The following is a 115,343-nucleotide window of genomic DNA, read 5'->3' on the forward strand; positions in this document are numbered from 1 at the left end:
TATGTGTTTAAGCGAAAAATTAAGCGTTGCAATATCGTTAAATTTATATGAGCCGTCAAAACCTATATCGAAGCCGCCGTTTTTCAACATTGAATTAACCGACTGCAAGTTGAACTTACCCGAATTCTTATTAAAAATAGGTATATCGGTATAAAGAACGGCGTTTGATTTTCCCTTTGCATAAAGCCTTCCCGTAGAGGCATTGTTTTCAAATTCGTAACTTACAAGGCTATATTCGCCGTACATAAGCGGCACAAAATATGAACCGCTTACTTTAAATTTAAAATTCTTTATCTTCATACCGAAAAAAAGCGAAGTATCTACAAAAGAACTGGACATATTGGTAATCTCTCCGGCTATTTTACCGTTTTCGGGAGGTCCTTTTACAATAAAGTCAATCAGGTTCTTAGGTACGTTAATAAGAGAAAAGCCTTTCGCACTTACATAAGTGCCGAATTCATACTTGTCTTTTATACGTATAGTTAAAAAGGTATTAAGATAAGCCAATACGTTTGTCGAAAATCCGGCCTTGGGTAAGCTATCGGACAGTTTGTCAAAATTTATTTCAAATTCGGGAGTAAAAAAATCTTTAATGGAAAAATAAGAATTAGAAGCTCCGGCAGCCAAGTCTATCCCGAGTTCAAATTTTGTTCTTCCGTTTGCAAAAAAATCTTTCTTTATACCGCTGTCAGTTTTTTTTAACGGAATGCCGTCTATGCCGTTCCGCCGTCTTATCTCTTCCAACATATTTTCGGTTTGGGAATCTATTATATCTTCGCCGTTTTTTAAACCGTCCTTTTCCTGCGGAATACCGCTTTCCTCAGGCGTTTCCCCCTCTTTGGAAGAAACGCTTTCTTGAGAAAAACCGTACAGCGATAAGCAGACAACGGCTGTAACCGTTAAAAACAATTTTTTCATAATTTAATAAACTTAAACCCGCACTATAATCGGTTTACTTTAAATTTACATTGACGGTTTCGTTGATGTCCAATTTTACACTGACGGACGGTGATACGGTAACCGGTTTTTCAAGCGATACCGCATGCGAACCCTTAGGAGCGACAACTTCCATATCCACAACAAAAGGATAGGTTTTGTTTATATCGGCAATATCCTCTTCGGTTATTTCTACAGAGACAAGCCCCTTTCCGGGTTTAAGCTGCACATTCTTTTTAAACTTGCCGTTTTTACCCGTCAATACCGCATCTAAAGAAATGCCTGAACCGTTATAATAATCCAGTTTAAGAACGACCTCTTTTACGGCCTTTGTCGCCTTATCGATTAAGCCGTTACCCGAATCGGGACGCTTAAAAAAGTCTCCCGAACCGTCAACTTTTCCCAAAACGATATCTTTGGCAGTGTTAAAAGAAAGGGGAATTACTAAAAGTAAATCGCCGCTTATCTTCGAGGTTTTTCCATCATTGCCTTTAATGTCTGTTTTATAAATTTTAATTTCATTTAATTTAAGTTCATAATTAAATTTAAAATTCGTGCTGTCCTTTCCGAAGGGCTCGGAAAGGTCGGCTTCTTTACTTGCTTCAGGGAGAGAGCCCGAATACACTGAACCGTTGTTTGCGTTATAGAAAAAATCGGGAAGCGGAGGAACAAATTTTACTTTTTCCTCAGTTCCTTCTGAACCTAAAAGATAAGTTTGTTCTTGATTATTTGTTTCCTTATTAAGGTAGTCCAACGAAACCTTTCCGTTTAAATCCGTATTTTTATTGCTTAAAATATCGGAGCTTATATAGACATAGCCTTTTACATTATTTAATCTTATACCCTTTTTTTGAAATTCTTCAAATCCGCCCAAATTTATATTATCGCTTTGAGCCTTCGGGTATGAGCCTTTGAAAATACCGTTTTCATTGGGATTTATTACGACAAACTCCCAATCCGGTGTAACTTTAATTTTACCGCCGAAAGAAACCTGTTTTCCCGCTTCGACATTTTTTATTTTTAAAGTTTTTGAAGATTCGGAATAGTCACCGACAGTCATATCTACAGTAAAGTCTATATCCGTTTTATCTTTAGGGGAAAAATCAAAGTTTTCTCTTTTGATTGTTTTTGTTTCACTGGAACCGGATTTAAATGTAGCTTCATTAGTACTATCTTTATTTATTCCGAAAGCCTCGGAAGAAACCGCTATTTTTATATCATTTCCTTCAGGTAAATTGTTTTTAACGGTTATACTTGTACTTAACTCTTTAAAATGAACATTTTTTACCCATTTTTTTAAATCGTCGGAAACGGGAGTTTTTTTCGTTACCTTAGGACTAAAATTATCAGGCATTTTTACTTCAACGTATTCAAACTTTTTAATTTTTATTTCAAAATTGGAAGTAGCATTTTGGACGGGTGTAGAATTATCACTTTTTATTTCTATCTTGCCCGCTACCTTTACCTTATTTTTATTTATTATCTTCTCCTTTAAATCAGCCTTACCCTCAGAATTTAAGGTTATCTCCAAGCCTTCTCCGTCTTGAGTAATTTTTATTTTTGAATAATCGAAAGTAAGACCTTGTCCTCCGGAAGGAACATCTATTTTAAAAGTAAGTTCCCCATCGCTGATTTTAGCTTTTTCAAACACGCCTATATTTACAGGCACAACAATTTCTTTTATATCAACCTCATGGTTAAACTCTCCGGAAACCGGTATATTTATATTTGGCAATATTCCCAAATCTATTTCTTGACTATACTTAGGAGGATTTTTAAAAGTAAAACTTTTTTCTTCCAAGGCGACGGATATTTCTTTTTCCGCCTCTTTAACCGCATTAAAGTTTTTACTCATATCCAAATCCAAACCGGTTATAGGATAGCGTATCAAAAAAGCGGAACCCTCTCCTTGGTATCCGGGGTATTCGAAAATCTTACTTTTAGCAAACTTTTCATCTTTACTTATATCTTCAATAATCTTTTTTGCAGACAGATAACTTGAAAGCCTTACGTCAAGCGTTCCGGCGTTTACGTTAAATTCGGGACCGGCTTTTATCTTAATTTTAGAAAAAAGCGATGAAAAAATAGAAGGTTTGCATGAAACAAGGTTCATTGCAAAAACGGCAAAAATAATATATCTATATTTTTTCATAATATCGTCTCCTTCAACATTATTATAACAAAATATTACGCAAAAGGCAATTTCAAGATTCACTATACACTAAGATAACTTATTTTATAAAAACCTCTATTGCCCCGAATAAAATTTATGCCCGCTCTATACATTAGGATAATAAAGCAGGCATACATATTTTAAATAAAATTTATAAATTAAATCGGGCAACCCGGATTTGAACCGGGGACCCCAAGTCCCCCAGACTTGTACGCTAACCAACTGCGCTATTGCCCGTAAAATACCGCAGAATAGTATAAAAAAAACGGAAAAATGTCAATAGCAAAATCCTTCGTAAATTTAAAAAAACGAAGAATGCCGGCTATCACCTTCCGTTTTATATGCGGATTTGGAATCCTTTAATTTTAAATCATTTTCAAACAAAAAAGCTATATAATAATCTTCAAGTGTATTTTTAGGTCCCTCCGCATTTAACCTCTTGCGGGCGTCCGCATTATTCCGTCTTTGCACATAAGAAGAATAAAAAAGGCGCGGGTCCGTATTGGAAAAATCAAATTTCTTATTCAGCATTGCCGCCACTCCGCTCCTATCCACCGACAAAACTCCGCGTCTTATAAGTTCTTTCCGCACAAAAAGAAATATCTTCGTAAGAAATACCGAAAATAAATTCTTCCATCGCCTGCCCTATCGCCTCATTTGCCAGTTTTTCCGTCATAAATCTTTGCCAAGATTCTCCCAATTCGGCGGAAAGCAAAAACAGTTCGCTTGTTCCCATCATAGTACCGAACACGGGAGCAATTTTGTCTCTGGCTGTCCATACCCTGGTTAATACGGGAGCAAACGCCGTTGTATTTTTATCAAGACGGTGCTCCCACAAATAAGTCAACGCCTCCGCAGCCTTTGCACGCTTGTCGGTATTTAAAATATTGCTGTCCAAAATAGAAATATAAACATCTTCGGCCATTATAGTAAACATAATATCGAGGGTTACAACACGCAGCTGTTCAACTTCTTCTTCCGAAAAAGCCGACTTGGAAGCAATTTTAGTAAGAGCCGAAAAGGTATGAAATTTCGCCACTACAAAACCTCGACCCAAAACGGCCTTTGTCGGCATAGAAAGCATTCTTGAATCCGGAGGAGTTTTACAAAGATTATCTATAAGGGTTTGTTGAGAGCGCTGTTCGCCTGCAAGCACACTGGTTTCATGTATTGACGGAAATCTTGAAATTGCTGCAGACATACGCTCCAAATCCATAAGTTTTTTCCCTATTTCCAAACAGGCAGTCTCATTTTTTCCGCTTAACCGGTTAAAAAAAATTTCTACAAAACGCTTTTCGGTATCATTTAAAACAACAATATCGGTAGAAATCATTTCGGTTATACTTTTCTTTCTTTCAGTCATACTACTCACGGGGAAGATACTAACACATTCGGAATAAATTTAAAAGGGGGTTATAAAATACAACAGGGTAAACCGTACAATCCCGTTACAATATTCAAATATAAACTTGAAATTTTGTTCACTATACGCAATCCTATAGTGCATATATCCTCATTTTATTATAAAATACATAAAATGTAAAAAAAACGCAAAAAATATCGGTAAAACGTGCGGGCGGTAATTGACATAAATGCGTTTTAGTTGCAAAATATTAGCTTAAAAATGCTGGTTAGATACGGTCAAAATGCTGACGGAAAACAGGTTCGGCAGGCTTTGGTTTACACAAAGAATGAACATTCTATAGAGCGTAAAAAGGTAGATGCCGAAGCCGTAAAAATTATTCAACGTTTAAATTCTCAAGGTTTTGAAGCATACATAGTAGGCGGTGCCGTACGCGATATGCTGATAGGTAAAACGCCTAAGGATTTTGATATTGCAACTTCCGCAGAGCCTTCAAAAATACGCCGTATTTTTAGAAACTCAAGAATTATCGGTAAAAGGTTCAGACTGGTACACGTTTTTTTCGGAGAAAAAATCTATGAAGTATGTACTTTCCGTTCTACGGAAGACGGAACGGTAGGTAATAAATTCGGTACAATTTACGAAGACGTACACAGACGCGATTTTACATTAAATGCCCTTTATTATGACCCTATAAATGAACTTATAATAGATTATGTAGGCGGCGTAAAGGATATAATGGCAAAAAAAATAAAACCGATAATACCGCTTCCCGTTATTTTTGCCGAAGACCCCGTGCGCATTCTAAGGGCAATTAAATATGCGGCTATTACAAATTCCAAAATACCTTTTTTCGTACAAATGCAAATCAAAAAAAACTCGCATCTTTTGGAATTTGTTTCACCTTCAAGAATGACGGAAGAGATAAACAAAATCATATTCAGCGGTCATTCCCTCGACATAGTAAAAATTCTTTTACACTATCGTATCTATGTGTATATGCAGCCGGGGGCTTGTGCTTTTATAGATTCTTCCGAACAATTTAAAGAAGAATATTTTGAAAGTTTAAAAAATCTTGATACAAAGCTTTCCGAAAAACATATATCCAAACAGGGAATATGTTTAAAAGCTCTTTTATTCGACTATATAAAACTGATTGCAAACCCCGAGGGTATTCCCCAAGAGGTTTATATGCAAGTATATCCCGAATGCAGGCATTTTATTTTGCCTATGAATCCTCAGCGCAGAGAATTGGAATTCGCCGTTAAAAGCTGTCTGAACGACTTAGGCATAAAGGTAGCTATGGAACGCACCGCTTCCGTTTCTCAAAACACAAATTCGAATACGGCAACAAAAAAGCGCCGTAAAAAGAAAAAGGCTTCCGTATGACGCTTTATGAATACTACATAGTCTTTCCCGACGGTGAAAAACAGGAAATAAACCGCTCCATTCCGGCAGGATACCTCATAGATATAAACGGAAATCCTATTTCCGGACCGCTGCCTACCAATAAAATGATTGCATATCAAGTAGCGGGAAAACGAACCCTTCAAGAGTGCGGAATTATACGAACCTTTTATATTTTGGAACAGCTTACAGCCGAAGAACTTTTGGATTACTCATATTAAATGATAAATACTTATAATGAAACGGATTTGCACAAACAATTAAAAGAGTTTTTTTGTCCGAAGGGAGGAAAAACCGAACAGCCCCTTATGGGAAGCATTTGCGATATTTTATGCAAAAACGGTAAGGTTATAGAAATTCAAACTTCAAATTTGGCGGCTTTACGTGTAAAGCTGGAAAAATTTTTACCGTTAAGGAATGTAGAAATAATCTATCCCATTCCTCTAAAATCCGTTATAACAGTTTTAAATAAGGACGGTCATGAAATCCGCCGAAGGAAGAGCCCGAAAAAAGGAAGTTTTTTTCAAATATTTAAAGAACTTTCAGGCATATATCATTTATTCGACAGCGGCAGACTAAAATTAAAACTAGTTTACATAGAAAATGAAATTATAAAGGCGGAAAAATCCGCTTCCGCAAAGGACGGTAAAAAGCGCCGAAGCGAAAGACCCGGAATTATCAATAAAAAACTTACCAAAATATTCGATATTGAAGAATTTAAAAGCCTTTCTTCAATTTGTACACCTATTTTAAAAAAAATTCCCGAGGAATTTACCAATAAAGATTTAATAAAAATCGGAGCCGGAAAATATGCTTCGTACACTTCCTGGTTTTTTAAAAAATGCGGATTTATTATACCTGTAGGGAAAAAAGACAGGTTTACATTGTATAAAAAAACCCTTTAAGAATTTCCTTAAAGGGTTTTAAAATATAAACTATTTTTAATCCGTTTCCGGATAATTTATGTATAACGGATTTAAATTTTACCAGTTATCGTTCATATCGTCTTCATCACGCATATCAACTTCGTATAAATCGCTCACAACACGGAGGTCATCGAAATAGATATAGTAATGTCCGTACGCTTCTTCAGGGTCGCATTCAATACGGAAACCTACAATCTTTAAACCCATACTTGTTCCGTAGTGATAGTCCTTTTGGATAATCCCCGTTTTTCCTGCCGAATTCTGCGGAGGAATTGCAACTGTCATCAGCTTCCAGCCGGAATGATTTAACTTTCCTACATAAAGCTCAAATCGTTTTCCCCAATAATCTTCAACAAGAAGTTTTAAAACGTGAGGATAGCTTCTTCCTACAACCCAAACGCTGGCGGTTTTTGCAATACCTTCTACAGGAAGAGGCTTTGTAGCATGTACTTCAAAGGAGTTATAACCTCGTCTATAGTAAGAAACCTTTACACCCAAAACCTTTGAATCGGGCAATCCCAGACCTTCTTCCGCGGGAATAGCTTTTTTATTCTTAGGATTTCCATTAAATAATCTGGCTTTAATTACGCCTTCATCAGCGGATATCTTCGAATTCCATGTACCTTCGGTTTCAAACTTATCGATGGAAACTTCTTTAATCCTCTGCTCAGCAGTATCGATTCCCACTCTTGTAGGGTCTGCAGCATCAATAGTAGAAAATTTATTATCGTCATTGGTATTTGCTTCTTCCTGAGCAAATCCGAAAAACACGATTCCAGTTAAAAACAAAATTACAGCAAAATGCTTTTTCATGTTAATCCCCTCCTACGAGTTATTTACCTTCGGCATCGCTGCCGCCGTTGTTTTCACCGCCGTCCTTGTCTCCGTTAAAATCGGATTCATACAATTCATAGCCGTCAAAAGAATCCATAAACGCATCCGTAAGAGCTTTAAACTGGTCAAAGAAAATTTTAAACTCATCAACTCTTTCACTGGGTCTTGTTCTTATTCTGAAAGCCACAAACGAAAGGTGTTTTTTATTGCCCAAATACTTGGACGACTGGGGTATATTTGTAGGAACCGTAACATGCATATTATTCCAGCCTTTAAAATTAACCAGTCCCATCGGAAGAGTATGAACTCTGCCTTCACAATCCCTGACAAGAATTTCCAAATCGTAATAATATCCTGCACCCCAAACCCACATATCCAAGCGGTGAATATGCCCTTTAAACGGGATTTCATAGGGGTTGCCGTCTTTTGTAGGAACAATATCGACCCAGTTATCACCCTTACGGTTAAATTTAACCTCAAGTCCTAAAAATTTTGCTTTTTCGGGTTCTTCCTGCATTACACGTACAGCCCGAGGCATTCCGTCAAAATACTTAATTTTCGGATAGCCTTCAGTAACGAATTTACTTCCGACAGCATGGTAACTCCATTCCTGACCGTCGGGTTCATCAAAAGCGTCAACCATATAGGTCTGATAGTTAACAGATCCGTCTCGTGCCGTTAAAGGCATAAATGCGAACAAAAGCACCAAAACGATGCCCGCAAAAATTAAACCGCCATGTTTCATTTATAACTCCTTTTGTTGCGTTACAAAATTCTGTCGTTTATTATATTAAAAAAATCATTATTTGTCAAACCTAAATAACGGTTTTTTCAAGTAAAATAACGATGCAGTTAAATTATCGGCAACTTTATTTCATTTCTACAGTCATTTTACAAATAAATTGACTATTCCTCGACATTATACCAAATTTATGCTAGAATATCAATTACTTTATGCTTGAATTATACGATTTTTCTAAAACAATTAGGGACCCTATATGGAATAATATACCGATGACGGAAGAGCTTTACGGAATAACAAAAACCGAAATTTTTATGCGGCTCTATAATATAAAACAGCTCGGGCCCGCAGAATTGGTTTACCCCGGAGCGAGCCATACTAGGGCGGCTCACAGTATAGGCGTTTACAATGCGGCGTTAAAAATGTTAAAGATTCTTATTCAAAAAGGCGCCGAAAAATGGGTGAGCCGGAGCGGAGCCGTATCTTTTTTAGCGGCAGCCCTTCTTCACGATGCCGGACATTTCCCGTTCACACATTCGTTAAAAGAGCTTAATTTAAAAGAACACGAAGAATTAACTGCGGAACTTATTTTACAAAAGGCAGTTTCCTCTCTTATCGAAAAAGCGGGAGGAAATGCGGTACAAGCCGCCGCAATAGTTTCCGGAGAAAAAAGCAAAGATACGGAAACAAGCTTTTTTCAAAAAATCCTTTCGGGAGTTCTCGACCCGGATAAATTGGATTACCTTAACCGGGACGCTTTTTATTGCGGCGTACCTTACGGGATTCAGGATACGGATTTTATCTTATCGCAAGTTTTACCGGATAAACAAAACGGAATAAAAATAGATTCAAAGGCTATTATCAGCGTAGAGAGTGTATTGTTTTCAAAATATCTTATGTATAAAGCGGTATATTGGCATAAAAAGGTTCGTATTGCTACCGCAATGATGAAAAAAGCTCTTTTTGAGGGACTTGAGCAAAAACTTTTTTCTGCGGAAGCCCTATATCATCAGGACGATAAAGGCATATTTAAGTTACTTGATTCATGCAAGTTTAAAGAAAAGCGGCTTGCGGAAGATTTACGGAAAGGAATTTTGTTCAGTATAATGGTAGAAATACCGTTTAATCCGTTAAATAAGCGGCATACGGGATTGGAAGATTTAAAAGACAGAAAAAATAAAGAGGTTTTAATTGCGGAAAAACTTTCGACTTTTTTAAAAGAGAAAATAGAAGCGGAAGATGTGCTTATAGATATTCCCGAAAAAATTTCATTTGAATCCGACTTATTTATCCGCGACGAAAATACTACTTTTAATAAAAGTTCCGCTATTTTTTCGGAAGATTTTATCGGAACATTCGTACCTGCACTGCGGAAAATAAGACTGGCCGTTTCGCCGAAAATTTATAAAAAAAATATTAAAATGTTCTCCCGACAATCTTGCAGAATTTTTAAATTTAGAGTAGAATACATATTGTATTCCTCTATGTGCAGCAGCAGTAAGTCGGAATAAAATAAGGAGCATTATATGATTATTCACAATGTCATGGAAGATATAGTTTTCAATGAAGTAAACAAGATGTTTGATGAAGCTGAAAAAAATAACGAAAAATGGCTTACCTGCAGCTGCATGCAGTGCAGACTTGATACTATCTGCTATGTATTAAACAGGGTAAAACCGCGTTATATAAAATCCGGCAGAGGGCTTGCGCATTTTTTAAAATTCGGCGGAAGCGAAAAAAATCAGATTATGGCCGATATTACAGCCCTTGTAATAGAAGGAATGCACAGAGTTTTATCCACACGCAGGCCGCATGAAGAAATTATCACGGCCAAAAGCGAAAATACGCCAGTATTTAACTTTCCTACAATAAGCGGTAAAATTCTTAACGGAAGCAATTTTAAACCTATGGATAATGTTACCGTAACTTTAAAGCTGGATAACGACATAGTACCGCAAATAAATATTTTATGGGATAATCCTTATACAATTTCCGATAAAACGCCGGGCACATTCACATTTTGTCCGAAATCCATTCCTGCAATAGAGGAAGGAATTACAAAACAATTCGTATTTTCGATAACGGCGGAAAAAGAAGGGTTTGAATCTTCTAAAATTTCTTTTAACATGGAGCTTACCTCCGAAGGGCAGGAAAAATCTCCGCTGGAATCTTCGTTTTTCTACGATATAAAAGACTTATTCCTTTTTGCAGAATCCGATGAAAATATTTAAATTAAAAAAATCCGTACTTAAGGAAATTGTAAAATGAAACCTAAAGCCTTAGTTTTACATGCGGCGGGAACAAATAGAGACGGCGATGCCTGTACGGCTTTAAAAGCCGCCGGAGCGGAGCCTGAAATCGTCCATATAAACGCTCTAAAAGCAAAAGAAAAAAACTGGAAAGATTATTCTATTCTTGTAATTCCGGGAGGTTTTTCGTATGCCGATGCGCTTGGAGCCGGAAAACTGTTTGCACTTGACTTAAGTCATTATTTTTTCGATGAAGTAAGCGAATTCGTTTTTTCAGGAAAACCCGTAATAGGAATTTGCAACGGTTTTCAAGTTTTGGTAAAATCCGGTATCTTACCGGGCGGCTTATCGGGAAGCGATAAACCGGCCAAAGACGGTTATAAAAACAGGAAGGCTACTTTAACAAACAATAAACAAGGCAGATTTGAGTGCCGATTTACTACAATGATTCCTCAAAAATCGGTTTGCATTTGGACAAGGGATTTAAAAGGAAACATAACCTGCCCGATAGCCCACGGCGAAGGAAGGTTTTTAACGGATTCGCAGGAAACATTGGATATCCTTTTTGAAAAAAAACAAGCTGCCCTAATTTATGCGGACGAAACGGGTAAAAACCCTGCAAACGGGAAATATCCTTTTAACCCTAACGGTTCGGTATCCGATATAGCCGGTATTTGCAATCCCAAAGGTAACGTATTAGGTCTTATGCCCCACCCTGAAAATAATATAATTATCCGTGAAAGAGATTCGGAAGAAGAAAAACAAAAAACACGGCTTTGTCTTTCCCTTTGGAAAGCGGGCGTAGACTATGTAAAATAAGCGGAAAACCGTACGGGTTTAATTTTAATGTAAAGCCAAGCCGTCCGTTAAAAGAATATTAAGATAGTATTATAAAAACATCTGCTGCGTTATAATTTCAGTATGGAGGTTAAAATTAAGCTCCTGAAATAGCGTCGCTTAATTTTAACTGCGAGTTTGCCTTTAGGCAAACACCGTGTATTGTATGCCGTTTCTCATTGCATTACGAAACGGCGGAAATTCTGCAATCCTCGGAATTTGAAAATTCTTGCGGTTGCAGAATTTATAGGGAGGTTAAAATTAAGCTCCTGAGATAACGTCGCTTAATTTTAACTGCCGAGTTTGCCTTTAGGCAAACATCGGATATTATATGCACTTTTTCAGGCTTTCCTTACAAAAGTGCAGAAATAAACAATCCTCGGAATTTGAAAATTCCTGCGGTTGTTTATTTTATCAGGAGGTTTTAAATTAAGAAAAATATTTTATCGGAAAAAATAACTCTTTTTTTATATTTTATTTTACTCTCACTTATAGGTTCTTTTTTACTTTCAAAATCTTTTGCATATAAAAACGGAATCCCATGTAATTATATTGATGCATTGTTTACGTCGGTTTCGGCAGTTTGTGTTACGGGACTTTCAACGCTTTCTATGGACATTTATTCACGCACAGGATTTATAATAATTATGCTTTTAATTGAATTCGGAGGATTGGGAATTATTACCTTTGTTTCTTTTTATATTGCATTACCGGCAAAAAAAGTATCGATAGTAAACCGTAAACTAATTAGGGATTTTTTTATCGATGATATTGAATACCGGCCTCGCAGAATATTAAAACGGATTCTAACTTATACGCTTATTATCCAGCTTATAGGATTTATACTCCTTATGTGCGGTTTATATCTTGCAAAAGACGAAAATTTTATTTTTAATGCTTTGTTTATCTCAATATCAGCTTTTTGCAATGCAGGATTTTCCACAATGAACAATTCGCTTAGCGGATTTGCCGGAAATAAATATATACTGTCCGTTATAATGATTCTTATTATACTGGGCGGTATAGGGTTTGCCGTAATAACAAATCTTGTACAAAAAATAAAATCGTTTTTTTATACAAAAAAAGAATACATATCGGTGCATACAAAGATTGTTATTTTAACGACTTTATTTTTAATTATTACGGGAGCGGTATATAATTTTATCTTTGAATTTAATTATGCTTTTAATAATTTACCCTTGCCGCAAAAAATATTAAACTCTCTTTTTCAATCAATAACGCTTCGGACGGCAGGTTTTGAAACATTACCGCAAAACAAATTTGCGCCTCCGTCTACCTTGTTACATATAGTATTTATGTTTATAGGAGGCTCATCAGGTTCCATTGCAGGCGGAGTTAAAACCACTACCGTTTTTATTGCCTTCTTATATGCTTTTAACGGTGATGAGGAAGCCAATGCGGTAATTTACAAAAAAAGACAAATATCGGCACAAATAGTAAATAAATCCATAACTATAATATCCAGAAGTTTTATAATCCTCTTTTGCTCAATATTTTTATTGGCATTAGCGGAGAATGTAAAACTTACAAACGGCACTTTTTCAAGCATAGACATTATTTTTGAATGTACTTCGGCATTTGCAACTGTAGGTCTTTCCCGCGGAATTACAGGAGAGTTAAATTTTGCAGCAAAAATAATTATAATATTAACAATGTTCATAGGCAGAACAGGGGTGTTCGCTATGGCTTTAAAAATAAACAAATCCAAAAACAGTCTGAATACGGTTTCGTACCCTAAAGAAACCGTGATGGTAGGATAACATTATGGAGGAAATATGCTTCAAGCTGTAATAATCGGTCTGGGAACCTTCGGGGTAAGAATGATAGAAGAACTTTATGAAACGGGCTCTGAAATTATCATCGTCGATAAAAACGAAGAAAAAATAGAAAAATATAAGAGCAAAGCAAAAGAAGCCTATATCACAGATGTAATAAATGATGAGGCTTTAAAAAAAATCGTTCCTCTAAATATCGATATTGCAATACTTGATTTTGATGATAAATTAGAGCCGTCTATAATGACTACCCATATATTACATAAAATGGGAATAAAAAATATAATTGTAGAATCTCAATCCGATTCTCATGGAGAACTCTTACTTTTAGCCGGAGCAGCTCAAGTAATATATCCTGAAAAAGAAGCCGCTCATCATATAACACCTATGCTTTTATCAAAAAAATTGTTTAACTATATTCAGCTTTCTTTAGATTTCGCTCTTGCAGAAGTTGAAATATTAAATGAACTTGAAAATAAAAAGCTTAAAGATTCCGGCTTTAGGCACAACTATAATTTAAATGTCGTTGCCTACCGTGAAAACCAAAATGACGAATTCGAATTTATAAACGGCCCTGATTTTACTTTTAATAAAAACTATACAATTCTTGTTGCAGGTAAAAATAAAGATATAGAAAAATACATCGAACAAAGTTCACGCTCGGAACATAATTTTAAAAAAATCAATAATAAGCAGATTTTTTAAAAACAGATAAGGGCTTTATATAAATTCTGTAGGTTTAAAATGTAAACTTAATATACAGTACGAATTTTCCTTTATTTTAAACCGAGCGGTTAATTAGAAACCCTTTGATTATATAAAATATTATAAATTGTAACGCTTTTACAGACTTATTGCAGAATTTTAATTGTTCTGCTATAATCGGAAACTGTATAAAATCTCTTTTTTATTTTACACTCTGGAGACAAATGAAAAAAAATAAAATCAAATCGATTATCTTTTTTGCGGTTTTATTACCCGCAATATTGCAGGCTCAAACGCTTGCAACATGGACAGGCAACGTCGATACCGATTGGAACAACCCTTCCAATTGGAACTGGTCATTAGGTTCCGGAAGCCCTACGGATAATACTGAAGTAACAATACCTGCAAATTGTGTAAGGTGGCCTGTAATAGGAAATACCACAAAGGCAAGAAAGGTAACGATTGAATTAAATGCGGAACTGGACTTAAAAAATTATAAAATTACAACTTACAGTAACAATACCGAACTAAATAATTCCGGCACATTAAAATTACAAGGTACTGACAGTCAAAAAATATGGCTTAATAACAGCTTAACACTAAATCCCGGTTCCACTATAGAATATACCTCCAACACTTCAAATATTTACACAGGAGAATACTATAACTTAAAAATAAGCACAAACGGAAGTATCAGTATACAAAATGATGATATAACAATTAAAGAAAGTCTTATAAATGACGGAACTTTTAATGCAGAAAATAGAGATATAACTCTTTCAGCTTATAGACCGGAAATTACCGTTAAAGGAAACAACTCAGAAGCAAAGACAAAAATAGGTCGTCTAATTATGGAAAGCGCTGGCGGTAAAACGCTTAAACTGGACGGAAAAATTGAAATTAAAACGACTTTAAAACTTTCAGGTACGGAAGGTGAAAAGAAATTTCTTAAAATAGAAGGAGGAAACTCACATAGCGAAATTACTTTAACCGGTAACGGAGAAGGAGACTTCCTTGAAATTGATACTGATAAGGTTAAAATAACGGGCAGTAACAACTTTACGGCAAAAAACAGTAAACAAAAAGACGGCAAGCGGCCTGACAATGAAACACCTGTAAGCGGGTGGAAGTTTTCGCCTGTAAATTTGGAATGGACGGGAAGTGACAGCTCCGAACCTACCAAGTGGGAAAACCCGAAAAACTGGGACTTGGGAGCAGTGCCTTCACAACAGGACAATGTTAAAATTCCAGGCAATTTACCCGAGCGTCGTTGTCCGAAACTCACAAACTCATCTAATGCAAAGACGGCAAAAGTAACCTTAGAAAGCGGCAGTTATCTCGGTTTAGACAGGGAAATAATTTCCGCAGCTTCAGGTAAATCCGAAATGGATATTTCAGGTACACTAAAACTGGAATATACTTCTGACCAAAAAAACTGGTTTAAGCAATCGCCCAACAAAATAACTCTTAAAGAAGGCTCTACCGTTGAAATTAACGGCAGCGGAAACTTGGAGCTTCATGATGCGGAAACTTATAACGGAGGCTTTAAAAATTTAACGATAAATAGAAGCGGGGATACAGACGTAACTTCTGAAAACCCTCCTACAGCTATTAAAGTAAAAAATACGTTTAAGATAACAGGAGCCGCAACATTAAATTCAGAATTACAAGCGACAAATATTACTGTTTACTATAACAGTACTTTAACTGCAAATAAAAAAATAACTGTAAAATCCGAATTAAAAAACCTCGGCACATTCACTTCAACTGGTGATGTTATTTTGGATCCCTCAAGCAGCACAATAACCGTAACGGGCTCTACGGAACAAAATAAAACTTCGTTCCGAAATTTAACTTGCAGTAATCAAGGCGGTAAAACGCTGCACTTCAGCAATAAAATAAAAGTAACGGGAAATTTAACGTTATCAGGAAGCTCTTCAAACAAGCTTACGGTATACGGAAGCAACAATGCAGCCGTTTATCTTGATAATTCCCAAGATAATAACGGGCAATATTTAAAAGTATATACCGACAACATAAAAATAAACGAAGGCGACTTCGCTAAATATTATAAACTTAAAGATAGCGAAGACAATGACGGAAAACAAACAAACAAAAACGGCTGGGTCTTTGTCGACACCTTCGAGTTTAAAAACTCTTTTATGCGGGTAAACGGTAACGAACTTTATATAGTTTTTAGCCGGGACACGGAAGAAAACGAATTTACACACTCAAAATTGGAAATAAAAAACGGCGGCTCAACTATTGCAAGCAGTACCTCATCTGTCCTATATACCAGAAAAGGAACGTTCGCCGTTTGGAAATACACCTTAGATAAAAACATATCGGCAAATCAAATTTTACAAAAAGGGTTAACTGTAAAAATATCTCATTTTGATAAAGATTATAGTAAATCTAACATCTCCGATGTGGGCATAGGCCTTACGAACGTTTTATTTGCAGCCAACTCAAGAACAATCCGTGATTTTTCAGGAGAAAAAGATTTGCCCAAATTAAACACAATGATAGTAACGGCTCTTGCAGGTACATCAAATAACGTAAAACTTTATTTAAGCGTTGATAACCCAGGCTTTTGGTATCCCCCTTCGGCACAAGTGCCGGCGGACGGAATTATAGGAGCAAGTAGAATTAAAAGTTTCAGCGACTACTCCGGAGAAAGCGAAGGCGGTAAAATAAAATTTACGGTAGTCGATACGGATTCCAATTTTAAAGAAGGCGGCACAGCGCAGTTTATGTTTTTGTATGACGGGTGGCTACCCTGTGCAAGACTAAAAAATCCTTCCGACATTTTGTCTTTTGATGTATGGAAATTCGTTGTTATAGGCGTCAGGCACCAGCGCGGAGGGGTTTCAATTTTTAACAATGTAATAAATCCCGACAAAGGTGAAAAAACCTCGATTCAAATTTTCGTTCAAAAGAAGGGAACCCTTACAATACAGGTAATGACGCTTGACGGGAACATAGTAAAAACTTTGGAACGTTCTCAAAAAAGCGGCGGGACGCATTTTTATTATTGGGACGGAAAAAACAATTCTGGAGTTTCTGTTGCACGCGGAATGTATTTTATAAGAATTGCCGGCCCCGACATTGACGAAACAAGAAAGGTAATGATTACGCGCGATTAAACTTTACAACGGCGGAAGGCAGGTTTTAAACCTGCCTAAAGCTACATTTTAGCACGGTAATATCGTATAAATTAACCTTACGGTTTCATTCCTTCTACAAGATATTTTTCAGGCACCTTTGAAGGCTTACCGTTTTTATCTACACAAGCCCAAGTAACTTCCGCTTCGACACAGACAATCCCCTGTTCGTTTTTTATAACTTGAGAAAAAGAACCTGAAAGTTTTCCGAGTTTTAACGGCGTACACTCTATGGAAAGTCTTTCATAAAGTTTTGCGGAATACTTATACTTTATATCTATACGCGAAACATAAAGCATATAACCTTCATCAAAAAGACCTACATAATCAAAACCTATTGCACGCAAAAATTCCATACGCGCATGTTCCAAATAATTTAAATAAACTGCGTTATTAACGTGGTTATAAGAATCAAGCTCATAAGAGCGAACTTCCACATAACTTGTGTGTGTCATTAAATAATCTCCTATAAAACGATGTTTGATATTCGTCGGAAAAAAACATAACGGAAACCGTTTTAAGTTTTTACCGAATCTTCAAAATACCTATAAGCCGCACTTTTATCGGCCGGGATTTAATCTGTCTTTTTCGTTTTCTTCGTGCATTTCCTCTAAAATTTCCATAACACGGTCTACGACAGCCTGTTTTTTTTCAAGGCCTTCAAGTCCGATATTGTCGGCCTTTATGCTTTCACGAAATTCGGTACAATCAATAACGGCGCTTGCGTCGAGAATCATTCTGTCTTCACAAACTAAATCGTCCCCCATATTGCCCGTTTCCGAAATTGTAAGACAGTTTCCGTTTACCGAAACCAAAAGCATTATATCGGACATTTTTATATAAGAATCTATTTCTTTTACACCGCGTTTTGTTTCGGGCTGACCCGGACGGTAACGTGTACCGGCAGGATAAACTACAACAACCCTGCCTTCTTTTTTTAATTTTTCCAACACCCGCATTGAAGCTATATTTATCTGTTTACTCCGTTTAATTTCAATTTCACGTACATCGGGATTTTCAATAGCTTTAATATAACGGCTCGGATAAATAAAAAGTCTATCATAACCTTCGGTAAAAGATGCAATATATTTATTATCTTCTCCCAATTTTAATCCGGCAACACCGACACATCTTTCAGCCAAAGCGGCACCTTTTTCTCCCGTCTTGGACATTAAATAAATAAGCATAGGGTAATCGAAATTACTGTAATGTTCTGCAAGAATAATTCCCTTTTTCCCCGCATTTACCGCATCGAAAAATTTTTCCAGATTTTCTTTATGCCTAAATTCCGAAGAAGGCAACATTACCTTCTCGATAACGGAATCTATAAGTTTTTTTAATTCGGGATTTCCCTTTTGAAAAACGTTTTCTCCGGTAATTTCCACAGCCCCTTTGGTATTTTTCGCAAAAACCGGCAAATAATCTTTAAAATATTCAAGCAATGTTGTAGGCATATTCCCCTCCATTCAATTAAAATAAATTATCGAAATAATCCTTATACTTTTCATATACGGATTTATTTACGGTTAAAACGGTAATTATATATTTTGCATCTCCGGCATATCTTACGCTTTTTACGGCATACTTAATGCTTTTTGTTTCGGAATCATAAACTTGATTTTTAATCTTAAATTTTTCATTTGTACCTGAAATATCGGTTTTCTCTGCCAAAACTCTTACGGATTTGCCGGAAGAAGAAAGATATTTTATAAGTAAATCGTTTTTTTTCTCTTTAACATTTTTTAAATCTATTACGGTAACCGCCAAAAAAGCTTCATTTTCTAAAAAAAAGCTGTTTTCGGCGTCCTGCTTCCATTGAGAGTCAAGAGAAATGCTTCCCCATGCCGTAGGAAAGGTCTTTTTTTTAGCACTTATGTCCAATTTAAATTTTGAAGGTTTATCGTTTAAAGGTTTAAGCGGAGTAAAATTAAAAAAAGTATCGGTTTCCTGAGCCAACCCTATTTCTTCCAATGATAAAACAGGCATATTTTCTTTATTTAAAATACTTTCTATATAAAAAAGCGGAATATATGAGCAAAACCGAATTTCGTTCTCGCCGCCGAACTGCAATTCATTTATAAATTTGGAGGCACGTTTTATCACAAGACTTTCGTTTTTAGGCTCGGTACGCCAATTATATAATTTAGGAAAAATCTCCATTAAATAATTTACGGCATAAACATAATCGCTATCATTGTTAATACCTGAAATTATATTTTGCCCCGTAATAACGAATTCTCCGTCGGATTCTTCTCCCGAAAAAAGAATTTTTACGAAAGTTTTTCCGCCTGAGGTATATAAAAAGGCTCCCACCGTATTCGCGTTGTAATATAAAAAACCTATCCATGAAGGTTCTTTCCACGAATAATCGCGGTAAATTACATAATCGCCGGACTGCGTTCCGCTCCAATTTGTTTCATTTTCATATGTGTAAACATGTGTTAAAGCAAAAGCAAAAAAACAGAAAAATATAAAAGCTTTTTTCATTATTCCATTATTGATTAAATTTAAACTTTGGTCAAGCAGTTTTATGTAATTTTTTAAACTATATTCAGATTGCATAATAAACGGAAAACTCCGCTTAAAACAACAAACGGCTTATTTTAACACTCGGCTTTCCCTTCTTGAAAATTTTTTCATAAGTGTATACAATCTTTAAAAGTTATGAGAGCAACGCGGGCAATAATCCATTTGGATAATTTACAATATAATATTGAACAAATAAGAAAAAAACTGAAAAACGGTACGCAAATTTGCTTACCTGTAAAAGCGGACGCTTACGGACACGGCGCCGTCAGAGTTGCCGTTGCGGCTATACGGGCAGGAGTTTCTTACCTTGCCGTAGCTTCAATACAGGAAGCCGTGGAACTGCGTGAAGCGGGAATAGTGGCACCCGTCATTTCGTTAAGCCTTCCCGTACTTGAAGAAATACCGCAGCTTTTGGAATACGATATTCAACCCTTAGTAATAGACGAAGAATTTATCAACGAACTTAACCGCGCCGCCTCGGCGATGAATAAAAAGGCCGGAGTTCATCTTAAAATCGATACGGGAATGACTCGTATAGGCTGTACACCCGGAGAAGCGGTAAAACTTGCAATGCAAATAGCACGTGCCGAAAATCTTAATTTAAAAGGTGTCTGTACTCATTTTGCAGTAGCCGATTCTACCGAAAAAGAGAACCTTCAATACACGAAAAAACAAATCTCTCTTTTTAAAACCGCAGTTACTGAAATAAAAAAGGCGGGTATTACCGCAGGGCTAATTCATGCGGCCAATTCGGGAGCCGTTTTACAATATCCGGAAGCTCATTTCGATATGGTGCGACCCGGAATACTCGCTTACGGTTATCCGCCTTCGGAAAACTTAAAAGGACTTATAAATTTAAAACCCGTTATGGAGCTTGTAACCCAAGTTGTTCTGATTAAAAAAATTGAACCGGGAACTACGGTTTCTTACGACCGCCGCTGGACTGCGGAAAACGCAACTTATATTGCCACTCTTCCTATAGGTTATGCGGACGGTTTAATCCGCTCTCTTTCACCGGGTTTAAAGGTAAGAATCGGAAAGGAATTTTTTCCCGTTATCGGAAGGATTTGTATGGACCAATGTATGATAGATTTAGGGCCTACACCGTGGGTACAGCGATGGGACGAAGTTTGTATCTTCGGCTCTTCATCAAAAGAAACGCAAAATAATTCCGCAAGCTCTTTGGCAAAAATGGCCGGAACAATTCCCTATGAACTTACCTGCGGAATAAATAAAAGAGTACCGCGCATTTTTATAGATGAAACCATTCAATAGCGGAGGTTTAAAAACTGTGATTGTAAAACGTGCAAAAGTTTTAGGTTATTGTATGGGAGTTCGCCGTGCAGTCGATTCGGTTTTAAACGCCGCAGGTATTTCGGATAACGGTCTTCCGCTTAAGAGAAGGCAATTTACGGAAACCGAAAATAAAAAAACATATTCTAAAGTTTTTACTTTCGGCCCCTTAATTCATAATCCTGCAACACTTGAATATTTAGCCCGAAACGGAATTGATTTTATCGAACCTGAAAAATTTTCAGACGATGAAGATTACGGCAATACAAAGGTTGTAATCAGGGCACACGGAGTTTCGCCGGAACAATTACGCAAAATAAAAAAGGCGGGAGCGGAAGTAATAGATGCGACTTGCCCGCGCGTAGTTTCAAGCCAGACAAGAGCAAAAAAATATGCAAAAGACTCTTTAATAATTTTGGCCGGCGATAAAAATCACGGTGAACTTATCGGTATTGCAGGTTATGTTTATTCCGAAACCCGCTCCGCCTGTATTATTGTTCAAAATGCGGAAGAAGCAAAATCCGTAAATTTACCCGATTTAAAAGGAAATCTGACGCGAGCCGTTTTAATAGCACAAACTACAATCAAACAATCCGAATACGATGCAATTGCACAAATTTTAAAAATGAGGCTCCCTGATTTAATAGTGCTTAATACAATTTGCCCGGCCACTTCGGAACGCCAAGAGGCTTTAAAAGAACTCGCTTCGGAAACGGAAGCGATTTTAGTAATAGGCGGAAAAAATTCGGCAAATACGAAAAGACTTTTACAAACGGCCATCGATTTAAAAAAACCTGCATGGTTAGTGGAAAATGCAAAAGAACTGCCGAAAGAAATTTTTAATTACGGTTCTGTGGGCATTACAGCAGGAGCTTCAACTCCGGATTTTGTAATAGAAGAAATAGAAAGTATTTTAACGGGAAAAACTGAAAAAGTAAAATTATAACACTCCCGCTAGATATTAAATTTATTCCGGGTAAAAAAAAGCCCGAGCTGCATCGCTGCCGCCCGGGCAAATCTATTTATAGGAGGTTTACCAATTTTCCTGTTTTAAAACATAGTCTTTAAAATTATGAGTTTTCAGCACATCTTTTACCTTTTCCAAATCGTAGGGGCGTATTCCGTATAAAACAACACGAATATGCGTTTCGGTTTTTTCATAAGCCGGTTCAAATCCTATTTTACGAAGCTGCACAATAAGCCTCATAGCATTTTCTTCGCGTGCAAAGGAACCGAGCTGAATTCTCCAAAGCTCTCCGCTTGTTTCGGCGGGAGTTGTCGGAATATATACAAGCTCACGCTGCGGCTGCTGATATTGCGGCATTGTTTGTACAGGCTGGTACTGCGAACCGTATTGACTTTGACTCTGCCCGTATTGAGAGCCGTACTGAGACTGTGAGCCGTACTGCGGGTCTTGCATTCGCGGAGGCTGATATTGCGCGGTTTCCTGCGAGCCTTGGTACTGCTGAGAATTATATTGCTGACCTTGGGTCTGTTGCGCACCGTACTGCGGAGTCTGACCGGGGTATTGTTGTCCCTGAACGACCCCTTGTGAACCGTATTGTGAATTCTGAGCTTGCTGATATTGCGAAGTTTGGGACTGAGAAGCGGACTGCATACCTCCCGCCGTACCGGAAACACCGAAAGCGGCTTTATCGTTAGTATCTATTTTTCTAAGAGAAACCCGCGTTACTCCTCTTGAAAGCATATCCAAAGCCGCTGCGGCCGCCTTAGATATATCTATTTCCCTATTACCTACAAAGGGACCGCGGTCGTTAATTCTTACAACTACTTTTTTACCGTTTTCAAGATTCGTTACCTCTACCATTGTGCCGAACGGTAATGTTTTATGAGCTGCCGTATAAGCATTCATATCGAAAATTTCACCGTTTGCCGTTTGCCTTCCATGAAAAGCCTCTCCGTAATACGAAGCATAAGTCTCGGCATTAATTACTTCTCCTTGAGCATACATAAGACCTGTAAAACAGGCAAGAGTAATAAGCATCAATATAATTTTTTTCATTCATTCCTCCCGAAATCTCAATATAAAAACTCTAAAAAATTAAGTTTTAAAAGTTTACATATACAATAAATATCGGAATAAATAAAAATAACATTAGAATAAAAACAGCTAATCATTTAAGATAAAATCACTTAATTTATACCATTTATTTGTATAAAATATTTATATAAAAGAGGAAAACTTTTTCGCCATAAGCTATTTTAATACGGCCCGTATTTTCTATAAAAATAAAACCTCTTGACTATTTTTCGTTTTTAACTATACTAGTACGAAATTTTATTAAACGCACATTAGGAAAAGTGCAGAGGAGAATCGTTGGCTGAAATAAAGGGTTTGCGGATAAACGGACAAATTCGCGTAAGAGAGGTTAGGTTAATAGGCAGTGACGGAGAACAGGCAGGTATTGTTCCCACACTTGAAGCTATGAAAATGGCGGCGGATGCCGGGCTTGACCTTGTTGAAGTGGCACCGACTGCTAAACCTCCGGTTTGCAAAATAATCGATTATGGTAAATACCGTTTTCAAATGGAGAAAAAGCTCCGTGACTCCAAGAAAACGCAAAAACAGCAGTTATTACGGGAAATCAGAATGCAGCCTAAAATACATGCTCACGACCTTGAATTTAAATCTGCACATATTAAAAAATTCCTTGACGGCGGAGATAAGGTTAAAGTAACCGTGCGTTTTTGGGGACGCGAATTGGCTCATACAGAGCTGGGTTACGAAGTTTTAAACAAGGTTTTGGAAATGGTAGGCGGTGAAGAAGCTTATGCCTTAGAAAAAAAGCCTGCCATGGAAGGACGTACAATGTCTATGACATTAAGTCCCAAACCGAAAAAATAAGAGTTATAATTTGGAGGGTATTTATGCCTAAAATGAAGAGTAAAAGTGCTGCAAAAAAAAGATTTTCTCTTACAGCTACAGGTAAGGTAAAATATAAGCAGATGAATAAGGGTCATATTATGACTAAAAAAGCCCAAAAACGAAAACGCCACCTTAAAAAGACGGCTATTCTTTCGGACGCAGACAGCATGAAAATGCGAAAGCAGCTGTTACCTTACGGTTAGTTTATAGGAGTTTAAAATGTCACGATCAACAAGCAGCGATAGAAGAATCACACGAAGAAGAAAAATATTAAAATTGGCAAAGGGCTTTAGAGGAAGACGCGGTACGAATTTTAAAGCCGCAAGAGATGCCGTAAGAAAGGCTCTTTTGCACAGTTATGTCGGCAGAAAAGACAAAAAAAATGATATGCGCCGAATTTGGATTACCCGAATCAACGCCGCAGTAAGGGCGGAGGGTATGTCGTATTCCCGCTTTATTGCAGGAGCAACAAAGGCCGGTATCCAGTTAAACAGAAAAGCTCTTTCCAATATGGCGATTGAAGACCCTGCGGCATTCAAAGCCGTAGTTGAAGTTTCAAAAAAAGCTTTGGGGCTATAATATGCTTAATATCGATCAGGTTAAACTTCTTGAAGGCAAAGTTGAAAAAGCTGTAAATCTTATAAAAACGCTTTCTTTCGATAACGATTCTCTAAAAAAAGAAATTGAAGCTAAAAACAGGCGTATTTCGGAGTTGGAGAATTTAATCGTTGCCTTTAAAGACGACCAAACCAAAATCGAGCAGGGAATTATCAACGCACTTAATCAATTAAGTGCGTTTGAAAATTCCGTAAGCACAAAGCGCATTGCGGAAACAAAGACTCAAACGGGGCAAACCTTTTCCGAGCAGGAGAAACAAACCGTTCAGGGCGAAATAAACCGTGAACAAAACCCGACGGAACAGTCCGAAAGCGCGGTATCGCCCGAAAATAAAGAACAGGAAAAATCTCCGGAAGGGGTTCCCGAAGGACTTTTAGAAAAACAAAGCGCGGAACAAACGGAAGAGGATAAAAATGAACAAAAACAAACGGAAGAATTGCCCCTTCAAGCTCAATCCGAAAAGCCGCGGCAAACTCAACCTGTTTTAGAAAAACCCGAAGCAAATCCCTTACAAAAAGACTTGGACGATATTTTAGGTTCTCCGTCCGAAATAAATAAACAAATGGATATATTCTAGGGGGAAAATGAGCAAAGGCCAATTGAACATCGATTTGTTGGGAACTTCCTTTGCCATTCAAGCCGACGAAACCGATGAATACTTAAATACAATTTATACTCATTATGTACACACAATCGAACAGGTAAGACAAACCTCTTCGGTTAAAGACCCTGTAAGACTCGCTATTATTGCAGGAATTTTAATTACCGATGAATTGTATAAAGAACAATTAAAAGCGGATACGGCACCTGTTGCCGTAAAAAACGGAATCGCTCATACAAGAGAAATCCCCGATTCCATTGAAATTGAAAAATCCGCACAACGTATGATGGAAAAAATCGATAAGGTTTTAGACGGTAAAAATGAAAATTTGGGTTGATGCGGATTCCTGCCCCATAAGAATTCGGGAAATCATTTGCAAAGCCTCACACCGCATAAATTGTCCTGCAATTTTTGCCGCTAACCGCCCTATTCCGCTTCCTAAATTAAAAACCGTAACAATGATTATTACGGAAAACTCGGAACAGGCGGCGGATATTTATATTACGGAAAATGCCGAACCTTGCGACTTGGCGATTACGCGCGATATTCCGCTGGCGAAAAATCTTATAGATAAGGGTGTCGTTGTAATTAACGATAGGGGGACACATTTTACACAAGACAATATAAACACATTTTTATCGGCAAGAAATTTTATGTACGAACTTCAGGCAAACGGACTTCAGCTTGAAAAAACAAATACTTTCGGGAAAAAAGAAATACAAAAATTTTCACACCTGTTGGATTCTCTTTTGACAAAATTAACAAAAAATAAGGATTGATTTTTTCTCCTTTTAGTTTTATAATGTTTAATCTAAGCGAGGAAAAAATGTCCGATATTCAACAAAACAACGAAGAAATACAAACCGCAAATACAAATGTAAATGCGGAAGAAAAAATCAATTTAAATGAAACCGATAAGGAAGAAACCCGGGCAACGGAAAATACCGAAGACGGTAACAAGGTTCCGGAAGACGAACTGATTCTTCCCGAAGGCGATAAAGAACAAAAAAGCAAAAAAGCTTTAAAAAAAGAAAAGAAAAAAGGCGGCGTATTCGGTAAAATAATAAAGACCGTTGCCGTTTTGTTTTTAATTATTCTTATTCCACTTGCAGGCTTTTTATTGTACTCAGCAATCGACGGCGCTGAGCCTGCGGAGCATATACCGGAAGGACACTATGCTTATATTAACCTGCCGTCCTTGGGGGATTTTTTTCAAAAAACTCTTTCGGTAAAAACGCTTGACTCTGTTTTAGCTTCTTCCGAAACGGCTCAAATGCAGGGCTTAATACGTTCTCTAAGAGCTTCTCCCGAGCTTTCTTCTTGGTGGTTTAAAACCGCTTCAAATATCCGTTTGGACGCGGCAGCTTACGGAACGGATTCGGGCGAAACGGCTTTTCTTATTTTTGCAAAACTGGGTTTCCGCTCCGCAGCAACCCGCGCCCTGCCTCTCGTTTTAAAAATAAAGCCTGATTTATTTTCCTCTATAAAGGAATTACAGGCAATAAGTGAAAATAATATTGAGTACTGGATTTATGATGTACAAGGTTTATCGATTTATATAGGAACCTTTAAAGATTCCGTAATTATAAGTTCATCGAAAGAACTTTTTTTACAAGCCTTTACCGAAAACGAAAACGAAAATACCGAGTCGATAAAAAAATTTATAAAAAATTCAAAAAAAGATTCGGTAAGCATTTTATCCGATATAAACGGTTTTAAAAACGGCATAAAAGATGATAACTCGGTTTTTTCCAATGCAATGAAAAATCTCGCCTTCGATAAAAATACCGTTATAAACATAAACTTAAACGAAAAAGCTCTATCCGTTTCGGGTAACTGTAATTGGGAAACGGAAGATTCGGGTTTGAAAAATATTTTAAAAAGACAAGCCTTTATTCCGGGTATTTTAAACCGGCTGCCTAAATCGACCGATTATATAACGCTTATCAACATGGGAAGCCCCGATTTTCTTTTTGATAACGGACATATTTTATTTAATTCTTCAATTTTAAATGCGTATAATAAGGCCTCAAGCGCAAGCCGATTTCTTTTTAAAAAAGACATAAACGAGCTTTTATTTTCATGGATGGGAGATGAAATAGGATTATTCGGACTTGAGCATTCCGAACAGCCCGTATTTTTTGTTTCATTAAAGGACGAAAAAAAATGCAGAGCCGCTCTTGAAGACATTTTTTCTTCAATTTTTATAGAAAAAGATGTTTCCGCACTGGTTGACGGTTTACGAATTCCGCGTATAGAATTCCCGGATTTATTAAAATCGCTTTTGCGGGCATTTAAAGTGGAACTGCCCCGCCCGTTTTATGTAATAGATGACGGCTTTTTATACCTTTCGCAAAGTGCGGAAGCCGTAGCTTCCCTTATAAACGATGTAAAGGCGGGCAATCTTTTAGTAAAAACCGAAAATTGGAAAAGTCTTGCAAAAATACCGCCTGAAACTTCCATCTTCGTTTATTACACGGTAGAAAAACAAATTCCCAATTTGTTAAGAAGTATAAACGCTCTTAAACCGATTTTAAAAGATTACGGAAAAGGTATTTTATCCATTAAAACCGATTCGTCGCAAAGGTTGTCATTTGAATTCCATACTCAAAGAACGGAATCTCATTCTTTGGGAGAGCTTGCAGCCTTTCCTTATAAGAGTTCGGAAAAAATAACGGGCAATATTTATTGCGGAAAAAATTCGAATAATGTACCCTTTGTCTATTGGACCTCAGGAAATAAGGTATACGCGTTAAACCTTGCCGATAAAACTTTAACAAATTTAAAACTTGACGATAAAGCGTATCTTAATGTTCAGCTTACGGAAGGCAGAATAAATTCGGTTTGGGCCGTTTCTTCGCGCGGTACTATTTATAAAACCGATTATTCGCTTAAAGCGGCGGCAAACTTTCCGATTCTTACCGGAGAAAAATTTGCCGTTCCGCCCGTGATTTTAAAAGACGGAATTGTCCTCCCGGTTGCAAATAAACCGCTGCTTCTTTTCGCCGATAAAAATGCAAACACATATTTTTCGGAGCCTATGGATACAAGGCTTAAAAATCAGCCCTTTGTATTCGATGATACGATTGCCGCAGCACCGCGCTCTTTCGACAGTATGGTTTACCTTTTCGATAGGGACGGAAAAATAAAAGACGGCTATCCTTCGGAACTTGAATCCATTTCGGCGGTTCAACCCGTTTTGTACAAAAATGAGAAAAAAGAAATTTGGACGGCTATTTTAACCGAAGAAGGAAAATTCAGCTTAAAGCCCGCTTTCAATAATGAAAATGAAGGTTTTTCTATAGAGTTAAATGTTTCGTGCAGGGTACAGCCGGTTTATTCGGAAAACTTAAAAATGTTCTTTTTAATTGCAGATGCGGGATATCTTTATAAAATAGATACTCAATGCAGGATAGTCGATAAAATCGCTTTAAAGCAAAAAAATGCCGATGATTATGTTATTACTCTGGCGGATTTAACCGGCGATAAACTTGATGATGTTTTGATTTCGGGCGGAGGAAATTCCGTTTACGCTTACGGTTCGAATTTTATTCCGCTTGAAGGATTTCCCGTTTCAGGAACGGGGAATCCCTGCCTGATTGATGTCGACGGCGACGGTAAGCCTGAATTGATTACCTGCGGAATAGATAACAGCATTCACTCATACAGGTTTTAAAAGAGACTTACGGTAAACCTTTACTTTATATAATTTTAAGGAGGGTTTCGGATAAGACGACAGCCGGTGTTTTAAAGTAAAAAATACTTACTTAGTAAATGCCGGCTGTTTTTCCGTAAAGCCCGAAAGCTTCACGGTATTATCAATTTACTTTTTATCCTGTGTACTTTAAAAAAGCTCAATCATTATATACCGGAAAGGGCGGCAAAACCGCACTTTGAAGCTCTCTTCCTATACAGCTTTTAAATTCGGCCTTTGCATGAGCCGTTTCGGCAATTTCTCCGTTTTCAAGCAGGATAACGCGATCGCAAAAGAGTTTTACAAGTCTTATATCGTGCGTAATAAATAAAAACGAAACTTCGCCTTTAAGACGTTTTAAAAGTTCAAGAATTCCGCTTTGAAGAGGCGTATCAAGAGAGCTTAAGGCTTCATCAAGAATAATCAGCTTAGGATTTACCGCCATGGCACGGGCAACCGCCACACGCTGAAGCTGCCCACCGCTTAACAGCACGGCTTTTTTTTCTAAAAAATCCTCCGCTATTTCGAGCCTTTTCATCAGGTTTTGTATCCGCTCAAGTCTTTCCGTCCTGTTTAAAGCCGTTAAATATAAAAGAGGCTCTTCTATAATTTCTTTTACGGTCAAACGGGGGTTTACAGCGCTTAAACTGTCCTGAAAAACAATTTGAACCTGTTTATAAAATTCACGTTTTTTCGATAAATTCGACAAGTCTAAGGGCTTGCCGCCGAATTCTACGATACCTGCGCTCGGCTGTAAAAGACCAATCATAATTTTCGCAAGAGTGCTTTTACCCGAACCGGATTTACCGAGTAAGCCGAGAGCTTCACCGTGTTCCATATCGAAATTAATATTTTTTAAAACATGAGTTTTTTCCCGTTTTCCGAAAAATGAAAAATTTTCAAAAGAATGATTTATATTTTTAACTGAGGCAAGAATATTACCTTCCGTATATACGCTCATTATTTTCCGCCTCCTTCGTAAAACGATAAATGCGCCTTAATAAGCTCTTTCGCCGCTTCGGTTTTTTGTTCGGCAAAGATACTTTTTACAGTACCGGTTTCGACCAGTAAGCCCTTATCGATAACGGCTACTTCATCCGCAATTTTTGCTACAACTCCGAAATCGTGCGTTATTAAAAGCATTCCCAAAGAATTTTTATTTACAAGAGTTCTTAAAAGCTCTAAAATTTTAGATTGAACAACAAGGTCCAAATCGGTTGTAGGCTCATCGGCAATAATAAAACCCGCCTTGCTTAAAAGCATTAAGGCTATCATTGCCCGCTGGAGCATACCGCCGCTCATTTGGTGGGGATACAGGCCCAATACTTCAAGTCCGAGACCTACATCGCAAAGAGCCGTTTCTATTTCGGCCTTGCCGGTTTTGTTAAAACTACCGTTTGATTTTAACATTTCCGTAATATGGGCGCTCATAGACATTAGAGGGTTAAACGCCGTTCTGGGATTTTGCATAATACTCATAAAAATCTTTCCGCGGGATTTTTGAATATCTATAGACCGGTTATCCAAAAATATCTCCCCGGAGCTTTTTAAGTTGGACGGCGTAAAACCCTGCATTGCAAGAGAGGTAAGAGTCTTGCCGCTTCCGCTTTTACCGACTAAGGCTGTAATTTTTCCCGTACAAATCGAAAAATTTACATTATTTACGAGAGCTTCTCCGCCGTTTTTAACGCTTAAATTTTTAACTTCTAAAATGCTCATCAGTGCCCCGCTTCGCTTACATCGAATTTATCGCGTAAAAAATCGCCTATTATGTTAAAACTCATAACGCACAAAAATATTGCAAACCCGGGATATACTATAAGTTCGGGGTGACTGAAAATATATTCTTTCCCGTCGCTTATCATTATTCCCCACTCGGCAGTAGGGGCTTTTACACCCAGCCCTAAAAAACTTAAACCCGAAATATGAAGAACAATGTGTCCGATATCGAGAGTTGCTAAAACCGCACATTGGGACAAGATAGGTTTTAACATATTTTTTCTAAAATTCGTAAAGGTGCTTGCACCTGAGGTAATCGTTATAAGCACATAATCGCTGTTTTTTAAACTTAATACGATACTGCGTACGATTCTTGCATACCACGCCCAATGGGACACTGCAATGGCAATAATTACATTGGTAAGTCCTACACCCAAAATTCCTACCAAAAACAATGCCAAAATTACGGTAGGAACACTGAAAAAAATATCGCAAATCCGCATTAAAATTTGGTCGGTTTTTCCTCCTGCAAACCCTGCCGTTCCTCCCACTAAAATACCTAAGGATAATATCAAAAACAGGGTTACAAATGCGGAATTAAGCGATATGCTTGTCGCCGCAAGCAGCCGTGAAAAAGTATCGCGGCCCAGGTGGTCCGTTCCGAATAAATGGGTTTTTCCCGCCGGCTCGAATTTTGCAAGTAAGTCTATTTCATTAGGGTCATACGGCACCAGCCAATACGAAAAAACCGAAACGAAAATCATTATAAGAGCCGCAAAAATTGCGACATAAAGTCCTATTTTTTTCATTTTACACCTGCCCTTATTCTGGGGTCTATTAACGCATAAACTACATCTATCACCAAATTGCTGAGTACAAAAACAAACGCCATTACCAGAATAAAGCATTGAATTACGGGATAATCGTTGTTAATTATAGCTTCAACCGCATACCTTCCTACTCCGGGATATGCAAATACATTTTCTACAACCATTGCGCCCCCTACCAATTCTCCCAAGTGCATACCCAATGCCGTAATAATCGGCAAAGAAGCGTTTCGGAAAATATGGCTGAAAAGAACGCGTATACGCGGAATACCGCGCATTTTTGCATAAGTTACGTGTCTTTGGTTTTTAATTTCCAGCATATTGGTACGGATAAGACGCGAATTGATTGCAATCGACATAAAAGATATTGTAAATGCCGGCATTATAAGATGGCTGAAACCTCCTATTCCGAACGGAGGAAGAATTTTAAGATGAACCGAAAAAAGTAAAATCAATAAAATCCCGAGCCAAAAATTCGGTGTACAAACTCCGAGAAAAGAAAAAAATCTTACAGCATAATCAATAAATTTATCCTTAAAGACAGCCGACAATATACCAAGCGGTACGGAAAAAGCCAAGGTAAGGACAAGAGCAAAGCCCGCAAGTTTAAGCGTAGCGGGCAAATAATAAGCCATATCCGCCGTTACATCTCTTCCAGTAATGTAGGATTTGCCGAAGTGAAGATTAAGAGCGTCTTTAAACCAAATTTTATACTGTTCCCAAACGGGTTTATACAAATTAAGCACCCTCTTTGCTTCGGCAAGAGCTTCATCGGTAGGCGATATGCCTGACGCATTAAGATAGCTCATTGCCGCATCGGTACCGTTTAGCCGTAAGATTGCAAAAATCATCACGCTTACGGCTAACATAATCGGTACAACAAAGAAAAGGCGTTTTATAATAAATTTCAGCATTAACGTAAACTCATTTCGGCAAAGGGCACACGGTTTTTAATAATGTGCATATTTACACCGTCCAGCCGCTTATTCCAAACGGCCTTATTCGTTTCATATAAAAGAGGAATATAAACCGCTTCTTCATGAAATGCCGTAAGAAGCTCGTGAGTTAACTCCCGTCTTTCTTTCGGGTCAAGCGATACAAGCATTCGCCCGATTTTTTCGTCGATTTGCTTTTTATCGGATAAACCGAGTTGAGCCTGATAGTCGGCATGAGAAGGAAGACGCATTGAGGCTAAGAAGGCTTGGGGGTCGTAAGGAGCTCCCCAAGTTTCGTTAAAAATAGCTCCGAAGTCTCCGGTTTTTTGTTTTTTGTAAAAGATTGTGGATTCATCGGCCTTTAATTCAAGGGCAACACCTATTTTGGCAAAATTTGCACGCAATACTTCACCTATTGATTTATAAACGGCATTATTTCCTATATATATAAGGGTAATTTCAAGTTTTTTACCGTCTTTATAGCGGATTTTATCCTTACCCATTTTATAACCCGCTTTTTCCAACATATCGTTAGCTTTTTTAATATCGAACTCGTAAGCCTGTGCGGAAATATCGGTATTTTCCAATGTTTTATCGAACAAAAAGTCCGCCCTCTTGCTTGTATTAAAAAATATCTTTTCTACCATTAAATCTTTTGCTACCGCCATATTAAGAGCCTTTCTTACGGTTTTGTCATTTGTAGGAAAGCGTGTTGAATTTAATGCTACAACTAAGGTTAAAAGCGGCTTTGAAACGGCACTGTTAAATTCTTTTTTTAACTCGTTAAAACTGTCAAGAGGAATTTGCCCTCCTCCGTAAATTAAATCCACTTCCCCCGTTTTTAATGCAATAACCTTAGTATTGGGTTCCGGGATTATTTTTGCAACAACCTTTTTAATTGAAGGTTTTTTACCCCAGTATTTTTCGTTTACTTCAAATGTATCGCTTATGCCCTGTTTGGTATCTACCAATTTCCACGGTCCCGTTCCGATAGGAGCCTTTATTCCGTCTTTTGTGGAACCGTTCATCATTGCGGAAGGTGCGATAAACCTGAAAGGTCTTATGAGGCTTAACTCCCTCAATGTAGGCTCGTAAGCATTTTTTATAGTAAGCTCAATTTCGTACTTGCCTACAATTTTGCAATTTTCCAAAATATTCGCAAGTTCAAGCCATGCATGGCGGCTGCGGTTTTCCAAAAGGGCATCAAAATTTGCCTTGGCGGCCTTTGCATCGAATTTTTCTCCGTTTGAAAAAACCACATCATCGCGCAATACAAACCTGTACACGGTGCCGTCCTTGCCTATACTCCATGATTTTGCAAGCCACGGCAAGATTTTTCCGTCGTCGCTGAATTCAACAAGACTTTCGTAAACCATATCCTGTGCAAACATTTCATTGGGTGAATAAAGATGCGGATTTAAAACTCCGACATTTTTCGATACGGCAAAATTAAGCGTACCGTTTTCCGCAAACAATGAAAGCGGAATTAACGCTAAAAATAAGGCCAATACTTTTTTTACCATTTTTTAAACTCCTTATAATTAAAAACTGAATAAAATGTTACCCTTAGGTAATTTCAGACAGGCAGTATATAGATTTTTACAATTAATGTCAATAAGGTTTATAAAAAATCGGACAAAACCGTTTTAAAAATCATTATCGGATAAAAGGATTGACAGCGGTTATATAAACAGGCATAATGGTACTATGAGCGTAAAATGCAGATTATCAAAAGATGCGGAGCGTATTGCAGCAATAAACAAAACCGTTCACGATGTTCATTATAAATTATATCCTGAATATTTTAAACCGTTTTCATATAATGAAACGGTAAACTTCCTAAAAAAACAATTACAAGAAGAAAATTGGTTTTGTTATATTGCAGATTATGAGGGAAAAGATACGGGTTATGCTTTATTTTATATCAGAGATTACCGGGAAAATCCTGTCAGAAAAGCATATAAAGGCATACATATAGACCAAATAGGTATAATCCCCGAATATAGGCGGAAAGGCATAGGAAGAGAGCTTATGAAAGAAATCGAAAAATTTGCAATAAAAGAAAATGCGGCACAAATAGAACTGACCCATTGGGAACTAAATGAAGATGCAAAATATTTTTACAGCAGTATGGGGTTTAACACAACTATTAGATTTGTTGTCAAAAAGCTGTAATAAAATTACATAGAGCCTTAACTCTAATAAGGTTTTAACCGTATTGTTAAAAACATCTCGGTTTACCCAACCTCTCTTCGATAATATATTTCAAAATTCAAAAAAAATTATTGTTTTTTTTATAAAAATAAATAAAAATACCGTTTAAGCTATTGAAAAAAATTATATATAATTATATAATCGACTCACAATAATTCAAAGAGGGATATTGACATGAATGCAAAAATAATTATACTACCCCCCCCCCCCCCCCGAAATTTTATAACGTCATCTTTGAATTAAATACTATCTTTATTCATATTTTTAAACGAAGCCCGCTTATCAAAAGAAAGCAGCGGTTTAAATTTTGTGAGGCCTGTTTAAAATCAAATTTTATGGTTTATATGTACTTTATAAAAACCGCCCGGCATAATAATTTAACCGTTCAGCTTCATGCAATAACCTGTCAACCGCATAAAAATCGATTTATCAAACCGGAATATAAAAATATCGGCAATTATAAATTACCGCCTCCTATGAGAATTTAAAAGAAAGTTTTTACAATACATTCACCGAAATACGGGAATGTAAAATAAAATTTCTTTTGTACATTTACAGTTTTAAACAAAAGAAATTATTATAAACCGACAAATAAAATTAATAGGAGTTATTTTATGGACAAAACGAAAAAACGATCTTCGCTCAAAAACAGGCTTTCAATTATTTTCGGCACTATAGTTTTTATTTCATTAGGCATTCTGGGAGTTTTAGCCGCAAGGATTGCACGAAAAGCAATAGAAGAAAAGGTATATCTTCAAATAACGGAAAAAGCCGATGATACCGCTAAAATAGTCAATGAACGTATTTCAGGTTATTTTAAAACACTTGAATCAATTGCACGTCTTGAAATTCTCAGAACAAATATTCCTTATACCGACAAAGCCGAAGCCTTAAAACAAGAACTTATTTTTAATCCGGAATTTGAAGCTCTCATACTGTGCGACAAAACGGGAACGGAATATTTACCCGGCAACATACGGTTAGACGTTTCACAAAGAGAATGGTACCGCCAAGCTATGCAAAACAAAAAATGCGCTTCGGAACCGGAATTTTCAAAAGCAACAAATACTTTAGCCGTATATTTTTCAACTCCTATTTATGATAATAATAAAAACATCATAGGGGTTTTATGCGGAAGAACAAACGGCACTGAACTTTCCGATATAATAAAAGACATTATCGTAGGTAAAACTGGCGAATGTTATATACTCGGAATCACCGGAACTAATATTGCAGACCGTAATATTGAACTTGTAAAATCTCAATATAATTCAATAGAAGCCGCAAAAACCGACGCTTCACAAAAAAACATAGCGGAATTTGAAGAAAAAGCCGTAAAATCCGATGAAGACTTAATTTCTTATGTGCATTTTAAAGGCAAACGTATGCTCAATTGTTCCGCAAAAATCAAATCTACAAACTGGACGGTGTTTTGCTACGCCCCCGCAAATGAATTTTTCTATGCCGTTACACAACTTCGTATAACATTGGGTCTCACAGGATTAATAATTATCATACTCGCAATTTTAATTGTATATTTTGTTTCTCATAAAGCGGTAAAACCGATAAAAATAACGGTAGACGCTTTAAAAAACATTGCTCAAGGAGAGGGAGACTTAACCGTCCGGCTTTACACAAAAGGCAATGACGAAATAACCGATTTGTCTGAATATTTTAATGAAACAATCAATAAAATAGGTTCGTCCGTAAAAGCAATAGGAGAAAATACATCTTCTATGCGGCAAATAGGAGAAGAGTTATCTACCAATATGACCGAAACGGCAAGTTCCATAAATCAGATAAGTGCAAATATTGACGGAGTTAAACAGCAAGCCATTACACAAGCCGCAAGCGTTACGGAAACCGCCGCAACAATCGAAGAAATAATGCGCACAATAAAACAACTTAACGGAAGTATTGAAACACAATCGGCCAGTGTAGCTCAATCTTCGGCATCGGTTGAGCAAATGGTTGCTAATATAGCGTCCATTACAGGTACTTTAGCAAAAGCGATAAAATAATAAAAGAATTGGCTTATGCTACGGCAGCCGGAAAAGAAACTATTTCTTCTTCAAATACAATTACACAAAAGATTACCGAAGAATCGGGAGTTCTCTTGGAAGCCAGTTCCGTTATCCAACATATTGCAAGCCAGACAAATTTACTTGCAATGAATGCCGCAATTGAAGCTGCTCATGCAGGAGAAGCCGGAAAAGGTTTTGCAGTTGTTGCCGATGAAATACGCAAACTTGCGGAAGAATCTTCCGTACAAGGAAAAACAATTACTTCAACACTTAAAAATTTATCGGGTGAAATTGAGGCTCTCTCGGAATCTTCCAAAATGGTAGAAGAAAAATTCAATGCAATTTTTTCTCTTAGCGAAAACGTTAAGGATATGAGTAAAAGCGTTATGGAAGCAATGCATGAACAGGAAAACGGCAGTAACGAAGTATTAAATGCCATACGCAATATCAATACGGTAACAATGGAAGTAAAAGCCGGTTCGAAAGAAATGCTTAGAGGCGGAGAAAATGTTGCCAAAGAAATGAATAAACTGGACGGTTTAACGGTTACTATAACAGGCAGTATGAACGAAATGGCATCAGGTGCGATGCAAATAAATAATGCAATAAGAGAGGTAAATTGGATAACTCAAAAAAATAAAGACAGTATTGAAGTTTTAGTAAAAGAAGTTGAAAAATTTAAAGTATAAAAATTTACAAACGGCAATAAGAGAGGGGACTATATTAAAAACTCACACATAGATGTAAAGATGTAAGAGTTTCCGCCTACGATGCCGGTAACCTGAAGGAGAATAAAATGAAAAAACGATTTTCTATTAAATTAAAATTGGTAATCATATTCGGAGCTTTAATTTCAACAGCCATTGCCATACTCGGAATTTTAGCCGTACAAATAACAAAACGAGCCGTTATAGAAAAAGTTGAAGTTCATTTATCGGACAAAGCGGAAGATACGGCAAAAGTAATAGACACTAAAATAACCGCTTTTTTTCAATTTTTGGAAGGCTTATCACGAATTCCGGTACTTAGAAATAACAGTTTAACATATGATGAAAAGATGGCTTATCTTAAAAAAGAGGCCGATTTTCATAAATCCATAAACGAGTTAAAAATTTATGACCTGTCAGGTAAACGCTACACAGATGAAGGAGAAGCAATTATTGTAAACGACAGGGATTGGTACCAAGAAGCGTGTAAAGGTAAAAATTTTGTTTCCGAACCCATTATAACAAGGTCAACAGGAAAACTGGCTATTATTTTTGCCGTCCCGATTTATGACGATAATCATACAATTATAGGGGTTTTAAATGCTTCGGTAACGGGTCAATTGTTTTCCGAATTTATAAAAGATATTGTAGTAGGAAAAACGGGGTACTGTTATATTCTGGGAACGACCGGAACGAATATAGGCCATAAAATATATGAAAGAGTTTCTCAACAAATCAATTTTATAACTGAAGCCGTAACCGATAAAGACTCAATTTCGGTTGCATCTTTTGAAAAAAAAGCAATCGCCTCCGAGCACTCCGGTATGGAATTCTACGAATGGAACAATATTTCCAAAATAGCCGCTTTTACAAAAATAAAAAGAACGGGCTGGACTGTAATAGTAAATGCTCCGGTAGAAGAATTTATGGGTACTATTCAAACCTTACAAAAATCGATATATACTATAGGCCTTTTCATTTTAGTAACAACTCTTGCTATTGTATTTTTTACCGCATACACAATTGTAAAACCTATTACAAATGCCGTATCGGCACTTAAAGATATATCCCAAGGAAAGGGAGATTTAACTGTAAGACTCCCCATTTACGGCAATGATGAAATAACCGACCTTTCTCAATACTTTAACCAAACTATAGGAAAGATAGGAGAATCTATAAAATCAATCAGCCGCACTTCAAATACAATGAAAAACATAGGTTTAAATCTTTCAAACAATATGGAGGACACTGCAAACTCTATAAATCAAATAAATTCTCACATTGAAGGTGTTAAACAACAAACCATAATGCAGTCCGCAAGTGTTACCGAAACATCGGATACGGTTGAAGATATTATCCGCATTATAAAACAACTTAACAACGGAATTGAAACTCAAGCTTCAAGTGTAGCCCAATCTTCCGCTTCCATTGAACAAATGGCGGCCAATATTTCGTCAATTACGCACACTTTAGAAAAAAGCGACGCTGTTATCAAATCTTTAGCCGGCGCTACTGCCGATGGAAAAGAAACCCTTTCTTCTTCAAATATCATTACACAAAAAATTACCGAAGAATCGGGAGCTCTTATAGAAGCCAGCGCAGTTATCCAGCATATTGCAAGTCAAACTAATCTTTTGGCTATGAATGCGGCAATTGAAGCCGCTCATGCAGGAGATGCCGGAAGAGGCTTTGCAGTTGTTGCAGATGAAATACGTAAACTTGCTGAAGAATCCTCCATACAAGGCAAAACAATCACATCAACATTAAAAACATTATCGGGTGAAATCGAAACACTTTCCGAGTCTTCCAAGTCGGTAGAAGAAAAGTTTAACGCTATTTTCTTACTTGCGGAAAATGTAAAAAAGATGAGCCGTATGATAATGGAAGCGATGAGAGAGCAGGAAAACGGAAGTAAGGAAGTTTTAAATGCAATTCGTAATATCAATGAAGTAACCGCAGAAGTCAAAGCGGGTTCTCACGAGATGCTCAAAGGCGGAGAAGGCGTTACCGAAGAAATGCTCAAACTGCACGAGTTGGCCGGTGCAATCACAGACAGTATGCGTGAAATGGCCTCAGGAGCAATTCAGATAAATAATGCGGTTCGGGAAGTAAACGAAATAACACGGAAAAATAAACAAAGTATAGAAGCTTTAGCAAAGGAAGTTGATAAATTTAAAATATGATGAACTAAATGTTATATATTCTACAATAAATAAAGATATGGTATAAATAATGCCATATCTTTATTTATTCCGTGTTTTATGATATACTTCTTTTCTATGAATTACTATGTCGTGCAGGTAAGTACAGGGAAAGAAAACCTTTTTGTAGAATCCGGCGAAAAAAATGAAGCGGAGTTCGAAAGGGAATACTCTATCATTTTCCCGCAAAGAGTTTTAAAAATAAAAAAAAGCGGAAAATTTACCGAAAAAAAAGCGGCGGTTTTTCCCGGTTATGTTTTTATAAGGTCGGAAGAAATTACGCCGGATACTTACCATTCCGTCAGAAAATTAAAAGGCTTTTATCGTTTTTTACCGAATAATCAGGAGCCCTTGCCTTTGAAAGGAAAAGACTTGGACATATTAAAACACTTTATTTCCTTCGGCTGTGTAGCGAATATTTCCGTTGCGGTATTTGACGAAAATGACCGCATTCAAATTTTAGACGGCCCGTTAAAGGGGCTTGAAGGACAAATAATAAAAGTAGATAGAAGAAAAGGAAGAGCAAAGGTAAAATTGGATATGTACCAAAATTCCTTTGCTATAGATTTCGGGTTTACTCAGCTCAGTCAAATGGGCAAAAAACGGGAGGATGTAAATGACAAATCTTCCGATTAAACAAAACCCTTCCATATACATTGTAGGAGCAGGCTTTGCAGGAACCGCAATTGCAAAAGAAATTTCTTCAAAAGAAATTTTCGGCAAGGTTTCGGCCTTTTTAGATGACGACCCGAAAAAGATAGGAACAAAAATTGACGGGGTCCCGGTTTTAGGTTCAATATCGGAAGCGGTGCGCTTAATCAGAATCGACTCGGGAGCGGAAGCCCTAATTGCAATTCCGAGTATAAGCTCCGAACGTTTACGCGAAATTTTCGGAATACTCAAAAATGCCGGATTTTCACGTATAAAACTTTTACCTGCAATTTCGCAAATTATAGACGGTTCCGCCCATTTAGTGCAGGCAAGAGATATTGACCCGCAGGACTTACTTAGCCGCACACCCGTAAAAATAAGTTTAAAAAAAAGCCTCGCATATTTAAGGGGAAAACGTGTTTTAATAACCGGAGCGGGAGGCTCAATCGGAAGCGAACTTGCACGCCAACTTTTATCCGGCGGTGCGGAACGGCTTTATCTTTTCGGACACGGAGAAAATTCCATTTATCAAATTCATAAAGAATTAAAGCTGCTTCAATCCGGAGGAGTAGGAGATAAAGCAACAATAGTGCCGATTATAGGCGAATTAAAAGACCGTAACTATATGCGCTACATTATCAACAGATTAAAATGCGATGCCGTTTTTCATACGGCGGCTTATAAACACGTTCCGCTTATGGAAGAAAACCCCGTAGCCGTAATCGAAAACAATGTTTTCGGAACAAAAAATCTTTTAGACGCCTGTTTGGAATTCGGAGTAAAAAAATTTGTTTTAATTTCTACGGATAAAGCCGTAGAACCCGTTTCCGCTTACGGTCTTTCAAAAATGTTAAATGAAAAATCGGTTTTACAAGCTGCGGAAAAAGCAAAAAATTCCAACGAAAATTCGGCTTATATGTTTGTACGTTTCGGAAATGTTCTCGGCTCCCGCGGCTCTATTTTTCCTCTTTTTGTAGAGCAGATAAAAACGGGAGGCCCCGTAACGGTAACCGATAAAAAAATGACGCGTTATTTTATGACTATTCCGGAAGCCTGCTCCCTCGTGCTTCAAACCGGCGGAGTCGGAAAATCAGGACAATCTTATCTTCTTGATATGGGAGAACCCGTAAATATTTTTGAAACTGCAAAGCAGTTAATCCGTTACATGGGCTTTGAACCTGAAAAAGATATTAAAATAGAAATTATCGGTGTCCGCGAGGGAGAGCGCCTGGAAGAGCCTCTTTGGTCAAAAAGCGAATATTTGGAAAAAACCGATTACGAAAAAATAATGCTTTTAAAAGATTCCGTTCCGTTTGATTCGGACAGGTTAAACTACCTCCTCGAAAAACTGGCTCCGTTTTGTTTTTACACGGAAGGGAAAGAAGACCTTTTCCGAAATAAAGATAAAATGAAAAACTTTATACGTAACGAAGGGTTAGTTTTATAATTTACAAAAAAGCCCTTATAAATTCTTAAATTTAAATAAAATACTCTCTTTTTTTTTCATTTTTTTTAATAATTGTTTTATTTTTTTCCGTTTTTGTTGTATTATGGTTGTATCAAACTATAAGAGAGGTTTATATGAAAAAAACAGTTAGTGTTTTTGTTTTTGTAAGCGTTATTCTAATGTCAATTAACGCTGCAGAGTACTATGTTTCAAAAGAAACGGGTAGGAACGGAAATGCGGGTACAAAGGATGCCCCGTTTAAAAACATTGAAAAGGCGGCCGAAATCGCTCAAGCGGGAGACAAAATCTATGTCGCAGAGGGTAATTATTACGGCGTTCGGGACAAGGGTTTTATTATGATTAAAAATGCCGTTGAAATTTACGGAGGCTATTCCAAGGATTTTTCAAAACGGGATATTTTAAAGTATAAAACGCTTGTTATGCCGCCCGTATCGTCCAACGGAACCGGAAGAACAAATAAAACGATGGAGTTCGATATTAAAAACGGCAACGGTAAAAAGCTCGTAATCGACGGTATTATTTTCGATAAGGGCGATTCAAACGGTTATCATCCTACAAAGGGAAAACCTGCCGGCGTTGAAACCGGAATGCTTGTGTTGCCTCCCGGACAGGGCATAAACGGAAAAGAAACTAAGGTTCTGACTACCGAAAAGGCAATACTAGGCGGCAGCATTATGAAATGCGACGTACTTATTCAAAACTGTCTATTCAACAATGCTTCCAATTTTGCCATTCAATTCGGAGGTTCGGGCGATGTAAAAATCCTCAACAACGTATTTACCGCAAATGCAATGGCTGCCTGCGAAATTTGGGGAAAAGAAAACAAGGCGACTTCCATAACCTTGGAATTTGCTTATAACACCGTATTATTTACTTGGCCGCGCACCCATACGTTTGAAGATATGGGCTACGGCTTCCGTGTTATGACAAAGGTTGAAGTAAACTGCCATCATAATATTATAGGTCTTTCGGCTCTTTCCGCGATTGACCGATGCCGTATCGACAGCCCCGAAGCAATGGAAAAAGGAAGAAAGGTACTCGTAGATAACAACCGCTTCTTTATGAATAAACAGGCCGATGTAACCCTGCCCGGTTTAGGAACTTTTGAATACATCTGGGTAAAAGACTTTGAAGATGTTGACCGCTTTAACAGTGCGGAAGGCAATGAAGAACTTAAAAACGTACAAGGCTTAAAAAATGCTATAAACAAGGCTTATTTGGAAGGGTTTTTAAATGCAACATATAAGGAAAAAACCGATTATGACCCGAATTCTCCTGCAAATGAATTCAGAAGGGCAATGGGTATGAATCAAACCGGTAAGATAACATCCGATGTTTCGATGTTTGCAAATAAGTATCCGCAAAGCGATGCTTTAAAACTTTTCGGTGCCGTAAGCGGTTTCGGAGCTCAAGCTATAAAATAAGTTAAACTTTATGGAAATTACCTAAAAACTTTTAACCGCCTTTAGTTTATAAAGGCGGTTATTTTTTTTGTTTTAAATCATTATATCAACGCCTTTAAATTCCGCTTCATTATTTATTCCGTATCTTACTTCAATACCGTTTAAACCGTTTTCTTGCAAACAAGTTAAAAACAGTTCTTTTACAGCCGTTATTTCTTTTTCGGTAAACTTAATATTTTCACATTCAAAGGCAAAAATTTTATCTTTTAAAATAAAAACCCAATCTTCATTTTTAAATTTACAATGTAAAACCGTTAAACGTACGGTTTTTAAATTTAAGTCGAGCAATAAAGCAAGAGAACCGCTTACAAATAAACCGTTTTTCTCGGCCGTTTCCGTATTTCCCTTATCCGGTCGTTCAACACCGAAAGAACTTGTATCCTCAAGTTCTTTTTTAAATGGAAAAACCGCCCAATTTAAACCGCCCTTATGCAAATGATTTAACAGCTCCAAAACCTCATTTTCATCTTCTTGAGTTTCATCCTTTTGCTCTCCTCCGCTTTCGGAATTTTCTTCACCGAAAATTGCGGCATATACCGTTTTAAAAACATCTTCATTTAATTCTATTCCCTTGTTAAGTATAAGTCCCGCGGAAAACACCGCCTTCGACAGAGTTTTCTTTTTGGGTAAATCTTTTAAAAAAGCAAATAATTTATAAGCACTGTCTCCGTTAAGGCGGCTTCCGCTCGCGGTCAAAAAGTTAAGAACCGCAGAAGAAAGTTCGGTTTTAGGTAAACCCAATTCCGAAAAAAAATTTACGGAATTTTTAGACTGAACTTGGACTTCACCCTTTGTTTCGGGTACAAGGAAAACCTTGGCTTCTCCTAAAACTTCTTTTATAATAACGCGCATTTTTAAAAAATCGCCTTCTTTAAGGCCTCCCGAAACGGTTCCTTCAAAAACGGCTCCGTTAAAAAAAATACGCGCAGTACCCCCGTCTTTTAAACTTAAAATTTTAGCGGAAACCGTATCTCCGTTTTTTAAACTTTGAAAACCCTTCGCCGCTCCTTTAGGAGCGGTAAAAAAAACTTTATTTTCCGTTGTGTAAATCATAGTTAATAAAGATTATATCAAATTTATTATATTAGGCAATACAAGTCTAAAATAAAAAACAAACTGCATTAAAGCCGAAAACTTATTCAAAAACGATACATAATCCGCTTAAACCGATAAACGTAAAAAAATGTCCTCAGTTCCGTTAAAGAACTAAGGACATTTTTATTTTCAAAAAGATTATGCCTTTTTGCTTTCGATACGCGTTTTAATCTTTGCCGCCTTACCGATTTTTTCTCTGATGTAATAAAGCTTGGCTCTGCGCACCTTTCCGGGGCGTACAACTTCCACTTTAGCGATACGGGGTGAATGAAGCGGAAAAACACGCTCTACACCTACCCCGTAAGAATTCTTTCTTACGGTAAATGTTCTTCCGATTCCCGAATTTTTAAAACAAATTACCAAACCTTCATAAACCTGAATTCGTTCGGTTTTACCTTCAACAATTTTAAAGTGAACCTTTACCGTATCTCCTACGCGGAAAACGGGCGGGTTTTCAGCCTTTTGCTGTGCTTCAATCTTCATTATAAGTTCGCTCATTTTCTAACTCCTTAAAATATTTTTCTGCGTCCTTTGTCCAAGCGGGCATATTTTTCGCTTTTTCAATAAGTTCAGGTCTGTTTTTAAGCGTTTTTTCAATACGCTTTTTTAACCGCCATTTTTGAATATTCAAATGATGCCCCGACAAAAGAACTTCGGGAACTTCCCTGCCCCGAAAATTTCTCGGTCTTGTATACTGCGGGTACTCAAGCAAAAAATCCGAAAAACTTTCTTCTTCAAGCGATTCGCCCGATATAACTCCGTCGATTAACCGATACACTGCATCGATTATAACTAAGGCTGCAAGCTCTCCCGAAGACATTACATAATCGCCCACGGAAATTTCATCATCAACATATTCATCGATAATTCTTTGGTCGATACCTTCATATCTTCCGCAGATAAAAACTAGTTCATCTTCGCGGGAAAGCTCTTCGGCATATTTTTGGTTAAACGGTTTTCCGGACGGAGTTACGTAAATAACCCGTTTATTAAACGCGTTTACGGAATCCAATGCCGAAGCCAGAGGTTCAGGCAGCATAAGCATACCGGCTCCTCCTCCGTAAGTTAAATCATCGCACGAACGGTGCTTGTCAAAAGCAAAGTCCCGGATATTTACAAAATTGCAGCTAATAATTCCCTTTTCTACAGCCTTGGCCATTATCGACGAAGCGAAAAAGGCTCTCGGTATTTCGGGGAATAAGGTCAGCACATCGAATCTCATTCAAGAATCCAGCGGTGCATAAGCTCCACGGTTCCGGCTTTTAAGTCTATATTTCCGATAAATTCTTTATTAAACGGAATATAAATAACCTGCCCCGCGGCAGCCTCGGAGGTTTTACCGGTGTTTTCACAGGAATTTTCTTTTAAAATTTCCAGGAGATAACCACCCCCGCCTTCTGCTACACTCGTAATTTTTCCGATACGGGTACCTTCGCATACAAGAACACAATTACAAAGATCATTGACATAGACCTCACCTTTTTTTAAGGCGGCGGCCTTGTCTCTGGGGATAAACAACTCAGAACCCGCCAAAAATTTAGCGGCTTCGGGGCTGTCTATCCCCCTTAATTTTAACAGAGCATCGGCTGCCCGCAAAGTTACTTTTTCAACTTCAAACCAGCCTTCTTTTATGCCCTTTTCAATTTTCTTTTCCGGTATACTTAAAAAAATCTTATCAAAATTTAAAAAATGTTCGTATTCTCCGGAAAAACTTTCAACTTTTACAAATCCCTCAACACCGAAGGGGCTGCGGATTCGTCCCGTTGCAAGAAGCTCCATTATCAGTCTAAAATCTCAAGCGAATAACGCTTACCGGACTTTCCTGAGCTTGCATTAAGCAGGGTCCTAATCGATTTTGCAATCCGTCCCTGTTTTCCGATTACCTTGCCTATATCGCCTGAAGCTACTTTTAACTCCAAAACAATACCTTTTTCGTTTTCGCTCTCTTTTACCTCAACGGCGGAAGGCTCGTCCACTAAAGATTTGGCAATGTACTCAATTAAATCTTTTTGCATTTTGCATTCCTTTTCACTTATAAGGTGAATTCTTTTTTGTTAAGTAAGCGTCTGACCGTGTCCGTAGGCTGAGCTCCCTTTCCTATCCAGCTTCTTACCTTATCGCCGTTAAAAGAAATTTGTTTTTCAGCCGTTTCAATCGGATGATAAATGCCCACTTCATCAATAGTTTTTCCGTTCCTAGGCTCACGGGCATCTTGAACGACAATTCGATAATACGGGCGTTTTTTTGTTCCGATTCTTTTTAATCTGATTTTTACCACTATAACCTCCCGGGTTAAACCCAAAACATTCTATAAAAATAACACTATAGAATATAGTAAAGGGAAATAATACACTAAGTAAAAAAATTAGTCAATAGGTTTATTTATGCTTTATGCGAAAATCCGCAAACCTAATCAGTATCTATAAATACCGGATAAATATTCGGTTCTAAACGGAATTACCTGATAAAACGGATTAAAAAAGACGTTATATTACCGATTGCAAACTCCTTTCTTTTAGGATATAATAAAGGTATGAAAAAACTTACCGGATTTATTGCATCGGACGGTTTGGCAGCCGGCCCCTTATACTGCATAACGGAGCTGCCTGAAACGGTTATTCTTTCTTATAAAATTTCGGATAAAGAAGTTATTGCTCATAAAAATAGACTTATCGATGCGGTTAATACTGCAAAAAGTGAATTGGAACAGCTTGTTTCAAACACTCAAAGCGATAAAACCGGCAAAGATATAATCGATACGCATATTATGATGCTTTCCGATACAATGTTTTTAGATTCAATTTTTGCCGAATTGGAAAAATCGAAATTAAATATAGAATATATTTTAAAGAATAAAGTTGAAGAAACTGCAAATATGCTGAAAAATTCGGGAGATAAGTATTTGGCGGAACGGGCGGATGACATACGCGATGCCTTTGATTCCGTTTTTGCTCATTTACTTCTTACGCGCGGTTCAAATAATTCCAGATTTGAAAAAGTTCCGGAAGGCTCCATTATTGCGGCAAAACTTATAAAAGCCTCGGAAGCTCTTTTAGTAAAAAATGCCGGTATTGCAGGCATTATAATGGAAGAAGGCGGCATTACGAGCCATATTGCAATTATGGCGCGGGCTTGGGATATTCCGATGCTGGTAGGCGTAAAGGGCTGTATGGATTTTGCCCGCTTTAATATGCCCGCCGCTCTTGATGCCGACAACGGTTTTGTGCTTTTTAATCCGCCCGCTTCCGAAATTGCGGAATATAAAAAACGTATTGAAAAACGGAATGAAGAAATAAGGCTTTTTTTAAGTGCGCAGCAAAACTATACGGAACGGCTTTCAATTACAACCTCCGACGGAGTAAAAGTCTCGGTAAATGCGAATATAGCATTCCCTGAAGAAATCGAAAACAAATTCGTTACAATTTCAAACGGAATAGGATTGTTCCGTTCCGAATTTCTGTTTTTAGAAGACGGAAAAATTCCTGAAGAAGATAAACAGTTTGAAGCATATAAAAAAGTTGTTAAAGTAATGGAAAAAAAGCCTGTAGTTATCCGAACCTTCGATGTCGGAGCCGACAAAATGCTCGGAGAACAGGAAAGCCTAGGAGAAAAAAACCCTCTTTTGGGCTGGCGTGCAATCCGCTATTGTCTTGAACGCCGCGAAATTTTTAAAACGCAAATAAGGGCGATTCTGAGAGCCGGAGCCTTCGGAAATGTTTATATCCTAATTCCTATGATTTCAACTGCCGAAGAAATTATTGAGGTAAAAAAAATTATTAAAGAATGCGAAGCGGAATGTTCCGCTAACGGGCATCTTAATGCAAAATACACAGGCCTAGGTATTATGATTGAAGTACCGTCCGCAGCAATTGCGGCGGATTTATATGCTCCGCTTATAGATTTTATGTCAATCGGAACAAACGACCTTATTCAATACACAATGGCCGCCGATAGAGAAAACACTAAGGTTTCTTCTCTTGCAAACTATTTCGAACCTGCCGTTTTAAGGCTTATTAAACACGTAATTGATTCTCAAAAATTTATTGAAGACCAACGCGGTCATTTGGTTTCAATGTGCGGCGAAATGGCATCTAATGAAGAAGCGGCCTTTTTACTTTTAGGAATGGGACTGAGACATTTCAGTATGCCGGCAGGAAAAATTTTAAAAATGCAAAAGTTTATGGAAAACGTAAATGTAAAAGCCGCCGAAAAACTGTATGAAAGTATTAAAAGTTTAAATTCCGCAAAAGAAATTAAAACTGCGGTATGTAAAGCCATGGCAAACTGACAGCCGTCTTTAAAAATAAGCTCTTAAAATTAAAGCTCTTTTTTCTCTTTTATAATTTTATAAATATTTAAAAGTTCGCTCCTGAGCTGAGAGACGGCAGCCGCCTCCTTGCTTGCAAAAGCGGCCTGATTTAACAATTCTTTGCCGGCTCCTTCAAGAGTATATTTTTTTTTGTTAATTAAATAATCAAGTTTAAAAATAAAATCCAAATCGCGTTTACTGTAAACCCGCCTTCCGTTTAAATCTTTTTGTACTTGTAAAAGCGGCACGGCTTCTTCCCAATAACGCAAAATATGAGCCTTAATTCCTGTCAGTTTTTCAACTTCTCCTATCGAAAATCCTTCCATAAATGTAAACACCGAGTTAAACTTATAAGCGCTCTTCCCAGCGCTTTCGGCTTCCCTTTATTTTAAGTAAAATAGGGATTAACGCAAAGCCTAAGTCTTTCCTTATTTTATTTTGAATATAGCGCATATAAGATTCAGTTACCGCATCGGGACGGTTTGCAAAAAGTAAAAATTCTACGGGACGGGTTTTAGTTTGAAGCATATATTTAAAAGTAAAAGAATTTTGCCTTCCTTGGGGAGGCGGAGCCGCCTGAAGCCAATCCTGTAAAGCGATATTTAATGCCGAAGTTTCAATTTTTTTATTCAACTGATTAAACATTCTAATTGCAATTTGTAAAAGCTCTTTAACTCCGCTTCCTGTGTTTGCCGAAATCGCAGTTACGGGAGCGTATTCCATCTTACCGAACATAACCTTTATTTTTTCTTCTTCAGTTTTAAAAGCTTTTTGAGTTTGCTCCATTACGTCCCATTTATTTAAAACAAAGATAATTCCCAAACCTCTGCCGCTTGCCTGGTCTATAATTTTTTTGTCCTGTTCGGTTAAACCCTCCTGCACATCTATTAAATGAAAAACAATATCGGCATTATCCATACTTTTTATCGAACGGACTACGGAATAATATTCTATATTTTCGTTTACTTTAGCTTTCCGTCTTATACCTGCGGTATCTTGAATAATAAAGCGTTTATCCTTATATGTAAATTCTCCCTCTACAATGTCCCGTGTAGTTCCCGGCACGTTTGAAATTATTGAGCGGTCGGAATTCGTAAGATAGTTTGCAAGAGTGGACTTCCCCGTATTGGGTTTTCCTACAAGGGTAATCCTGATTATATTTTCCGCTTCCGCTTCTTTTACATTACCGAAATCCAATCCGGCCGTAAGCTGTTCGGCAAGTTCCGAAATATTATCTCCGTGTTCCGCACTTATGCAAATTAGAGATTTAAACCCGTAAGCATAGTAGTTATAAGCCTCGGCGGTAAGACGCCCGCCTTCCGTTTTATTTACGGCTGCAATGAGCTTATTAAAATAAGGTCTTAAAAACCGGATAAATTCTTCATCTTCGGGAGTTGTAAGGCCCGCATCAAGAAGAAGCAAAATTCTATCGGCTTTTTTTAAGGTTTCAATAGTTTTTTCTTTTACAAGCTCGTCCATCATATCTTCAAATTTATTTCCGCTGCGGGTCAGCTTAAAGCCTCCCGTATCGACAAGTAAAACGGGCTTTCCGTTTATAATCGCCTGAGCTTCTACAGGGTCCCGTGTTACACCCGGAGTAGGGTCGGTAATCGAGCGGCGTTTATGCAAAAAGCGGTTAAATAAGGTGGACTTTCCTACATTGGGTCTTCCTATTATTGCAATAACGGGAAGGTTTTCGTATTTTTTTTCAAAAGAGAATTCATTATTTTTATTTTCTTCTTCGGTTTCCGTTTTGTCTAAATTTTCCATATTCATATTTTTTTCCTCAAAATAGCATCTTGTAAAAGTTTACCCGGAAAAGGCTCATTGTTTTAATGGGACAGTATAACATAAATCGATTGAAATTGCTATCGGAGGCACGGTTATAAATAAATTAAAAAAACTTTTTACAATATTTTTAAAACGGACAGCCTTAAAAGAGTGTCTGCTTTCAGGCATTTCGGTATTTGAAAACGCTTAAAAAAACGGATTATAAAACGGTTTTACTGAAATAATAAACTAAAAAAAAATCTCAATACCGGAAGTACCGCTTAATAAAAAGGACATCTTATAGGCCGGCTTTTATTTTAAAAGCTTTACTTCAATTAAAACTTTAAGATGAGAATTATACTTAAAAAAAAGCATAATTCTCATCGGCTGTTTTTGCGGTTTGTTTTGTTTACCCGTTAAGATTGTTGCGGATTTTTTGTATTCAGCTCTTTTTTAAAAAGTTTAACAACTATAAGCATAGATAAAATCATAACAAAGGTATCTACCAAGGGTGTGGAAATCCAAATTCCGCGTATTCCGAAAAATATCGGAAGAATCAATACGGCAGGAACATAAAGCAACAGCTGGCGGAATATAACCAAAAGCCCTGCATACTTTGCTTTGCCGAGTGCTTGAAACAGGGTTAAATTGATAATCATAATTGCAGACAGAGGAAACAATGAAAAAGAAAGCATAGCATTGACTTTTCCTAAAGCTACCAATTCTTTGTTATTTACGATAAAAATTTCCAAAACTTTTTCAGGTATTGTTAAAAACACCAGCCAAAATATAAGAGCAAGGCAAAAACCGAACCCGTAAAAGAGGACGGTTCCCTTTTTTACTCTGGAAAATTTTTGAGCCCCGAAATTGGTCCCTGCAAAGGGTTGATAACCTTGACTTATTCCCCATAAAGGAATAAAGGCCAGCATTAAATATCTAAAAAAAGCGCCCATTAAAATTACTTGATTTTCCCCTCCGTATTTTTTTAAGGCGGAATACATTACGGACTGTTGTACAAGAGCAAAAATCTGCATAAGCATAGCTGAAAATCCTACAGCAAGGATTTCTTTTATAACAGCTTTTTGCAGTTTAAACCTTTTAAATTTAACTATTTTACTGCAAAATGCAAAATAACAAAAATTAGATACTGCAAGAACTATTTGAGAAATAACGGTTGCAACGGCGGTGCCTTCAAGACCTTTATTTAAACCGATTACGAAAACCGCATCCAAAATAATATTTAAAACAGCGCTTATTCCCATTAAAAGCATTGCAAGCTTCATTTTACCTTCACCGCGCATAACCATATTTGCGGCTTGTCCGAAATTTACGAATATTGACCCCAGATATACAATCCTCAAATAAAGAGTTCCAAGCCTGAGCATTTCTCCTTCGGCTCCTATCAGCTTTAAAAACTGAGGTGCAAATATCAGTCCTGCCGCCGTAGTTACCGATGAAAAAAATTAAGGTAAGAATAAGAACATGCCCCATAATCGAATCTACGGTTTCCCGGTCCTGTCTTCCTACAGCCCTTGAAAGTACCGACGCGGAACCTATTCCGATTAAAACCGCAATACCGTTATTTATCAATGTAAAGGTATAAGCTAAACTTATTGCCCCTATAGCCGTGTTACCTACATATTTCCCTACAAAAAATGCATCTACAAAGCTGTATAAACTTATAACAAACATTCCGATAATACCCGGAATACTCAATTCCATCATAAGTTTAAATATATTATTCCGAATTAAATGCTCTCTCTTATCCGTCATAAAGACCTCCACAACCGACGCTAGCGTCGATTATATTATGCAAAAAGAAAAAATAAAGTCAATATCTGCTGACATAATTTTATGATTTTATTGTAAAACTTTTTTCTACAAAGGAGTATATAATATCATGAATCTCTTTTTTTTGTTTATTAAAAACGGTTTTATCTCTGAAAAGTTCATATATTATAAGGATTCCGTTAAAAATGCGGGAATAAAGTTGACCTTTTTTATTCGATTTGAATTCCATTTTTTTATCGGTTAAAAAACCTTTTTTAAATAAAGAGTTAAGATTTTCAAAAATAAAGTTATAAGCCTGTTTTTCCAATTCTAAAAAAAGTTCTTCATATTCTCTATCGTATAAGATTTCTGCAAGAAACATAAGATAAAGCCGCTTTTCGGGAACATCGTCAAAGATTTTTTCCATCATGGCACGAGTTATAATTTCATAAGGGTCATCAGTATTTTTTGCGGATTTAAAAATTTCTTCATTACGTTTATACCGAAAATAATTTCCTTCCTGCATTATCTTAAACATAATAGACTTTGTACTTTTAAAGTATTGATAGACGCCGCCTTTTGAAAGACTTGTAGCCGCAACAATATCTTCCATTGTGGTATTATGAAACCCTTTTTTTAAAAAGACGGTTTTTGCAGCTTCAATTATTTCCTTTGAACGCTCTTCTTTTGTTTTCCGTTTAAATTTTGCCATACGTTAAGTATTATACGTAAAAAATATAAAAAAGGAAAGGCGGTAAAAAAAATCGACGGCGAAAAAACAGTTAACGAATTTTATTCGGGCATAACGGAATTTTTATATTTATTCCGTTTTGTATGTTTAGAAAATTCTTATTTTTTCTCTTATTCTATTCACAGGTAAACAGCTGCACTTATCCGGTTTTGCCTGTATTTACCTGTTTTCGCTTTATTTCTTTTCAAAATCGTCCCGTTTTTTTACTATTTTTTTAATCCGCATTTTTTTATCGGAAAAGTTTTTTTGTTTTTCCCGATTTAAAAAATTTTTTCCTGAAGATTTTTCCGCTCCGATTTTTTTGCTTTCGGCATTCTTTTTTGCTTTTATTTTTCTTTTCGATTTTTTTCTATAAATTCAATTGATTTATCCAAACCTTGAAGAAATGCACGCATCTCATCTTCAAAAATAACTACCGCATGTCTGTCAAAGCCTACACCTTCCGAAGCCTTGCTTTCTACAATTTGTAAAAAGACATCACCCTTTGTGTTTTCTTTTACATTAAAAAAATAAGTTCTGTTTTCCGCAGGAATTTGCGTTGTAAACAATTCTCCTCTGATTCCCATAATCGGCTCCTATAAAGTGTAATTTTTTTATATTGTGTCTTCGTTATCGGCACGGATTACCATTTCTCCCTGCCAGCCTACCAAATATTTTTCCGCTTCCGAGGAAGCTCCTTTGATATCGGCCATTATTCTGAACACCGACTCCGTTCCGGAGCCGCGCATCCAAATAAAAGCAATAGGCTTATCTTCCGAATTATAAAACTGAATTTTTAAACCGCCCTTCCCGGAAACTCCGAAATCTTTTAGGTTTTCCTGTTGAACGGTTCCGTTGTTGCAAAAACTCAAATATTTTTCAATTCCGAATTTTTTCTTTAACACATCTTTTTTTATACACCACTCTTTTTCAAATATTTTTTGGTATCTTCTTTTTAAAACCGAATGCTCAAGCGTCCTGATTTTAAGAAGAGCCCGTTTTTCTCCTGTAGGCGTAGTCATATAAGCGGGAAGCGTTTTTAAAATATCGGTTAAAGAAAAGCTCTCTTTATAAAAAGCCTTATTTCCCGAAACTTCGCACCAAATGTGAAAAAGCCCTCTTCTACCGTTTTCCGATTTTATTAAAAGCAATTTTAAAAGTGCAAAAACGGTATTGATTGGGTCGCGCACTGATGACGGATAGGTAATATTCCCTCCGTTTGAACCTTCACCCAAAATACGCACAGTAAAACCTTTACGGCGCAATTCCTCTGCAAGGTTTACTACATTAGCTTCGCCTACTTCCGCGCGGAAGACTTTTGCGCCGAAACAGGCGGCGGCCTCTTCTATACGCAAAGAAGTAGGTCCGTTTACCGCAACGGCTATCGGTTTATTTACATTCATACCCGGCATATTTTCGTTATTCGTATACAGTAAATAAGCCAATTCCGCAATTACGGAAAGAGTAAAAACTTCCTGAGCTTCAAGAATACATGCTCTGTTAAGCTCATCATTCCAATAAATAATATTTCCGCGGTCGCCGTCACAGTCGGGCATATAACCCAAAAAGCAATTTTTACTTAAGCTGTCGGAGCCGGTTTTATGCAGCTCTTCCATTTTATCGGCACAAAATTTTAAGTTTTTTCCTTCCGGTAAAATCGCATGCCTTATATCGCCGGCCTTTTCCGCAATACCGATTAAAGAGATTCCGGCTTCTTTAAAAAATTCTCTGTCTATTGAGGCTGCCCTCGCGCTTCCGTTAAAATCTACAAGAATACTTAAAGGTTTTCCCGCCTTTTCCGCTTCAAAAGAATTTTTTTTGCATAAGGTAAAAAAGTTTTCTTGTGTTTCAATACATGAAGAATTTGTAATTACTTCCTTAGAAAAATTTTTATAAGCCGCTAAGGCTTCTTTTTTAAAGGTTTCGATTTTTTCTTTTATTTTAAGAGTTTCGCCGTTTCTTTGAGAAAGGATTTTAAAAGCCTCTCTCTCCGCATCTTTTGCATTACATTTTTCGGTAAAAATTTTAATTAAAACTTTACTTTGCTCAGCATTTATAACACCGCCCGTGTTAAGGCCGAATTTTATTCCGTTATGCCCTATCGGATTATGACTTGCGGAAATATAAATAAAGGCAGCTCCTATTGATTTTGAATAGGCCATAATCTCGGGAGCCGCGGCACAACCTATTACTTTTAAATCATATCCGCATGAAGACAGTGAATCTATAAAAAGTTCTTCAATGACGGCACCGGTAGGACGCGCATCTCTTCCTATAACGATTGCATCTATATTTTTATTTTCCGTTTTTAAAAATTCCAAAAATGAAACGGCGGCATAATAAATAATAGCCGCATCGTGTTGTTTTATCTTATCCGTTCCGTCTTCTTCGTTTCCGGATTCGGCAAATATTTTCCGCCAGCCTGAAGCCGATAAAATCATTTTTGAGAATTCTTCTTTTATACCGCCGTCATTATTTTGAGCAATATTAAAACTTGCCGTTGAATTCATTTAATAAGTCCTTACGTTATGCTTTTTCTTTTAAAAGAAAAGTATCTACAGTTTCAATTTTTTCCAAATCTTCCGTAAGATGTTTTATATCAAGCCGCTTGGGCGTGTTTATAAAAAGAAGAATTTTTGAAGGTTCTTTTTTCGATTTTGAAGTACGTATATTTGTAGATATAATCGAAACGGCATATTCGGAAAGAATATTGCTTATTTCGTTTACGGGAGGAACCATTCCCCTAAAGTAAATTTCCAAGAATTTATTTTGCCTCAAAGGGAATATCATAAGTTCAATTCTATTCATAACGGAAAGAGTTAAAAGAGAAAGCCCCGTCATCACGGCACCCATAATATAAAGGCCGCTTCCCAAAGCAAGTCCTATACCGGCAATTACCCAAATTGAAGCCGCCGTAGTTAAGCCTTTTACATTTGCGCCTATTTTTAAGATTGCACCGGCTCCCAAAAAACCCATACCTGAAACCACTTGAGCCGCAACTCTTCCGGGGTCCGCATCTTTATAGATTTGTGAAAGCCAAAGAGAGATTATCATCATTCCGCATGCACCCATACAGATGAGAATATGAGTACGAAGACCTGCAACCTGCCTTTTACCGGAACGCTCCATTCCGATACAGCAGCCTGCCAAAAAACTTAAAAGCAGACGTATAATAATTATTTTTTCGGTTAAATTGCCTGCATACATACCCTTACCTCTCCCGTCATAAAATTTGCCCTGAGGGGGACTTGAACCCCCATGCCGTGAAGCACTAGTACCTGAAACTAGCGTGTCTACCAATTCCACCATCGGGGCATGTAAATATCTATTATAACAAAAAGATAAATAAATGTCAATTGCAAGGTAAAATGCCGAAGTTTTTGTTTTGACCGAAACATCAATCTGCGGTATCCTGTTTAACAAGCAATACGAAACACCGCAGATTTTAACGTCTTTTTAAGCATTAAATTCTTTCAGTTTCCAACTGCCTGAGGTAAATATTGCGGCAATCATTAGCCAAACTATAATTAAATTGGGAAACAGCTTTTCTTTATCCAGCATTTCAACAAGCCAATATAAAGGAGAAAGAGGCGTTAACCGTTTAAGTATTACAGGGACGCTGATTATACCTATATCGTCCATTGTGAAGGAAAGAGCTAAAAAGAATAATATCATTGTAATTATAAGAATCAGTCCTGATGCCGTATTTAACTGTGAAACTTTTTTAAATATCCGTGCAAATAAAACGGCCAGCGACAATGAAAAAAAGCCGGCGGAAATTACAGTTAAAAAAATAATCCCGAGTCCTGCAATTTTTAAATTTACCGTTTTTACAAAGATAAAAAAGAAAATCATATTTATCGTTACTTGTAAAAATACAAATGCACATAATATACTTCCTACAATAGCTCTTTCCGAATTCGGACTGCTTATCGCTCTTGCAAGCATCTTGCTTTCCCTAAAGGTTACAATATCTTTTAAAATACTTGCAGAAGAAATACAAATTACATATAAAATCATAAGTGTTATCATTTTTAATACGATATTAATTATATCTACATTATTGGGACGTCTACATATTACATTCATTAAAGAAGCTGAAATTTTACTTGTATTTTTTGCAATATTCGAAGACCTTATAAAAGAATCGATAAGATAATTATTTATGTTTATATTGATAAGTTGTACAATACTATTCATACCGGTATTATCATTCGTTAATATTTCCAACTCAGGTTTTATTCGCCTATTTATTTTTTCCGAAAAATCATCGGGAATTATAATTAAGCCGATAATTTCCGACTTAGCTAAACCGTCTTTCGCTTTTGCCATATCTTCAAATAAAACACCCCCTTTTATAAATTTTTTCCACAAATCCGCTTTATCATTTACAGTATAGCCTATATTATCCATACGAACTGAAAAATCATTTTTTACGGTTTCTTTATCTTTTTCTTTAATCTTGCCGAGATTAACCGTGATAATAAATACAATCAACATCAGTACAAAAGGAGCTATAAAACCTATAAGTATATCCTTATTTTTAATTAACCGTTTTACTTGTACTGCAACCAAAATAAAAAAATTCTTCATTATTATCTCCTTTAAATTCTATCTTTTCTTAGATTCGGTAATACAAAGTCCGCAAATATAAAATACAAAACTCATCACAAATAAAAATAAAAAACTCTTTGCAATTTCAAAAGCGGAGCTTTTAAGCGCTAATGTTTTTAAAGGCAATATTATTATATTAACCAAATTGTATTCGGCCAATATGTAAGCAGACTTGTATCTCTCCTTTAAAACGGGAGTAATAATATCCATAATTATAAACCCGCCGAAAAATAAAATCGATGCCGAACCTATTACCGCATCTTTATTCCTAAAGCAATCCAAGCATTCGGCCAGGCTTCCGCAAAAGAATGAAACGATAAGCGCATAAAATAAAATAAGAAAAATATTTTGAGTAAATGCAATATTTAAAATTCTGAAAAAGAGTAAATAAATAAGTGTAATAACAAAAACATTTACCGACTGTGCCGCTACTTTAAATGTAAAAAGACTTCCACGTTTTAAAGGTAATGAGGCTAGTCTTATTTTAAAAGCGGAATCCGTTTTTTTATATGAATTGTATGCGGGTTGTATTGCAAAAGTGAAAATAATAAGTATTATATACGATATTGCGTATACACCGTAGCCGGATAAAGCAAATTCCGCTTGATAAAGTTTAATATTTGCGGCGGGCTTTATAAGCTCTTGCCGTAAAGCCTCGTATTCGGTTTTCAGTTCCGAATACAAATCGGCATTTTGTTTTGCAATATCTTCCATATTTTTAGTGATGTTATAATTTGTAATAAGCGAAGTGTTTATATTTTTTATAATTGAAGCTAAAAGTATTCCTGCCGCACTGCCGGCATTTTTAGCTTCACGTATAATAATATCGAATTCGGCATTATTTTCCGCAGCGGTTTTATATCCCTTAGGAATTATAATTTCATATTCGGGATTTTTTTCATCTTTATAATCCATTACAGTTTTTAACTTTTCAGATTGTAATGCATTTACAAAACTTAAAGACAAATCGGTTTTATCTTCATCGGTTATATGTACGGATAAAGGATTTTTTAAAGTATTCGATTTTATATTATTGTTTTTCATCGTACCTAAAAATCCTACTAAAAGCACCGGTGTAAATAAATTTAAAAAGATAAATACAAATAAATTATTTTTAATGAGGACGGCGTTAAAACGTAAAAAAGCTTTCATTTTCTTCTCCTTATTCTCTTAATTTTTTACCTGTAAGCTGTAAAAAAACTTCGCCGAGATTAAGTTCGTTGACCTTTAACATTTTAATTGAAACCGAAGAGCTTTGTACGGTTTTTATAATTTCGTCCAAATTCATTTTTTTTCGTTCGTATAAAATTTTAATAAAGTCTAAACCGTCTTCCACTTTTAATGCTCCGTCCAACAAGCTTAATTTATCGCTTAACTCGGGAAAGACCTCGCTTACTTTAATCTCAACGGTTACGGTATGGCTTGTTCTTTCTTTTACCGCATTTAAAGAGCCTGAAGCAATTTCTCTTCCTTCATCAATTATAAAAATATTTTTACAAAATTCTTCAACTTCTTCCATATAGTGGGAAGTATATAAAATTGAGGTTTCAGCTTCCCTATTGACTGTACGCAAATATTCAAAAATACTGTTCCGCGATTGAGGGTCTACGCCTACGGTAGGTTCGTCTAAAACAAGAAGGCGCGGTTTATGCATAATCGCCGCTGCAAGATTAAGCCGCCTTTTCATTCCGCTTGAAAATTTTTTAACAATTTCTTTTTTCTTATCGGAAATACCTGCAAGTTCAAGGGCTTCGCCTACTGCAAGTTTTAATTTTTTTCCGTAAAGGCCGTATAAACTTCCGAAGAATTCGAGATTATCTTTTGCGGAAATTTCTTCGCTTAATGCAATTTCTTGCGGTACAAGCCCCATAATCCGTTTTGCCTTAATCGCTTCTTTTTTAATACTATATCCGCCTATAAATACTTCACCCGAAAGAGGTTCTAAAATGCCTGTGATAATATTTATAAGTGTCGATTTTCCGGCTCCGTTAGGTCCTATTAAACCGAAGATATCGCCTTCTTCAATATCAAATGAAATATTTGTAAGTACTTGTTTTTTATCGTATTTTTTTGAAACACCTTTTACTTCAAGTATTTTCATATTTTACTCCCGCTTATAAAACTTATAAAGTATTTTAACATAAGCGTAAAAAAATAAAAGTGCCGAAAGTCATTTTTTTAAAGGAAAATAGTCATTATTTTAAGTAACCGCTCAATGTTTTAAGGCTTTGTGTATTATAAATACATTTCTTTTTGTCGGTATAGCTAATTTTTATTTTTTCTGTTATACTTACGAGCTGCAAATGAATATTAAATTTTTTTGAATTTAAAAACGATAAAACCCTTCGGCATAAGTTTTTTATGTGCCTGTTTTATGTTTTCTTTTATTTTAATATTTACTCCCCGGTTTAACTCCGTGTATTCATTTACCGTTTACAGCTCCGACGGAAAACTTTTAGGAGCCGCCGCAGCCGACGACGGGCAGTGGCGATTTCCGCAAAGCGAAGCCATACCTCAAAAATATAAGACAGCTCTTTTAACTTACGAAGATAAAAATTTTTATTTTCACTTAGGTGTTGACCCCGCCTCGGTTGTGCGGGCATTTTTTGATAACCTTTTTTCAAAACAGGTGGTATCCGGAGCTTCTACAATTACAATGCAAGTTTCGCGCCTTTCGGAAAAAAACACAAAACGCAAGTTCGTACAAAAATTAAAGGAAACGATAAAAGCTTTTTTTTTGGAATTAAAATATTCAAAAAACGATATACTTGCCGTTTATGCGGCACACGCTCCTTACGGCGGAAACGTTGTAGGGCTTGAAGCGGCTTCGCTTCGTTATTTTAAAAGAAGTGCAGGCGATTTAACTTGGGCGGAAGCCGCCGTGCTTGCGGTACTTCCCAACCAGCCGTCTCTCGTGCGTCCCGGGAAACATGCGGAGATATTAAAAGCAAAGCGCAATAAACTCCTGTATAATTTATTTTTACAAAATAAAATAGATGATGAAACTTACAACCTTTCACTTGCAGAAAATATTCCCGAAAAACCGTCCCCTCTTCCGCAGCTTGCTCCTCATTATTTGGAATTTTTAAAAGCAAAATATAAAAATAAAGCGGGCAATGAAAAACATATTACTACTTTAAATGCGGAGCTTCAGCAAACGGTTTTCAGAATTGCGGAGCAAAAATTCGAAAACTTTTCTTTAAGCGGTGTAAACAATATTGCAATTCTGATTTTAAATACCGAAACCGGAAATATTGAAAGCTATATAGGTAATACCGGATTTAATTCGGAAAAAGGGAAAAACCCGCATGTAGATATGGTTCAAGCAAAAAGAAGCTCGGGAAGTTTGTTAAAGCCTTTTTTATTTGCAGCTATGCTTGATGCCGGAATGATTTTACCGAATCAACTGATGATAGATATTCCTACCAAAATTGCAGGCTACAGTCCGCAAAACAATTCACACTCGTATTCCGGTGCAATCCCTGCAAAAGAAGCTCTTTCGTACTCGCTTAACGTCCCTTTTATAAGAGCCTTGCGGGAGTTTACAATTCCGGCTTTTTTGGATTTATTAAAGCGTTCGGGATTTACTACATTTACCCGCTCTGCAGAAGAATACGGCCTTCCTTTGATTTTAGGAGGAGGAGAAGTTACTCTTTTTGAAATTACCGAAAATTACAGAAAACTTATGCTCCGCAGTATGCGAAAAGAATGCGGGAAATTTCCGTTTTCGGAAGGAGCGTGCCGATTGACGCTTGATGTACTTGCGGAAGGAAACCGTCCCGAAGAAGAGTCGATTTGGCAGCTTTATTCGGGAGGACAAAAAATTGCATGGAAAACGGGAACAAGTTACGGTAATAAGGACGCATGGGCAATAGGAGTTACGCAAAAATACGCGGTAGGCGTTTGGTGCGGAAATGCTACGGGAGAAGGCAGACCTGAGATAATCAGTACAAAACTTGCCGCACCTATTCTCTTTGAAGTGTTTAATATTTTACCTAAAACCGAATGGCCCGTTTTAAACGGAACGGATTTTGAATCCGTTAAGGTATGTATGCACTCAGGATTTCCCGCTTCGGAATTTTGCAGTAATGTAAAAAAAACTTTAAAACCGATTAATGCGCATTCTCGAGGAGTATGCCCTTATTGCAGGGCCGTTTCTCTTACACCGGACGGAAAATTTCAAGCGTCGGCTTCGGATATAAAAGAGTTTCCCAAAATAGAAAACCGGTTTATTCTTCCCGCCGCTGCGGAATATTTTTATATGCAAACTCACCATAACTATTCTCCCTTGCCGCCCCGTCTTAAAGAAAGCCGCGCAGACTCGCAAGACGAGTTTGAAATTTTATTTCCCGAAAACGGAATAAATATTTATATCCCTACCGAATTGGACGGCTCTTCCGGAGCGCTTGTCGCCCATGCTATGCATAAAGATTCTTCGGCAATAATTTACTGGGACATAGACGGAGAATATTTGGGCAGTACGCAAACGTATCATCAAATGAAGATAAGGGTTCCAAGCGGCACGCATATTTTAACTTTAACCGATACGAGAGGAAAACAGCGTAAAAGAATGTTTAAGGTGCTTAATTAAAAAACAACAACCTCTACGCAAAGCGGCAAGGTTGTTGTTTTCAAAAGCCGGATACCGTTTACGGTTCCCGCAGTGATTAATCTTTCGCACGAATAAACAAACCGAGAAAAAACCGTAAACTTATTATCTTACAAACCGCTATAACTGTTATCCTCAGAATGCTGCGCTTTTTATGCGCGGGCAGCCTAATCGGCAGGCAATTTACCTTCAAACGCAATCTCTATAACTTCTTCAATTCTGCTTACGGAATGAAATTTAATTCCTTTTTTTACATAATCCGGAATCTCGTCCAAGTCGCGTACGTTTGCCTGCGGAATTATAATATCTTTTATTCCGTTTCGGCGGGCCGCAATGGTTTTTTCTTTTAAACCGCCTATAGCTAAAACCTGACCAGTAAGAGAAAGTTCTCCCGTCATTGCCAAATTTTGTTTTATAGTTTTCCCGGAAAAAAGTGAAAGCAATGCCGTTGCCATAGTAATACCTGCAGAAGGCCCGTCTTTCGGAGTAGCTCCTTCCGGCAAATGCAAGTGAATAATATGCCGCTCAAACCATTCAGGAGGTTTTATTTTGTTTTTTGCGGAAAACATACGCGTCCACGAAAGAGCAATACCTGCGGATTCTTTCATAACATCACCGGCCTGCCCCGTCATTTTAAATACCGGCTTACCGGGCATACTTGCAGATTCTATTAAAAGAGTATCCCCGCCCATAGAAGTCCATGCAAGCCCGATTGACGTACCGGCCTTGTCGGCTTTTTTTATATCGTCATCGCGGAAAATCGGCTTACCCAGCATTTCTTCTATAATTTCTTTTGTAACAACGATTTTTTCATCTTCTTCAATTTTGTTACCGACTATTTTTGCGGCAATTTTACGGTGAATTTTATCGATGTTCTTTTCAAAATTACGCACTCCCGCTTCGCGGGCATAAGCATTTGCAATATATAAAAGAATCTCCCGGCTAAAAGAAACCTGTTCTTTTTTTAAACCGTGATTTTTTAAACTTTTAGGGATAAGATGTTTTTTTGCAATTTGCACTTTTTCGGAATCTATATAACCTGAAAGTTTTATAACTTCAGTCCTATCCAAAAGAGGACGCGGAATGGAATCGGGTGTATTTGCCGTAAGAATAAAAACTATATTCGATAAATCAAAGGGTAAATCCAAATAATGGTCCCTGAAGTTAATATTTTGCTCAGGGTCCAAAACTTCAAGTAAGGCGCTTGAGGGGTCTCCCTGATGACTGTAACCCATCTTATCTATTTCATCAATCATAAACACGGGCGAATTTGTTTTTACCACTTTTAGACCTTGCAGAATTTTGCCGGGCATTGCGCCGATATAAGTTCTGCGGTGTCCCTTAATTTCACCCTCGTCCTTCATTCCTCCTACAGAAAAACGGAAAAAAGGTTTATTCATTGCATGAGCAATCGACATACCTACGCTTGTTTTTCCAACACCGGGAGGGCCTACCAAAAGAATAATTGAGCCTTTTGTATCGTTCTTTAATTTCCGTACAGCCAAATATTCTAAAATGCGCTCCTTCACATCGTCAAGTCCGTAATGCTCTTTATTTAAAATTTTCTCGGCCTTTTCCAAATTATAATCTTCAGGCTCGGAATTTTTCCAAGGCAGACTTAAAATAGTTTCAAGATAATTGCGTGTAACAACGTATTCCGAAGAATGAGGCTCAAGCATTTTAAATTTTTCAAATTCGGAATCAACGGCTTCTTTTACTTCACCCGTAAAATTAAATTCTTTAATAAGCTTTTCAAACTTTTCTTCTTCTTTGATTTTAGGGTCCGTTGTAATTCCCAACTCTTTTTTAATGGATTTTAATTCTTCGGTTAAAAAATATTCACGCTGATTTTTTTCTATGCGTACGTTTAAATCTTCCTGAATTTTACGTTGAACTTTAAGTAAGTCCTGTTCTTTTTTTATGTGAATAAAAACTTCTTCCATTCTTTTTTTTACGTTAAGAATTTCAAGAATTTTTTGCTGGTCTTCTTTTGAAATATTTAAAATACTGGCTGTAAAATCGGCAATTCTTCCCGGGTGATTTATGTTTGCCATATTAAGCCGCATTTCTTCAGAAAAAAGAGGATTGTTTTCGGAGATAACTTTTACTTCGCTTATTAAGGCTCTTGTAAGGGCTTCAAATTCCTTGTCTTCAGCCATCTCTTCTTCAAGATATTGCACTATTACCGTCATCGGATTTGCATCGCTTATGACTTTGCGTATTTTAAAGCGTTTTTGCGTAGCAATAAATACGTTTAAGCCGCCGTCAGGCAAATTTATTTTGCGCACGATTTTTGCAACACTGCCGATTTTATACAAATCATTGACTGAAGGGTTTTCGGTTTCTTTTTTTAAAAGACAAAGCCCTATAAAACCGTCGCCGTTATAAGCTTCTTCCAACGATTTTATATCTTCAGGACTGTTGATTAAAAACGGTGTAAATATTCCGGGGAAAATAGGCCTGCCCGCCAAAGGAAGTAAATTCAGCTTTTGCGGCATCAATTGTTCAATAGGTATAATTTCTTTTGTTTTTGCCATAGCTTAAATATCACCATTATCGATAAAAAAGTCAATCGGGGAAAAAATTATTTAAAAAAAAAGACGCTTTTTAAATAGCGTCTTAAAAAGATAGCAGGGAGAGGACTCGAACCTCCGACCTCCGGGTTATGAGCCCGACGAGCTGCCAACTGCTCTACCCTGCGATGTAGGTAAGTATTGTAACAGATAACTTTTATTATGTCAATAGCTTTTTTAAAATTGCCGGAGATTTTATATAAAAAGTAAATGCCTTTTTTTCCAAAAGGAAAAAGACTTATTATCTTACATAAAACTTAAAGGCTTGAATAAAAAAAAGGAGGGCTTTATGCTTATAAAACCCGCCTTTTTACATGCTGAAGACGGGAATTGAACCCGTACGGCATTACTGCCAAGGGATTTTAAGTCCCTAGTGTCTACCTATTCCACCACTTCAGCGATTTTGATATAATACACAAAAACAAACGGAGTGTCAATATGTTTTCGGATTCTCATGCGCATATTTTTTCCATTTTACAAAAAAACGGCGGGAACCCTTCTTTTTTAAAAGAAATGCAGGATAAAGGTTTTAAATTCTTGATGGATATAGGAACCGAACCTGGCGATTTAAAAAAAAGGCGGGAAGTTTTAGTCCGCTCATTCGGAGAAAAAATTCCTGAATTTATTCGGTTTGCGGCAGGACTTTGGCCGCACGCTTTAAGCATTGCCGAGCCTGAAAAATCCATAAAAGCTTTAAAGGCCGATATAAATACCCTCCTCGCCGAAAAACCGGAATACTGCGCCTTGGGCGAATGCGGGCTTGACAGGTATTGGAACGGACATGCTGCGGAAAACAATACGGAAGAAGAAAAAGGAACTGCGGACACTGAAGGCGAAGAATTTCTTTTTAAAGAACAGCTTAAATTCGCCCGCGAAAAAAATCTTCCCGTAATAGTTCACTCAAGGGCGGCCTTTGAGGAAACCCTTGCGTGTATAGATGAAATCGGTTATCATAAGGGAATAATACACTGTTATTCTTACGGAATTGAGGAAGCAAAAGAATTTATAAAACGCGGCTGGTATATTTCATTTTCGGGAAATATTACCTATCCTAAAAAAAATTACGATAAAGAAAAAACGGCGGAACTTATAAGGTGTGTTCCCGAAAACAGACTTCTTTTGGAAACGGACTCACCGTATCTTGCACCTTCTCCTTTTCGAGGTAAGTTAAACACTCCTCTTTTGATAGAATATGTGTATGCCGCCGTTTCGGAAATTTTAGGAAAAAATATGCAAACTCTTGCGGAACAAATTTATAACAATTGCTGTGAATGTTTTGCCGTAAAAACGGCCTAAAATAGTCAAACAATGGGAGAAAAAAAATGAAAAATTTTAAAATGCAAAAGGCTACACCTGAACTTGTAGACAAACTTATTAAACCCGTAACTTCTATTACGGGAGAGCACAGAGAAGGCTTTTTAGTAACCGCAGGCTCCGGTACCGAAAGAGAAAAGTGGAATACTATGACGGCAGGCTGGGGCGGAATAGGTTATTTATGGAATAAAATTACCGCCTGTGTTGTTATCCGTCCGACGCGTTACACTTATGAATTTGCCGAAAGAGAAGACTATATTACTCTTTCGTTTTTTGATTCGAAAGATAAAAAGATGAGAGAGGCTCTTTCGATATGCGGTACCAAATCGGGACGCGATATTGATAAGGCGGAAGTTACAGGCTTAAAACCCGTACTTTTGGAAGAAGGAGCCGTCGGGTTTGAACAGGCAAAAATAAATATTGTTTGCAGAAAACTTTACCGAAGCCGCTTTGACCCGGATTTATTTTCGGACCCGCAAATTATTATCAATGCGTATCCTAAAAGGGATTTTCACTATGTTTATATTTGCGAAATCCTTTCGATTTACACAAAGGAATAATTGCGGCAACGGTTTAACCTGCCCTTACGAAGTTTTTTAAACTTTGCAAGGGCTCCTTTAAAATTTCCCGTTTTAATTTATTTTAATCGCCGCTTCTTCCCTCTTATGTATTTCGCCGATTTGCCAGAGAGGAAGATTGCGTTTTTTAAATTCGTCTTTTATTTTTTCGGCTTCCAGTTTGCTTACGGCAAATAAAAGACCTCCCGATGTTTGAGGGTCGAACAGAATTTCTTCCATTGCAAAATCTTTTATATTAAACAAAACCTTGCCCGCCGCAAAATTGCGGTTCCGCTGTCCGCCCGCCGTAAGTAAGAATTCATTTGCAGCCTTATAAGCCTCTTTTATAAAAGGGATTTCTTTTGAATTTAAAACGGCCGTAAAATTACCGGTTACCATTTCGCTTAAATGCCCGATAAGAGCAAATCCGGTAACATCGGTACAGCTGTGAATATCGAAATTGCGCAAAACTTCCGCCGCATATTTATTTAAAGTTGTCATCGATTTTACGGCTTCGTTAAAGGCCTCTTCAGGCACTTCTCCCACACTGTAAGCCGTAGTTATAATTCCGACTCCCAGTTTTTTTGTTAAAAACAAAACATCGCCTTCTTGAGGCGTATCGTTTTTCCAAATTTTTTCAGGGTGAATTTTTCCCATAACGGAAAGTCCGTACTTGGGTTTCGGGTCATGAATGGAATGCCCGCCCGCAAGAGCTGCGCCGGCTTCTTTTATTTTTTCAGTTCCGCCGAGTAAAATTTTTTCCAAGGCGGAATACCCGCCGTCAATACCTTCTTCAGGATAGCAGACAATGTTAAGGGCGCATACGGGTTCTCCGCCCATCGCATAAACGTCGCTTAAAGCATTTGTTGCGGCAACCTGTCCGAAAATATACGGATTCGTAACCATGGGCGGAAAAAAATCCAAGGTTTGAATTATTGCAAGGTCTTCGCTCATTTTTATAACCGCGGCATCGTCCGAACTGTCGAAACCTACCAAAAGCCCCGGATAAAAGGTTTTCGGTAAACTTTTTAAAAGCCCGCTTAAAACGCCCGCTCCTATTTTGGCATTACAGCCCCCGCATACAAAAAGCGAATCTTTTTTTTCCTGCATAGTTATTCTCCTATTATATTATTTTTTATATTTATTACATTTATTACATTAAATTTAATTTTTCGTCAAGTTGGTGCATATCACAATAATGTATTTTACATTAAAATTTAATTGAAAAATTTTCGTTCTTATGCTATAATTTTTTCATGAAAACTAAAAGGACAAACGGCCTTCTTAAGGCTATAAGGTCGGCAAAATCTTATTTGACCGCCGCAATTATTGTATGTGTTATTCTTCTTTCCTATTCCTGCAAAAAAGGTGAACCGTTTCAGAGTAATGCGATGGAAGATATTGAAAGTATAAGCTATTCGGCATTAAAAAGACTTGAACCCATAAATGTTATTTTTAAAGAAGACATTGCTTATATCGAAAACCTTGAAAAAGCTTGCGTTCTTACTCCGGCGGTAAAAGGCGAGTGGAAAGCCGTAGGAGCAAAACAAATTACCTTTACACCTTCCGAAGCCTACGATTTTAACAATTCTCTTAATTTAAATTTAGATGTAGGGCTGTTGCAAAATAACAAGGCAAACATAAAAGGTCTTTCCGCCTCATTTATCATAGCCCAACCGGAATTTAAAATAACGTATGCGGATTTAATTCCCGATGAAAAGGACGATACGGTTTTTTATTTTGAAGCGACTTGTGAAACCGATATTCCCGTCAGTATTGAAACCGTCGGCAAGATTGTAAAGGCGGAACTTGAGGGAAATTCTTTAAAAGAAGAGCAACCCGTAAATATCAGTCAGGGCTCTTCGGCAAATACATATAAAATCAATATAAATAAAATTCGCCGTAAAAAATATTTTCAAAATTTAATAGTATCTTGGGACTTAAAAAGTTTGGGAGCCGATGAAGCGGGCAAAAAAGAATTTACGGTTTCTGCCGAATCCGTTTTTCAGGTAACTTCGATAACACAGGAAAACGAAAGCGAAATTTGTATCAGCTTTTCCGACCGTCTTGACGAATCTCAGGATTTACGCGGTTTTATAAATGTTACAAGCTCCGGAGGGTATACTTATTGGACGAGTATTGACGGATATAAGGTTAAGGTATTCGTACAAAATATGGTATGGCCCGACGATGCTAAAATTTCGGTCTTAGAAGGCATAAAAAATGCTAAAGGAAAAAAACTTGACCAAAAAGCCGATTTTTCGGTAAAAACCGTTTGGGAAAAACCTGCCGTGGAATTTACAGCCGGAGGAAATATCTTACCGGTTAAAGATAATGCAAGAGTACTGGTGTCCACAAAAAACATAAGCGGTCTTACGGTTGAGGCCTTTCAAATTTTCGATAAGAATATGCTTCAATATTTTCAGGTAAACAGCACTATTTCCGGAATAAACGAACTTAAAAGAGTAGGAGAACCCGTTTGGAGGCAGTCTTTCGATTTTGAGTGGAACTCTTCTATGAAAAACCGCTATGTGGTACGTTCTTTGGATATGACAAAACTTATTAAAAAATTTCCGGGCGGAATGTTTTATCTTAAAGTAAGTTTTATAAAAAAGCACAGTAAATATGAGCCTATTTCAAATACCGAAGATTTTTCCGGTTTACCTTTTCCGCGCGATGCCGTAGAGCTTGAGGGTTTTAAGGATATTGAAAGCGACTATTGGGAAAATGCGGATTTAACGAACGAGCAGCGTTATAAATTTTGGAGTATGCGGGATAATCCCATGCATCCGGCTTATTATCTTCCCTCGTACGGAGAATTTTCTACAACTTCAAAGGTAATCTTGGTTTCAAATATAGGTCTTTCGGTAAAACGCGACCGTGAAAATAAATTGTACATTGCGGCCGCCGATTTGATTTCAGCGGAACCTATGAGCGGAGTAACGGTTAAATTGTTTACGTATGCTCAAAAAGAAGCCGGAGAAGGTAAAACCGATTCTCAGGGACTTTTAATGCTTGAAAACGAAAAAGATGCATATTTTATTCAAGCTGAAAAAAACGGAGATTTTAATTGGATTACTCTCCAGTCCGATGTACTTTCCACCAGCCATTTTGAAGTTGACGGAGAAAAAAGCAAGGGCGGAATAAAGGGGTTTATTTACGGAGAACGCGGCGTTTGGCGGCCCGGTGATGATATGCATCTGGTATTTATTCTTCAAGATTCCGAAAAAAAACTGCCTGAAGACTTCCCTGTAATTTTTACGCTTGAAGACCCGCTCGGTAAAAGAACGGATTTTAAAACCCTTACTTCTTCGGTAAACGGTTTTTACAAAATAAATACTAAAACCGGAGAAAGCGATAAAACCGGTACTTGGACGGCTTATGTAACCGCAGGCGGAAAAACTTGGAGCAAGTCTTTAAAAGTTGAAGCGATTGTGCCCAATCGGCTTTTCGTAAATTTGGAACCGCAGGCGGAATTTCTTACTTCAGGAGAAAACTCCGTAAAATTAAGGGGCGAATGGCTTCACGGAGCAAAGGCATCGGATTTAAAAGCGGAAATTTCCGCACGCTATTTTTTAAACCGTACGCCGTTTGAAAAATATAAAAACTATACCTTTATAAACCCGGAATTGCAGGTTAAGTCCGGCGTAAATAAGGTATGGGAAGGCAGATTAAATTCGGAAGGCAAAACCGATATAAATCTTAACCTTTTTGCAGGCGAAAAAACTCCCGGAAAGTTAAAAGCCGTTTTTGAAACACGCATTTACGAGCCTTCCGGAGCTTTTTCCATTGAAAACAAAACATTCGATTATTCGCCGTATTCTCAATATGTGGGAATGGAAATACCCAAGAGCGACGACAAATATAGAGAAATGCTTTTTACGGGTAAAGACCGCACTTTAAACTTTGCGGTTTTAACCCCTCAAGGCAACCCCGTAAAGGGAAACACTCCGCTTACGGTAAAACTGTACAAACTTGAATGGTATTGGTGGTGGGAAACCGATTATGAAAGCGTAAATTATACCTCTTCCCGAAATACCCGCTTTATTAAAAGCTGGGATATTCAGGCGAAAAACGGAAAGGCTGATTTAAAAATTAAAGTGGACGACGGAGATTGGGGACGCTATCTTATTGCCGTTCACGATAACGAAGGAAAACACAGTTCAGCTCAAATCGTTTATTTCGATTGGGAAGGCTGGGCCAGCCGCAGAACAAATGATGAATCAAGCGATTCTATGTTAATGCTTACATCGGATAAGGCAAAATATTCCGCAGGAGATACGGCGGAAATTACCTTTCCGAGTTACGAAGGAGCCAGAGCTCTTGTAACGCTTGAAAAAAACGGAAAGGTATTAAAGCAGGAATGGATTAAAGCTTCGGGGAAAATAGCCTCATATAAGGTAAAACTGCAACCGTCAATGGCTCCGAATATTTATGTTCATATCAGCCTTATTCAGGAGCACAGTCAGACAAAAAACAGTTTACCTATACGTTTATACGGAATTGCACCTATAGCGGTCGAAGACGCAGGAACACGGTTAAAGCCCGTAATTAAAACGGCTTCTTCTTATGAGCCCAATTCCAAGGCGGCATTTACGGTAAGCGAAGAAAACGGAAAACCGATGACCTTTACGGTTGCGGTAGTAGACGAGGGGCTATTGGGACTTACAGCCTTCGGTACGCAAAACCCGTGGGATTACTTTTATAAAAAAGAATCTTCCCAGCTTTCTTCTTGGGATATTTATAATTATGTTATAGGAGCTTATTCCGGTGAAATCGAATCCTTATTGGCTGTAGGAGGAGGCGGCGGCATTGACCGAAAGGGAGTAAAAAATGCCGAAAGATTTAAACCCGTAGTATTTTTCTTCGGCCCTTATGAAATCAAGGCTAAGGAAAAAAAGCAAATCGAATTTGAAATGCCTCAATACATAGGAGCCGTGCGAATTATGGCTGTAGCGGGAAAAGACGGTGCTTACGGAATAATCGAAGAAACCGTAAAAGTAAAAAGCGATTTAATCGTTATGCCTACCCTGCCGCGGACTGTAGGAGCGGGAGAAACGGTAGAAATTCCCGTAACGGTTTTTAACGGAACAAATTCGGATAAAAATACAAAGGTTTCCTTAAAATCGGAAGGTGTTGTAAAAATTTCGGAAGAAAAACAAGTAAGGGTACCTGCCGGAGGCGATGCTACGGTTTCTTTTACCGTACAAACCGATAAAACGGGTATTGCAAAATTTTATGCCGGAGCTGAAGCGGGAGGAGTAAAACCCGCCAAGGCCGAAACGGAAATAGATGTGCTTTCAAGGGGAACCCCTTATTCTTCACTTGAACTTGTAAATGTACAAGGGGGAAAATCATGGTCAAAGGATATCTCTTTAAAGGGTGAAACCGGAACAAAAAAACTTACCGTTGAGATTTCGCAAATGCCCGCTTTAGGGCTTGAAAAAAGGCTCTCTTATTTAATCGACTATCCTTTCGGCTGTATGGAACAGATAACTTCCAAAGCCTTCCCGCAAATTTATCTTCCCTTAATGGCTGTCCTCGATGCTAAAAAAACGGAAGATGTAAAAACAAATATCCTCTCCGTTTTGGACAGATACCAAAATTATCAGCTGCGCTCCGGAGGTTTTTCCTATTGGCCCGGTGGCGGAGATGAAAGTACATGGGCGACAAATTATGCGGGACATTTTATGCTTGAAGCAAAAAAAGCCGGTTATACCGTAAACGAAACCGTTTACCAAGCATGGCTTACCCGCCAAACGGAACTTGCAAAAAACTGGTCTTCAAATTTTATAGACAGTATGGAAAACCAAGCCTACAGGCTATTTACGCTTGCACTTGCCGGAAGTCCGGATATAGGAGCTATGAACCGCCTAAAAAATATGGAAGATTCTCTTAACGAAGTTTCCAAGTCAATGCTTGCAGCTTCTTATGCCCTTTCAGGACATATAAAAACGGCAAGACTGCTTTTAGAAAAGGTTTATGAGCCTACAACGGTTTACAGATATTCAGGCAGAAACTATTCTTCAAATATCCGCGATACGGCCCTTATTTTGTCGGCTTATACTATTACGGGTGATAATAGCAGAACTTCAAACCTAATTCAAAAACTTGCAAAAGTTTCGTCAAGCGATGAATGGCTTTCCACGCAGGAAACCGCATGGCTTTTACTGTCGCTTGCACCTCATTACAAATTCGATAAATCTAAAGAAGTAAGCTGCGAAATCGTCTGCGGTACAACAACCTTTAAAGAAACAATACACGGCGCTTCAAAGATTTTTGAAATGCCTGTAGAATCGGAAACAACAAAAAATTTGAAAATAAAGAACACGGGCGGTAGTCCGCTTTATGCTGCAATAAATGTTTCAGGAAAACTGATCCCCGGCGAAGAAACGGATTTTTCTTCAAATTTGAATATTAAAGCCGATTTTTTTACGGAAGACGAAGAGAAAATAGAGCCTGAAAACTTACAGCTTGGAGCCAGATTTAAACTAAAGATTACCGTAAAAAATATATCGAACGCCGATGTCGATAATGTAGCCCTATCTCTCCCCGTCCCTACAGGTTGGGAAATGACCAATTTACGGCTGGGCACCTCTGAAGAAAGCAAAAACGAAGAAGATGAGGAAGAAGAGGATTATAGCGACGGTTCTTCCGTTAAAAAACTTTATGATTATCAGGACTTCCGCGATACCCATATTTATACTCATTTTAATTTAACCGAATCTGAAACAAAAACTTTTGAATTTATGGGTACGGTAACTTACGGCGGCTCTTATTATATCCCTGCAATTTATGCGGAAGCTATGTATGATAACGGATATAAGGCTGTAATAAAAGGAGTTAAAATTACTGCAAAACGGTAAACTTTAAAAGCCGTTCACTTGCAAGGGCAATGCCGATTAAATCCGTTTTTTAATTTAGCCGGTATTGCCCGTTTTTTTTATAAATGTAATAAATATACCGTAATTTACACAAAAAGGTAACGCCCGTTATCGTAAAGAATTTATAAAACGGTGCCGTATTGCATAAAATGTAAAAAAAATGAAAATTCGGTTGTAAATAAATCCGAAATTCACTAACCTTTTATAGAAACTGTTGTTCTATTTGTTATGTAATCAAAAAAGATTACTCTTAAAAAATTATCAATATGAGAGGTTATTTATGAAAAACAAGATATACTTTTTAAGTATGCTTATCGTAATCTGTTTGCCGCTTATTATTTCAAGCTGCAATACCGGAAGGGATTCCGGATACTTTAAGGTAACTTTCAGTGTAAAAGGCGACGGCTGTACGGTAAAAGCGGTTGCCAACAATAAAGAAATTAAGTCGGGAGACTCCGTAAAATCGGGAACAACCGTAACGTTTACCGCTACTCTTGAAGCGGGTTATAAAGGAGTCAGATGGAATTTCGGAGGAGGCCCTGTTGTAGAAACTACAGAAGCTGAAAATAAAACTCTTACACTTACCGTTACCGCCGATACAACCGTAACGGCCGAGGCTATAGTAAAAAGATAAAAATTTGCAAGGTTTTTAAAAGATAACAACTTTTAAAAGCCTTTTTTTTTACATTAAATTAAAATTTTCCCGTAATTTTATCTTTTAGCGCTACCCGTTTCGCCTTATTTAAACTGCAAAAATTAATATAAATTTTCATGCAATGCTGACAAAATTCCGATATTCTGTTATATTTAACGGTATAAAAATTAAATTTTTAAAGAATTTTAAAATCTTTTTTATACAATAAAATTATAAGCTATTTAATATATGGAGAATAAATGAATGCGGGAATAGGAATTGCGGATTTGGTCTTTTCGGCTCTTTTAATATTTTTTTATAATAAAGGTTACTATCCGCGGCTTTATAGCGGAATTTTTTTCCAAAGCAGCCGTTATAGTAGGCGGTCTTGTTGCGGTTTTATTTTATAAACTTTTTACTCCGATAATCTCCGGTTTAATGGGACCGCAAGCACTTTCCGCAGTTATAGCTTTTTTAATTTTATTTTTGGCAACATACCTTGTTATAAAACTTATAGAACTTCTTTTAGGCTCACTTTTTTCCAATCAATCTTTAAAAAGCTTGGATAGAGCTTTAGGTTTTTTTTTAGGCCTTATAGAAGGACTTCTTTTAATTGCGGTTTTGCTTATGCTTATACACCTTCAACCCGTAGTAAATCCAGCTAAACTGTTGGACGGAAGCATATTTGCGAAAATTCTTTCACCGTTTATTTTCAATTGGAATTCCGTATTTTAAAATTTAAGGAGAAATTTAAATTGTTTGAAAATTTAATTAACCAGCCTGCCGCAAAAATGCTCACGGAAGATATAAGACGGAACAAACTGCCTCCTTCAATACTATTTTCGGGAAATGTATGTTCCGGCAAACTGACCGCCGCATTGGAGCTTGCCCGCTCGGTTTGCTGCGAAACGGACGGAAATTGGCAATGTACCTGCTCTTCCTGTTTGCGGCAAAAAGAACTTATTTCCCCTGATGTACTTATACTGGGAGCAAGAGACCATACTCTTGAAATAAACGCAGCGGCAAAAACTTTTTTAAATAATATTACGCTGCCTTCAAGATATTTATTTTTACGCTCAATTAGAAAACTTACCTGTCGCTTCGACGCCCGTCTTTGGGATACCGATGAACAGCGTTTTTTAAAAGCGGCTCCGCTTGTTGCGGAAATTGAAGAAGCCGTTTCGGAACTTACCTCAATACCGATAGAAAATCTTGAAAGCGGGTTTTTAACGAAAAAATTTCGTTTTTAATTGAAAAAAGCGAAAAACTTCAAGAAGAGTGTATGTATGACAGCATTCCCATAAATCAAGTGCGTAAGGCCTCTTCATGGGTACGTTTAATGCCTACAGGCTCAAAAAAAGTATTGATTATAGAAAATGCCGATAAAATGCAGGAAGGTGCCAGAAACGCATTTTTAAAAATACTTGAAGAACCACCTTCATATTCCGTTTTTGTTTTAACTACAGCTCATCGCGGAGCTATTATGCCTACAATTTTATCCCGTGTACGCACATATAATTTTATAGAACGGGACGAAGCTTCTCAGGAAGAGGTTATAAGGCGGGTGTTTAAGGGAGATATCCAAAAACCGGAAGCCGCCGCTAAATTTAATCTTTTAAGCTCGTATCTTTACGGATTTTTACCTGTAGAATTTCAAACAATTAAAACGGCGGCAGCTCTTTTTTACGAATTTGTTTTTATGCTCATAGATAGAGAAAATAAAATTCTTCCTCATGCCCTATATAATGCCGTAACAAAATATAAGGCGGAAAATACTTACGGCGACTTCAAAAAAGAAATAAGCTCAATAGTTTCCATGTTGAATAAATTTAAGCCTCATACAATTTATATTTTATTTTTAAATGCGCTTTTATCGTTTTTAGGAAACGGTTTAAAAGATTGTGAATGTACGGCTTTTGAAACGGAAACGTATTTTAAAATTACGCAGCTTATAAAAACTTCCGAAACTTCCGTCGACATTTTTAATATTTCTCCGCAGGCCGCTTTGGAAAATTTGGCCGAGCAAATTAAGGAGGCTGCCGTATGAGAGAATTTATGAGAAGGGCAATACAAAAATCTCAAAGTATGAACGAAGTTCAATTAAAGAATTTCGTAAAATTGCTTATAGAAGAATATTCTCTTTTAGACGCTGTAATGGATTCCATCAGCGACGGAGTAATTGTAGCCTCTCCGAACAATAAAATAGTAACCGCCAACAGGGCGGCGGAACGTATTTTAGCAAATCCGCTAACCGAAAGTCAGGAAAAAAAATGTTTGGGAATATATAGAAGAAGAACAAATCGGTAAATTTATTGCAGGAGCTATACAAAATGAATCCGGCGAAATTACCGAAGAGTTTCATTTAATTTCCGCAGATAAACCCAAATATATTGAAGTATCGGTATTACCTCTTGTAAAAGAAAAAAAAATAATGGGAACCATTATTTTAATTGCAGACGTTACCGAAAAACGCAATGAAGAAATAAAAAACCGCCGTTTGGAGAGTTTAGCCAGCCTTACAAATGTGGCGGCTGCCGTTGCACACGAAATAAAAAACCCCCTTGCGGCAATAAGTATACACTTACAATTATTAAAAAAGAATTTTACGGCTTGTAATTTATCCGTAAACCGAAAAGCTCAAAAACATATAAATGTAATTGAAGAAGAAATTGAAAGGCTTAATAAAATAGTCGTCGATTTTTTATTTTCCGTAAGGCCTCTTAAATTGGAATTTACCCCGGTAGATGTAAATATAATTTTAAAGAATTTATACGAAACTTTTTTTGAAGAATTTTCCGATAAGGGAATTGCATTTTCACTTGATTTAAAAGACGGATTACCCTTAATTCAGGGAGATGAAAGGTTTTTGCGGCAGGCGTTTATGAATGTTATTACAAATGCAAGTGCCGCAATGCCGGAAGGCGGTTTTTTGGATATTACAACAAAACTTAATCAGGAAACGATTGTAATTTCGATTTCCGATTCCGGATATGGAATTTTGCCTGAAAATTTAAATAAAATTTTCGAACCCTATTTTACTACAAAACAGGACGGAACCGGTTTGGGCCTTACAATGGTCTATAAAGTTATAAAAGAACACGGCGGAGACGTGCATGTTTATTCCGATTACGGTATAGGTACAACTTTTAAATTTATGCTGCCTATGGTACGAAAGGGACGCCCGCTTATGATACGCGATACAAGCGGCTCTTAAAAAATGTAAAAAAAAATTTGACCCGTTTTGTAAAATTAAGTATATTATTTACAATAGGAGTTTATTTTATGGAACAAGTAATGAATATGCCTTTATTAGGCGATGATTTTCCTCAATTGAGTGTTGCAACGACACATGGACCGATGAATATTCCTGGCGACCTGAAAGGAAGCTGGTTTGTGCTTTTCAGCCATCCTGCCGATTTTACACCGGTTTGTACCACGGAATTTGTTGCTTTTCAAAACCTTTTACCCGAATTCGAAAAAATCGGTGTAAAACTGGTAGGTCTTTCAATTGACCAAGTTCAAAGCCATTTAAAATGGATTGAATGGATTAAGGAAAAATTGGGAGTTGAAATCACATTCCCCGTTATTGCCGCAAATGATTCAATTGCAAACAAACTGGGACTTTTACACCCCGGAAAAGGAACGAATACGGTCAGAGCTGTGTTTATAGTTGACCCTAAAGGAAAACTGAGACTTGTTATTTATTATCCGCAAGAAGTAGGCCGCAATATGAAAGAAATTCTACGTGCCGCCAAAGTTCTGCAAATTTCGGATAATAACGGCGTTGCGGTACCTGCCGATTGGCCCGAAAACGGTCTTATCAAAGACAGGGTAATCGTACCGCCCCCCGGAAGCAAAGAAATAGCCGATAAACGTCTTAAAGAGTACGAAGGCTATGACTTCTGGTTCTGCCACAAACCGCTTAAATAAGGCGGAAGGCAAAGTAAGCGGAGAACCGTTTTAAACGCCCCGCTTATCTTCGGACTTGTAAAACTACAAAATAGGCAGGTATTCTTTACCTGCCTTTTCTTTTTATTTATAAAAACGGTTTAAAATATTAAAGGCTTAAGTTTAAAAGTTATAAAACTATTTTTACAGGGCAATGGTCCGAACCTGTAATGTCTTTTAAAATAATCGATTCCTTTATTTTAGCAACAAATTCATCATTTACGCAAGCGTAATCTATCCGCCACCCTATATTTTTTTCTCTGGCCTTAAAGCGGTAGCTCCACCAAGTATAATTTTCAGGCTCTTTGCAAAAATGCCTGAAGGTATCGGTATAGCCCGAAGTTGTAAATTTATCCATCCATTCCCGCTCTTCGGGAAGATAACCGGGATTTTTTTCATTGGCTTTCGGATTAGCCAAATCTATAGGCTTATGGGCAATATTATAATCGCCGCAAAGCACTATATTTTTTCCGTTTTTCTTAAGTGAATTACAAAATTCCAGCATAGCCGAGCAAAAATCCAATTTATACCCGAGCCTTGCTCCGCCGTCCTGAGAATTGGGAAAGTATGCTGAAATAACCGAAAATTTTTCAAAATCGGCAACAAGCACTCTTCCTTCATCATCAAATTCGCTTAAACCCATAGTTCGCACCGAAAGAGGTTCTTTTTTAGAAAAAATTGCGGTTCCGGAATAACCGGCTTTTTTTGCGGCGGCCCAATATGTAAAATATTTCCCCGAAGGCAAATCCGCCTCCGTTAATTCCGATGAAAGCTGCTCTTTTCGGGCCTTTGTTTCTTGAATACAAAGAATATCGGGATTTTCGGTATTAAGCCAATCCAAAAAACCTTTTTTTTCTACGGCTCTTATCCCGTTTACATTCCATGAAACTATAGATGTCATTATAAATTCTCCTTTTAAAGTTTCGATAAAATTTCCGTGCGGTCTTCAAAAATTGCAACCGTATGTTCCATATGGCATGATACGGAATTATCCGCCGTTATCACAGTCCAGCCGTCTTCTTTTACCTTAACGTCCGCAGTACCCATGTTAATCATCGGCTCAATCGCCACTACCATTCCGGCACGTAAACGCGGATTGGGACGCATTTTTTCAACTACATTCGGAATACTGGGGTCTTCGTGTACGCCCAAACCTACTCCGTGCCCGCAATATTCGTATACCACGCCGTAATTATGAGCCGACGCTAAATTATAAACCGCCTTTGAAATATCGGAAACCCTGTTTCCCGCTTTGCAGGCTTCAATTCCCGCATAAAGACACTTCGTTGTAATTTCCAAAAGTTTCAGCTTGTCCTTACTTACATTTCCTATAGGATATGTTACGCAGGCATCGCTTATGTAGCCGTTTAAGTCTATTCCTATATCCATTGAAACCAAATCTCCGTCTTTTACAACCCTCTTGCCGGGCAATCCGTGAATAACTTCTTCGTTTATAGAAATACAGGCGGCTCCGGGAAAACCTTCCGAATACCATGCAGGCTTTCCGCCTATTTTTTTAATATAAGCGGTACAAAAATCATCCAATTCTTTTGTCGTTTTTCCCGGCACAATTACCGGTTTTAATTCTTCAAAAAGCCTTGCCAAGGCCTTACACGATTTTCTAATCCCGTCTATTTGTTCGGGCGTTTTTATAATAATCATAATTACTCCAATTACCGGAATTACCGTTTATTTTTTTTACTTTCGGCCAACTTAGGGCTTAACCTTACGGCTTCGCGGAAGCTGATATCCGCCCTGTGTTTATCGCCGAGTTTATTATATATTTCGGCTAATCGCCGATGAATGTTAGCCTTATCGGAATTTTTTAAGCCGAAATCCAAAGCGGCCTCATAACAGTCCGCAGCCAAATCGTCTTCTACATAGCGGTGAAGTTTATCCCGCAAAATGGAATTTATTAAAATCATTACTTCGGGAAAAAAATGTTTAAAATAAGGTTTTTGTTTTTCCAAATGAAAAATTTCTTCAAAAAGCAAAAACGCTTCATAATATTCTCCGCGCAAATAAAGCTCTTCTGCAAGAACAAAACCGCAATCCATAAAATCTTCGCGGTTAAAATATTTCGAAAGATAAAACCCTCGAGCTTCGGAACGCCTTGTATTATATTCCTCAACGGCCTCGCTTTCAAGACCGTGGAACAAATCGAAAAAAATCAGCTTTGCACGGCTTTCGTAGTCGCTGCGTTTTAAAAGCCAAAAGCGATAATCGAAACTTTCAGCTTGTGATTTTTTTGTAAAAAAGTTAGAATCTTCCGAAAAGTTTTCGCCTAAACTTTTTTCTTTTAAAATATTTTGATAAGCACATAAAAGAAGACGCATTTCGGCTTCCGACTTTTCTTTTTGTGCCGCCGTCAATACCGCATTTAAATCGGGGTGAAGAAGTTTTGCCTTTTTTCTAAATGCGGTTTTTACTTCGGCAATTGACGAGCCGGGCGTTACCCCGAGAATAATATAATAATCGCTTTGTTTCATATTTTTTAAAATTCCCAACCCAAAGAAAGCGACGGTTGAATCGTATAAAGCGGAAAGTCTTTTCTAAATGCAATTATATGGTCCAGATTTATTTCAAGGTACAATTTTTTTACAAGATATATTTGCAAAGCCGTTCCGCCGTTTACCGTCATGCCCCAAAACCACATCTGCGGGCTTTTAATATCTATACTTTCAAACACGAATTGTGTTTGTGTAATAAAGGCCGCTCCCGTACCCAAATGTAAATCAAAATTTAATTTATGCCGTATAATCGGCAATAAATAAACCGCATTAAAATTGGAAAAAAAGAAGCCCGCTTTTAGAACATATCCGTCCTGTTTGTTTTTTAAATACATACCTGAACCCGTTATATTAAAGCCGAAAGTTCCGTAAGTCCTTTTTATCGGAATAAACGTCATACGTATAATGCCTCCTAAAGCGGCAAAATTCGTATTAAAATACTCTTTAAATACGTTATTTTTAATAAAGCCTGTAAAAGCGTAACCTCCGGAAATATAAAAATCTATCGGCTTTTGAAATTTAAACGTCATTTTTTGACTGTCGTCATATAACCCGCTTATATCGGTAACGGTAAATCCGTATTTGCCGGGTTCTATTTTATTGATGTTAAATTTAATTTTTGCATTTGTACCGGATTTATCCAATTCTATAATTTCGCCTTTTATCGCTTCACCGCCGATTTTTACCAAACTGAAAGTCGTGTCATTATAAAAATTCTTACCGTATACGGTTACAAATTCATCGTAAATATCGTCGAAATGAACGGTTTTAGGAGAAACGGACGTAACTTCAGGCTGGTGCGCTATTTTTACATCAAAGTATCTATAATTACTTGTAGCTTCAGGCTGCTCCAATAAATTTATAACCGTTACCCTATAGCGATAACCGGCAGGGGGTAAAGATAAGTCTATGTAAGTTTCTTTAGTTCTCTTCTTTTCCAATAATTTCCATACGGAGCCGCCGGTTTTTTGTTCAAGCTCAAATTCATAAGCTAAAATATCTTCGACACTTTCCCACGATAAGCGTTGTATAAGTACCGTACCGTTATCATCTTCGCGGATAAAATAATTTTTACCGGCCGTAGATTTATCCGAGTTATTTTTACCGGAAACTCCGTTTTCCGCAAGTATGCCGAGCGGTAAAAATAACAAAAGAAAAACGGCAGCCTTAAATTTCTTGCTATTTTCCATATAAAACCCCCGTTTCATTTGTTTCTACATTATTCCTTTTGGGTAAATTTATTTCAAATTTAAGCCTGGAAACAATACCGTCTTGGAACAATTTTCCGTCTTTTAAATGTCTTTGAGCCCTAACTTCAATATAAAAACTTCCACGCGATAAAAGTGCAAGCTCTCTAAACTTAAGTAAAATTTCTTTTTTACCGTCCGCACCTATTTTCGACGAGTATACGGATTTACTTTTTTTATTTGAAGTATATATTTCTACAAGATATACGGTCGCTTCTTCTATTGCATTCCAACTGAAATCTATAGTTCTGTTTTCTTTAAAAAATGCAGCATTTAGAACCGCATTTTCTTTAGGCGAAATAAATTTTACGGCTTGTAAAGGAGGTATCGGCAAAATCGTAAACTCAAAATTTTTTTCGGAAGAAATGTCCAAGCCTTCTATTGTTGACGCCGTAACCCGCCATGTATATTTTCCCGCTTCAAGAGGGGGAAGTTTAACGGTAAAGCCGGGGTTGTTTAAAGATAAAACAGGCTCCTTACTTCCGGTTTTCGTAACCAGCAAATTCGCATTTTCCGGTTTTTCCGATGAAGCCCAAATTAACTTCCCAGGATTAAGCATAGCTTCAACACCGTTAATTCGGGCATTATCTACAGGCGAAAGCAGCTCTACCGGTTTTAAATGCCGTAAAAATATTTCGCTATCTTCGGCAAGACCGTATCGGCGGCTTGAGCTAAGCGTTGCCGAAGCAAAGCCCTGTATACTTACGATATAAGGTCCGTCGGCAATATCTTTAAAATCAAGTTCGATTTCGGTTTCGGTTATAAATAAATTTTCGTAAAGAACATCTTTTTCCAAACCGGGCTTTTTTATTTTTATTTGATAATAATCCGCACCCTTTACTTCAGTCCACTTAAATTTATTAAGCCGATTTTGAAGTATGATTATACGCTTATCCGCACCGATATTGACAAGCTGCGGTTTTTCAAAAGGCGGGGCAATTATAACTTTTTTTGTTTCCGTTTTTATCGGAAAATTTTCCGCCGAGCTTATTACCCTCCAATACCAAGTTCCCGTTTTTAATTCGATTCCGTCAACACCGGTATTAAAAGTTTTTATATCTTTTACTATGTTTGAAAAATCTTCGGTATCCGAAACTTGAAAATGCTGTTCGGACGTTAAATTCGTTTTCCAAGTAAAACGGGTATCGCGGCACAGGGTGTCGGCAATAATATAACCGTCGGGCGGAAATACCGAGCGCAAAGTAACTTCCGTATCAAGCGTTTTAAAACTTCTCGGTTTACTTTCGGTTAAAACGGCACCTTTTTCGTCCGTTCCGAAAACCGTCCAATAGTAAGTACCGTTAGGCAAAAGTTTTGCAGCTTCTTTTAATTCCAAATAATTATCGGCTGTAACCGTATCTATAAGCGGGTTTACCATATTTTCGTTATCCGAAATTATTATTCTGTATTTTTTTGCCTCTTCAACAGTTTTCCACGAAAAAGTAAGACTTTTTGAGCTTGCCGTATCAGCAACGGTTTTCGGAAACAGAGCTTCAGGTTCGGGTAAAGTACTCCTTTTTTCAATCTTAAAAGAAAAAACCTCAGATGAAAGGACATCGGTTTCCTTTGCCGTCAAATAATACGGAGTTACACGCCAATACCAAATTCCGTCATTTAAGGCGGAAACGGCAAGAGATTCCATATTAACCGATTTTGTAAATTTAGGATTAACCATATCCGGATTATCCGCAATTTCCAACAAATAAGAAGCGGCCGATTCATTTCCTTTCCATAAAAATCTGACGGAAGGAGGTGTATTTTTATAAAAATATTTTGATTCTTTTGCAGGGATTAAAAGAAGCGGTACCGGTGCAGGTAAAACCGTAAACTTTCCATGTGCCGACAAAGCCTGTCTTCCGCTTTGCTTTTTAGGATATAACTTCCAATATACATTGCCGTCAGGCTGTTCTATGCTTATTTCGTTTAAACCTGTTACCGAAAACTTACGATTGTTTTGAGAAAAGTCGCTTACGGAAGCCGTTTCTAAAATAAGTTCTTCATTTTCGGGAAGAGAGGTTTGCCATTTAAATAAAACATTAACTGAAGACCTTTCGGTATTTTGGTTTAAAATTTTAACATTTTGGGAAGGACTTATCATTGTTATTGCAGCTTCGGTTCCGCTTTGAAAAACGGAGTCTTTTTGAAGTGTTTTTGTATTTTGACCGGCTGCAATATTTTCGTCCGCAGTTTGTTCCGAAACGGCAGCTTCTCCCGTTTCAACTACTAATCTTAAATTTTCGGTATCGGCCTTATCGGCATGTAAAAGCGAGTTTTCTTTTACAACTACGGAAGCGTTATTTGAGTTAATTTTTATTTTTGTATTTGATGTTTGTACCGATACGGCGCCTTCTTTTAATCCTATTTCCGCTTCTTCATTGTCTTTTACAAAGATTTGAATCATTGTATCAGAACCTATGTCTATAACGTTATTATCCGATAAAAAGACTTTAGCTTCCGCGGCACCGGCCGTACGTATCGTATCTCCGTTATATACGGGTGAATGCTGTACGGGCCTATCCCAAACAGCCCTGTCTAAAAATTTACGCTGAACCGTCTTTTTTTTAAATGTAACGGTTCCGATTGATTTTTCATTTCGCTCCAGCGTTACGGTCAGATTTTTTATAAAAAGAAATAAGGCCGCAAAAGCCGTTGCAAGAGAAAGCAAAACCACTGCAAAATCGAGTAATATCGGCGAAGTATCAGGCTTGGATGTTATATTTCTTTTCGTCTTCATTTATATCCACCTTTGCAAAATCGGGAATGGGAATACCTAATACTTGTCTTACTTGATTCAGTGTTTTCGGCCCCTTCGCTCCTGCACCGGGAATTCCGGTTTCGTTCGGCATATTTACGACGGCAAACATGCGTAAAGGTTTTTCTTTTCCTTTAACCGTAACGGAAGGCATTTCTTCTACGAGAACTTCTTCTTTAACCAAGTTATATGTGTATTCGGTTATAAGAATGTCGGTTCCCATAGGTTTATTAAGAGCTTCGGTACGGGAGGCAAGATTTACGGCATCTCCTATAACCGTATATTCCATTCTTTTTGTAGAACCTATTTGTCCTGCAACTACGGGTCCCGAGTTAATGCCGCAACCTATACGTATAACAGGTTTTTTATCCCCTCCCCGTCCGCGGTTAAAGATAATTAAGGCGGCGCGCATTTGTAAGGCAGCCCGTATGCAGTTTAAAGCGTCTTCTTTGGGGCTTCCCGCCGTTGTAGGCGCTCCCCAAACCGCCATAATTGCATCTCCTATAAATTTATCAACTACGCCGTGCGTGTTATTTACGCATTCCACCATTGCCGTCATATATTCATTTAAAAATTCAACTACTTCGGCAGGTTGAAGTTTTTCCGAAATTGCCGTAAAAGAACGTATATCGGAGAAAAAAACGGTAGTGTTTTTCGTTTCACCTCCGAGGGCAAGTTTTCCCTGCATTGCAAGTTCGGCTATTTCTTTGTTGATAAATCTGCCGAAAGAATCCTTTAACCTTTCACGTTCCGCAAGGCCCTTACCCATCTGCACGAAACTTTTAGTTAAAAGCCCGAGTTCGTCATTTGTTTCGGGAGTTAGGTTTATTTCATATTCTCCCTTTTCGATTTGACCTGCAGCCATAGCCAAAAGTTTAACCGGGGTGCTTATCGACTTTGAAAAAAACCAGACAAAAATTACCGATAAGGCTAAAACCGTAATACCTAGGTAAATATTTCTTTGGGTAGTTCTTATAACGGGCTCCAATACTTTTTCCGCTTCGGCAGTGGTAAGCACTGCAATGTCGCCCAAATTAAGGCGAGAATAAGAACCGAAAAACTTTTTTCCGGTATCGTCGGAAAAAAGCATTTGACGGTTCGCATCGCCGTTTTCTCTCATTTTTTCAAACAGATAAAAACCGCTTATGTTTGCGCTGTGTTTGACTATTTCAAAATCGGAATGAACCAGTACATCGCCCGAACCGTTTACAAGATATGTAGTTTGAACAGTTCCCGCCCCCAAGATGTCGGAAAGTTTTTCCGATGAAAAAAACACCGCTAAACCCTGTTCCAAGCCTTTTTCCCGATAAGGGTAAAACAAAACCATCATAGGCATATTAAAATCGGGCGAAGCGTTCAGCACATGCATTATTCCGCCTTCGGTTTGAATTACCTTATCGGTATTATCTTTTAAAAATTTATCTACTACGGAAACTTCAAGTTCGTTGGATAAAAAGAAGGATGTGTTTAGCAGTTTACGTTCAAGACCTCCCGACCTTTTTGAATCGGTAACAAGAACGGCGGCAACGGACGGGTTTCTTTCAAAATAAAAATCGGCTGTATGTTTTGCAAACTTGCTTGAAGTTTCCGAAATATTAAGAATATCTAAAAGTAAAAAAGCATTTGCTCTAATTGACGTCAATTCCTTTTCTACCGCTGAAGCCGCCTGCACATTCACCGTACGGTTGTTTTCTTCAGCCGTAAGTCTGACATCTTCCGTACCGAACCAAGTAACTAATGCAGTAATTATACCGATGGATAAAACCGTCAGTATTGAAATTATGATAACCAACTTTGCTCCTATCGGAAATTTTACCGTTCCTATAGAGGCTCCTTTTTGTTTTTTAGGCATTTTTTTCTCCAAATTTTACATAAAAAAAAGAAAATATAACTATTTGTATATTATATAACAAGGTTTTATAAAAATCAAGTTAACAGTATTTTTTTAAAACGGAATTTTTATTCTCACTTATAGCGGAGTTAAAGCCTTTTTAATGCTCTATTTTAAATCGAGCCCGTAAGCGGTTCTTTTGAAAAGGGAGGGGCACAGGGGGGGGGGAATGGGGAGAAACCGCAAAGCACGCAAAGTACGCAAAGAAGAATGAGGGGTAAAACACAGCACCACGAAAAACCTTAGCGGTTAAAATAAAACCGCAGAGCTCGCAGAGAGAAAGAGGGGGCTTATTAAACACACAGTGTAACGGTATAAGGTTAGTCGGTCTTACCGCATAAGGTAAGGGAGTCTTATCGCATAGGGTAAGACAGACGAACCACATAAGGTAAGATATACGAACCACATAAGGTAAGATATACGAACCACATAAGGTAAGATATACGAACCACATAGGGTAAGATATACGAACCACATAGGGTAAGATAGACGAACCACATAAGGTAAGATATACGAACCACATAGGGTAAGATAGACGAACCACATAAGGTAAGATATACGAACCACATAAGGTAAGATATACGAACCACATAAGGTAAGATATACGAACCACATAGGGTAAGATATACGAACCACATAGGGTAAGATAGACGAACCACATAGGGTAAGACAGACGAACCACATAAGGTAAGATATACGAACCACATAAGGTAAGATATACGAACCACATAAGGTAAGATATACGAACCACATAGGGTAAGATATACGAACCACATAGGGTAAGATAGACGAACCACATAAGGTAAGATATACGAACCACATAGGGTAAGGGAGTCTTACCGCATAACGATAGACGGTCTATACACATATAAGGACATCGGTAAAGCAAACACGCCTTACCGATTGACAAAACAAAATAAAACCGCAAAGCACGCAGAGCACGCAAAGAAGAAATAGAGAGCTTGCAAACAGCAGTACCCCTGAAAAACCCTTTGCGCTCTTAGCATTCTTAGCGGTTAAATAAAAATAAAACCGCAGAGCTCGCACACAGGCAAACAGCGAAGCGCCTTTGCCGCCAACCCGCTCTAAACCCCAGCCGTAAGCGGGGTTCTTAGGGGCAGAGCCCCTAAGCGGTTCTTTTGAAAGAAGAGGGGGTCTAAGGGGGAGAGGAAAACTTTTATCCGAAAAAGTTGTCCTCTCCCCCTTAAAAGAGATTTATCGAAAACCTTCTCTTTAACGGTTCTATTGATTGGTTTAACTCTCTATGCTATAATAAACATCTAAAAGTTGATTGAGAATATTTTACCCGATTTATTCTATCGGCTTTCCCGAGCGGAGTTAAAACATAAATGCAAATACCCGTAAAATTACATTCTGCATATAATCCTCAAAAAGAAGCCGAAAGATTTTCGGAAACTATAACAGGTTCGCCTAAAATCATCATAATTACAGAACCCGGAGAATCTTACCTTGCGCCTGTTTTGCGGAACAAATTTCCCCATGCAAAACTAATTGCAATACGCTATACGGATACATATTTTTTATCATCGGATAAACTTTGGAATTCCGTTTGGCGGCCGGTACATGGAAACTTGGATTTTTTTTTATTAAATAATATTCCCGATGAATTTTATGCATTACGCTTTTTTTACCGTGGAAACCTGCGGAAAAGTTTTGGAAAGAAGCTGCGGATTTTGTATGGAAAACCATAGCGACCTCAATCAAAATGATTCAAAGCGTAATTGCAACAAGAAGTTTTTTCGGAGTACGGTGGCTGAAAAACATTACAGATAATTTTTTGTTTGCCGAAAACATAAACAATTTTGAATTTTATAATGAAGACTCTTTTTTTGCCGCTTCAGGGTGCAGTTTAAAAACTTTTTTAAAAACGGGAAAAAATATGCTCAATAAAAAATTCATATCGGCAGCGGCTTCAGCAGTGCCCGCTTTATCGGCATACGGAATAAATCCTGACCTTTGTATTTCAACGGACGGAGGTTTTTGGGCTGCAAGTCATATCAAAGCCGCTTTCTTCAAAAATTCCCGTTGCATTCCCGCCCGAAGCGAAAATCCCCTACAATATTTTGGCAAAGAACCCTTGCGTATTTTTAACTTACGGCTCTCTGATAGAAGCTTACTTTTTTACGGGCCTTAATATTTTACCTAAAAAAGCAAAACGGAACGGAACGGTTTCAGGTACGGCAGTCGATTTACTTTTAGATTACACAAAAGGAAACATTTATATCTCCGGTCTTGATTTGGAAGGTTCTAAAGGTTTTTCACATGCGCAGCCTCATGAAAGTTTAAAATCAAAAGAGAATTCTTTTTTTAAAATAAATCCCATTTCACAATTTGCGGCTGTTTCAAATTTCGATACGCGTTCGCTTGAAATTTATGCAAAATGGTTTTCGCAAATGAATTCGGAAAGAGCCGAGCGTATTTTCAGAATCGGCAGCGAAGGAAAAACAATAGAAAATATAAAAAGAATTTCCATAAACGATTTTAACTCTTCTTTTAAATCCGCTCAAAAAATATCTGTAGTACACAGTGAAAAAAAAAGCAAACTCGACAGAAAAATCGTTGTTTATGAATTTTATAAAAGAATGGAAAAAAAAATAAATTCAGGATTTTTTTTAAATGAAGTGGACATTTGTCTAAAAAATCTAAATCGTAAATCCATAGAAATAGAACTATGTGAACTAATTGCCTTTCAATCTTATATAAAGCTTATAAAAAATGCGGATACCGAAAATGCCTTAAATGCAAAATCGGAACTTAAAAGCGGAATAAAGGATTTTATAAATATGCAGTTAAAAAGGTTAAAAAATGACTGATACAGCTTTACTTAAAAAAAATTTGGAAACCTTAAAAGAACGCTTCCCCGCTCTTTCAAAAAAAATAGAAAATGCAAAACCTTCTTGCGATTATTCCGAGTTTCAAACTTCAAAAACCGGACAGCTTATTCCGTGCTTTAAAACGGGGAATTTATTACATTCAAAATATAATCCGGAACGCGAAGCCGAAAGATTGTTTTCCGGAAATGAAAACTTCGTTCTCTTTTGCGGGCTGGGTTCAGGTATACATATAAACTATTTTTTAAATACATTTAAAAATAAACCTTGCGCACTGGTTGAAACGGACTTTTCCGCATTAAAACATCTTTTAACAAAAATAGATTTTACCGGTATCTTTTTAAATTCAAACTTTACCGTACTGCCGCCGTTTGAAGATGCCGAATTTGAAAACGAATTGATTCAAAATTATATTCCCGTTCTGCACGGCAATTTTGAAGTAAAATTTTTACTGCCGTGGGAAAACTATTATAAAGATAAATTAAGCGTCTTTCAACAAAAAATAAAAGAATCTTTAAAGATTATTCAAAGTGATACGGCAACTCAAGCGCGTTTCGGTAAAATATGGATGCGAAATATTTTATTTAATTTAAAAACGGCTTCAAATATTTTACCTCAAATGCCTAAGGCGGACACAAATAAAACGGCTTATATTTTGGGTGCAGGCCCCTGTCTTGAAAATGCTATTAAAACAATTAAGGAAAAGAGAAAAGAATTTGTTTTATTTGCAGCCGATACGGCTTTTTCCGTTTTAAATGCCTACGGAATTACGGCCGATTTTTTTATAAGTATAGACCCTCAAATTTTTTCTTATCTTCATTGTTTTAAACCCGCCTCAAATTTAAAATTAGGCACGGAAGCGGATATCAATCCTACAATAGGAATTTTCGATTTATGTTCTAACCCGCTTACGGTAAAAACTTTTTTACAAAACGGAAATAAGATACTTTTTACGGCAGGCGCTCATCCTTTTGCTCAATACGCTTCAAATTTTTCACCCTTCCCGTACTGCAATACTTCAACCGGAACGGTAGCCGGAGCGGCAAAATATGCGGCTATTGCAATGGGGTTTAAAAATTTTCGATTTGCGGGGCTTGATTTTGCTTATACAAACGGAAAGGCTTATGCAAGGGAAACATACTTATCAAAACTTTTTTTTAAAGAAGCTTTAAAAACTTCTCCGGGTGAAACAAAATTTTGCGCTTTAATGTTTCGAGGCAATGTAGAAAAAAAAACGGCTTCAGGAAAGATTACTTACACAACGGAATTACTTAACAGGTATGCCGAGTTATTCAATATAAATGAAAACGTTTCTTTATGGCAAAAAAAAGAATTTAGACAATTCCCTTATTATGATTTTATATTTAAGCTTAATTCCGATGCGAAAAAAAACGACTTTAATTTAAAAACCGCTATTTTACCCTATCTTACATATAAATCAAAAATATTGTATAATAAAAATCGCAATTTTTTAAATTTAGAACTTGCATTATCTGAAATTCTGGAGTATACTGTAGAATGATGAATAAAAAGAACAACGGATTTTATTACGACGGCAGTTTAATTTCACGTGCGGCAGGAATTTATGCGGCAATAGCCGTTCTTATAATAGTTGGAACTGTAGGAAGATTTGTTTACGGAATTATAAGCGAGGCCGACAGGGGTAACGTTTCAGCAAAAACAACCTTCGCTTATTTTGCAAAATATTTAATTTCCTCTGCGGAAAATGAAGAATTCGGTGAAGCCGTTTACAAAGAAAAAGCGGAAAAACTCGCCGCGGAACTTGCTCTTAAAGGCTTTGCAATCTATGATTCTAAAGGAAAGATTTTTCTTTCATGGTCAAAGGATTCGGAAATTATTCAAAGCGATGATACGGGAACAGTTTCCGTTAAGACTGCCTCTTTTTTTACCAAAAATTTCACGGGAGAAATAAGCTTAAAAACAAAACAGGCTGCGGCTCAAACCTTTAAACTGTCGGCTGCCGTTCCGACTTTAAAGGGCGAAATAATTTATGCCCTCGCGCGTTCTTCTTTTTTTATAATATTTACGGTTTTACTTTTAACCTTAATTATAATTTTTATGGAAAAACTGTCTCAAGCAAGCGGCAAAATTTATGCAACCGTTTTACCCAAGGAAACCGAAGAAGAAGATTTACATGATGACAGCAGTGAAAGCGTAAAAAACAATCTTTTTTCAAGTACGGATAACGGATATACCGAAGAGCTAAAAACCTCTTCTTATTCCGCTCCCGCAAATAATTTTTATAAAGATACGGAGAAAAAAGATTCGGTTAAAGATGAGTATGACGGTAAAACCTATACGCTTGAAGACTTGGATAATTTAAGCATTACCAAATCCTTTCCTTACGAATCGGATACTAAAGTTGAAGAATATAACGAGCCGGTAGATATAACCTACTTACAGACCGCCGAAGAAAATTCGGAAGAAGGTAAAAACGATTCTTTAAATTATACCTCCGATACTACTATGGAAAATTTAAGCGAACGGCCGCCCGTTTTATATTCTCCGATTACCGGTATTCCCACACAAGCCCAACTAATGGAATGTCTTCAATATGAATTGGAACACTCCGGCGCTTCCGAACAGGAGCTCGCTTTTTCGATTATAAAGTTAAAAGATTTTACAATTGAAAGTTTGGTTGCAAAAAAAATTGCCGATATGCTTATCGAAGTTGTTAAATTAAAAGATATGATTTTCGAATTTGAAGATGACGGCTTTGCCGTAATATTTCAAGACACCGGGTTAGACGGCGCTATGAAAAAATGCGAAGAAATATACGGCAGAATAAAAAATATCTTAGATGAATATAATATTTCCGAACCTATAGCAATAGGCATTACCGCCAGATTTTCACGGTTAATAGATTCCCATAGGATGATGGAAGAAGTAAGAGCCGCTCTTGCACGGGCAATTGACGGTAACAATGAACCTATTGTAGCCTTTCGTGTTAACACCGAAAAATACCGTAAATTTATTGCGGCGGAAAATATTTAATCTTTATCCTTTAACGGAAGTTTTTATAATTCACCGCTACTTATAGAAATACTTCCGCCGCCTAATCACAAAAACAAAATCTTTTAGTATAAACGGAAGTTATTTTTTTTCAATAAGTATATTCGTAATTTGTCAATGTGCAATTTTACCGGTCAATTCAAACTCAATCATTTGATAATTATCATCAATAAAAATATTAGTATAATACTCATTCCAAAAAAGATTATTGCTGCCGCTTAACCAACCTATTCCATAGTGTTTATCGCAGGTTTCCCGTTTAGGACTGTCCCATAATTTTTTACCGAATGTTTTTTTCATTTTTTCCCGTTCTATAGCGGAAAAAAGATTTACACCCTCTAATTCACATAAAACGGAATTAGCCTTTGCGGCGGAAATACAATCCTTATCCATTTTAAATTGTATTATTTTACAATCTTCCAATACGGTTGACTTCGTTTTATGACCGAATAATCCGATACTTCCTATAATGATATTATCTTTTACCAGCAAATAAGAAGAGTAAGGAATTGTATCCGTGTATAGATAAAATCCTTTTTCAATGTATATACTGCGGTCGGCTGAATATTTTTTAAATGCGCCTGAGGAAAGTATTTTATTATAATCAGTGCCGCCATTGTCCTTTGTTTTAACATAGATATCGAAGCCGGTATTTATCATATCGGCGACAGTCGTTTGTGCCATCGTAATTGTCTTATTATCAATACTGAAAGAAGGGGGCTTAGGCGGCACACCTATAAGTGCATACACCATTATAAAAAACAATGCAAGCGCGAAAGAAGCTATCAATGCAAACAGCGATTTTCCGGTGCGTTTTCTTGCATTAAAAAATGCCATAATCGGAGGAATAAGTATATATCTTGCAAAAACGGAAGAAGCGGGTACACCCTTTTGCATGATACGTATTACGAATATACTTGCAATAATAAGCATAGCACCGTATACTGAAAATTCTCCGAGTCCCATTTTATCCGCGCGAGAGCTCTTATTTACAGCCGTATCTATCAGAGCCTTTCCATTTATAACCGTGCGCTTCAGATAAAAATACATTCCTATTACAATTCCGAAATATGCAGCTGCAAGAAATGCAACCGAACCGATTATATAAAATCTTCCCATAACTTACATTCTCTCCTTCGTATAATATTAAACGGTTAAAAAAATCTTTATTATATTTTAATTGCAGTAAGATTTATTATGTTTGTGCAGCAAACAAAAATATTCAGCCTTGCGGAACGAAAGTTTTTAAATCACTTCTTTTAAAAATCCCTGTAAGCCTTTTACAATATCTTCGTATGTTTTATCAAAGTTACCTGTGTACCAAGGGTCTGCAATATCGGCATACGAATCGGCAAAGGAAAGAAGTTTTCTTATTTTTTTCACTTTTTCCCCCTGCAATTTTTTCGATGTTTTTTATATTGGCGCTATCCATACCGATTATATAATCGTAGTAATCAATATCTTCCTTTGTCATTTGAACCGCTTTATGCGGTACAACCGGTATGCGCTCTTCTTTCAGTTTTTTCACCGTACCGTAATGAGGAGGATTGCCTATCTCTTCTTTGCTTGTTGCAGCGGAAAAAACTTCAAACCTGTTTTCCATGTTTTTTTCTTTCAACATATAAGTAAAAACGGATTCCGCCATAGTGCTTCTGCATATATTTCCATGGCATACAAATAAAACCTTTATCATAAAATCATTATACCTTTTATTTAATTTCCAAGAGTTTAAAGATAAAACTTAAATAAATTCACCGTCCAGTATTTTTTGTAAATAGAGCGAAGTATCTTTTATAAAATCTTCCGCCTTGCATATATTTGCGAATTCTTCGTGTTCCATATCATAATAGGCAATTTGACTGCTCTCAGGATTCCAAAGAATATGAATATGCCGATAATCCCCGACAGATTTTGAAATACGAAGTAAGTTTTGTTTTCCGATTTTCAGCGGAATTGTATCCGTAAGAGAAAAAAAGTCGATGGACTTAAAATCGCAATTTTCCAATTGAAAAGATAAGGTGTCGGATTGCAGAAAGTCGATAAGCACTGCGGGCAGTTTATACGGTTTAAGCTCGTCCATTTTGTTTTGAAGGGAATGATATTCTTTAGGCTCCGAAGATTTAAAATATTCAGCCATTTTTAAATCGCCCTTTTCAAGGGCTATGCTGTAAGGACGCATTCCGTACTTATCTTTACGGGTAACATCGGCACCGCTTTCCGTAAGGAATTTACACATTTTTAAATCCGTATATAGTGCAGCCACACAAAGAGGTGTCGGCTTAAACGGATACACTTGGTCGGCATTTTGATAATTGATATCAACTCCGTGTTTAATAAAAAACTTGAGAGCTTTGTAATCTCTTTTTGCAACGCTTGACCGAAAAGCTTTACCTCCGTATTTTTCCACTCTATGCCCGAGTTCATGAATAAGAGGTAAATTGATATACCGATTGCCGTATAAAGCTTCCTGAAAAGCCTCCGATTTTACAGCGTTTACTCCATTGACAGCGGCTCCGTTTTCTACGAGATAGCGAATTATTTTTTCGTTACAATAGCGTACGGCTTTTAAAAAGGCCGGATTATCTTTTTTATTAAGATTTACTCCATGTTCTACAAGCCATTTTACCGATTCAAAGTTTTCCATAATCAAAGCGCAATCAATAGGCAATAAATCAATATATTTACTGATAACAATTTCCTTTTCAATATTCCAACCGCTTTTCAAATGCAATTCTAAATTAGAGATATTCCCGTTAATAATGTCTTCGGCAATTTTAGGAACCGTTTCAAAGTTTCCTATATCTTTCAGTTTAATCATATTTGAAATTTTATTATTTGCGGTTATTATATATTACAATTGTGTTTTTTTCAATAGTGATATGTGTTTATACCTAAAATCAATTTTAATGATTAAAAGAGAAGAGCGAGAAAAAAAAATATTTAAAACTCAAAAAAACACCGAGTATTGAGCAAAGCTCAACTTTGCAAAGGTATATTAAGGTGTTTGCTTAGTAAAATACCTTAAAAATTTAACTACCTTTGCGCTTTTGGCGGTAAAAATATTATTAGTATTGATTTATTATATATCAACTTTAAAACAAATTTATATAAAAACAGTGTGAAAAAGAACTTTAGTTACTTAAAAAAAGCAGAGCTTTTTAGGTAAGTACAAAAAATATAGCCGACAACGTACGCTTTTAATTTTTAAATAAGGTTATTTTGAAATCGTTAGACTATTGCTATTTTTTTTAATATCGTTATAATTAAGAACTAATGAGTAAGTTTTTTACCGCCAGCCGCATAATGTATATATCCGGTATTTTTGCATTATGTACTGCGATAGTTATGAATATTACAGCTCAAGTTCCTTTTGTAGGGTTTTTACCCGTTGTAAAATGGATTGATCTTGTTATCAATATTATATGTGTTATTTTTTGTATTATTCTTTTTATATACCCCGGCAATAAAATTCTTACGTACATAATGTTTTTTACGGAGGCGGGTGTTACCGTACACATGGGGTTTATAGGCATCGGAACCCTTCTTTTTGCTTCAGGTTGTACTATATGTTTTGTAAACGGAGATTTTAAAACTCATTATAAACAAAAATTAACTTTCCTACTGACTTATTGGGCGGTTATAAGTATAGGTTTGTATTTTTCATTTAATATAAAAATGTTTATTTTCGAGATTTCTCTTACTCTTTTTTATTTCGGTCTTCTTTTTTGTCTTTATAAAAAATTGGAATCAAACCTTGCTTATCTTTTACCTCCTACAGAAATAGTTTCAACTGAAATTCCTCTTCCGCCTAAGGGTTCTATTTTAAAATTGTCGAACTACGGTCTTTCTGACCGCCAAAAAGATTTTATTTTCGGTTCGTTTGCTGAAGGTAAAACTTACGAAGAGCTTGCAGCCGAACACCATGTAAGTATTTCGGTGGTAAAAAAAAGATATGGCGGCTGCCTGTAAAAATTTAGGTGTTGCAAACCGTGAGGCTTTACGTATATTGCTCTTACAATATACATATAAATAAAAACCTATGCAGTCGGACTTAAAATATAAACTGCGCTTGCCTTTTCATATTGAATTTTATATAATGCAAAATATATTTCGTAAATGCTGAAAATATTACAAGGCGGTTTTTAAAAACTTAAATATTTTAAAACCGCCTGTAAAACGGCTTTAAACTGAAAGGAGTCTTTACTCGGCCTACACGCCGAGAAAAATCGGAAATACAGCATAAACCGTTCAAAATGTCAAAACAGGCAAGTGCTGAAGCACTTATATGCAGTACATAAAACCAAAGGCCGGAAGAGCGGGGATTACACAAGATTTTTACGACGGAACTGGACAAACCAAGCTTAAAACGGCGAAACTGAGAAGAGAGCGAATTGTAAAAATGAATTTATTATTCAAATGTCGCTTTTATTGGAAGAAATAGAAAAACTGTAATACTCTTTTAGAGTGTAAATAAAAAACACTGAACCGGCTTAAAATTTATATATACATAAAAATTTACAAAAATCTATTACTCCACTTCCTTTCGAAATGCCGTGATAATAAGTAGAGACCGCCTGTCTTTTCTTTAAAAATATTCGAATTTACGACAATTTTACCGAATATTTAATTTAAAAAGAGACCTAGTAATTTTATATCAAACCTGCTATACTCATATTTTAACCACGGAAACGGAGTAATTTTATGAATAATGAAAATAACGAAAATTTGAAAAACACTGATTTTACTTCTTTTATTGAAGATGAAAAAATAATCGAATACGGTAAAGCCCTTCATGCACTTCGTAAAGACGGTGTTGATGCTTTGGCGTTTTTAAAAAACCAAATTTATGCGGCAAAGAGAAACAGGCTTCTTGATTCCGACGTCAAAAAAATGCTGATAGACGAATATTCGCAATCTATAGAAGAAGCAAAAAAAATTGCAGTAGAAAACAAAAGCGAAGAAAAACGTCTTGCCGCTGAAGCCGTAAAATATTCAAACAAGATTTTTAATGAAAATATTTCATCTTTTATTAAAGGAGAAAACGAAAAACAAAAACAATATAAAAAAGAATACGAACAAAAGATTTCCGACATTAAAGAAAAAGATGAAAACGGTAAAAAAGAAATAAAGGAAGCATATTCAGGCAGGTCATCCGTTGAAGACTTACGCTCTCTTTCGGAAGATTTGGCATCGCATAAATTCGAAACGGATTCGGCATTATCCGATGCAAAAAATAAATACATTCAAGCTATGGAAAATTCAAAAGATGCAAAAAATCAAGCCTTTATCGACCATGTTCAAAAAAATATAAGCCTGCGAAACGGCAGAACAAATTTATCCGAAAACCTTTCATTAGCTTTCCGAAGTTATATTTACAAATTCAAACTTTCAAAATTTTTACTTGACAACGGATTATATCTTGCAATTTTGGTTTTCTTTATTGTATGTATTATTGTCGCACCGCTTTCCGGAAGCGGAAATCTTCTTTCTCTTCCCAATATCTTTACAATTTTAGAACAATCGTCTACAAGAATGTTTTACGCACTCGGTGTTGCAGGTTTAATTCTTTTAGCGGGAACCGATTTAAGTGTAGGAAGAATGGTTGCTCTCGGAGCAATTATAACGGGTTTGATTTTACATCCGGGCTTAAATATCGTTACTTTTTTCGGTTTAGGTCCGTGGGACTTTACCGCTCTCCCTATGGCTATACGTTTATTTTCGGCTCTTACTATTTCGATTTTACTTTGCGTTTTATTCAGCGCATTTGCAGGATACTTTTCAGCAAGTTTAAAAATTCATCCCTTTATTTCTACACTTGCAAGTCAATTGATAATTTACGGTTTACTTTTTTTCGGAACAAGCGGAACGCCGGTAGGCTCAATAGATAACGGCATAAAAGACTTGCTGGGAGGCAGATGGATTTTAGGAGTTATAAACGGAGAACTTATTACATTCCCAAAATTGATTATTCCTGCAATTGTTGCAATTATTGCCGCATGGTTTATTTGGAATAAAACTACTTTCGGAAAAAATATGTATGCGGTAGGCGGAAATTCGGAAGCGGCAGCCGTAAGCGGAATAAGCGTATTCCGCGTAACTATGGGTGTGTTCGTAATGGCAGGTATTTTTTTACGGGATAGGGGCCTTTCTTGAAGCCTTTAGAGCGAATGCAAGTGCCGGAACGGGACAAGGATATGAACTTGATGCGATTGCAGCCTGTGTTGTAGGAGGTATTTCGTTCAACGGAGGTATAGGGAAAATAAGCGGGGCGGTTTTAGGTGTTATTATTTTTACAAGTCTTACTTATTGTTTAACCTTTTTAGGAATCGATACAAACCTGCAATTTGTATTTAAAGGCCTTATTATAATTGCAGCGGTTGCTCTTGACAGTGTAAAATATTTAAAGAAAAAATAAACTTATAAATTGGGTTAAAATTCTAAGAGTATTTTCTTAAAGATAGATAGGTTATGTTTTTATGCGGCTTAAAACTTAAAAGTAAGCTGCATAAAAACATACGGAAAAGTTTTAAAGCCGGCTTAAATACTTGAAAAAATAAAAATCTTACGGTAATTAAAATAAAAGAAAGGGTGAGTCCGCCTTACGGCGAACTCTAAATTAAAATCTAATACAAAGGAGTAAATTATGAAAAAAAACAAATTAAACTTTTTTTGTAACGTAACCGCTTTTTAAACAACGAGAACACATTCTAATAGTAAGCGTTCTGCCGTCTATTTCGGTTTTTACATCTATCAAATTAGGTTTCCACACTCTTTTTTTATGTATTTTAGATTTACTGACGGAATTTCCGGTCATTGAACCTTTTCCGCATATTTCACAAACCCTGGACATATCGCACCTACCTTTAAAAAAATTAGCTGACCAAAAATTTGGTCAGCTTGTTTTAGCTCCCCCGCGCGGGTTCGAACCACGGACCCAGTGGTTAACAGCCACTTGCTCTGCCTACTGAGCTACAGGGGAATGTTCCTTATTCAAGGCTTAGAGAGTGTACACTATTTTAAATAAAATGTCAATAGGAAAACTATTCTTTATCAAGATTTTTTTAACCAAGTTAATATAATTAAAAAAAACGGAACCGATATTAAAACCGATTCCGCTTTGAGCTATTCAGGATTCGAACCTGAGACCCACGCCTTAAAAGGGCGTTGCTCTACCTACTGAGCTAATAGCCCGATTTCGTTTGCAACGGTAAGGATTTTAACATAGTTTCAAATAAATGTCAATACTAAACCCGAGAAAAAAGCATTTTTTTTCGGTATTTTTTCAAGAAGGTATAACTTCGGCTGGTAATATTGCCCAGCCTCGTTAACTGCGAGTTTGCCTTTCGGCAAACGTCGGATATTGTATACCGTTTCTCACTTCGTTGCAAAACGGCGGAAATTCCGCAATCCTCAGAATTTGAAAATTCTTGCGGTTGCAGAATTTGTAGGAAGGTTAAAAGTAAGCTCCTAAAATAGCGTCGCTTAATTTTAACTGCTAGTTTGCCTTTCGGCAAACGTCGGATATTGTATACCGTTTCTCACTTCGTTGCAAAACGGCGGAAATTCCGCAATCCTCAGAATTTGAAAATTCTTGCGGTTGCAGAATTTGTAGGAAGGTTTATTTAAGGCAGCGCAAACAGCTTGCTTTAAAACACCTTATTCTTCCAACAGCTCTTCCCAATCTTTTTTTAAACTTTGCTTTATATTTTCATTCTCCTTAAAGCGTCTTTTTGCCGACTTGGACTTTATTTCCTTCGCTTTAAAGAATTTTTCCTGACGTTTTGCTCTGCGTATTCTTCCTCTATCCTCTTTTATTAACTGTATGTAGAGCCTGTACCTTGCACGGTCCAGTATACCGGCTCCAACAGCTTCCAAAACGGCACAGCCTTTTTCGCATGTATGTGTACAATCACGAAAACGGCACTTAGCCTTTAATTCAATAATATCGGAAAAAGAATGCTCTTCACTGCCTGAGTCCCATATACCGAGTACTTTCATACCGGGAGTATCCATTATAACCCCCGAATTTTCTCCCAAAGAAATTATTTGCCGGTTTGTTGTCGTATGAGTACCCTTATCGATTTTTTTGTTAATTTCATTTGTACGTAAAATTTCTTGCCCCGCAGCGCTGTTTATAAGACTCGACTTTCCTACACCGGAAGAACCTATCAGCACTGAAGTTTTTCCCGTTTTAAAGTATTTGTTTAGATTTTTTAAACTGTCAGGTTCATAAATACTTACACAGTATACTTCTAAATGAGGATAAATTTTCTTTATCAAATTTTTAGCCTGCTCCCGATTGTCCGATAAGTCAGCCTTTGTTAAAAGCAAAACAGTTTCAATATTTTGCAAAGCGAAAACATAACGAGCCAGGCGATTTAAATTAAAATCCTTATTTAAGGACATACATATAAAAGCCGTATCTATATTAGCTGCAATAATTTGCTCAAGCTCAATACCTGCTCCCGGGTCGGTTCTTGAAATTTTATTTTTGCGTTCATATAAAAAATCTATAAACACACTCATGGAATTTTCCTGCCGGGTAAATCCTACCCAATCTCCTACAACCGGATATACACCGGAACTTTCGCATTCTTTTTTAAAAGAGCCTTTTAAAACGGCTTCTTTTTCGCCTTCTTTACATATTATTCTATAGGAATTTCCTCCGAAAAAAATAATACGTCCTACCTCTTTTTCAATTTTTTTATCTTTAAAAAAATCTTCAAAGCCGAAATTTAAAAATGTTTTCATAATGTTTCCTTTAAAGAGTAGTTATCTCCCGGATTTACATCACAAAAAATTCAAATTTAAAGAATTAAAATATAAAGAATTTAAGGTGAGAATCGTTTAAATAAAATTGATTTGATAAAAATGCGGTTTACAAAGAGCTTCCGGGAGTAAGACCTTTACCGCTTGTTAAAAATATTTTTGTTGTCATAAAGCACCTCCCATAAGTTTTAAAATTTAATGTATAAATATTACTGTAAAATAAAATTTTTGTCAAGCAGGTTGGCGCAACCTGTTAAACAAAATGTATTACATTTTTAGCCTACGAGGTTTTTTACGTTTTTTAATCGGCTTTAATAACCTCAATTGCAGCTTCCTGTAATTAAGCTGCAATTGGAGGTTTAATAAAATCTCTTAAATAAATTTTAAAATTTTACTACTATATGTAAAATAAAACTAAAGCCCGTGAATTTCAGAGGCTATGCGCTCCAATGCATCTACTGTTCTAACACCGGGCGTAATTTCGGAAAGTTTTACTCTTATAAATTTTCCGTTTTTTACGGCACTGACATCTTTTAACACCGGATTTGCTTTTAATTTTTCTACCTTCCCCTTAAAATCGTCATCGTTTCTTATGCTTACTCCGTAGTCTACGATTATTATTACCTCCGGGTTCCCTGCAACAACTTCTTCCCAATCGGCCTGTCCCCAAGTTTTTTCAACACCCTTACCCGATAAAATATTTTCACAACCTATCAATTTTAAAATATTTGCAGTATAGCCTTCAAAAACCGTAAAAGGCTTTCCGTCTTCGGAATCAAAAATAAAAACGGTTTTATTCGGAAGTTTTTCAAGTTTGGTTTGAATTGCCGAAAGTTTTTCTTTTTGCATTTTTACAAAATTTTCAGCCCTTTCACGGCAATCGAATATCTCGCCGAATTTTAATAAATCGTTAAAGTTAGTTTCCAAATCGGCATTTATTTCTTTCATAGAATTCGGAATAAAAATCGGAATATTATTTTTTACTATGTTTGAGTATTCTATCCCACGTTTTGTAAACGGAACGGGCCAGCCTGTAACAAAATCAGGCGACTTACTCATAAAGATTTCGTATGAAGGCCACTTTTCGGCTAAAACCTCCACCTTATCGTAAGCGCTTTTAAGTCCCGGTAAAAGCTCTTCTTCCAAAAAAGCCGTTCCCGCCATACGCTCCTCCAAGCCGAGAGCCAACATCATTTCGGTTGTTGCCATACTCATAGATACCGCGCTGGAAGGAGAGACCTTTACGGAAAATTTTATTTCATTTCCGTCAAAATTTTCACTCCAGGAAACTTCCGCCGTATTTTGCATAAGGGGCTCTTCTTTTTTGCTGCAACCCGTTATCAAAATAAAAAGTGCAGTACAACAAAATAAAACTCTACTTAATTTTTTCATTTTTTTTCTCCCATAAATAATAAAAACTATTATATAAAAAACGGCAAAAAAGTTCCAGCAAGGTAAAAGCAACAGGCACCTTTTAAGCAAAATAAGCAATTTAAATATAAACAATAAATTCCGGCTCAAAAAGAATCTTAAAATTTACACCGTAAACGCTTTTTAAATTCTCCTCGGTTATAATTTCCTTAGGTTTACCGGCCCTATAAATTTCCCCTTCTTTTAATAAAACAGCTTCATCGCAATATTTTACGCAAAGGTTCAAATCATGCATAGATAAGATAACCGTTCCGTTAAATTCGGCAAACATTTTCATAAATTCCATTTTATATTTTATATCAAGATGATTATCAGGCTCATCTAAAATTATAACCTCAGGTTCCGAAGCAAAGACTTTTGCCGTAATAATACGTTGTCTTTCACCTCCGGATAAAGAAAAAAAATTACGTTTTTTTGCCCACAACATTCCGGTACGTGCCAAAGCGGCCTCAACTATGTCGGCGTCATGTTTATTGTAATCCTGCCATATCTTTTTATGAGGATATCTTCCCATATAAACAATATCTTCGGCACAGAGTCTCATATCCAATTCTCCGTTAAATTGACTTAATACACCGGTAATGCGGAAATACTCTTTTTGAGGAATTTCAAAAATATCCTTCGAATTAAGAAATATTTTATTTTTAACCGAAATATTTTTATAAAGATGTTTCAATAAAGTGCTTTTCCCTGCACCGTTAGGCCCGAGAATCCCCACCATTTTTTTTGAAGGAATATTAACGGAAATATTTTTTAATATTTTTTTACCGTCTGCTTCATAATTTAAATTTTCTATTTTCAATTCCATATCAAAAACTCTTTTTTAAAATTTTGATAAACAGAGGTGCTCCGGCCAATCCCGTAACAACGCTGATAGGTAATTCGGAAGGTGAAAACATTGTCCGTGCAAATGTATCGGCAATCATTAATCCTGAAGCGCCGAAAACCGCACTCCATAAAATTAAGGGTCGGTGCATAACACCTATAAATTTTCTGCCTATATGAGGAACAATTAGACCTATAAATCCGATAACACCGGCCTTTGCGGTCAAAACGGATACGGCGGCGGAGGTAACAAGTACAACGGCAAAGCGTACACGGTTTATATTCAAACCGGTTTCGACTGCGCTTTCCAAACCCAATAATAAAAGATTAAATTCTTTATTTAAAAGTAAAACTATAATAACAAGCGCAAGCAATGCAAAAGCCGGTAAAATTAAGTCGGCATATTGGATACCTGATAAACTGCCTGTAGTCCAAAACATAGCGGAACGGACTTGAGCTTCATTTTTCGACGAGTAAATCATATATGTCGTAATTGCGGAGAAAAAAGCGTTGACACCGACTCCCATAAGTATAAGTTTTACCGGGTCTCTGCTTTTTCCGTTTAAAATAAGAACTCCGCCCATAGCAAAAATGCTTCCCAAAAAAGCTCCCATATAAATATTAAACGGAGAAAAAATCGAAAAAAAATGTAAAATTATTGCCGAAACCGCTCCGGCGGAAGCGCCTGATGAAATCCCTAAGATATAAGGTTCCGCAAGGTCGTTTCCGGTAATTCCCTGCATACAAACTCCGCACACGGATAAGACCGCCCCCGCAAGACCTGCAAAAATTACTCGCGGTAATCTGATATTTAAAATAATTTGCTTACCTATAGAAAAGGGGCCGTTTTCTTTTTTAAAGACTGAAAACAAAACTTCAAGAGTTTCGGTAAAGCTTATCTTAAAACTGCCCCAAAACAAACAGACAAAAATTGAAATTAAAATAACAGAAGAATAAAATAAAAAATATTTTATATGTGTTTTATAGTGCATAACACCGTCCCGATTTTATCAAATTATAAAGCTAATTCGGATTCTATGAAAAATACCCAATTCATTTCCGCAGGATTTACATTTAACCCGATAAATCGGGCATATTCCCGATTTTTTGTTTATTCCCTTTGTAACTTCCCAAGAATCTTTTGCACCGCAGTATTTACAGTTTACTATTCTTACCCGTTTTCCGCAACGGGTATATTTAAAACGAGTGCGGGTTTTATTTAGGATCAAAAACCGACTAAGCGCCAACCGTAATTATTCTATCTACACTTTGTTTAAGTAAATCGCTTACATGGTGCGAAATTATAATACAGGTTTTAGTTTTGTCGGATAAAAGCATATTTTCTATATTTGCTGCCGTTTCATTATCCAAAGCGGAAGTTGCTTCGTCCAAAAGCAATATAGGCGTATCTTTTATTAAAGCCCTTGCAATGGCAAGCCTCTGTTTTTCACCGCCCGATATTTTTGAAGCACTTTCTCCGATTTTTGTTTCGTACTTTTCAGGGAGGTTCAAAATAACTTTTTGTAAACCGGCACGGCTAACGGCATCTTCAATTTTATTTTCATCAAATTCGCTGTAAAGAGATATATTGTTTTTTATCGTGTCATCAAAAATAAAAGGAGACTGATGCACAACAGAAACCAAATTAAAATAATCTTCATCGGATATATTCCGAATATCTACACCGTCAATTTTAATTGAACCTGCATATCCGGTAAATTTTTTATAAAGAAGACTTAAAAGTGTAGATTTTCCGGCTCCGCTTTTACCGACTATTAAAATTTTTTCGCCTTTTTTTATCTGCAAGTTAAAACTTGAAAAAACAAAATTCGGTTCAATCGCCTCTGTTTCTTCCAAAGACAATCCATCATCATCTTCGGATTCTTCAGGATAAGCGAAACTTACATTTTCAAAAACAATTTCATTTTCAAACGATTTTTTTGAAGTTAAGTCAACCGCTTTTTCTTCCATATTCAATATCGGAGTTAAATCTTTTATTATTGCCCTTGCCGCAAAGATTGATGTAATTAACCGGGTTAAATTACCTAATGGATAAACTATAAAAACAACTAATTGACTTGCAGCAATAATTACGGAAACTTTAAAAAATCCCAGAAGAACAAGCACTGCCCCTAAAAAGAAAATACCGATATAGGTTATATTTGAAAATGCTTCAGAAGCAGTATTTGAAAGTATATTCATAAAATCAATTTTTATAAGTTTTTTTGTATTTTCTTTATTTACATTTTTGTGTAAAACTTCTATCTTCTGTTGTAAATTATATGATTTAATTAAGTCAAAAGCTTCAAAAATTTCTTTAATTGCTATTGTGTATTTTTCACCGGCTTCAACCGATTCTCCCTGAGCCATTTCGGTAGGTGCAACTAAAAACTTTGGAACAAAAAGTTGAATCGAACCTATAACCAGTACAAAAACAGCAAGCCTCCAATCCAAAAAAAGGAGCCATGCAACCGAACCTAAAAATTGAAGAATTTGCGGATAAAGATCGCAGATTTTATAGAAAAAATTATAATCCATTTTTTCTACATATTTTGTCATATACGCCACATAAGAACCCGAATTTTTTTTGGCATATTCGGACGTATTCATTCTAAGGATTTTTGACATTAAAGCATTGCGAAGATCCATACTTGCATTTGCCAAAGCTCTTGTTTGAAGAACTCCGGTAAAAAGGTCAACAAAAAATTCTATTGCAATATAAGCTAAAAAACTGATTAAATATAAATGCAGTTTTTCTAAACTTCCGCTTGTTGCATAATCTATAGAGATCATCATTACATAAGCAATTCCTACTTCTAACGCAGTAGAAATAGGCTGGAAGAATAAATAGGCAATACCGTATTTATTCTTTAAAAATTTCAGCATAATATTTTTCCTTTAAATAGAGCCTACCCTAAACCGATATGGTAAACGGATAGGCTAAATAAAAACATCGCCCATAAACTTAATTGGCGATGAAGAAAATAGAAATCTTATAAAGATTTCATCCGACCTCTAGAGTATCCTGAAAAAAACTGATGTTTTTAGAGGATTTCTTTTAGTGATTTCCGCTTCTGCGTTTGCCACAGTCGCTACCTTCTTGGTGTGAGAAATATCCTGATCCACACCCACGAGTTTTTAACTCTGCAGGTTGTTTCTTAGTACAAATAACTTTCATGCAGCATACCTCATATTAATAAATTTATTTAATTGCATAATATTCGCTTGAATTAAATAAGCAGGTCATTACGCATTAAATAGTTCTTAATTTTTAACCGTTGAATTTATTTTTGACTATAAATTCCGTCACACTTAAAATATATTTCTTTACCTCCACAATATGGATAGTCATAGCAACTCAAACACATTTCAGGTAATTCAAAAACTTTTTTGTTTAAAATATTGCAAAAATCCGAATTTGATAATTTTTGATATGAATTTATAATACACCTATCTTATATCCCTTTCTAATAAAAATTCGCCTCCAAAAAATTATAAATATATCATTAATATAAGAATATGTTTTAATGTCAATCAATAACTTCATTATAAAATCATCAATAGTTTTTTAGACATCCTTGCATGTTCATTTTTCCATGATTGATAACAATAATCACATCGTAAATTACATCTGTCAGTTAATGATAGAATATAATTTATACTATTTGCTTCATTATCTGAAAGAAAAAAATCATGATCTTTTAAAAATTCGATATCTGTTGGATTGTTGTCTACATAATATAACTCACTTTTTCAAAAACTTCAAGATAATTTGTAAATTTTAAAGACATACTCATACACCAAACATGTTTTTTTATTATAAGATTTTTTTTAATCCTGTCAAGTCTCAGTATTCTCTCTATTCATATTGTTGCATAATGCAATAAATTATTTAGCAACCTCGGGCTCTTCATAATAATCAAGGAAAATACCTAATTCGCTCCCGCAAGTTTTACATTTAAACCGATAAACAGGGCGCATTCCCGATTTTTTGCTTATTCCTTTTGTAACTTCAAAAGAATCTTTTGCCCCGCAGTGTTTACAGGTTACAAGCCGCACCCTTCTTCCGCAGCGTATACACTTAAAACGAGTGCGGGCTTTATCTTTTGTGTTCGGAATATCGTTCCAAATTCTGCATTTACAAGTGCAAACCAAAAAATCGGGGTGCATTATTTAATATCCTTTTTTTAGGTGCGGTCAAAAATGTAACGATAAAGCCGAACAGTAAAATGATAATCGTAAACATAAGACATATTTTTAAAGAGTAATATTGCAATAAACAGCTTCCTATCATTGTTGCAAAAACGGCCAGAACCGAAGCAAGAGCATTCAATAATGAAATTGCCGATGAAACGACTTCTTTATTCAACATAGGTAAAATATTTGAAAAATAAAACGGTAACACCACACCAGCTGCAATATTATAACACAGTATTGCAATTATAAAAAGAATCGATGATGCGGGTATAAATAATATCCAAGAAATAATCATTAAAACGTATATAAAAATAAAGGCATTTTTTATGTTTTTTACTTTTTTTAATCTTCCCGTCAACAAGGCTCCCAAAAACAAGCCAAGAGCGGCAATGGCTTTTACATATAAAAGACTGCTTCCCCCTAAGCCCAAATTTTCCGCCCTTTTTTGATAGAATAAGCAATATATTGAAAATACCGAAAATGCGGTGGCAAGCAGGACAAAAACAGGCCAATGCGCTTTTTTTGAAAAAATTTCTTTAAAGGATTCTTTTACAAGAAGAGAGGGGGTTGATAATTCGCTCTTTGTATCGTTTCCGGTAAAAACAGCTAATAAACAAGCCGCCATAAAACCGGCACTTGAACATAAAAGAATTATAGGATAAGAAAAATTTCTTTTCGTTATTATCCCGGTAATTAAAAGGACGAAAATTGTAAGAGCCGTAGTTATGCGCCTTGACTTTATAATTAAGGCAGGAATGGAGTTTTTATCTTTATCGCTGTTTTCAGAAGATTGCAGCCAGCCTTCCAAAGAACCGCTAAAAAAAGCGTCACAAGCCGCACCGAATATCATTGCAATAAGAAGAATAATAAACGAAGTATTTAACACCGGCAAAATATAAAAAAGTGAAGCGAAAAAAGCTCCTAATGCATACGTTTTTTTTCGTCCGATATAATCCGCAATAATACCTGAAGGATATTCCAAAATTATTGTTAATATCAGCATAACGGAAGTTAAAACACCAAGTTCTACATAACTTACACTATTTGCCAAAATGTATGCATACAAGACCCCGCTGCCGAAAGCGGCGGAAACGGTGGTAATACTTGAAAGTAAAATAAATAAATTCGATTTTTTCATAACCTTTCCTCCGCTTTGTAGTATAATATAAAATATGTGATTTTACAATTCTTAAAAAATAATAATTATATTATAAAGCATTTAGAATACAATATCCTTCACAAATTCGGCTTTTACATCGGTATTAACAAACTCAACGACAGTCAAATCCGGTATTTGTGAAATTTTTTCACGTATTTCATTTGCAATAATCTTATCTATAGCAGTAAAACAATCATCTAAAACAAGCAGTTTAGGATTGCAACATAAAGCCCTGGCAATCCCGATTCTTTGAGCTTGACCTCCCGAAACTCCGCCCGAATAATTGCCTACTATTGTTTCAAGCTTTTCGCTCATATTTTGAACGTCTCTCTCTAAAGAAGTAATTTTTATCGCTTGTTCAATCGAATATAGAATATCATTATTCGATTCTATTTTATCTATTCCCATACATAAATTTTCTTTTAAAGACATATTAAAAATTTGAGGAGAGGAAGGTACATACATAACAAACGGCGCTTTAAATATTTCCTCTAATGTATCAATTTTTTTGTTGTCTATAAAAATTTCACCTCCCGTAAATTCTTGAAGACCTAAAACAGCCTTTATAAAAGAAGTTTTGCCTGAGGCAACCGCTCCTTTAATCAAAAGGTAATCGCCTTTATTTATGCTTAAAGATTTTTCAATTTTAAAATTGGAAGCAGGATATTCTATTCTTAGATTTTTTATTTCTATATTTTTAAAATCTAAGGATAATTTAACAGAAGAGTGTTGCGTGTAGTTATCGGATATATCCGATATACGCCTTAATGAAACATTGAGTTGTTTTCTGCTTACTAAAAATTGTGCAATGGAATATGAAAAAGACGAAAATGAAACGGAAAGACCCATAAAAAAAGCAAAGTCTCCCGTTGAAAAATTTATCTTATTTAAATTAAAAGCATAAAATAAAATTAAAAATACCGTAAATAGTTCATGGCCTATTTTATAAAGACTTTCCGACGCTTTACCGGCGGCTTTTTCCTTTACTGAAGCTTTACCTGTTTTTTTATTTGTTTCCGAATACGCCTCTATAAAAGAATCAAGCTTGTTATTCGTTTTTATCTCTTGAATCGCATAAATTGAGGCTGTTAAAAATCCTGACGATTTCGATTTCAGTTTTAAAAGAGCTTCATAATATTTTTCCAACAGAGGAAGCAAAAAAGTCAAACATATAACATTTACAATTATAATTATAATCGAAACAATTGTAAACATAATATTCATAGAAAACATAGCGGCTAAAGCTGCCGATGAAATTATAAGCGATGCTGTCAGACTGTTTATATCTGCAATAAAATAACAAAAATTAAGAGGGTCTTCTCTAAATTTATAAGAGGTTTCTCCTGCGATTCTTCAGGCTTAAAAGCTTTAGGCCGATATAAAATTGCTGAAAGCATTTTATCGGCAAGATAATTTCTGATATAAACTCTCAATTTTTCACCGTACAAGGCGTTTATAAATTGTCCCAACAATAAAATTAAAAAATTTGAAAAAAGAAAAATAACAACAATCCAAATTCCTAGAGGAAGTTGAATTCTGCCTTCTAAAAATGAAAAAAGTTGCTTATTAATCCATGCAGGCAAAAAATAACTTGCCAAGTTTAAAAGTAGATAAGAAGCAAAAGCTGCCGACATTAGTTTAAAATTATGCGTAAAAAAATAAACAAGTAAGTTCTTTAAAGTAGTCTTTTCTTTATTACCTTTCATACCAGCCTCCTAGATTTTTAACACTTTCCAATTTTCCTTTTTCAAGAATGAGGCAATCCATATTTTGTAAGGTTTCCTTTCTATGTGCAATTAAAATTGCGGTTTTATTTTTTATCAGCTCAGCAAAAGCCATGCTCAATTTTTCTTGTTCTTCTTTATCCAGTTTTGCAGTAGGCTCATCCAAGATTATTATTTTACTTTTCTTTAAAAAAAGCCTTGCACAAGCAAGAAGCTGTGTTTCTCCTGAAGAAAAATTAGCACCGCCGTCCTCGCAAATATAGTCAAGACCGCCCGGCAGTGCAGAAATTTTTTCATACATTCCCGATTTTTTCAAAGCCTCATTTATTTGCTCATCACTTATAGACTTATCAAACATACGGACATTATCCCGAATACTCGCATAAAAAAGAGTTATTTCCTGACTCACGTAGCCTATACCTTTCATTAATTCTTCTTTACTAAAGTCAAATATTGGAATCCCATTAAATAAAATAGAGCCTTGAGACGGAACGTATAAACCTAAAAGAAGCTTTATTAAAGTTGTTTTACCGCTGCCGGTGCGCCCCTGTAAACCGCAATGCTGTCCGGCTTCAATTTTAAAATTTATTGAATCTAAAACTTTTTCACGCGAACTGTAAGAAAATGAAACATTTTTAAATTCAATTGAATATGTATCGCTATCCATTTTTTTACTTCCGAATCCGATTTTAGGTCGTTCGCTAATGAGACGAGAAATACGGCTTATGTTGGCGCTTAAACCTTGAAAAGTTGTGGACTTTTCGGCAAGAGTTTGAATAGGCCATTCCAAAAACATAAAATAGTTATACAACATAAAACTTTGGCCCAGACTTATTAAGTTATTTTTATAAAAAATAAAAAGGAAAATAATTAAACCGCATTTTTCTAAAAGTAAAATAAAATTATTTAATTCAACAGTAAAAATAAACCTTAATCTAAAAGACTTTTTATATTTAAAAAGCTCCATATACAAGGAGGTCAACTTTTGTAATATTTTATTTTCCGCCTTAAGTATATGAAGCTCTTCTCTTCCTGTAATTGCCTCCGTTACAAGAGAAGTTATTTTTTCTTCAGTCTTTCTAACCTCCTTTACGGCATAAGTACCGCTTTCCGAAAGTTTTAGCATACTAAAAAAACTTATGCAGGAAAAAAATGAAAAAAGTAAACCCAATTTTACCGATATTAAAAAAATAATAAGCAGAACTCCTAAAAGAATTAAAATATTTGCCGCTATATCAAGTAAAAATCTGGAAGCTGAGGATGCCAGAGCCTCACTATCTCCGTCAATACATTCGGTTAATTCTCCTGCACTATGCTGTGAGTAAAACTCAATATCTAAATTTAAAATATTTCTAAAAATATCTTGTCGTACTTTCTCCGTTAATTTCCATGAAAAAATTGTGCTTAGAATATCTCTCAAATTTTGTAATAGTTCTCCTGCCAAAACTATAATGAGGTATGTAAGACCTAATAAAATTATTGTCTTATTTCCGTAAACGGTAAGTCCAATTCCATCAATAAATTTTTGAAAAACTTGAGGAATATATAAGGTTAATCCTATACATGAAAAAAAACAAAAAGCGAAGGAAATAAATAGTATGATATGTTTTTTTGTAAACCGTAAAAAATAAAAAAATGCTTGCTTATTATTCATGCTTAATACACCTCCACATACTTTTATTATAAAAAAATCATTTATAATTTAAGATATCCTAACTTTTAAAAATTTATATAAACTTATAATGACACAAAAGAACGCTTTACTTTACAATTATTACCGGGAGCATAAATAGGCAGCCCTTTACAAATACAAATCTTTTACCTGAAGAAAAACCTATGCTCCTGTCAGGTAAGTGATTATAATCAATAAAAATATTACTTGTTCGTATTTTTAAAGTAAAAAACGATTCATAATAGCATGCAAAAAAGAGAATTACACCAAAAAATTCTATTTTCAAAGCTACTTTTAAGTATATCACAAACACGTTTTTTTTGTAAGCTCTAGATATTCAATACCGTTAAAAAAAATTAAAAACCACGCTTCCATAAAAAAACGCCTGCATCTAGGGCAGGCGTGTTGTATAAAAAAGGCTAAAAATTTATTCTGCCGATTCTCCGGCGGGTTTATCTGTTTGTGCGGAAGCTGCCGCTTCAGCGGCCTTTTTATTTTTCATATTTGCTCTGCAAATTTTGCAAATTTTTGTTTTTGTACCGTTAATTTCCTGTTCGTATAAAACTTTAATACCGGTTTTATTGCATACGGGGCATGTTCCCCTTCCGCGGTTTTGTTCTGCGCGGATTCCCTTACCTCTATGAGCCTTTGACACGGTTGTACCTCCGATTTGACTTATTATCGACTACGCTGTCGGAACCTTTTTTCGATTCCGAATCCGGTTTTGAAGGTTTAAAACCGCTCTTTTTTTCGGAAACGGATTTTTTAGGTTCGGCCTTTTTGGAATCTTCTTTTTTCTTTGAATCTTTTTCCTTTTTTTCAAAGTCGTAGTCTACAAGTTCCAATATCGCTACATCTGCGGCATCGCCTTCCCTAAAACCGATTTTTAAAATACGGGTATAACCGCCGTTTCTATCCTTCATTCTGGGGCCTATTTCCGTAAAAAGCTTCTTCAGAATATCGTTATCCCAAAGATACTTAGCGGCATGTCTGCGGTTATTAAAGGTATCAACTTTTGAGCGGGTTATCAATTTTTCCGCTGTCCTGCGTACTTCCATCGCCTTTTGTTTTGTAGTAGTAATCCGCTCGTATTTAAATAGCGATGTAACCATATTCCGGTGCAAAGCACGGCGATGTGCGGTTGTACGCGAGAGCGGATTAAAGCCGTTTTTATGCTTCATCTGTTTCTTCCTTATGTCTTGATGCTTTAATCGTATTTTTTAGATGACTGAAATCAGTCATACCCAAACGCAAATTGTATTCAGCCAGTTTAGCATGAATTTCCGTCATTGTCATTTTACCGACGTTGCGCATACTGCTGATTTCATCTTCGGTTTTTTGCGCCAATTCTCCTAAGGTTTTAATCCCCGCCATATCCAAGCAGTTTTTCGCCCTTACGGTAAAATCAAGCGTGTTAATCGAAGTGTCCAACAGTTTTTTAATCGCATTATCTTCAGCGTCATCTTCATCATCACCGCGATAATCTTTTTCGTTAAAATTGATGAATATGGAAAAATGCTCTTTTGCAATTTTTGCAGCTTCTCCTAAAACATCTTCAGGGCAAACCGTGCTGTCCGTCCAAATTTCAAGAATCAGTTTATCGTAATCGTTACGCTGCCCTACGCGGCAAGGCTCAATTGCATAACTTACCTTTCGGACAGGTCCGTAAATTGCGTCCAGCGGAATTGTTCCGACAATATCTACATATTTTTCATTTACTTCTGCAGGTACATACCCTCGGGAAAAATCCACTTGAACATCAAGTGAAATATTGGCGCCTTTCATTAATTCCATTACATGGAAAGGCTCTCCGAAAACTTCAAGCTGCCCTTCAACGGCAAAGTTCTTGCTGCTTATTGACGCAGGCCCCTTAAATTCAAAATGAAATTCGCCCTGTTCAGCTTCATTCGAGAGCTTTAATCGAATTTGTTTTAATTTGTTTAAAATTTCCAGCGTATCCTCCGAGACATTCGGAATATTTTCAAATTCGCTGGAAATCGTATGAGGAACACCGTCGGCATCATACGAAGTTATAAGCACAGCCGATATGGCATACCCCTGAATTGAGGACAAAAGAATCCGCCTCAAACAATTTCCAATCGTGGTTCCGAAACCGGTCTCGAACGGGGATGCCGTAAACTTGCCATAGCTTTCGGTTGATTCCTGGCGATCAAATTCCAAGCCTTTTGGCTTTTTAAATCCTTTTAAAAGATTTTTACGGGCCATTCACGTCTCCTTCTATACTCGGCGCGTCTTTTTGGGACGGCAACCGTTATGCGGAATGGGAGTTACATCGCTTATGGAGCGAACCTTTAATCCCATTGTTCCAAGCGTTCTGATAGCCGATTCTCTTCCGGCTCCCGGACCCTTTACGAAAACATGAACCTCATGCAAACCGTAAGGCTGGCATTTTTGAATTGCGGTTTCCGCAACGGTTTGAGCTGCAAAGGGTGTAGATTTTTTAGCCCCTGCAAAACCCAATCCTCCGGAAGATGCCCAAGAAAGAACATTTCCTTTTAAATCGGTTATCGTAATAATCGTGTTATTAAAGGTTGCTTGAATATAAACATTGCCTTCATATACGCTCTTTTTTTCTTTCGTTTTTTTACTGTAGCCATGTTTTACGCTCCCCTCGATTACTTCTTCTTTCCTGCAACGGTCTTTTTCTTACCCTTGCGTGTTCTGGCATTAGTCCTTGTCCTCTGTCCGCGTACGGGAAGACCCTTTCTGTGCCTTTGACCGCGGTAGCACCCGATGTCCTGAAGACGCTTGATATTTAAGGCAACTTCCGTTCTTAATCGGCCTTCTACCTTATATTCTTTGTCGATAACATCGCGGATTGCCGCCAACTCGGCTTCATCTAAATCATTCATCTTTTTCATCGGATTAATTTTCGTTTTTTCACAAATCTTATTTGCCGATGAAGTAGAAATTCCATAAATATACGTCAATGAAACATTAACATGTTTATTTGGGAGGTCAACTCCCGCAATACGAGCCATTCTCCAGTTTCCTCCGTTAACAGCCTTGTCTCTGTTTGTGTTTCGGGTTTGTGCAAATAATCCGTACAATACCGTTACGTTTAATAACCTTGCACTTATCGCAAATAGGTTTTACACTTGTTCTAACCTTCATATTTACTCCTTAAAGACGATATAAATACCGGCAGTTTTTCCGCATATTTTATATCATTCTTAAAAAAAATTCTATAGGTTCCTAGATCTAATCTTGCCTTTTTTAAGCAAGCCGTCATGGTGGTGCATTTTAAGCAATGCTTCAATTTGACTCATTGTATCCAAATCTACACCTACCAAAATAAGCAGTGAAGTACCGCCCATCAATGTTGAAATACCGCGCGGAAAACTGAATGCCCACTGAATTATAGTAGGCAAAACCGCAATAGCCGCCAAATAAAGCGAGCCAGGCAATACCAGCCTGTTTAAAATTTTCTGTAAGTACTCTTCCGTTTTATCGGTTCTTATGCCGGGAATAGACCCGCCGTTTTCACGTA

At 36.7% G+C, this 115,343-nt stretch carries 99 protein-coding genes, 6 tRNA genes and 4 pseudogenes (2 of these 109 only partly in view); 43 read left to right on the forward strand and 66 right to left on the reverse strand.

Translation table 11 applies throughout. The features are described 5' to 3' along the window. The 5 genes from DYQ05_RS11965 to DYQ05_RS11980 all read right to left on the reverse strand — a co-directional run. Positions 1-918: the 5' portion of a hypothetical protein gene (locus DYQ05_RS11965; protein WP_206183502.1), read on the reverse strand. Its footprint begins 516 nt before the window's first position; only the first 918 of its 1,434 coding nucleotides appear in the window; the start codon lies at positions 916-918; the stop codon falls past the left edge of the window. A gap of 34 nt (positions 919-952) precedes the next feature. After that, on the reverse strand, positions 953-3,088 hold the full coding sequence (locus tag DYQ05_RS11970; protein WP_206183503.1) for a hypothetical protein: 2,136 nt from the start codon (positions 3,086-3,088) through the stop codon (positions 953-955). A 184-nt stretch (positions 3,089-3,272) separates the two neighbouring features. Beyond that, positions 3,273-3,346, reverse strand: a tRNA-Pro gene (locus tag DYQ05_RS11975). Between the two features lie 63 nt (positions 3,347-3,409). Further along, on the reverse strand, positions 3,410-3,664 hold the full coding sequence (locus tag DYQ05_RS14200; protein ID WP_252723388.1) for a hypothetical protein: 255 nt from the start codon (positions 3,662-3,664) through the stop codon (positions 3,410-3,412). Continuing rightward, complete coding sequence (locus DYQ05_RS11980; protein WP_252723389.1) at positions 3,657-4,472, reverse strand: hypothetical protein; 816 nt, start codon at positions 4,470-4,472, stop codon at positions 3,657-3,659. The genes DYQ05_RS14200 and DYQ05_RS11980 overlap by 8 nt, the downstream gene beginning before the upstream one ends. Before the next feature lie 261 nt (positions 4,473-4,733). Here DYQ05_RS11980 and pcnB point away from each other — a divergent pair, with 261 nt between their 5' ends. Genes pcnB through DYQ05_RS11995 form a run of 3 tightly spaced genes read left to right on the forward strand, consistent with a single transcriptional unit; the run spans position 4,734 to position 6,784 of the window. Continuing rightward, positions 4,734-5,861 carry a polynucleotide adenylyltransferase PcnB gene (pcnB, locus tag DYQ05_RS11985; protein WP_024467172.1) on the forward strand — a complete coding sequence of 376 codons (1,128 nt, stop codon included), beginning with the start codon at positions 4,734-4,736 and terminating at the stop codon, positions 5,859-5,861. Further along, a complete protein-coding gene (locus tag DYQ05_RS11990; RefSeq protein WP_029410378.1) occupies positions 5,858-6,100 on the forward strand; it encodes a hypothetical protein in 243 nt (80 codons plus the stop codon). The genes pcnB and DYQ05_RS11990 overlap by 4 nt, the downstream gene beginning before the upstream one ends. After that, complete coding sequence (locus DYQ05_RS11995) at positions 6,101-6,784, forward strand: DUF8091 domain-containing protein (RefSeq protein WP_024467171.1); 684 nt, start codon at positions 6,101-6,103, stop codon at positions 6,782-6,784. A gap of 78 nt (positions 6,785-6,862) precedes the next feature. Here the strand turns inward: DYQ05_RS11995 and DYQ05_RS12000 are convergent, their stop codons facing one another. After that, positions 6,863-7,618: a flagellar filament outer layer protein FlaA gene (locus tag DYQ05_RS12000; protein ID WP_020966294.1), complete on the reverse strand. Its 756-nt coding sequence runs from the start codon at positions 7,616-7,618 to the stop codon at positions 6,863-6,865. A 19-nt stretch (positions 7,619-7,637) separates the two neighbouring features. After that, positions 7,638-8,384 (reverse strand): flagellar filament outer layer protein FlaA, encoded by a 747-nt coding sequence (locus DYQ05_RS12005; protein WP_024465179.1) that lies wholly within the window; start codon positions 8,382-8,384, stop codon positions 7,638-7,640. Between the two features lie 209 nt (positions 8,385-8,593). Here DYQ05_RS12005 and DYQ05_RS12010 point away from each other — a divergent pair, with 209 nt between their 5' ends. The 6 genes from DYQ05_RS12010 to DYQ05_RS12035 all read left to right on the forward strand — a co-directional run bounded on the left by DYQ05_RS12010 (position 8,594) and on the right by DYQ05_RS12035 (position 17,114). Further along, complete coding sequence (locus DYQ05_RS12010) at positions 8,594-9,892, forward strand: HD domain-containing protein (RefSeq protein ID WP_206183504.1); 1,299 nt, start codon at positions 8,594-8,596, stop codon at positions 9,890-9,892. A gap of 15 nt (positions 9,893-9,907) precedes the next feature. Next, complete coding sequence (locus tag DYQ05_RS12015; RefSeq protein WP_024465177.1) at positions 9,908-10,612, forward strand: late competence development ComFB family protein; 705 nt, start codon at positions 9,908-9,910, stop codon at positions 10,610-10,612. A 33-nt stretch (positions 10,613-10,645) separates the two neighbouring features. Beyond that, positions 10,646-11,449: a phosphoribosylformylglycinamidine synthase I gene (gene purQ / locus DYQ05_RS12020; protein ID WP_024467168.1), complete on the forward strand. Its 804-nt coding sequence runs from the start codon at positions 10,646-10,648 to the stop codon at positions 11,447-11,449. A gap of 494 nt (positions 11,450-11,943) precedes the next feature. Continuing rightward, the gene (locus tag DYQ05_RS12025; RefSeq protein ID WP_264080172.1) at positions 11,944-13,248 is read left to right on the forward strand and encodes a TrkH family potassium uptake protein; all 1,305 of its coding nucleotides are present in this window, start codon (positions 11,944-11,946) and stop codon (positions 13,246-13,248) included. 15 nt (positions 13,249-13,263) lie between these two features. Then, a complete protein-coding gene (locus tag DYQ05_RS12030; protein ID WP_206183505.1) occupies positions 13,264-13,968 on the forward strand; it encodes a potassium channel family protein in 705 nt (234 codons plus the stop codon). Positions 13,969-14,192: 224 nt separating this feature from the next. Next, entirely contained in the window at positions 14,193-17,114 is a 2,922-nt protein-coding gene (locus DYQ05_RS12035) for a FlgD immunoglobulin-like domain containing protein (RefSeq protein ID WP_206183506.1), read from the forward strand. A 77-nt stretch (positions 17,115-17,191) separates the two neighbouring features. On the opposite strand, the gene DYQ05_RS12040 is transcribed toward DYQ05_RS12035, so the two are convergent. The 3 genes from DYQ05_RS12040 to DYQ05_RS12050 all read right to left on the reverse strand — a co-directional run bounded on the left by DYQ05_RS12040 (position 17,192) and on the right by DYQ05_RS12050 (position 19,694). Continuing rightward, positions 17,192-17,587: an acyl-CoA thioesterase gene (locus tag DYQ05_RS12040; protein WP_024465532.1), complete on the reverse strand. Its 396-nt coding sequence runs from the start codon at positions 17,585-17,587 to the stop codon at positions 17,192-17,194. Between the two features lie 105 nt (positions 17,588-17,692). Next, positions 17,693-18,586, reverse strand: coding sequence for a 1-acyl-sn-glycerol-3-phosphate acyltransferase (locus DYQ05_RS12045; protein WP_024465533.1), 894 nt, complete (start codon positions 18,584-18,586; stop codon positions 17,693-17,695). A gap of 16 nt (positions 18,587-18,602) precedes the next feature. Continuing rightward, on the reverse strand, positions 18,603-19,694 hold the full coding sequence (locus DYQ05_RS12050) for a DUF7954 domain-containing protein (RefSeq protein ID WP_252722796.1): 1,092 nt from the start codon (positions 19,692-19,694) through the stop codon (positions 18,603-18,605). 102 nt (positions 19,695-19,796) lie between these two features. On the opposite strand from DYQ05_RS12050, the gene alr reads away from it, so the two are divergent. Then, complete coding sequence (gene alr / locus DYQ05_RS12055) at positions 19,797-20,936, forward strand: alanine racemase (protein WP_020966306.1); 1,140 nt, start codon at positions 19,797-19,799, stop codon at positions 20,934-20,936. Between the two features lie 16 nt (positions 20,937-20,952). Further along, positions 20,953-21,900 (forward strand): 4-hydroxy-3-methylbut-2-enyl diphosphate reductase, encoded by a 948-nt coding sequence (ispH, locus tag DYQ05_RS12060; RefSeq protein ID WP_024467163.1) that lies wholly within the window; start codon positions 20,953-20,955, stop codon positions 21,898-21,900. An 87-nt stretch (positions 21,901-21,987) separates the two neighbouring features. Here the strand turns inward: ispH and DYQ05_RS12065 are convergent, their stop codons facing one another. Continuing rightward, positions 21,988-22,977, reverse strand: coding sequence for a septal ring lytic transglycosylase RlpA family protein (locus tag DYQ05_RS12065; RefSeq protein ID WP_029409722.1), 990 nt, complete (start codon positions 22,975-22,977; stop codon positions 21,988-21,990). Positions 22,978-23,292: 315 nt separating this feature from the next. On the opposite strand from DYQ05_RS12065, the gene infC reads away from it, so the two are divergent. Genes infC through DYQ05_RS12100 form a run of 7 tightly spaced genes read left to right on the forward strand, consistent with a single transcriptional unit; the run spans position 23,293 to position 28,736 of the window. Then, the gene (gene infC / locus DYQ05_RS12070) at positions 23,293-23,820 is read left to right on the forward strand and encodes a translation initiation factor IF-3 (RefSeq protein ID WP_020966309.1); all 528 of its coding nucleotides are present in this window, start codon (positions 23,293-23,295) and stop codon (positions 23,818-23,820) included. Between the two features lie 23 nt (positions 23,821-23,843). Then, positions 23,844-24,044 (forward strand): 50S ribosomal protein L35, encoded by a 201-nt coding sequence (rpmI, locus tag DYQ05_RS12075; RefSeq protein ID WP_020966310.1) that lies wholly within the window; start codon positions 23,844-23,846, stop codon positions 24,042-24,044. A gap of 16 nt (positions 24,045-24,060) precedes the next feature. After that, positions 24,061-24,420 (forward strand): 50S ribosomal protein L20, encoded by a 360-nt coding sequence (gene rplT / locus DYQ05_RS12080; RefSeq protein WP_024466792.1) that lies wholly within the window; start codon positions 24,061-24,063, stop codon positions 24,418-24,420. A 1-nt stretch (position 24,421) separates the two neighbouring features. Next, complete coding sequence (locus DYQ05_RS14205) at positions 24,422-25,036, forward strand: cell division protein ZapB (RefSeq protein WP_252723390.1); 615 nt, start codon at positions 24,422-24,424, stop codon at positions 25,034-25,036. 7 nt (positions 25,037-25,043) lie between these two features. After that, entirely contained in the window at positions 25,044-25,397 is a 354-nt protein-coding gene (zapA, locus tag DYQ05_RS12090) for a cell division protein ZapA (protein WP_024465734.1), read from the forward strand. Then, positions 25,381-25,839 carry a YaiI/YqxD family protein gene (locus DYQ05_RS12095; protein ID WP_020966314.1) on the forward strand — a complete coding sequence of 153 codons (459 nt, stop codon included), beginning with the start codon at positions 25,381-25,383 and terminating at the stop codon, positions 25,837-25,839. Before zapA ends, DYQ05_RS12095 begins: the two co-directional genes overlap by 17 nt. A 47-nt stretch (positions 25,840-25,886) precedes the next feature. Further along, positions 25,887-28,736 (forward strand): FG-GAP repeat domain-containing protein, encoded by a 2,850-nt coding sequence (locus DYQ05_RS12100; protein WP_206183507.1) that lies wholly within the window; start codon positions 25,887-25,889, stop codon positions 28,734-28,736. 178 nt (positions 28,737-28,914) lie between these two features. Here the strand turns inward: DYQ05_RS12100 and DYQ05_RS12105 are convergent, their stop codons facing one another. From DYQ05_RS12105 to nikA, 5 genes are read right to left on the reverse strand one after another with little or no spacing between them, the layout of a single operon-like run. Beyond that, positions 28,915-29,715 carry an ATP-binding cassette domain-containing protein gene (locus DYQ05_RS12105; RefSeq protein ID WP_206183508.1) on the reverse strand — a complete coding sequence of 267 codons (801 nt, stop codon included), beginning with the start codon at positions 29,713-29,715 and terminating at the stop codon, positions 28,915-28,917. After that, positions 29,715-30,473, reverse strand: a complete 759-nt coding sequence (locus DYQ05_RS12110) for an ATP-binding cassette domain-containing protein (RefSeq protein ID WP_020966317.1) — start codon at positions 30,471-30,473, stop codon at positions 29,715-29,717. Before DYQ05_RS12110 ends, DYQ05_RS12105 begins: the two co-directional genes overlap by 1 nt. After that, the gene (gene nikC, locus DYQ05_RS12115; RefSeq protein WP_020966318.1) at positions 30,473-31,282 is read right to left on the reverse strand and encodes a nickel ABC transporter permease subunit NikC; all 810 of its coding nucleotides are present in this window, start codon (positions 31,280-31,282) and stop codon (positions 30,473-30,475) included. Before nikC ends, DYQ05_RS12110 begins: the two co-directional genes overlap by 1 nt. Next, a complete protein-coding gene (gene nikB, locus DYQ05_RS12120) occupies positions 31,279-32,214 on the reverse strand; it encodes a nickel ABC transporter permease subunit NikB (RefSeq protein WP_206183509.1) in 936 nt (311 codons plus the stop codon). The genes nikC and nikB overlap by 4 nt, the downstream gene beginning before the upstream one ends. Continuing rightward, entirely contained in the window at positions 32,214-33,758 is a 1,545-nt protein-coding gene (nikA, locus tag DYQ05_RS12125) for a nickel ABC transporter substrate-binding protein (protein WP_024468532.1), read from the reverse strand. Before nikA ends, nikB begins: the two co-directional genes overlap by 1 nt. Positions 33,759-33,942: 184 nt before the next feature. Between nikA and DYQ05_RS12130 the strand changes: the two genes are divergently transcribed. The 6 genes and pseudogenes from DYQ05_RS12130 (at position 33,943) to DYQ05_RS12160 (ending at position 42,924) form a co-directional block, all read left to right on the forward strand. After that, positions 33,943-34,410 carry a GNAT family N-acetyltransferase gene (locus tag DYQ05_RS12130; protein WP_024466786.1) on the forward strand — a complete coding sequence of 156 codons (468 nt, stop codon included), beginning with the start codon at positions 33,943-33,945 and terminating at the stop codon, positions 34,408-34,410. 653 nt (positions 34,411-35,063) lie between these two features. Continuing rightward, positions 35,064-37,162, forward strand: a pseudogene (locus DYQ05_RS12135) (methyl-accepting chemotaxis protein). 107 nt (positions 37,163-37,269) lie between these two features. Next, positions 37,270-39,363, forward strand: coding sequence for a methyl-accepting chemotaxis protein (locus tag DYQ05_RS12145; RefSeq protein WP_206183511.1), 2,094 nt, complete (start codon positions 37,270-37,272; stop codon positions 39,361-39,363). Between the two features lie 96 nt (positions 39,364-39,459). Further along, positions 39,460-40,017, forward strand: a complete 558-nt coding sequence (gene loaP / locus DYQ05_RS12150) for an antiterminator LoaP (protein WP_024465586.1) — start codon at positions 39,460-39,462, stop codon at positions 40,015-40,017. Continuing rightward, a complete protein-coding gene (locus tag DYQ05_RS12155; RefSeq protein WP_206183512.1) occupies positions 39,998-41,479 on the forward strand; it encodes a polysaccharide biosynthesis protein in 1,482 nt (493 codons plus the stop codon). The genes loaP and DYQ05_RS12155 overlap by 20 nt, the downstream gene beginning before the upstream one ends. 134 nt (positions 41,480-41,613) lie before the next feature. After that, a complete protein-coding gene (locus DYQ05_RS12160; protein ID WP_029409462.1) occupies positions 41,614-42,924 on the forward strand; it encodes a right-handed parallel beta-helix repeat-containing protein in 1,311 nt (436 codons plus the stop codon). 72 nt (positions 42,925-42,996) lie between these two features. Here the strand turns inward: DYQ05_RS12160 and DYQ05_RS12165 are convergent, their stop codons facing one another. The 6 genes from DYQ05_RS12165 to rpsP form a co-directional block, all read right to left on the reverse strand. Further along, entirely contained in the window at positions 42,997-44,016 is a 1,020-nt protein-coding gene (locus DYQ05_RS12165) for a TP0910 N-terminal domain-containing protein (RefSeq protein ID WP_029409463.1), read from the reverse strand. A 180-nt stretch (positions 44,017-44,196) separates the two neighbouring features. Then, positions 44,197-44,556 carry a 50S ribosomal protein L19 gene (gene rplS / locus DYQ05_RS12170; RefSeq protein WP_024465588.1) on the reverse strand — a complete coding sequence of 120 codons (360 nt, stop codon included), beginning with the start codon at positions 44,554-44,556 and terminating at the stop codon, positions 44,197-44,199. Further along, on the reverse strand, positions 44,531-45,280 hold the full coding sequence (gene trmD / locus DYQ05_RS12175) for a tRNA (guanosine(37)-N1)-methyltransferase TrmD (RefSeq protein ID WP_020966332.1): 750 nt from the start codon (positions 45,278-45,280) through the stop codon (positions 44,531-44,533). The genes rplS and trmD overlap by 26 nt, the downstream gene beginning before the upstream one ends. After that, a complete protein-coding gene (rimM, locus tag DYQ05_RS12180) occupies positions 45,277-45,837 on the reverse strand; it encodes a ribosome maturation factor RimM (protein WP_024466533.1) in 561 nt (186 codons plus the stop codon). Before rimM ends, trmD begins: the two co-directional genes overlap by 4 nt. A 2-nt stretch (positions 45,838-45,839) precedes the next feature. Beyond that, entirely contained in the window at positions 45,840-46,073 is a 234-nt protein-coding gene (locus DYQ05_RS12185; protein ID WP_020966334.1) for a KH domain-containing protein, read from the reverse strand. A 17-nt stretch (positions 46,074-46,090) separates the two neighbouring features. Continuing rightward, a complete protein-coding gene (rpsP, locus tag DYQ05_RS12190; protein WP_020966335.1) occupies positions 46,091-46,336 on the reverse strand; it encodes a 30S ribosomal protein S16 in 246 nt (81 codons plus the stop codon). 255 nt (positions 46,337-46,591) lie between these two features. Here rpsP and ptsP point away from each other — a divergent pair, with 255 nt between their 5' ends. Continuing rightward, positions 46,592-48,346 carry a phosphoenolpyruvate--protein phosphotransferase gene (ptsP, locus tag DYQ05_RS12195; RefSeq protein WP_020966336.1) on the forward strand — a complete coding sequence of 585 codons (1,755 nt, stop codon included), beginning with the start codon at positions 46,592-46,594 and terminating at the stop codon, positions 48,344-48,346. Positions 48,347-48,375: 29 nt separating this feature from the next. Here ptsP and DYQ05_RS12200 read toward each other — a convergent pair whose 3' ends face one another. The 11 genes and pseudogenes from DYQ05_RS12200 to DYQ05_RS12250 all read right to left on the reverse strand — a co-directional run bounded on the left by DYQ05_RS12200 (position 48,376) and on the right by DYQ05_RS12250 (position 59,352). Further along, positions 48,376-48,693 carry a MerR family transcriptional regulator gene (locus tag DYQ05_RS12200; protein ID WP_020966337.1) on the reverse strand — a complete coding sequence of 106 codons (318 nt, stop codon included), beginning with the start codon at positions 48,691-48,693 and terminating at the stop codon, positions 48,376-48,378. Positions 48,694-48,715: 22 nt separating this feature from the next. Beyond that, complete coding sequence (gene der / locus DYQ05_RS12205; protein ID WP_038098832.1) at positions 48,716-50,137, reverse strand: ribosome biogenesis GTPase Der; 1,422 nt, start codon at positions 50,135-50,137, stop codon at positions 48,716-48,718. Between the two features lie 416 nt (positions 50,138-50,553). Beyond that, positions 50,554-51,910 (reverse strand): annotated as a pseudogene (locus DYQ05_RS12210) (MATE family efflux transporter). Positions 51,911-51,989: 79 nt separating this feature from the next. Next, the gene (locus tag DYQ05_RS12215) at positions 51,990-52,619 is read right to left on the reverse strand and encodes a TetR/AcrR family transcriptional regulator (protein WP_024469414.1); all 630 of its coding nucleotides are present in this window, start codon (positions 52,617-52,619) and stop codon (positions 51,990-51,992) included. 213 nt (positions 52,620-52,832) lie between these two features. Next, positions 52,833-53,224 (reverse strand): annotated as a pseudogene (locus tag DYQ05_RS14525) (PUR family DNA/RNA-binding protein). 27 nt (positions 53,225-53,251) lie between these two features. After that, positions 53,252-55,147, reverse strand: a complete 1,896-nt coding sequence (locus DYQ05_RS12225) for a phosphoglucomutase (RefSeq protein ID WP_029410031.1) — start codon at positions 55,145-55,147, stop codon at positions 53,252-53,254. Positions 55,148-55,163: 16 nt separating this feature from the next. Then, complete coding sequence (locus DYQ05_RS12230; protein ID WP_024467842.1) at positions 55,164-55,844, reverse strand: MgtC/SapB family protein; 681 nt, start codon at positions 55,842-55,844, stop codon at positions 55,164-55,166. Between the two features lie 26 nt (positions 55,845-55,870). Further along, positions 55,871-55,952: transfer RNA gene (locus DYQ05_RS12235), tRNA-Leu, on the reverse strand. 141 nt (positions 55,953-56,093) lie between these two features. After that, on the reverse strand, positions 56,094-57,230 hold the full coding sequence (locus DYQ05_RS12240; protein ID WP_206183514.1) for an ABC transporter permease: 1,137 nt from the start codon (positions 57,228-57,230) through the stop codon (positions 56,094-56,096). A gap of 18 nt (positions 57,231-57,248) precedes the next feature. Further along, positions 57,249-58,403 (reverse strand): ABC transporter permease, encoded by a 1,155-nt coding sequence (locus DYQ05_RS12245; RefSeq protein WP_206183515.1) that lies wholly within the window; start codon positions 58,401-58,403, stop codon positions 57,249-57,251. Between the two features lie 10 nt (positions 58,404-58,413). Beyond that, a complete protein-coding gene (locus DYQ05_RS12250) occupies positions 58,414-59,352 on the reverse strand; it encodes an ABC transporter ATP-binding protein (protein ID WP_029410029.1) in 939 nt (312 codons plus the stop codon). 273 nt (positions 59,353-59,625) lie between these two features. Here DYQ05_RS12250 and pbpC point away from each other — a divergent pair, with 273 nt between their 5' ends. Further along, positions 59,626-61,842, forward strand: coding sequence for a penicillin-binding protein 1C (gene pbpC, locus DYQ05_RS12255; protein ID WP_206184152.1), 2,217 nt, complete (start codon positions 59,626-59,628; stop codon positions 61,840-61,842). A gap of 185 nt (positions 61,843-62,027) precedes the next feature. On the opposite strand, the gene lon is transcribed toward pbpC, so the two are convergent. The 3 genes from lon to DYQ05_RS12270 form a co-directional block, all read right to left on the reverse strand. Further along, entirely contained in the window at positions 62,028-64,397 is a 2,370-nt protein-coding gene (gene lon, locus DYQ05_RS12260; RefSeq protein WP_020966348.1) for an endopeptidase La, read from the reverse strand. 91 nt (positions 64,398-64,488) lie between these two features. After that, positions 64,489-64,561 (reverse strand) — tRNA-Met (locus DYQ05_RS12265). Between the two features lie 187 nt (positions 64,562-64,748). Continuing rightward, positions 64,749-64,832: transfer RNA gene (locus DYQ05_RS12270), tRNA-Leu, on the reverse strand. 39 nt (positions 64,833-64,871) lie between these two features. Between DYQ05_RS12270 and DYQ05_RS12275 the strand changes: the two genes are divergently transcribed. Next, positions 64,872-65,729, forward strand: a complete 858-nt coding sequence (locus DYQ05_RS12275) for a TatD family hydrolase (RefSeq protein ID WP_020966349.1) — start codon at positions 64,872-64,874, stop codon at positions 65,727-65,729. Positions 65,730-65,755: 26 nt separating this feature from the next. Further along, positions 65,756-66,307 carry a hypothetical protein gene (locus tag DYQ05_RS12280; protein ID WP_024466394.1) on the forward strand — a complete coding sequence of 184 codons (552 nt, stop codon included), beginning with the start codon at positions 65,756-65,758 and terminating at the stop codon, positions 66,305-66,307. A gap of 72 nt (positions 66,308-66,379) precedes the next feature. Here the strand turns inward: DYQ05_RS12280 and selD are convergent, their stop codons facing one another. Then, positions 66,380-67,414: a selenide, water dikinase SelD gene (gene selD, locus DYQ05_RS12285; RefSeq protein WP_029410418.1), complete on the reverse strand. Its 1,035-nt coding sequence runs from the start codon at positions 67,412-67,414 to the stop codon at positions 66,380-66,382. 146 nt (positions 67,415-67,560) lie between these two features. Between selD and DYQ05_RS12290 the strand changes: the two genes are divergently transcribed. The 8 genes from DYQ05_RS12290 (at position 67,561) to DYQ05_RS12315 (ending at position 77,752) form a co-directional block, all read left to right on the forward strand. After that, positions 67,561-73,170 (forward strand): alpha-2-macroglobulin family protein, encoded by a 5,610-nt coding sequence (locus DYQ05_RS12290; RefSeq protein ID WP_206183516.1) that lies wholly within the window; start codon positions 67,561-67,563, stop codon positions 73,168-73,170. 298 nt (positions 73,171-73,468) lie between these two features. After that, positions 73,469-73,822: an InlB B-repeat-containing protein gene (locus DYQ05_RS12295; protein ID WP_206183517.1), complete on the forward strand. Its 354-nt coding sequence runs from the start codon at positions 73,469-73,471 to the stop codon at positions 73,820-73,822. 345 nt (positions 73,823-74,167) lie between these two features. Continuing rightward, positions 74,168-74,557: a CvpA family protein gene (locus DYQ05_RS12300; protein WP_252723569.1), complete on the forward strand. Its 390-nt coding sequence runs from the start codon at positions 74,168-74,170 to the stop codon at positions 74,555-74,557. Positions 74,558-74,577: 20 nt separating this feature from the next. Further along, entirely contained in the window at positions 74,578-75,072 is a 495-nt protein-coding gene (locus DYQ05_RS14215) for a DNA polymerase III delta subunit-related protein (protein ID WP_252723392.1), read from the forward strand. A gap of 32 nt (positions 75,073-75,104) precedes the next feature. Continuing rightward, positions 75,105-75,869 carry a DNA polymerase III delta subunit-related protein gene (locus tag DYQ05_RS14220; RefSeq protein ID WP_252723393.1) on the forward strand — a complete coding sequence of 255 codons (765 nt, stop codon included), beginning with the start codon at positions 75,105-75,107 and terminating at the stop codon, positions 75,867-75,869. After that, positions 75,866-76,129: a PAS domain-containing protein gene (locus DYQ05_RS14225; protein ID WP_252723394.1), complete on the forward strand. Its 264-nt coding sequence runs from the start codon at positions 75,866-75,868 to the stop codon at positions 76,127-76,129. The genes DYQ05_RS14220 and DYQ05_RS14225 overlap by 4 nt, the downstream gene beginning before the upstream one ends. 124 nt (positions 76,130-76,253) lie before the next feature. Continuing rightward, positions 76,254-77,036 (forward strand): two-component system sensor histidine kinase NtrB, encoded by a 783-nt coding sequence (locus DYQ05_RS12310; protein ID WP_252723395.1) that lies wholly within the window; start codon positions 76,254-76,256, stop codon positions 77,034-77,036. Positions 77,037-77,104: 68 nt separating this feature from the next. Beyond that, entirely contained in the window at positions 77,105-77,752 is a 648-nt protein-coding gene (locus DYQ05_RS12315; protein WP_024465593.1) for a peroxiredoxin, read from the forward strand. Positions 77,753-77,900: 148 nt separating this feature from the next. On the opposite strand, the gene DYQ05_RS12320 is transcribed toward DYQ05_RS12315, so the two are convergent. Genes DYQ05_RS12320 through DYQ05_RS12345 form a run of 6 tightly spaced genes read right to left on the reverse strand, consistent with a single transcriptional unit; the run spans position 77,901 to position 86,131 of the window. Continuing rightward, positions 77,901-78,671, reverse strand: coding sequence for an exodeoxyribonuclease III (locus tag DYQ05_RS12320; RefSeq protein WP_024466389.1), 771 nt, complete (start codon positions 78,669-78,671; stop codon positions 77,901-77,903). A 14-nt stretch (positions 78,672-78,685) separates the two neighbouring features. Next, the gene (gene map / locus DYQ05_RS12325; RefSeq protein WP_020966359.1) at positions 78,686-79,432 is read right to left on the reverse strand and encodes a type I methionyl aminopeptidase; all 747 of its coding nucleotides are present in this window, start codon (positions 79,430-79,432) and stop codon (positions 78,686-78,688) included. A 20-nt stretch (positions 79,433-79,452) separates the two neighbouring features. Then, complete coding sequence (locus DYQ05_RS12330) at positions 79,453-80,259, reverse strand: J domain-containing protein (RefSeq protein ID WP_206183518.1); 807 nt, start codon at positions 80,257-80,259, stop codon at positions 79,453-79,455. Positions 80,260-80,264: 5 nt separating this feature from the next. Continuing rightward, positions 80,265-81,470, reverse strand: coding sequence for an IPT/TIG domain-containing protein (locus DYQ05_RS12335; RefSeq protein ID WP_206183519.1), 1,206 nt, complete (start codon positions 81,468-81,470; stop codon positions 80,265-80,267). Further along, positions 81,460-84,261, reverse strand: a complete 2,802-nt coding sequence (locus DYQ05_RS12340) for a FecR domain-containing protein (RefSeq protein WP_206183520.1) — start codon at positions 84,259-84,261, stop codon at positions 81,460-81,462. Before DYQ05_RS12340 ends, DYQ05_RS12335 begins: the two co-directional genes overlap by 11 nt. Beyond that, positions 84,227-86,131 (reverse strand): adenylate/guanylate cyclase domain-containing protein, encoded by a 1,905-nt coding sequence (locus DYQ05_RS12345; protein ID WP_206183521.1) that lies wholly within the window; start codon positions 86,129-86,131, stop codon positions 84,227-84,229. Before DYQ05_RS12345 ends, DYQ05_RS12340 begins: the two co-directional genes overlap by 35 nt. A 1,388-nt stretch (positions 86,132-87,519) precedes the next feature. Here DYQ05_RS12345 and DYQ05_RS14230 point away from each other — a divergent pair. The 5 genes from DYQ05_RS14230 to DYQ05_RS12360 are packed head-to-tail and all read left to right on the forward strand — an operon-like array spanning position 87,520 to position 92,037. After that, positions 87,520-87,882, forward strand: coding sequence for a hypothetical protein (locus DYQ05_RS14230; RefSeq protein ID WP_252723396.1), 363 nt, complete (start codon positions 87,520-87,522; stop codon positions 87,880-87,882). 14 nt (positions 87,883-87,896) lie between these two features. Further along, positions 87,897-88,325: a 6-hydroxymethylpterin diphosphokinase MptE-like protein gene (locus DYQ05_RS14235; protein WP_252723397.1), complete on the forward strand. Its 429-nt coding sequence runs from the start codon at positions 87,897-87,899 to the stop codon at positions 88,323-88,325. Further along, positions 88,255-89,004 (forward strand): hypothetical protein, encoded by a 750-nt coding sequence (locus tag DYQ05_RS14240; RefSeq protein ID WP_252723398.1) that lies wholly within the window; start codon positions 88,255-88,257, stop codon positions 89,002-89,004. The genes DYQ05_RS14235 and DYQ05_RS14240 overlap by 71 nt, the downstream gene beginning before the upstream one ends. Then, positions 88,997-90,544 carry a 6-hydroxymethylpterin diphosphokinase MptE-like protein gene (locus DYQ05_RS12355; RefSeq protein WP_206183522.1) on the forward strand — a complete coding sequence of 516 codons (1,548 nt, stop codon included), beginning with the start codon at positions 88,997-88,999 and terminating at the stop codon, positions 90,542-90,544. Before DYQ05_RS14240 ends, DYQ05_RS12355 begins: the two co-directional genes overlap by 8 nt. Next, the gene (locus tag DYQ05_RS12360; RefSeq protein ID WP_206183523.1) at positions 90,541-92,037 is read left to right on the forward strand and encodes a nucleotidyl cyclase domain-containing protein; all 1,497 of its coding nucleotides are present in this window, start codon (positions 90,541-90,543) and stop codon (positions 92,035-92,037) included. The genes DYQ05_RS12355 and DYQ05_RS12360 overlap by 4 nt, the downstream gene beginning before the upstream one ends. Before the next feature lie 132 nt (positions 92,038-92,169). On the opposite strand, the gene DYQ05_RS12365 is transcribed toward DYQ05_RS12360, so the two are convergent. From DYQ05_RS12365 to DYQ05_RS12375, 3 genes are all read right to left on the reverse strand, one after another. After that, positions 92,170-93,174 (reverse strand): hypothetical protein, encoded by a 1,005-nt coding sequence (locus DYQ05_RS12365; RefSeq protein WP_206183524.1) that lies wholly within the window; start codon positions 93,172-93,174, stop codon positions 92,170-92,172. 190 nt (positions 93,175-93,364) lie between these two features. Then, positions 93,365-93,748 (reverse strand): low molecular weight protein-tyrosine-phosphatase, encoded by a 384-nt coding sequence (locus DYQ05_RS12370; RefSeq protein WP_252723399.1) that lies wholly within the window; start codon positions 93,746-93,748, stop codon positions 93,365-93,367. Positions 93,749-93,796: 48 nt separating this feature from the next. Beyond that, positions 93,797-94,873, reverse strand: coding sequence for an ankyrin repeat domain-containing protein (locus DYQ05_RS12375; protein ID WP_206183525.1), 1,077 nt, complete (start codon positions 94,871-94,873; stop codon positions 93,797-93,799). Positions 94,874-95,400: 527 nt separating this feature from the next. Here DYQ05_RS12375 and DYQ05_RS12380 point away from each other — a divergent pair. Both DYQ05_RS12380 and DYQ05_RS12385 read left to right on the forward strand, forming a co-directional pair. Further along, positions 95,401-96,024: an RNA polymerase sigma factor sigma-70 region 4 domain-containing protein gene (locus DYQ05_RS12380; RefSeq protein ID WP_252723400.1), complete on the forward strand. Its 624-nt coding sequence runs from the start codon at positions 95,401-95,403 to the stop codon at positions 96,022-96,024. 732 nt (positions 96,025-96,756) lie between these two features. Next, a pseudogene (locus tag DYQ05_RS12385) lies at positions 96,757-98,470 on the forward strand (ABC transporter permease subunit). 243 nt (positions 98,471-98,713) lie between these two features. Here the strand turns inward: DYQ05_RS12385 and rpmB are convergent. From rpmB to secY, 20 genes are all read right to left on the reverse strand, one after another. Then, positions 98,714-98,905 carry a 50S ribosomal protein L28 gene (gene rpmB, locus DYQ05_RS12390; protein ID WP_020966374.1) on the reverse strand — a complete coding sequence of 64 codons (192 nt, stop codon included), beginning with the start codon at positions 98,903-98,905 and terminating at the stop codon, positions 98,714-98,716. A gap of 56 nt (positions 98,906-98,961) precedes the next feature. After that, a tRNA-Asn gene (locus DYQ05_RS12395) sits at positions 98,962-99,034 on the reverse strand. A 139-nt stretch (positions 99,035-99,173) separates the two neighbouring features. Further along, a tRNA-Lys gene (locus DYQ05_RS12400) sits at positions 99,174-99,246 on the reverse strand. Between the two features lie 465 nt (positions 99,247-99,711). Continuing rightward, the gene (rsgA, locus tag DYQ05_RS12405) at positions 99,712-100,806 is read right to left on the reverse strand and encodes a ribosome small subunit-dependent GTPase A (RefSeq protein WP_206183526.1); all 1,095 of its coding nucleotides are present in this window, start codon (positions 100,804-100,806) and stop codon (positions 99,712-99,714) included. A 432-nt stretch (positions 100,807-101,238) separates the two neighbouring features. Next, positions 101,239-102,216 (reverse strand): ABC transporter substrate-binding protein, encoded by a 978-nt coding sequence (locus tag DYQ05_RS12410; RefSeq protein WP_206183527.1) that lies wholly within the window; start codon positions 102,214-102,216, stop codon positions 101,239-101,241. Positions 102,217-102,316: 100 nt separating this feature from the next. Then, positions 102,317-103,063 (reverse strand): ABC transporter ATP-binding protein, encoded by a 747-nt coding sequence (locus DYQ05_RS12415; protein WP_038106749.1) that lies wholly within the window; start codon positions 103,061-103,063, stop codon positions 102,317-102,319. A gap of 1 nt (position 103,064) precedes the next feature. Further along, positions 103,065-104,072, reverse strand: coding sequence for a FecCD family ABC transporter permease (locus DYQ05_RS12420; protein ID WP_206183528.1), 1,008 nt, complete (start codon positions 104,070-104,072; stop codon positions 103,065-103,067). Between the two features lie 244 nt (positions 104,073-104,316). Continuing rightward, complete coding sequence (locus DYQ05_RS12425; protein WP_024465862.1) at positions 104,317-105,966, reverse strand: ABC transporter ATP-binding protein; 1,650 nt, start codon at positions 105,964-105,966, stop codon at positions 104,317-104,319. 1,002 nt (positions 105,967-106,968) lie between these two features. Next, positions 106,969-107,250 carry a hypothetical protein gene (locus DYQ05_RS12430; RefSeq protein WP_206183529.1) on the reverse strand — a complete coding sequence of 94 codons (282 nt, stop codon included), beginning with the start codon at positions 107,248-107,250 and terminating at the stop codon, positions 106,969-106,971. Beyond that, positions 107,219-108,415 (reverse strand): MFS transporter, encoded by a 1,197-nt coding sequence (locus DYQ05_RS12435; protein WP_206183530.1) that lies wholly within the window; start codon positions 108,413-108,415, stop codon positions 107,219-107,221. Before DYQ05_RS12435 ends, DYQ05_RS12430 begins: the two co-directional genes overlap by 32 nt. 81 nt (positions 108,416-108,496) lie before the next feature. Further along, positions 108,497-109,669: an ATP-binding cassette domain-containing protein gene (locus DYQ05_RS12440; protein ID WP_206183531.1), complete on the reverse strand. Its 1,173-nt coding sequence runs from the start codon at positions 109,667-109,669 to the stop codon at positions 108,497-108,499. A gap of 47 nt (positions 109,670-109,716) precedes the next feature. Then, positions 109,717-110,142: a hypothetical protein gene (locus DYQ05_RS12445; RefSeq protein ID WP_206183532.1), complete on the reverse strand. Its 426-nt coding sequence runs from the start codon at positions 110,140-110,142 to the stop codon at positions 109,717-109,719. Further along, positions 110,132-111,814 carry an ABC transporter ATP-binding protein gene (locus tag DYQ05_RS12450; protein ID WP_206183533.1) on the reverse strand — a complete coding sequence of 561 codons (1,683 nt, stop codon included), beginning with the start codon at positions 111,812-111,814 and terminating at the stop codon, positions 110,132-110,134. Before DYQ05_RS12450 ends, DYQ05_RS12445 begins: the two co-directional genes overlap by 11 nt. A 445-nt stretch (positions 111,815-112,259) precedes the next feature. Beyond that, positions 112,260-112,487, reverse strand: coding sequence for a hypothetical protein (locus tag DYQ05_RS12455; protein ID WP_020966387.1), 228 nt, complete (start codon positions 112,485-112,487; stop codon positions 112,260-112,262). Further along, complete coding sequence (rplQ, locus tag DYQ05_RS12460; protein WP_020966388.1) at positions 112,471-113,013, reverse strand: 50S ribosomal protein L17; 543 nt, start codon at positions 113,011-113,013, stop codon at positions 112,471-112,473. Before rplQ ends, DYQ05_RS12455 begins: the two co-directional genes overlap by 17 nt. Continuing rightward, positions 113,003-114,058, reverse strand: a complete 1,056-nt coding sequence (locus DYQ05_RS12465; protein WP_020966389.1) for a DNA-directed RNA polymerase subunit alpha — start codon at positions 114,056-114,058, stop codon at positions 113,003-113,005. The genes rplQ and DYQ05_RS12465 overlap by 11 nt, the downstream gene beginning before the upstream one ends. Before the next feature lie 12 nt (positions 114,059-114,070). Beyond that, positions 114,071-114,469, reverse strand: coding sequence for a 30S ribosomal protein S11 (gene rpsK / locus DYQ05_RS12470; protein ID WP_206184154.1), 399 nt, complete (start codon positions 114,467-114,469; stop codon positions 114,071-114,073). Beyond that, complete coding sequence (rpsM, locus tag DYQ05_RS12475; RefSeq protein ID WP_024465641.1) at positions 114,469-114,834, reverse strand: 30S ribosomal protein S13; 366 nt, start codon at positions 114,832-114,834, stop codon at positions 114,469-114,471. The genes rpsK and rpsM overlap by 1 nt, the downstream gene beginning before the upstream one ends. A gap of 16 nt (positions 114,835-114,850) precedes the next feature. Next, on the reverse strand, positions 114,851-114,967 hold the full coding sequence (gene rpmJ, locus DYQ05_RS12480; RefSeq protein WP_080653133.1) for a 50S ribosomal protein L36: 117 nt from the start codon (positions 114,965-114,967) through the stop codon (positions 114,851-114,853). Positions 114,968-115,038: 71 nt separating this feature from the next. Next, on the reverse strand, positions 115,039-115,343 hold the final stretch of the coding sequence (gene secY / locus DYQ05_RS12485; RefSeq protein ID WP_024465640.1) for a preprotein translocase subunit SecY. Its footprint extends 1,018 nt past the window's final position; only the last 305 of its 1,323 coding nucleotides appear in the window; its start codon lies off the right edge, out of view; it ends in the stop codon at positions 115,039-115,041.

It is taken from the genome of Treponema pedis, assembly GCF_017161325.1.
Lineage (GTDB): Bacteria > Spirochaetota > Spirochaetia > Treponematales > Treponemataceae > Treponema_B > Treponema_B pedis.

Coding starts and splice junctions, on each gene's coding strand:
- DYQ05_RS11970 (WP_206183503.1), bottom strand. CDS start 3,088: ATGAAAAAATATAGATATATTATTTTTGCCGTTTTTGCAATGAACCTT.
- DYQ05_RS11980 (WP_252723389.1), bottom strand. CDS start 4,472: ATGACTGAAAGAAAGAAAAGTATAACCGAAATGATTTCTACCGATATT.
- pcnB (WP_024467172.1), top strand. CDS start 4,734: ATGCTGGTTAGATACGGTCAAAATGCTGACGGAAAACAGGTTCGGCAG.
- DYQ05_RS11990 (WP_029410378.1), top strand. CDS start 5,858: ATGACGCTTTATGAATACTACATAGTCTTTCCCGACGGTGAAAAACAG.
- DYQ05_RS11995 (WP_024467171.1), top strand. CDS start 6,101: ATGATAAATACTTATAATGAAACGGATTTGCACAAACAATTAAAAGAG.
- DYQ05_RS12000 (WP_020966294.1), bottom strand. CDS start 7,618: ATGAAAAAGCATTTTGCTGTAATTTTGTTTTTAACTGGAATCGTGTTT.
- DYQ05_RS12005 (WP_024465179.1), bottom strand. CDS start 8,384: ATGAAACATGGCGGTTTAATTTTTGCGGGCATCGTTTTGGTGCTTTTG.
- DYQ05_RS12010 (WP_206183504.1), top strand. CDS start 8,594: ATGCTTGAATTATACGATTTTTCTAAAACAATTAGGGACCCTATATGG.
- DYQ05_RS12015 (WP_024465177.1), top strand. CDS start 9,908: ATGATTATTCACAATGTCATGGAAGATATAGTTTTCAATGAAGTAAAC.
- purQ (WP_024467168.1), top strand. CDS start 10,646: ATGAAACCTAAAGCCTTAGTTTTACATGCGGCGGGAACAAATAGAGAC.
- DYQ05_RS12030 (WP_206183505.1), top strand. CDS start 13,264: ATGCTTCAAGCTGTAATAATCGGTCTGGGAACCTTCGGGGTAAGAATG.
- DYQ05_RS12035 (WP_206183506.1), top strand. CDS start 14,193: ATGAAAAAAAATAAAATCAAATCGATTATCTTTTTTGCGGTTTTATTA.
- DYQ05_RS12040 (WP_024465532.1), bottom strand. CDS start 17,587: ATGACACACACAAGTTATGTGGAAGTTCGCTCTTATGAGCTTGATTCT.
- DYQ05_RS12045 (WP_024465533.1), bottom strand. CDS start 18,586: ATGCCTACAACATTGCTTGAATATTTTAAAGATTATTTGCCGGTTTTT.
- DYQ05_RS12050 (WP_252722796.1), bottom strand. CDS start 19,694: ATGCAATCTGAATATAGTTTAAAAAATTACATAAAACTGCTTGACCAA.
- alr (WP_020966306.1), top strand. CDS start 19,797: ATGAGAGCAACGCGGGCAATAATCCATTTGGATAATTTACAATATAAT.
- DYQ05_RS12065 (WP_029409722.1), bottom strand. CDS start 22,977: ATGAAAAAAATTATATTGATGCTTATTACTCTTGCCTGTTTTACAGGT.
- rpmI (WP_020966310.1), top strand. CDS start 23,844: ATGCCTAAAATGAAGAGTAAAAGTGCTGCAAAAAAAAGATTTTCTCTT.
- rplT (WP_024466792.1), top strand. CDS start 24,061: ATGTCACGATCAACAAGCAGCGATAGAAGAATCACACGAAGAAGAAAA.
- DYQ05_RS14205 (WP_252723390.1), top strand. CDS start 24,422: ATGCTTAATATCGATCAGGTTAAACTTCTTGAAGGCAAAGTTGAAAAA.
- zapA (WP_024465734.1), top strand. CDS start 25,044: ATGAGCAAAGGCCAATTGAACATCGATTTGTTGGGAACTTCCTTTGCC.
- DYQ05_RS12095 (WP_020966314.1), top strand. CDS start 25,381: ATGAAAATTTGGGTTGATGCGGATTCCTGCCCCATAAGAATTCGGGAA.
- DYQ05_RS12100 (WP_206183507.1), top strand. CDS start 25,887: ATGTCCGATATTCAACAAAACAACGAAGAAATACAAACCGCAAATACA.
- DYQ05_RS12105 (WP_206183508.1), bottom strand. CDS start 29,715: ATGAGCGTATATACGGAAGGTAATATTCTTGCCTCAGTTAAAAATATA.
- DYQ05_RS12110 (WP_020966317.1), bottom strand. CDS start 30,473: ATGAGCATTTTAGAAGTTAAAAATTTAAGCGTTAAAAACGGCGGAGAA.
- nikC (WP_020966318.1), bottom strand. CDS start 31,282: ATGAAAAAAATAGGACTTTATGTCGCAATTTTTGCGGCTCTTATAATG.
- nikB (WP_206183509.1), bottom strand. CDS start 32,214: ATGCTGAAATTTATTATAAAACGCCTTTTCTTTGTTGTACCGATTATG.
- nikA (WP_024468532.1), bottom strand. CDS start 33,758: ATGGTAAAAAAAGTATTGGCCTTATTTTTAGCGTTAATTCCGCTTTCA.
- DYQ05_RS12130 (WP_024466786.1), top strand. CDS start 33,943: ATGAGCGTAAAATGCAGATTATCAAAAGATGCGGAGCGTATTGCAGCA.
- DYQ05_RS12145 (WP_206183511.1), top strand. CDS start 37,270: ATGAAAAAACGATTTTCTATTAAATTAAAATTGGTAATCATATTCGGA.
- loaP (WP_024465586.1), top strand. CDS start 39,460: ATGAATTACTATGTCGTGCAGGTAAGTACAGGGAAAGAAAACCTTTTT.
- DYQ05_RS12155 (WP_206183512.1), top strand. CDS start 39,998: ATGACAAATCTTCCGATTAAACAAAACCCTTCCATATACATTGTAGGA.
- DYQ05_RS12160 (WP_029409462.1), top strand. CDS start 41,614: ATGAAAAAAACAGTTAGTGTTTTTGTTTTTGTAAGCGTTATTCTAATG.
- DYQ05_RS12165 (WP_029409463.1), bottom strand. CDS start 44,016: ATGATTTACACAACGGAAAATAAAGTTTTTTTTACCGCTCCTAAAGGA.
- rplS (WP_024465588.1), bottom strand. CDS start 44,556: ATGAGCGAACTTATAATGAAGATTGAAGCACAGCAAAAGGCTGAAAAC.
- trmD (WP_020966332.1), bottom strand. CDS start 45,280: ATGAGATTCGATGTGCTGACCTTATTCCCCGAAATACCGAGAGCCTTT.
- rimM (WP_024466533.1), bottom strand. CDS start 45,837: ATGGAGCTTCTTGCAACGGGACGAATCCGCAGCCCCTTCGGTGTTGAG.
- DYQ05_RS12185 (WP_020966334.1), bottom strand. CDS start 46,073: ATGCAAAAAGATTTAATTGAGTACATTGCCAAATCTTTAGTGGACGAG.
- ptsP (WP_020966336.1), top strand. CDS start 46,592: ATGAAAAAACTTACCGGATTTATTGCATCGGACGGTTTGGCAGCCGGC.
- DYQ05_RS12200 (WP_020966337.1), bottom strand. CDS start 48,693: ATGGAAGGATTTTCGATAGGAGAAGTTGAAAAACTGACAGGAATTAAG.
- der (WP_038098832.1), bottom strand. CDS start 50,137: ATGGAAAATTTAGACAAAACGGAAACCGAAGAAGAAAATAAAAATAAT.
- DYQ05_RS12215 (WP_024469414.1), bottom strand. CDS start 52,619: ATGGCAAAATTTAAACGGAAAACAAAAGAAGAGCGTTCAAAGGAAATA.
- DYQ05_RS12225 (WP_029410031.1), bottom strand. CDS start 55,147: ATGAATTCAACGGCAAGTTTTAATATTGCTCAAAATAATGACGGCGGT.
- DYQ05_RS12230 (WP_024467842.1), bottom strand. CDS start 55,844: ATGTATGCAGGCAATTTAACCGAAAAAATAATTATTATACGTCTGCTT.
- DYQ05_RS12240 (WP_206183514.1), bottom strand. CDS start 57,230: ATGAAGAATTTTTTTATTTTGGTTGCAGTACAAGTAAAACGGTTAATT.
- DYQ05_RS12245 (WP_206183515.1), bottom strand. CDS start 58,403: ATGAAAGCTTTTTTACGTTTTAACGCCGTCCTCATTAAAAATAATTTA.
- DYQ05_RS12250 (WP_029410029.1), bottom strand. CDS start 59,352: ATGAAAATACTTGAAGTAAAAGGTGTTTCAAAAAAATACGATAAAAAA.
- pbpC (WP_206184152.1), top strand. CDS start 59,626: ATGTTTTCTTTTATTTTAATATTTACTCCCCGGTTTAACTCCGTGTAT.
- lon (WP_020966348.1), bottom strand. CDS start 64,397: ATGGCAAAAACAAAAGAAATTATACCTATTGAACAATTGATGCCGCAA.
- DYQ05_RS12275 (WP_020966349.1), top strand. CDS start 64,872: ATGTTTTCGGATTCTCATGCGCATATTTTTTCCATTTTACAAAAAAAC.
- DYQ05_RS12280 (WP_024466394.1), top strand. CDS start 65,756: ATGAAAAATTTTAAAATGCAAAAGGCTACACCTGAACTTGTAGACAAA.
- selD (WP_029410418.1), bottom strand. CDS start 67,414: ATGCAGGAAAAAAAAGATTCGCTTTTTGTATGCGGGGGCTGTAATGCC.
- DYQ05_RS12290 (WP_206183516.1), top strand. CDS start 67,561: ATGAAAACTAAAAGGACAAACGGCCTTCTTAAGGCTATAAGGTCGGCA.
- DYQ05_RS12295 (WP_206183517.1), top strand. CDS start 73,469: ATGAAAAACAAGATATACTTTTTAAGTATGCTTATCGTAATCTGTTTG.
- DYQ05_RS14220 (WP_252723393.1), top strand. CDS start 75,105: ATGTATGACAGCATTCCCATAAATCAAGTGCGTAAGGCCTCTTCATGG.
- DYQ05_RS14225 (WP_252723394.1), top strand. CDS start 75,866: ATGAGAGAATTTATGAGAAGGGCAATACAAAAATCTCAAAGTATGAAC.
- DYQ05_RS12310 (WP_252723395.1), top strand. CDS start 76,254: ATGGGAACCATTATTTTAATTGCAGACGTTACCGAAAAACGCAATGAA.
- DYQ05_RS12315 (WP_024465593.1), top strand. CDS start 77,105: ATGGAACAAGTAATGAATATGCCTTTATTAGGCGATGATTTTCCTCAA.
- DYQ05_RS12320 (WP_024466389.1), bottom strand. CDS start 78,671: ATGACATCTATAGTTTCATGGAATGTAAACGGGATAAGAGCCGTAGAA.
- map (WP_020966359.1), bottom strand. CDS start 79,432: ATGATTATTATAAAAACGCCCGAACAAATAGACGGGATTAGAAAATCG.
- DYQ05_RS12330 (WP_206183518.1), bottom strand. CDS start 80,259: ATGAAACAAAGCGATTATTATATTATTCTCGGGGTAACGCCCGGCTCG.
- DYQ05_RS12335 (WP_206183519.1), bottom strand. CDS start 81,470: ATGGAAAATAGCAAGAAATTTAAGGCTGCCGTTTTTCTTTTGTTATTT.
- DYQ05_RS12340 (WP_206183520.1), bottom strand. CDS start 84,261: ATGAAGACGAAAAGAAATATAACATCCAAGCCTGATACTTCGCCGATA.
- DYQ05_RS12345 (WP_206183521.1), bottom strand. CDS start 86,131: ATGCCTAAAAAACAAAAAGGAGCCTCTATAGGAACGGTAAAATTTCCG.
- DYQ05_RS14230 (WP_252723396.1), top strand. CDS start 87,520: ATGCAAATACCCGTAAAATTACATTCTGCATATAATCCTCAAAAAGAA.
- DYQ05_RS14235 (WP_252723397.1), top strand. CDS start 87,897: ATGATTCAAAGCGTAATTGCAACAAGAAGTTTTTTCGGAGTACGGTGG.
- DYQ05_RS12355 (WP_206183522.1), top strand. CDS start 88,997: ATGACTGATACAGCTTTACTTAAAAAAAATTTGGAAACCTTAAAAGAA.
- DYQ05_RS12360 (WP_206183523.1), top strand. CDS start 90,541: ATGATGAATAAAAAGAACAACGGATTTTATTACGACGGCAGTTTAATT.
- DYQ05_RS12365 (WP_206183524.1), bottom strand. CDS start 93,174: ATGGGAAGATTTTATATAATCGGTTCGGTTGCATTTCTTGCAGCTGCA.
- DYQ05_RS12370 (WP_252723399.1), bottom strand. CDS start 93,748: ATGATAAAGGTTTTATTTGTATGCCATGGAAATATATGCAGAAGCACT.
- DYQ05_RS12375 (WP_206183525.1), bottom strand. CDS start 94,873: ATGATTAAACTGAAAGATATAGGAAACTTTGAAACGGTTCCTAAAATT.
- DYQ05_RS12380 (WP_252723400.1), top strand. CDS start 95,401: ATGAATATTACAGCTCAAGTTCCTTTTGTAGGGTTTTTACCCGTTGTA.
- rpmB (WP_020966374.1), bottom strand. CDS start 98,905: ATGTCCAGGGTTTGTGAAATATGCGGAAAAGGTTCAATGACCGGAAAT.
- rsgA (WP_206183526.1), bottom strand. CDS start 100,806: ATGAAAACATTTTTAAATTTCGGCTTTGAAGATTTTTTTAAAGATAAA.
- DYQ05_RS12410 (WP_206183527.1), bottom strand. CDS start 102,216: ATGAAAAAATTAAGTAGAGTTTTATTTTGTTGTACTGCACTTTTTATT.
- DYQ05_RS12415 (WP_038106749.1), bottom strand. CDS start 103,063: ATGGAATTGAAAATAGAAAATTTAAATTATGAAGCAGACGGTAAAAAA.
- DYQ05_RS12420 (WP_206183528.1), bottom strand. CDS start 104,072: ATGCACTATAAAACACATATAAAATATTTTTTATTTTATTCTTCTGTT.
- DYQ05_RS12425 (WP_024465862.1), bottom strand. CDS start 105,966: ATGCTGAAATTTTTAAAGAATAAATACGGTATTGCCTATTTATTCTTC.
- DYQ05_RS12430 (WP_206183529.1), bottom strand. CDS start 107,250: ATGCACCCCGATTTTTTGGTTTGCACTTGTAAATGCAGAATTTGGAAC.
- DYQ05_RS12435 (WP_206183530.1), bottom strand. CDS start 108,415: ATGAAAAAATCGAATTTATTTATTTTACTTTCAAGTATTACCACCGTT.
- DYQ05_RS12440 (WP_206183531.1), bottom strand. CDS start 109,669: ATGTTTTCTATGAATATTATGTTTACAATTGTTTCGATTATAATTATA.
- DYQ05_RS12445 (WP_206183532.1), bottom strand. CDS start 110,142: ATGAAAGGTAATAAAGAAAAGACTACTTTAAAGAACTTACTTGTTTAT.
- DYQ05_RS12450 (WP_206183533.1), bottom strand. CDS start 111,814: ATGAATAATAAGCAAGCATTTTTTTATTTTTTACGGTTTACAAAAAAA.
- rplQ (WP_020966388.1), bottom strand. CDS start 113,013: ATGAAGCATAAAAACGGCTTTAATCCGCTCTCGCGTACAACCGCACAT.
- DYQ05_RS12465 (WP_020966389.1), bottom strand. CDS start 114,058: ATGGCCCGTAAAAATCTTTTAAAAGGATTTAAAAAGCCAAAAGGCTTG.
- rpsM (WP_024465641.1), bottom strand. CDS start 114,834: ATGGCTCGTATTGCGGGAGTTGACCTCCCAAATAAACATGTTAATGTT.
- rpmJ (WP_080653133.1), bottom strand. CDS start 114,967: ATGAAGGTTAGAACAAGTGTAAAACCTATTTGCGATAAGTGCAAGGTT.